Source organism: Chitinophaga sp. 05T412 (assembly GCF_056396465.1).
Genome location: NZ_JBFTLN010000023.1, coordinates 1 through 115343, shown reverse-complemented (window position 1 = coordinate 115343; position 115343 = coordinate 1). Strand labels below are relative to the sequence as shown.

Annotated in this window: 67 protein-coding genes and 1 tRNA gene (1 of these 68 running past the window's edge); 16 read left to right on the top strand and 52 right to left on the bottom strand. The window is 44.6% G+C overall.

The genetic code is table 11. The features are described 5' to 3' along the window. Positions 1 to 22804: part of a DUF8202 domain-containing protein coding region (locus AC1DFM_RS33300; RefSeq protein ID WP_477081110.1), annotated on the bottom strand (this coding region is incomplete at its 3' end). Its footprint begins 1253 nt before the window's first position; the window shows 22804 of its 24057 annotated nt. A gap of 573 nt (positions 22805 to 23377) precedes the next feature. Here AC1DFM_RS33300 and AC1DFM_RS33295 point away from each other — a divergent pair. After that, on the top strand, positions 23378 to 24043 hold the full coding sequence (locus AC1DFM_RS33295) for a response regulator (protein WP_477081109.1): 666 nt from the start codon (positions 23378 to 23380) through the stop codon (positions 24041 to 24043). Here the strand turns inward: AC1DFM_RS33295 and AC1DFM_RS33290 are convergent. The 3 genes from AC1DFM_RS33290 to AC1DFM_RS33280 form a co-directional block, all read right to left on the bottom strand. Beyond that, positions 24009 to 26993, bottom strand: a complete 2985-nt coding sequence (locus tag AC1DFM_RS33290; protein WP_477081108.1) for a sensor histidine kinase — start codon at positions 26991 to 26993, stop codon at positions 24009 to 24011. The genes AC1DFM_RS33295 and AC1DFM_RS33290 overlap by 35 nt on opposite strands. A 276-nt stretch (positions 26994 to 27269) precedes the next feature. After that, positions 27270 to 27893 (bottom strand): PDDEXK nuclease domain-containing protein, encoded by a 624-nt coding sequence (locus tag AC1DFM_RS33285; RefSeq protein ID WP_477081107.1) that lies wholly within the window; start codon positions 27891 to 27893, stop codon positions 27270 to 27272. 275 nt (positions 27894 to 28168) lie between these two features. Further along, entirely contained in the window at positions 28169 to 29002 is an 834-nt protein-coding gene (locus AC1DFM_RS33280; RefSeq protein ID WP_477081106.1) for a maleylpyruvate isomerase N-terminal domain-containing protein, read from the bottom strand. A 191-nt stretch (positions 29003 to 29193) separates the two neighbouring features. Between AC1DFM_RS33280 and AC1DFM_RS33275 the strand changes: the two genes are divergently transcribed. Beyond that, complete coding sequence (locus AC1DFM_RS33275) at positions 29194 to 29889, top strand: alpha/beta hydrolase (protein ID WP_477081105.1); 696 nt, start codon at positions 29194 to 29196, stop codon at positions 29887 to 29889. A gap of 120 nt (positions 29890 to 30009) precedes the next feature. Here AC1DFM_RS33275 and AC1DFM_RS33270 read toward each other — a convergent pair whose 3' ends face one another. The 6 genes from AC1DFM_RS33270 to AC1DFM_RS33245 all read right to left on the bottom strand — a co-directional run bounded on the left by AC1DFM_RS33270 (position 30010) and on the right by AC1DFM_RS33245 (position 36967). After that, a complete protein-coding gene (locus tag AC1DFM_RS33270) occupies positions 30010 to 32421 on the bottom strand; it encodes a TonB-dependent receptor (RefSeq protein WP_477081104.1) in 2412 nt (803 codons plus the stop codon). Between the two features lie 4 nt (positions 32422 to 32425). Next, complete coding sequence (locus AC1DFM_RS33265; RefSeq protein ID WP_477081103.1) at positions 32426 to 32854, bottom strand: PepSY-like domain-containing protein; 429 nt, start codon at positions 32852 to 32854, stop codon at positions 32426 to 32428. Positions 32855 to 33057: 203 nt separating this feature from the next. Next, entirely contained in the window at positions 33058 to 34344 is a 1287-nt protein-coding gene (gene porY / locus AC1DFM_RS33260; RefSeq protein ID WP_477081102.1) for a PorY family sensor histidine kinase, read from the bottom strand. Next, positions 34341 to 35015, bottom strand: coding sequence for a response regulator transcription factor (locus tag AC1DFM_RS33255; protein ID WP_477081101.1), 675 nt, complete (start codon positions 35013 to 35015; stop codon positions 34341 to 34343). The genes porY and AC1DFM_RS33255 overlap by 4 nt, the downstream gene beginning before the upstream one ends. Positions 35016 to 35195: 180 nt before the next feature. Then, positions 35196 to 36218 carry an LLM class flavin-dependent oxidoreductase gene (locus AC1DFM_RS33250; RefSeq protein WP_477081100.1) on the bottom strand — a complete coding sequence of 341 codons (1023 nt, stop codon included), beginning with the start codon at positions 36216 to 36218 and terminating at the stop codon, positions 35196 to 35198. A 146-nt stretch (positions 36219 to 36364) separates the two neighbouring features. Beyond that, complete coding sequence (locus AC1DFM_RS33245) at positions 36365 to 36967, bottom strand: FMN-dependent NADH-azoreductase (protein ID WP_477081099.1); 603 nt, start codon at positions 36965 to 36967, stop codon at positions 36365 to 36367. Positions 36968 to 37152: 185 nt separating this feature from the next. On the opposite strand from AC1DFM_RS33245, the gene AC1DFM_RS33240 reads away from it, so the two are divergent. Then, positions 37153 to 37530, top strand: coding sequence for a winged helix-turn-helix transcriptional regulator (locus tag AC1DFM_RS33240; RefSeq protein ID WP_477081098.1), 378 nt, complete (start codon positions 37153 to 37155; stop codon positions 37528 to 37530). A gap of 11 nt (positions 37531 to 37541) precedes the next feature. On the opposite strand, the gene AC1DFM_RS33235 is transcribed toward AC1DFM_RS33240, so the two are convergent. The 6 genes from AC1DFM_RS33235 to AC1DFM_RS33210 form a co-directional block, all read right to left on the bottom strand. Further along, on the bottom strand, positions 37542 to 38093 hold the full coding sequence (locus AC1DFM_RS33235) for a dihydrofolate reductase family protein (RefSeq protein ID WP_477081097.1): 552 nt from the start codon (positions 38091 to 38093) through the stop codon (positions 37542 to 37544). 496 nt (positions 38094 to 38589) lie between these two features. Then, the gene (locus tag AC1DFM_RS33230) at positions 38590 to 39357 is read right to left on the bottom strand and encodes a hypothetical protein (RefSeq protein ID WP_477081096.1); all 768 of its coding nucleotides are present in this window, start codon (positions 39355 to 39357) and stop codon (positions 38590 to 38592) included. Between the two features lie 17 nt (positions 39358 to 39374). Beyond that, positions 39375 to 40232 carry a DUF4249 domain-containing protein gene (locus AC1DFM_RS33225; protein WP_477081095.1) on the bottom strand — a complete coding sequence of 286 codons (858 nt, stop codon included), beginning with the start codon at positions 40230 to 40232 and terminating at the stop codon, positions 39375 to 39377. Between the two features lie 3 nt (positions 40233 to 40235). Next, complete coding sequence (locus AC1DFM_RS33220) at positions 40236 to 42860, bottom strand: TonB-dependent receptor domain-containing protein (RefSeq protein WP_477081094.1); 2625 nt, start codon at positions 42858 to 42860, stop codon at positions 40236 to 40238. An 82-nt stretch (positions 42861 to 42942) separates the two neighbouring features. Beyond that, the gene (locus AC1DFM_RS33215) at positions 42943 to 43938 is read right to left on the bottom strand and encodes a FecR family protein (RefSeq protein ID WP_477081093.1); all 996 of its coding nucleotides are present in this window, start codon (positions 43936 to 43938) and stop codon (positions 42943 to 42945) included. 60 nt (positions 43939 to 43998) lie between these two features. Then, positions 43999 to 44565: an RNA polymerase sigma factor gene (locus AC1DFM_RS33210; protein WP_477081092.1), complete on the bottom strand. Its 567-nt coding sequence runs from the start codon at positions 44563 to 44565 to the stop codon at positions 43999 to 44001. Positions 44566 to 45062: 497 nt separating this feature from the next. On the opposite strand from AC1DFM_RS33210, the gene AC1DFM_RS33205 reads away from it, so the two are divergent. The 3 genes from AC1DFM_RS33205 (at position 45063) to AC1DFM_RS33195 (ending at position 47162) form a co-directional block, all read left to right on the top strand. Next, the gene (locus tag AC1DFM_RS33205; protein ID WP_477081091.1) at positions 45063 to 45596 is read left to right on the top strand and encodes an SRPBCC family protein; all 534 of its coding nucleotides are present in this window, start codon (positions 45063 to 45065) and stop codon (positions 45594 to 45596) included. A gap of 216 nt (positions 45597 to 45812) precedes the next feature. Next, complete coding sequence (locus tag AC1DFM_RS33200) at positions 45813 to 46328, top strand: hypothetical protein (protein WP_477081090.1); 516 nt, start codon at positions 45813 to 45815, stop codon at positions 46326 to 46328. Between the two features lie 48 nt (positions 46329 to 46376). Next, entirely contained in the window at positions 46377 to 47162 is a 786-nt protein-coding gene (locus AC1DFM_RS33195; protein ID WP_477081089.1) for a hypothetical protein, read from the top strand. 107 nt (positions 47163 to 47269) lie between these two features. Here AC1DFM_RS33195 and AC1DFM_RS33190 read toward each other — a convergent pair whose 3' ends face one another. The 7 genes from AC1DFM_RS33190 to AC1DFM_RS33160 form a co-directional block, all read right to left on the bottom strand. Beyond that, positions 47270 to 51541, bottom strand: coding sequence for a discoidin domain-containing protein (locus tag AC1DFM_RS33190; RefSeq protein ID WP_477081088.1), 4272 nt, complete (start codon positions 51539 to 51541; stop codon positions 47270 to 47272). 49 nt (positions 51542 to 51590) lie between these two features. After that, positions 51591 to 52112, bottom strand: a complete 522-nt coding sequence (locus AC1DFM_RS33185) for a hypothetical protein (protein WP_477081087.1) — start codon at positions 52110 to 52112, stop codon at positions 51591 to 51593. Positions 52113 to 52146: 34 nt separating this feature from the next. Further along, positions 52147 to 52920 (bottom strand): heme ABC transporter ATP-binding protein, encoded by a 774-nt coding sequence (locus AC1DFM_RS33180; RefSeq protein ID WP_477081086.1) that lies wholly within the window; start codon positions 52918 to 52920, stop codon positions 52147 to 52149. Next, positions 52920 to 53951, bottom strand: a complete 1032-nt coding sequence (locus AC1DFM_RS33175; RefSeq protein WP_477081085.1) for a FecCD family ABC transporter permease — start codon at positions 53949 to 53951, stop codon at positions 52920 to 52922. Before AC1DFM_RS33175 ends, AC1DFM_RS33180 begins: the two co-directional genes overlap by 1 nt. Further along, positions 53929 to 54807: a heme/hemin ABC transporter substrate-binding protein gene (locus tag AC1DFM_RS33170; RefSeq protein WP_477081084.1), complete on the bottom strand. Its 879-nt coding sequence runs from the start codon at positions 54805 to 54807 to the stop codon at positions 53929 to 53931. Before AC1DFM_RS33170 ends, AC1DFM_RS33175 begins: the two co-directional genes overlap by 23 nt. 2 nt (positions 54808 to 54809) lie before the next feature. Next, positions 54810 to 57131 (bottom strand): TonB-dependent receptor, encoded by a 2322-nt coding sequence (locus AC1DFM_RS33165; protein WP_477081083.1) that lies wholly within the window; start codon positions 57129 to 57131, stop codon positions 54810 to 54812. A 1029-nt stretch (positions 57132 to 58160) separates the two neighbouring features. After that, a complete protein-coding gene (locus AC1DFM_RS33160) occupies positions 58161 to 59135 on the bottom strand; it encodes a helix-turn-helix domain-containing protein (RefSeq protein ID WP_477081082.1) in 975 nt (324 codons plus the stop codon). An 88-nt stretch (positions 59136 to 59223) separates the two neighbouring features. Between AC1DFM_RS33160 and AC1DFM_RS33155 the strand changes: the two genes are divergently transcribed. Next, positions 59224 to 60399 carry an FAD-dependent oxidoreductase gene (locus AC1DFM_RS33155; protein WP_477081081.1) on the top strand — a complete coding sequence of 392 codons (1176 nt, stop codon included), beginning with the start codon at positions 59224 to 59226 and terminating at the stop codon, positions 60397 to 60399. A 253-nt stretch (positions 60400 to 60652) separates the two neighbouring features. Here the strand turns inward: AC1DFM_RS33155 and AC1DFM_RS33150 are convergent, their stop codons facing one another. The 12 genes from AC1DFM_RS33150 to AC1DFM_RS33095 form a co-directional block, all read right to left on the bottom strand. Then, a complete protein-coding gene (locus AC1DFM_RS33150; protein ID WP_477081080.1) occupies positions 60653 to 62113 on the bottom strand; it encodes a PKD-like family lipoprotein in 1461 nt (486 codons plus the stop codon). Between the two features lie 45 nt (positions 62114 to 62158). Next, positions 62159 to 62866 (bottom strand): DUF4843 domain-containing protein, encoded by a 708-nt coding sequence (locus tag AC1DFM_RS33145; RefSeq protein WP_477081079.1) that lies wholly within the window; start codon positions 62864 to 62866, stop codon positions 62159 to 62161. Between the two features lie 23 nt (positions 62867 to 62889). After that, positions 62890 to 64359, bottom strand: coding sequence for a RagB/SusD family nutrient uptake outer membrane protein (locus AC1DFM_RS33140; RefSeq protein WP_477081078.1), 1470 nt, complete (start codon positions 64357 to 64359; stop codon positions 62890 to 62892). Positions 64360 to 64377: 18 nt separating this feature from the next. Beyond that, positions 64378 to 67854, bottom strand: a complete 3477-nt coding sequence (locus tag AC1DFM_RS33135) for a SusC/RagA family TonB-linked outer membrane protein (RefSeq protein ID WP_477081077.1) — start codon at positions 67852 to 67854, stop codon at positions 64378 to 64380. A 604-nt stretch (positions 67855 to 68458) separates the two neighbouring features. Continuing rightward, positions 68459 to 69787, bottom strand: a complete 1329-nt coding sequence (locus tag AC1DFM_RS33130) for a thioredoxin family protein (protein WP_477081076.1) — start codon at positions 69785 to 69787, stop codon at positions 68459 to 68461. A 28-nt stretch (positions 69788 to 69815) separates the two neighbouring features. Further along, the gene (locus AC1DFM_RS33125) at positions 69816 to 70988 is read right to left on the bottom strand and encodes a redoxin family protein (protein WP_477081075.1); all 1173 of its coding nucleotides are present in this window, start codon (positions 70986 to 70988) and stop codon (positions 69816 to 69818) included. A gap of 79 nt (positions 70989 to 71067) precedes the next feature. Continuing rightward, positions 71068 to 72591, bottom strand: a complete 1524-nt coding sequence (locus AC1DFM_RS33120; RefSeq protein ID WP_477081074.1) for a PKD-like family lipoprotein — start codon at positions 72589 to 72591, stop codon at positions 71068 to 71070. A 36-nt stretch (positions 72592 to 72627) separates the two neighbouring features. Further along, positions 72628 to 73386 (bottom strand): DUF4843 domain-containing protein, encoded by a 759-nt coding sequence (locus AC1DFM_RS33115; protein WP_477081073.1) that lies wholly within the window; start codon positions 73384 to 73386, stop codon positions 72628 to 72630. A gap of 14 nt (positions 73387 to 73400) precedes the next feature. Then, a complete protein-coding gene (locus AC1DFM_RS33110; protein ID WP_477081072.1) occupies positions 73401 to 74834 on the bottom strand; it encodes a RagB/SusD family nutrient uptake outer membrane protein in 1434 nt (477 codons plus the stop codon). A gap of 19 nt (positions 74835 to 74853) precedes the next feature. Next, entirely contained in the window at positions 74854 to 78237 is a 3384-nt protein-coding gene (locus AC1DFM_RS33105; protein ID WP_477081071.1) for a SusC/RagA family TonB-linked outer membrane protein, read from the bottom strand. A 572-nt stretch (positions 78238 to 78809) separates the two neighbouring features. Continuing rightward, positions 78810 to 80063: a FecR family protein gene (locus AC1DFM_RS33100; protein WP_477081070.1), complete on the bottom strand. Its 1254-nt coding sequence runs from the start codon at positions 80061 to 80063 to the stop codon at positions 78810 to 78812. Positions 80064 to 80201: 138 nt separating this feature from the next. Continuing rightward, positions 80202 to 80825 (bottom strand): RNA polymerase sigma factor, encoded by a 624-nt coding sequence (locus AC1DFM_RS33095; protein WP_477081069.1) that lies wholly within the window; start codon positions 80823 to 80825, stop codon positions 80202 to 80204. Positions 80826 to 81115: 290 nt separating this feature from the next. Here AC1DFM_RS33095 and AC1DFM_RS33090 point away from each other — a divergent pair, with 290 nt between their 5' ends. Continuing rightward, the gene (locus tag AC1DFM_RS33090) at positions 81116 to 81319 is read left to right on the top strand and encodes a hypothetical protein (protein ID WP_477081068.1); all 204 of its coding nucleotides are present in this window, start codon (positions 81116 to 81118) and stop codon (positions 81317 to 81319) included. A 293-nt stretch (positions 81320 to 81612) separates the two neighbouring features. On the opposite strand, the gene AC1DFM_RS33085 is transcribed toward AC1DFM_RS33090, so the two are convergent. The 6 genes from AC1DFM_RS33085 to AC1DFM_RS33060 form a co-directional block, all read right to left on the bottom strand. Further along, positions 81613 to 81697, bottom strand: a tRNA-Ser gene (locus tag AC1DFM_RS33085). A 275-nt stretch (positions 81698 to 81972) separates the two neighbouring features. Beyond that, the gene (locus AC1DFM_RS33080) at positions 81973 to 83355 is read right to left on the bottom strand and encodes an efflux transporter outer membrane subunit (RefSeq protein ID WP_477081067.1); all 1383 of its coding nucleotides are present in this window, start codon (positions 83353 to 83355) and stop codon (positions 81973 to 81975) included. Positions 83356 to 83429: 74 nt separating this feature from the next. Continuing rightward, positions 83430 to 86594, bottom strand: coding sequence for an efflux RND transporter permease subunit (locus AC1DFM_RS33075; RefSeq protein WP_477081066.1), 3165 nt, complete (start codon positions 86592 to 86594; stop codon positions 83430 to 83432). Between the two features lie 137 nt (positions 86595 to 86731). Then, positions 86732 to 87925, bottom strand: a complete 1194-nt coding sequence (locus tag AC1DFM_RS33070; RefSeq protein WP_477081065.1) for an efflux RND transporter periplasmic adaptor subunit — start codon at positions 87923 to 87925, stop codon at positions 86732 to 86734. 339 nt (positions 87926 to 88264) lie between these two features. After that, on the bottom strand, positions 88265 to 89152 hold the full coding sequence (locus AC1DFM_RS33065; protein ID WP_477081064.1) for a helix-turn-helix domain-containing protein: 888 nt from the start codon (positions 89150 to 89152) through the stop codon (positions 88265 to 88267). A gap of 130 nt (positions 89153 to 89282) precedes the next feature. Further along, entirely contained in the window at positions 89283 to 91391 is a 2109-nt protein-coding gene (locus tag AC1DFM_RS33060) for an endonuclease MutS2 (RefSeq protein ID WP_477081063.1), read from the bottom strand. A gap of 430 nt (positions 91392 to 91821) precedes the next feature. Between AC1DFM_RS33060 and msrA the strand changes: the two genes are divergently transcribed. The 4 genes from msrA (at position 91822) to ygiD (ending at position 94389) form a co-directional block, all read left to right on the top strand. Then, on the top strand, positions 91822 to 92469 hold the full coding sequence (gene msrA, locus AC1DFM_RS33055; protein WP_477081062.1) for a peptide-methionine (S)-S-oxide reductase MsrA: 648 nt from the start codon (positions 91822 to 91824) through the stop codon (positions 92467 to 92469). 163 nt (positions 92470 to 92632) lie between these two features. Continuing rightward, positions 92633 to 93055 carry a hypothetical protein gene (locus AC1DFM_RS33050; RefSeq protein ID WP_477081061.1) on the top strand — a complete coding sequence of 141 codons (423 nt, stop codon included), beginning with the start codon at positions 92633 to 92635 and terminating at the stop codon, positions 93053 to 93055. Between the two features lie 64 nt (positions 93056 to 93119). Continuing rightward, the gene (locus AC1DFM_RS33045) at positions 93120 to 93530 is read left to right on the top strand and encodes an RrF2 family transcriptional regulator (RefSeq protein WP_477081060.1); all 411 of its coding nucleotides are present in this window, start codon (positions 93120 to 93122) and stop codon (positions 93528 to 93530) included. Positions 93531 to 93567: 37 nt separating this feature from the next. Then, positions 93568 to 94389 carry a 4,5-DOPA-extradiol-dioxygenase gene (ygiD, locus tag AC1DFM_RS33040; protein WP_477081059.1) on the top strand — a complete coding sequence of 274 codons (822 nt, stop codon included), beginning with the start codon at positions 93568 to 93570 and terminating at the stop codon, positions 94387 to 94389. A gap of 74 nt (positions 94390 to 94463) precedes the next feature. Here ygiD and AC1DFM_RS33035 read toward each other — a convergent pair whose 3' ends face one another. Both AC1DFM_RS33035 and AC1DFM_RS33030 read right to left on the bottom strand, forming a co-directional pair. After that, on the bottom strand, positions 94464 to 96860 hold the full coding sequence (locus AC1DFM_RS33035) for an ABC transporter permease (RefSeq protein ID WP_477081058.1): 2397 nt from the start codon (positions 96858 to 96860) through the stop codon (positions 94464 to 94466). A gap of 154 nt (positions 96861 to 97014) precedes the next feature. Continuing rightward, positions 97015 to 101646, bottom strand: coding sequence for a DUF3320 domain-containing protein (locus AC1DFM_RS33030; RefSeq protein WP_477081057.1), 4632 nt, complete (start codon positions 101644 to 101646; stop codon positions 97015 to 97017). Positions 101647 to 101925: 279 nt separating this feature from the next. On the opposite strand from AC1DFM_RS33030, the gene AC1DFM_RS33025 reads away from it, so the two are divergent. Beyond that, entirely contained in the window at positions 101926 to 102246 is a 321-nt protein-coding gene (locus AC1DFM_RS33025; protein ID WP_477081056.1) for a hypothetical protein, read from the top strand. Between the two features lie 58 nt (positions 102247 to 102304). Here AC1DFM_RS33025 and AC1DFM_RS33020 read toward each other — a convergent pair whose 3' ends face one another. The 5 genes from AC1DFM_RS33020 to AC1DFM_RS33000 form a co-directional block, all read right to left on the bottom strand. Then, positions 102305 to 104158, bottom strand: a complete 1854-nt coding sequence (locus AC1DFM_RS33020) for an outer membrane protein assembly factor BamB family protein (protein WP_477081055.1) — start codon at positions 104156 to 104158, stop codon at positions 102305 to 102307. 10 nt (positions 104159 to 104168) lie between these two features. Continuing rightward, positions 104169 to 105914: a RagB/SusD family nutrient uptake outer membrane protein gene (locus tag AC1DFM_RS33015; protein WP_477081054.1), complete on the bottom strand. Its 1746-nt coding sequence runs from the start codon at positions 105912 to 105914 to the stop codon at positions 104169 to 104171. A 19-nt stretch (positions 105915 to 105933) separates the two neighbouring features. Continuing rightward, positions 105934 to 109164: a SusC/RagA family TonB-linked outer membrane protein gene (locus AC1DFM_RS33010; RefSeq protein ID WP_477081053.1), complete on the bottom strand. Its 3231-nt coding sequence runs from the start codon at positions 109162 to 109164 to the stop codon at positions 105934 to 105936. A gap of 40 nt (positions 109165 to 109204) precedes the next feature. Beyond that, positions 109205 to 110236: a FecR family protein gene (locus AC1DFM_RS33005; RefSeq protein WP_477081052.1), complete on the bottom strand. Its 1032-nt coding sequence runs from the start codon at positions 110234 to 110236 to the stop codon at positions 109205 to 109207. Between the two features lie 77 nt (positions 110237 to 110313). Further along, entirely contained in the window at positions 110314 to 110832 is a 519-nt protein-coding gene (locus AC1DFM_RS33000; protein ID WP_477081051.1) for an RNA polymerase sigma factor, read from the bottom strand. 240 nt (positions 110833 to 111072) lie between these two features. Here AC1DFM_RS33000 and AC1DFM_RS32995 point away from each other — a divergent pair, with 240 nt between their 5' ends. After that, positions 111073 to 112149, top strand: a complete 1077-nt coding sequence (locus tag AC1DFM_RS32995) for a hypothetical protein (protein ID WP_477081050.1) — start codon at positions 111073 to 111075, stop codon at positions 112147 to 112149. A 2-nt stretch (positions 112150 to 112151) separates the two neighbouring features. On the opposite strand, the gene AC1DFM_RS32990 is transcribed toward AC1DFM_RS32995, so the two are convergent. The 4 genes from AC1DFM_RS32990 to AC1DFM_RS32975 form a co-directional block, all read right to left on the bottom strand. Further along, positions 112152 to 112397, bottom strand: a complete 246-nt coding sequence (locus AC1DFM_RS32990) for a hypothetical protein (protein WP_477081049.1) — start codon at positions 112395 to 112397, stop codon at positions 112152 to 112154. A 138-nt stretch (positions 112398 to 112535) separates the two neighbouring features. Beyond that, the gene (locus AC1DFM_RS32985; RefSeq protein WP_477081048.1) at positions 112536 to 112949 is read right to left on the bottom strand and encodes an SRPBCC family protein; all 414 of its coding nucleotides are present in this window, start codon (positions 112947 to 112949) and stop codon (positions 112536 to 112538) included. Beyond that, positions 112946 to 113503 carry an SRPBCC family protein gene (locus AC1DFM_RS32980; RefSeq protein WP_477081047.1) on the bottom strand — a complete coding sequence of 186 codons (558 nt, stop codon included), beginning with the start codon at positions 113501 to 113503 and terminating at the stop codon, positions 112946 to 112948. Before AC1DFM_RS32980 ends, AC1DFM_RS32985 begins: the two co-directional genes overlap by 4 nt. After that, on the bottom strand, positions 113446 to 113760 hold the full coding sequence (locus tag AC1DFM_RS32975) for an ArsR/SmtB family transcription factor (protein WP_477081046.1): 315 nt from the start codon (positions 113758 to 113760) through the stop codon (positions 113446 to 113448). The genes AC1DFM_RS32980 and AC1DFM_RS32975 overlap by 58 nt, the downstream gene beginning before the upstream one ends. 143 nt (positions 113761 to 113903) lie before the next feature. Between AC1DFM_RS32975 and AC1DFM_RS32970 the strand changes: the two genes are divergently transcribed. Both AC1DFM_RS32970 and AC1DFM_RS32965 read left to right on the top strand, forming a co-directional pair. Further along, positions 113904 to 114404: a DinB family protein gene (locus AC1DFM_RS32970; protein WP_477081045.1), complete on the top strand. Its 501-nt coding sequence runs from the start codon at positions 113904 to 113906 to the stop codon at positions 114402 to 114404. A 121-nt stretch (positions 114405 to 114525) separates the two neighbouring features. Further along, on the top strand, positions 114526 to 115343 hold an 818-nt coding region (locus tag AC1DFM_RS32965), incomplete at its 3' end, for an IS256 family transposase (protein ID WP_477081044.1).

Here is a 115343-nt window from a genome sequence, read left to right as displayed (position 1 = left end):
CAGTTACATCTTCAGAAGAAGCGATACCTGTTGGCAGACTAATTTTAAATCCGCCATTGGTAGATGGTTCTGCGCCATCTGCTATTTTGGAGACGGTRAGCACACGGTTAGCCGCTGTATTCTCATCATCTGCAATATTCACGGTAGCATTACCTGTGCCGGTGAAAGTAAAGCTGGTAGAAGTACCGCCATTCAGCGTCAGGATCACCGTTTCGGTGTTCTCGATCAGCTGATCGTCTATTACATTCACTGGTACGGTTACACTATTCTGGCCGGCTGGAATGGTGATAGTTCCGGTGATGGCCGTGTAATCTGCACCACTGGTCGCTGTACCGCCGATGGTGTAGTTAACCGTGATGGCTTCAGAAGAAGCGATACCTGTTGGCAGACCAATTTTAAATCCGCCGTTGGTAGCTGGTTCTGCGCCATCAGTTACCTTACTTACTGTCAGTACGCGGTTAGCCGCCGTGTTTTCATTATCTGTAATATTCACGGTAGCATTACCTGCACTGGTGAACGTAAAGCTGGTAGAAGTACCACCGCTCAGGGTCATAATTACCGTTTCTGTGTTCTCGATCAGCTGATCGTCTATCACAGCTACCGGAACGCTTACGCTGTTCTGACCCGCAGGGATGGTGATGGCTCCTGTGATGGCGGTATAATCAATACCACTGGTAGCTGTACCGGTAACTGTATAGTTTACGGTAATAGTTTCGGAAGAAGTGATGCCTGATGGCAGGCTGATTTTAAACGCGCCGTTAGTAGCAGGTTCTGCGGCATCGGCTGTTTTCACGATGCTGAGCGTGCGGTTAGCCGTTGTATTCTCATCATCTGTGATGTTCACCGTAGCTGCACTGCCACCGGTGAAGGTAAAGCTGGTGGAAGTACCTGTTGTGATGGTCATACCCACTGTTTCTGTATTTTCCAGGATCAGGTCATTAATCACCTGTACAGGAACAGTTACGCTGTGCTGACCAGCAGGAATCACCACGGTGCCTGTGAGCGCGGTATAATCTACTCCGCTGGTAGCGGTGCCATTAACGGTATAGATTACTGTAATAGGCTCTGATGAAGCGACAGTACCTGGCAGGCTAATGGTGAACTCTCCATTGGTGCCCGGTTCTGCTGCTTGTTTGGTAGCCGTAACGTTGAGTACACGGTTGGCCGCAACGTCATCGTTGTCAAGTATGTTTACGGTAGCGTTGTTGTTACCAGTGAAGGTAAAGTTCGTAGAAGAACCTCCGTTCAGCGTCATCACTACCGTTTCTGTATTTTCAATCAATTGATCGTCGATGACCGGTACCTGAACGGTAACACTGTTCTGACCTGCCGTGATCAGCGCGGAAGCGCTGAGCGTGGTGTAGTCGATACCTGCGGTGGCGGTGCCACTGATGGCATAATTTACGGTCACATTCTCAGCCGCGGTAATACCAGCAGGCAGACTAATTATAAATGTACCGTTGGTAGATGGTTCGGATGCGTCGGCTCCTTTTACCACGGTGAGTACCCGGTTAGCTGCGGTGTTATCATCATCGGCAATATTTACGGTAGCAGTACCATTGGTAGCGCTGGCGGTGAAGTTGAAGCTGGTGCTCACGCCGTCGGTAAGGGTCATCACCACTGTTTCTGTGGTTTCAATCACCTTGTCATCGATCACCGGCACGGTGACAAATACAGTGTCTTTACCAGCCGGGAAGGTCACGGTGCCACTCAGTGCAGTGTAATCTTGTCCACTGGTAGCGGTGCCGCCAATGGTGTAATTCACGGTGATGTCTTCGGAAGCGGTGATGCCTGCAGGTAAGCTGATCGCAAACCGGCCATTCGTACCTGGTTCTGCGGCGTCTGTTTTTTTAGTGACAGAAAGTACACGGTTTGCCGCGGTGTTGTCATCGTCTGCAATATTTACGGTAGCAATACCGCTGGTCGTACTGGCAGTGAAAGCAAAGCTGGCAGATGTACCGTTGGTCAGCGTCAGGATCACGGTTTCGGTGTTTTCAATGATCTTGTCATCGGTTACCGTTACGGGTACGCTTACACTGTTCTTACCAGCCAGGATGACTGTAGCACCAGTGAGAGTGGCGTAGTCAGTGCCATTCACGGCAGTTCCTGCAATGGTGTAGTTAACGGTGATATCTTCTGCAGCGGTGATGCCAGCAGGCAAACTGATATTGAAGTTACCATTGGTGCCTGGTTCTGCGGCATCAAGCGTCCGGGTGACAAGCAGCACGCGGTTGGCGGCGTTATCATCATCGTCGTTGATATTCACAGTAGCCTTACCATTGGTGGTACTGGCAGTAAAGGCAAAACTGGCAGAAGTACCATTGACCAGCGTCATGATCACCGTTTCAGTGCTTTCTATGATCTGGTCATTGATTACACTAACGGGGACGTCTACACTATTTTTTCCGGCCGGGATGACTACCGTACCACTGAGGGCATTGTAGTCCGTGCCGCTGGTAGCTGTACCCGCGATGGTATAATTTACGGTAATGTCTTCAGATGAAGTTACTCCACCAAGCAAACTGATCGTAAACTTACCGTTTGTAGCCGGTTCTGCTGCGTCGCCTGCATTTTTTACACTCAGTACCCGGTTAGCTGTGGTGTTATCATCATCTGTGATATTCACGGTAGCATTTCCGGTTGTACTGCTTGCCACGAGCGTAAAGCTGGTGGATGTACCTCCTGTGGCCGTCAATACGACGGTTTCTGTATTTTCTATAATCTTATCATCGATAACGCTAACGGTTACGGGCACACTGGGTTGACCAGCCGGGATCACTACAGTGCCGCTGAGCGTTGTGTAATCTGTACCGCTGGTCGCCGTGCCGCCTACAGTATAGCTAACAGTGATGTCTTCTGATGCGGTATACCCTGCCGGTAATCCAACTGTAAACGTTCCATTGGTAGCTGGTTCTGCACCATCTACAGGGTTAGTCACGTTGATCACCAGGTTAGCTGCCACGTTATCATCATCCGCAATATTCACGGTAGCGTTACCGCTGGTAGTGCTGGCAGTGAAGTTAAAGCTGGTGCTTGCGCCGCCAGTGAGGGTCATTACCACGGTTTCGGTGGTTTCGATCACCTTGTCGTCGATCACCGGCACCGTTACGAATACCGTATCCTTACCAGCCGGAATGACTACTGTACCGCTCAATGCAGTGTAATCTTTTCCACTGGTAGCGTTGCCGCCAATGGTATAGTTCACGGTGATGTTTTCGGAGGCGGTAAGGCCAGCAGGCAGGCTGATCGCAAACTTGCCATCAGTAGCCGGTTCTGCGGCGTCGGTCATTTTGGTGACAGACAGTACACGGTTAGCAGCGTTGTTGTCATCATCTGCAATATTCACGGTAGCGCTGCCATTACCTGTTAAAGTGAAGGTAGTGGAGCTTCCCCCGTTGAGTGTCATGATCACGGTTTCTGTGTTCTCTATCAGCTTATCATCTATTACAGCAACTGGTACCACTACCCCGTCTTTACCAGCCAGGATCACTGCTGTACCGGCGAGTGCGGTATAGTCCGTGCCGCTGGTGGCAGTGCCGGTAATGTTATAGTTCACCGTGATATCTTCTGATGCAGTATATCCTGTTGGCAATGTAATATGGAAGGAACCAGGAACAGACGGTTCTGCCGCATCGCCCGCGTTGGCAACGCTCAGCACGAGATTGGCCGCCACATTGTCGTTGTCGGTGATGTTTACAGTGGCATTGCCGCTGCCGGTAAAGGTAAAGCTGCTGGAAGTTCCTCCTGCCAGGGTAGCGATCACGGTTTCGGTAGGCTCTATGATCTTATCATCTGCCACTGTAACGGGAACGTCTATTGTACCTGCTCCTGCAGGGATGACTACTGTTCCTGTCAAGGCGGTGTAGTCGGCACCTGGGGTGGCAGTACCCGCCACAGTATAATTCACGGTAATGGCTTCAGCCGTGGTGATACCGGTAGGCAAACTGATAGTAAATGCACCATTGGTAGATGGTTCTGCAGCATCACTCTTCCGTACTATACTCAATACAAGGTTAGCCGGTGTAAGCGATTCGTCATCAGTGATATTAACAGTGGCTGTACCTTCCGTGCCGCTTGGGACCAACGTGAAGTCGGTACTGCTGCCACCGGTCAGGGCCACCACCACAGTTTCTGTTGGCTCTATAATTTTATCATCCTTCACAATTACTGGCAGGTCCACGCTGTCCTTACCTGCGGGCAGTACGATGCTGCCGCTGAGGGTATTGTAATCATCACCGCTGGTGGCTGTACCAGTTACGGTATAGTTCACGGTAATATCCTGGGAAGCTGTGTAGCCCGCAGGCAACTTAATAGTAAAGGCGCCATTGGTAGATGGTTCTGCACCATCGTTCTTCTTCTTAACGCTCAGCACAAGCGCCGTGGCTGTATTGTCGTTGTCCACGATGTTCACAGTATCGCTGCCATGGATGGTGCTGGCCGTAAAGTTGAAGTGGGTGCTGGCGCCGCTGTTCAGCTGCATGATCACGGTTTCAGTAGTCTCTATGATCTTATCATCGATCACTGTCACTGGCACAATTACTTTGTCGCTGTTAGCTGGGATCACTGCAGTACCACTGAGAGTCGTATAGTCAGTACCGTTAACCGCCGTACCGGTAATGGTGTATTGAACGGTGATGGCTTCCGCTACGGTTACGCCGTTAGGCAGATGAATGCTGAAGCTTCCGTTAGTACCTGGTTCTGCGGCGTCGGCAGTCGTGGTCACCGTCAGTGCCGTATTGGCCGGTATATTATCGTCATCCGCAATGTTCACGGCAGCGTTACCATTGGTGATGCTGGCGGTATATGCCGCACCGCCGGTGCCACCGGTGATGGTCAGGGTCACGTCTTCTGTTGACTCAATGATTTTATCATCTATCACATTAACAGCTACCAGCACATTTGGATCTCCGGCTGGTATCACCACGGTATTGGTCAACGCGGTGTAATCTGCGCCGGCAGTGGCGGTACCACCTACGGTATAGTTCACAGTGATCGGCACAGCTGCGGTATAACCGGCTGGCAGGCTTACCAGGAACTGACCATTGGTGCCTGGTTCTGCGGCGTCGCCATTATTAATAACGCTCAGCACGCGGTTGGCGGCAATGTCATCATCATCCCCGATGTTCACCGTAGCGGTAGCATTGGTGGTGCTGGCAGTGAAGGTATAATCCGGAGAAGCGCCACCTGTAACGGTGAGGATCACCCCTTCAGTACCTTCTATGATTTTGTCGTCCTTCACAGTAACAGGCACGTCTACCCCGTTCTGATTCGCGGGTATTACCACGGTACCGGAAAGGGTGCCGTAGTCTGTTCCGTTGATCGCAGTACCGGCAATGGTATAGTTTACGGTTACCGGCTTAGCTGATGTTATGTTAGCAGGCAGGCTGACAGTGAACGCGCCATCCGTGCCAGGTTCAGCGGCATCTGTTTTTTTCGTAATGCTGATTACCTGGTTAGCCGGTGTATTATCATCATCGGTAATGTTCACTGTTGCAATGCTGTTACCAGTGGCCGGCGTGAAGTTAAAGCTGGCGTTGGTACCACCAGTCAGTGTCATCACGACTGTTTCTGTACCTTCTATGATATCGTCGTTGTTGACAGCTACAGCTACTTTAACATTAGGTTGACCCGCAATGATCTTCGCGGTACCAGTGAGCGCAGTATAGTCAAACCCTGCACCAGGAGTAGCCGTACCACCGACGGTATAAGTTACATCGATGTCTTGCGACGCGGTATAACCAGCAGGCAGACTGATGGTAAACTCACCAGGAGTGCCTGGTTCAGCGCCATCGGCTGTTTTCGTCACCATCAATACGCGGTTAGCGGCAGTACTGTCATCGTCAATGATATTCAGGGTAGCATTGTTACCTGCCGGATCTGCGGTATAAGTGAACGCATTTGCGTCTGTACCACCAGTCAGGTTCAGTATAGCCTTTTCTGTAGGTTCTATAATCTTGTCATCACTAACGATCAACGGTATGGTAAAGCTGTTGGTATTAGCCGGCAGCGTAACGGTGTTGATGGTATAGTCGGTGTTGCGGGTAGCGTCACCAGTCATGTTGTAATTGAACGTGATATCGGCTGCAGAAGTATAACCTGCAGGCAGACTGATAGTATAAGCGCCATTGGTGCCTGGTTCAGCAGCATCGTCTTTTTTCACCACTTTCAGTACCTGGTTCACCGCAGTAGCATCGTCGTCTGCAATGTTAACGGTGACGTTGCTGTTGGCCGGGTCTGGCGGGAAGATATAAGAGTTGGTTCCGTCACTGGCACTACCCGACAGGAGCGTGATGGTCATCGTTTCGGTTGGCTCAATGATCTTATCATCCAGCACTTTCACGGGTACTGATATAGCATTGGTACTACCCGGAATAGTGATAGTTCCCAGCGCCTCATAGTCTTCACCCGAAGTAGCCGTACCGGAAATACGATATCCAATTGTAACAGGCCATGCGGAAGTTGCCGAACCTGCCAACTTCACAGTAAAGGTGCCATTGGTACCTGGTTCTGAGGCATTGGTACCTGCAACTACCTGTATCGGCGTGCTGGCAGCCGCGTTAACATCTATGATGTTCACCACCGCACCGTTGCCGGATGGATCTATGGTGAATGGTAAACCAGCAGAATTAGCGGTCAAAAGATTCATTACTACTGTTTCCGGTCCTTCAACGATACCGTCGTCAATAGCGGCAACATCGATGAACACGTCATTGGAGCCCGCCGGAATGGTGAAAGAAGTACTGGAAGGTACGGTTGGTAAAGTATAGTCAATTGGCGTGATAGCCGGACTGTGAGCGGTTCCTGTGAGATTGTAAGTGATCACCACGTCGTGCTGAGCGGTAATACCTGGTGGCAGGGAAACCCTGTAACGACCGTTGGTACTGCCTTCTATAGCGTCCGACACTTTAGTGAGTAATACTACATTAYTGTTAGTGTTGTAATCATCATCTGCGATATCCACGGTAGCGGAACCACCACCAGCAGCTATCGTATAGGTGAATTTCGTATCGCTGCCACCGGTGATCGTCATGTCCACGGTTTCAGTTGGCTCAATGATCTTATCGTTGATCACATTCACAGGAACGATTACACTGTTTTGACCAGCAGGGATGGTAACAGTACCAAGCGCCTGGTAGTCAATATTGGAGGTAGCTGTACCACCGATGTTGTAAGTCACAGTAATATCCCTTGCAGAAGTAATATTCGCAGGCAGGCTCACTTTGAAGCTACCAGCAGTGGATGGTTCTGCACCATCGGCGTTTTTGGTTACTGTCAGTACCTGGTTGGCGGCAATATTGTCGTCATCATCCAGGGTCACCTGGGCGTTGCCATTGGTGCTGCTCACGGTATAAGTGAAGCTGCCGCTGGTACCACCGCCGAGCGCGAGGTCCACGGTTTCCTGTCCTTCGATGATCTGATCGTCGATCACATCCACGGGAACGTCTACACTATTCTGACTGGCCGGGATGGTGGCCGTACCTGTCAGCGCCGTGTAATCTTTACCACCGGTAGCGGTGCCGGCGATGGTATAAGTAACGGTGATATCTTCTGATGGGAAGACGTTGGCTGGCAGACTGATTTTAAACTTACCGTTGGTGCCTGGTTCTGCGGCGTTGCCATTGTTGGTAACACTCAGCACACGACTGGCTGCGGAGTTTTCATCATCTGCAATATTAACGGTAGCGGTAGCATTGGTTGGACTGGCAGTATAAGTCAGACCTGCACCGGTACCGCCGGTAATCGTCATCACCACTGTTTCGGTATTCTCTATTAACTGGTCGTCCTTCACTAATACCGGTACCGATACAGTCGGTTGGTTGGCCGGTAAAGTCACTGTGCCGGTGAGCGCGATATAATCGGCGCCACTGGTGGCTGTACCAGCTATTGTATAGTTGACGGTGATTGGCGCTGCAGCGGTATAACCGGCAGGCAGGCCAATGGTAAAGGCGCCATTGGTAGATGGTTCTGCGGCATCACCGCTGTTGATCACGCTCAATACCTGATTGGCGGCAACGTTATCATTGTCGGTGATATTAGCAGTGGCACTGCCGTTGGTAGCGTCGGCAGTGAAACTAAAGCTTGTGCTGGTGCCGCCGGTAAGCGTGAGCACCACAGTTTCTGTACCTTCTATGATCTTATCGTCTTTTACATCTACCGGTATAACTACGCTGTTTTGTTTTGCTGGTAATACAATGCTGCCTGTCAGTGTCGTATAATCATCTCCGTTAGTACCAGTACCACTGATAGTGTAGTTCACCGTTACCGGTTCTGATGAAGACACAATTCCAGGCAGACTTACCTTAAAGCTACCGTTGCTGGCAGGTTCTGCAAGGTCTGATTGTTTCACGATGCTGAGCACGCGGTTGGCGGCAGTATTGTCGTCATCGGCAATGTTCATTGTTTCCTGACCATTGGTGGGGCTAGGCGTGAAAGTGAGCACGCCGTCAGTACCACCAGTAAGCGTTACGGTCACTGTTTCTGTATTCTCAATGAAATCATCATTGATCACATTCACAGGCAGTGTGGTGCCATTTGAACCTCCCGGAATAGTAACGGTGCCGCTTAGGGCAGCATAATCTGAGCCACTGGTAGCGGTACCGCTCACGGTATAATTTACCGTAATAGGTTGAGGAACCGTGATACCTGCCGGCAGGTTAATTTTGAATGTATTGTTTGTTCCCGGTTCTGCTGCATCGCCTGTTTTGGTGATGCTCAGCACGCGGTTGGCAGCGTTATCATCGTTATCGATAATGTTGCCGGTTGCGCTGCCTTCCACCGCATCAGGCGTGAAAATGAAATTAGCGGAAGCTCCATCGGTGATGGTGATTATTACGGTTTCTGTACCTTCTATAATCTGATCATCTACCACATTCGCCACTATTGCTGTTCCGGTGCCACCAGCTGGAATAACAGCCGTTCCGCTGAAATGCGCCGGGTTAATACCATTGTAATCAACACCTAAAGTAGCAGTACCCCCTATGGTATAATGTATGGTTACTGGTTCTGAATAGGTAATACCCGGAGCAGGAAGGAAATTGAATCTCAATGAGGCGCCGCCTTCTGCGCCATCGCGGACCAGCTGTACCCTTACCACACGGTTGGCTGGCGTGTCATCATCGTCTGCGATGTTTACCGTAGCAGTTTTGGCTGCTGCAGATGCGGTATAGGCAGCAATACCATCAGTACCACCAGTGAGGGTCATCACAACTGTTTCTGTTACTTCGATGATTTTATCATCGTTCACGGTCACTGGTATGGTTACAAAAGGTTGACCTGCAGCTATAGTAGCAGTACCGTTTAATGCAACATAATCGGCGGTGCTGGTAGCCGTTCCGCCTATTGTATAATTCACAGTAATAGGCGCGGAAGAAGTGATACCAACCGGCAGACTGATTTTAAATTCTCCTGGTGCAGCCGGTTCTGCGCCATTGCCGTTATTAACAACGCTCAGCACACGATTAGCAGCAGTATTATCGTCATCTGCAATATTAGCCGTAGCGGTACCATTAGTGGTGCTCACGGTATAACTGAAGGTGGCAGAGGTGCCGCCGGTAAGCGTCAACGTTACGGTTTCTGTACTTTCTATTACCTGGTCATTGATCACAGCAACGGGCAGGGTAATGGAGTTTTGCCCTGCAGGAATAGTCGCAGTACCCGTTAATGTAGTATAGTCAACACCGTTAGTTGCCGTTCCGCCAATAGTATAATTCACGGTGATGTCCTCAGAAGGTGCAACGGTTCCAGGCAGACTGATATTAAAGGTAGCGTTGGTAGCTGGTTCAGCTCCATCAGCTGTTTTGGTAATACTCAGCACCCGATTGGCGGGAGTGTTATCATCATCCAGGATATTCACGGTGGCATTACCGTTGGTAGTGCTGGCCGTAAAGGCAAAGCTGGTGCTCGTGCCGCCGGAGAGTGTCATGATTACCGTTTCGGTATTTTCCATCAGCTGGTCATCAATCACGGTCACTGGTACGGTTACACTGTTCTGGCCTGCTGGTATGATTGCTGTATTGATGATGGTGGTATAGTCGGTGCCATTAATCGCCGTACCACCAATGGTGTAAGTCACGGTAATAGGCTCGGCAGCCACGATGTCGTCGGCTGTAGTAGCTCCTTTCGGCAAACTGATTTTGAATCTGCTGTTAGTACCTGGTTCAGATGCGTCTCCTCCGTCGTTCGTCACGCTGAGCACGCGGTTGGCAGCTGTATTATCATCATCTGCGATGTTGACAGTAGCACTGCCATCGGTGCCGCTGATAGTGAAAGCAAAGCTGGTGCTGGTACCGCCAGTCACCGTTGCAATGACAGTTTCCGTATTTTCAATGATCTTGTCATCGACAACGGTGATGGGTAAAGGAATGCTGTTCTGTCCAGCAGGCAGCACGACAGATGTTCCCAGGGCGGTATAGTCTGCGCCACTGGTAGCGGTACCGGAGGATGTATAGGCTATGGTAATATCTTCGGAAGAAGTGATATTGGCAGGGAGACCAATAGTGAATTCCCCGTTTGTGGATGGCTCTGCCGCATCCGTTTTCTTCTTGATACTAATCACGCGGTTAGCCGCTATATTGTCATCATCTGCAATGTTAACAGTGGCGTTACCATTGGTGGTGCTGGCAGTATAGTTAAAGTTAGCGCTGCTGCCACCGGTAAGCGTTATCACTACCGTTTCTGTATTTTCAATCACCTGGTCATCCATCACATTCACAGGTACCACTACACTGTCTTTACCGGCCGGTATAGTTACTGTGCCTGTAAGCGCAGCGTAATCAAACCCACTTTTGGCTGTACCACTTACGGTATAGTTGACGGTGATGTCTTCGGTAGGTATTACACCTGCTGGTAAATGGATGGTGAACTCACCATTGGTAGATGGTTCAGCAGCGTCGGTCTTTTTAGTTACACTCAGCACAAGATTGGCCGGTGTATTTTCATCGTCAATAATATTTACGGTAGCACTCACAGCACCGGCAGCTGGTGTCAGCGTAAAGTTCGTAGAGCTGCCACCGGTTACGGTTACTATAACTGTTTCAGGTTTTTCCAGCAACTGATCATCCAATACCAGTACCGGCATTGTTACGCCTGGCTGGCCTGCAGGAATCACGATCGACCCGCTCAGCGCCACATAATCTGCACCTGGGGTGGCGGTGCCTCCAATGGCGTAGTTAACGGTGATGTCTTCAGATGAAGTAACACCTGCCGGCAAGCTGATATTGAAGGCGCCGTTGATATTGGGTTCTTTAGCATCCTTGCTCCAGGTAACACCAACCGTAGTTTTAACAGGATCGTTGCTGTCGTTATCTTCAATATTCAACGTAGCCGTTGATTGTGTGCTGCTGATATTATAAGCACTGCCGCTGAGTGTGCCGAAGGCGCTATTCAACGTAACAGTTACATTTTCCGTTGTTTCCAGGATATTATCGTCAGTTACTATTACAGGCAAAGGAATGCTATTACTTCCTGCAGGGAAAGTCACGGTACCATTAAGCGTCGTATAGTCGGTTCCGTTAGTTGCGGTACCGGTTACAGTATAACTCACCGTAATTTCTTCCGCAGCATTAACGGTTCCGGGCAAACTGATTTTAAATGCACCATCCTGCGTTCCTTCCTTACCGTCCTGTCCTTTAGTAATAGCGAGCGTTTGGTTCACTGTTGTTACACCACCAAAAGTGGAAAAATTCTGTATGCCGTTAAATTCAACGTAGTCCACGCCGTCCTGTTGTCCTGTTGCGGAAGCTGTCAGTTCATTGATATTAGCCAGACCTTCCGGCGCCAGATCATTGAGGGTAGTGGCAATATCACCCGTATGTTTGAACCATGTCCAACGTTGGGTGCCAGCTACGCCACGTGCCGAAAGGGCATTTTCTGCATTGGTCTTTTCAGCAGGGTTCCAGAACAACCGCACCTTCACGCCTCCATTTTGTGTCAGGGCGCCACCGGTATAGTTGATCTGTACCAGCCTGCGCATCAATTGTGTTCCATAGTCAGGGCCATTATTTTTGCCCAATGCGGTAGTCATATCCCTGTTCACATCTACCAGTGCAGACAGCTTGGAAAGATCCATGGTATTGCCGTTGAGTGCAATAGAAGCAATATATTTCTTCGCATCCGTAGGATCATAGAAATACAGGGTATCGTTACTGATACAAGTAGCGGTAACTGTTCTCACGGTAGCATCCGGTACCAGGTTAGCGGTACGTTGCAGGTGACTGGTAACGAGTGTAAACACTACGCCATCTTTCAGCCCACTCACATTTTCAAAGCTCACGATGTTGCCGGCAAAGCTGGTAGCAGGTATTTCAGTAATGGTACCGGTAGCAAAGTTACCGTCGCCATCTTCATCTACCATTATGCTAAAATCTCCTGTAGCAGTACCTGTAGTGGTAATACCATTCAGGTCGAACTGCATACTGAGTGGCTGTGTGCTGATATCGTAGTTAGTGAACTGTGTTTTCCATTCCTGTGTAAGACGCTCTGGAATACAGCTGCCCAGCGGCAGGTCTGTTCCGCCAACGGTGAGGGCGTTAGAGTTGCTGCCCAACAGGATATAGCTTTTATCTGTAGGGAAAGTATTGGCGTTGTCTGCATTGGTGGCGGCGATCGTGCGCATGCCGACAGTCAGGATAGCACCTGTGTGGATACTGCGGGACTGTTTCTGTACCAGGCCTTCACGGTCATCGCGACCAATACCGAAAATGTTATTTTTATAAGTATTGTTGGCGGTAGCATTCCAGATCACGGAACCATCTGTTGCGAGATAGTTCTGTGCCGTGCTCTGGTCGAGCGTAACACCATATTTTACACCGAGGTATGATTCTACCTGTTGTGCCTCAGTTGTGCTCAGGGCAGATTTGTATACGATTACTTCAGGGATTTTACCGTTGAAGATGCGGTTATCAACAGTGCTTTGATCGGTAGTACGTCCGGCTATTTCAAAGAAACTACCGTCTGTCTGCGTTCCAAGGATACCGCCTATCGGGCCTTGCTTACCATTCAGCCAGGTGCTTCCACCCTGCGTATTATTCGCACTGATATAGATACCCCTGGCGATGATAGGTCCGGCATAGAGCGGTGTGATTTGAGCCGCCGTACCTCCGTTGCCATCCAGGCCAAAGTTACCTCCGTTTGTATAAATCAACCCTCTGCCGGAGGCACCGGTTGTTGTCCAGTTACCGTTAGAGGCGAAGACACCTGCAATGTTACCTGCAGGAAGGCCTTCCGGCTTAGTTACAGAGAAGATAGATAAGTTGGTAGATGTATTCCAATTAACGCCGGCATCTCCCTTCAGAGATTTGCCTGTGGCGCCCGTGAAATCAACGGCCGGGTTGAAGTTGATACCATTTGGTACCTGAACAATGTCTGCTGAAGCAGTAACAGGATCTGTATGGGCAACCGGTGCTGCACGCAGTTCTGTAGCCATAGCGCCAGCCTGGTTCAGCCATTGCTGTACCTGGTTGCTTCCATCCACCTGCACATCCGCATCTGCTTTTACCCACAACATTTCATTAGCCACACCACCTGGTGCTGTTACGTAGCTGGCGAAAGTGAAGTATTGTCCATTAGTCAGGTCCAGGTTAGCCGTATAGCTGGCCACGCCATTCACATCTGTGGCAGACAGCTGTATAAACTGGTCGGTACCATCAAAAGTAGCATCATTACTCACTACCAGATAAGGTGTGGTAGCAATTTTCGGCAGCTGATCTTTGCGCACAGCAATGTTCACCGTGCCTACGGCACCGGATTCCTGTACTTTCCACACCCTCGCCATGCGGGTAGTTACCGCCGGATTGCCAGTGAGCGCAGTGGTAAAAGTGGAGCTGGCGCCGTCGTCGCCCCACACCAGGTATGATTTATCTGCAGAGAAAGTATTGGTATTGCCAAGGTTATCAGCCGCAATACCGCCGAGGCCCACTATGGGCTGCAAGCCGGTACTAATGTTCTGGCTTTGCTTCTGCGCAAGGCCTTCTACATCATCGCGCCCGATACCAGTGATGTTATTTTTATAAGTAGCATTAGCGGTGGCATCCCATACTTTGGTGGTGCCATCAGTAGCGAGATAATCTATTGGGGTGGTTTGATCTATTGAATAACCGTACTTGATAGCCAGATAKGTGGATACACGTTGCTGCTCTGTAGGGGTTAACGCGGTCGGATATACGATAATATCTCCCATGGTACCAATCCATGCCTGCGCACGATCCCAGGGCCATGCACCTATTCCCGCATCCACGTTACCGGTGTTCCATGCCTTAGCGGCAGATCCCAGCGATTTCATTTTGCTGTACAGCGTGGCTGTGCCGCCATTACCAGCCCATACACCTACCATTTCATTAAACACTCCCGGTTGCCAGTTGCCAGCAGGGCTTGTCACGTCATTAGCCCATCCTACGAAATCGGCGGTCCCATTGCCACCTACAAGCGCCAGACCAGTACCCTGGTTAGTAACGCCTGCACCATAAGCGAGAATAAACTTATTGCCTGCACCGGTGGTAGCTGCACTACCAGTGCCGAAGAAAGTTCTCGCAGCAGTTCCTGCAGGCAGCTTAGCGATGTCCAGGCCCATAAAATCTGTACCATCAAATTTCACCACCGGGTTAAAGTTGGCATTATTTGTTGCATTGCTCATATACAGCGGTTGATTCACTGCTGTAGCTTGCGTAGCGTTATTCAGGTCTGAAGCGTAATCAGTCCAGCCATTGATGGCCGTACCATCAGCACTGCTGGAAGTACCTGCATCTGCGCGCAGCCAGAGGGAAGTACCCACTACTCCACCCGGCGTTTTGATAGATGCGCCATAGGTAAAATATTGGCCACTGGTCAGATTGACGTTGGCGACGTAGTGTTTCACACCGTTGAGCGTCATGGATGTTACGGGGATGAACTGATCGCTTCCGTCAAAAGTAGCATCATTGCTGACGATGAGGTAGGTCTGTGCAGCATTGGGCAATACATTGAAAGGTACGGCTACCTGTACAGTGCCTACCGTACCGGTTTTTTGTGCACGCCATACCCTTGCCATGCGGTAGTTGGCTACGGGGTGACCAGTCAGCGGCGTTTTAAAGAGACTGCTGTTGCCATTATCGCCCCATACCATGTATGATTTATCTGCAGTAAATGTATTTGTATTGCTAAGATTTGTTTCAGTAAGATTATTCAGACCAATTGCCAGTTGCATGCCGCCGGTTGTATTGCGGGATTGTTTCTGGTTCAGGTCTTCTGCGTCATCACGGCCAATACCAGTGATGTTATTTCTATAGCCGTTGTTGACGGTAGCATCCCATACGGTGTTGCCATCGGTAGCCAGGTAGTTGGTAGCGCCGTTATTAAGCGAAATACCGTACTTGATGGCCATGTAGCTGTTCACCTTCTGCTGTTCAACCAGCGTAAGCGGACTGGTATATATAATCAGGTCGCCTATGCGGCCATTGTAAGAGCTGGCGTTTGACCAGCCCAGTTGGAATGCGCTGTTGTTACCAGTGAAAATACTGGCATTATTGCCATTGGCTACATTCAATCCATTCTTGTAAATGGATTGCTTGTTAGCAGGCAGAGTAATATTGTCAGTCGTTGTCCAGAGCACAACGGAATCATTGATGTTGCCTGCGCTGTAACTCAGACGGTTGCTGACATAAGGAGCATCCCAGTACACCGCATTATCTCCCCAGGTGGCGTGTAATGTAAACTGTGTACCGGTTCCGGCAGGTTCGGTAAAGACAACAGTGTTAATATTAGTTGCCTGGCTGCCTGCATAGAATGCGGCAGCCGCATTGTAGGTACCATTTTTCAGGAAAGAGCCACCTGTCATGGCGTGAGGCGGACCGCTAAACCTTACTACAGGGTTAAAGTTCAGATTGACTGCTGCATTATCCCTGTACACAGGCTGGTTAGCCGGTGTAGCCTGACTCACATTATTCCCATTAGGACTGTAATCGTTCCAGCTGCTGATCAACGAACTATCGGCTGTAGCAGAAGTAGCGATATCCGCACGTAACCATAGCAGGTTAGTGCTGGCTACACCACCCGGATATTTCACCGGCGCACCGAAAGTGAAGTATACACCATCGGGCAGCTGGCTGCTGCTAAGAGTGATGGTCTTATCTGCATTCAACGGCAGCTCCTTGTTAATCGTCGCAAAAGTAGGATCTGTGCTAATCAGCATATATACCTTGGTGCCGGTTGCATTGGCTTTCAAAGTAATATTCTGATCCGTCCAATTGGTTTTACCAACCTTCCAAATGCGGGGCAGGCGGCGGGTTGCGTTGGTTCCGCTTACGACTGTATTATAAGTAGTTGCAGACTGTCCATTATCTCCAAATACAAAGAAAGATTTATCGTTCGTTATAGTATTGGCATTCTGCTCGTTTGTCAGCGGAATATTGCCACCCAGAGAGAGCGTCACAAAACCGGTATCCACGCTGAGTGATTGTTTTGTATTCAGCGCAGTAGCATCATCTCTGCCGATACCGGTAATACGGGATTTATAAATGGCATCAGCGGTCCAGTATTTAGACCCGTCAGTAGCCAGATAATCGGTAGTACCACCGTTGAGTGTCATACCATATTTAATACCAAGATAAGATTCCACAGACTGACGTTCCGCATCTGACAACACGCGGTTATAGGCGATCACTTCTCCCATTTTTCCATTCCAGTAAAGTCCCCTGGCAGCAATAGTGCGGGAGCCTATGGAAATAAAATTGGCAGTGAGCGGCGTTAAATTAATAGCCCCCTGGTTGTCGAGCTTGTAGTTTTGAAATACGCGTACTCCATTCGGCGTATTATTCGATTGGCTAGCGCTAAAAATGTAAGGTTTATCAGATTGGAAAGCGTTATTACCCGTTACAGCTACTACTGATGCAGCATTCTCCAGGTACTGTAGTTTTCCTGAGACAATCCTGAATTCCATCCCATGAGAAGATCCTACGGTTCCACTACCAATAAGATCACCCGCATAATCGTACACGGTACTGCTACCTACCGCAAAAACGGTCGTGGTAGCCGGATCTATGCGTGTGGTAGTAATATCAAGATAGTCGTTTGTGCCATCGAATACCAGTCCATAATTGAAATTAAGCGCCTTTGCATCAGTGATAGCCTGATAGGCCACGGTATCCTGTACCGCGTCATTGCCTTTATTACTATAGTCTGTCCAGTTGCTACCACCGGAAATACCGTCATCTGCACGCAACCAGAAGGATACACCATTGGTGACCCCATTCGGACCGGTAACGCTTTTTGCAAAAGTAAAATAAGCACCATCGGCCAACTGGCTACTGTTAAGTGTAATAGTGCCATCGGCGTTTAGCACATAAGCGGCGTCGCCGGAACCGAAGGTATTGTCAGTACTAACCAACAAATAAGTCCGTGCGTTACCACCAGTAAGTTTGATAGTAATATTCTGATCTGCCCAGTTATTTTTCTGTGTTTTGAAAACACGGGCCATACGGCTATTGACTTTACTGATACCGGTAACCGGTGTCTGGTAAGTCGTTGCACCTGCATCATCTCCGAAAGTGAAGAAAGAAAGATCATTAGTAATAGTGGTGGCATTGGCTTTGTTGGAAACCGCCACTGCAGCTCCAGCTGCGATAGTCACAATGCCGGTATCTGCAGCTACAGATTGTTTCTGCAACAGCATACCTTTATCGTCACGGCCAATACCGGTAATATGTTTGGCATAAGCGCCACCGGTAGCCGCCTTCCACATAGTGGTGGTACCATCGCTGGCGAGATAATCCATTGAGGCGTCTATCCCTAATGTGAGGCCATAGCGCAACGCCATATAAGACTGTACCTGCTGACGTTCGAGATTGGTCAGCTTGCGGGAGTATAAAATAACTTCCGGGATATCTCCATTAAAGGGGGCGTTATGCCCTGCGCCGATATAATCTTTATTACCAGCTGGCGACACGAAGTTTACTGCATTGGTATTGGCAGTCAGTAAAACTTTACCATCAATACCTGTAGCCCAGTCGTTGGTGACACTCCAGATATTGAGCAGGTGAGCATTACGGACATTTACACTGGCCGGATATGCGAAGTTACGGCGTGCGGTACCGGAGCCAAAGTAGGTATATTGATTGTTATCACTCCATGTATATACAGATTGAGCGCTGGCATAAGTGCCGCCAAATTCGAAAGGATAGCAGGTGACAGCCGTAGTGTTAGTACCGTTGTATGTTTGTACGGAGAATACTTCACCAGCAGTAAATGTATTCGCCATCTCTGGTTGTTGTACGAAATAATTGCCACCAGGGTTCGTACCGACGAATCCGATACCAGGGTTAAAGTTGATGGATGTTTCCTTCCAGGGGAGCGTTCCTGCAAGCGCAAGCGTCCATGTACGGCGGGCAACGCTCAACTCTTTCCATTGCGAGACATTGTTGCCGCCCACTACCCCACTATCTGCCCTGGCCCATACTTCCAGCCCTGCTGCCACACCAGCCGGAGCGGCCTGCGTATTAGCAAAAGTGAAATAAGCGCCGTCAGGTAACTGATCACTGTCCAGTGTTACCGCTCCATTTGCATCGAGTACATATGATTTATCTCCTGCACCAAAGGTATCGTCATTGCTCACTAACAGGTAGGTGGTATTGTCTCCCCCGGTAAGTGATAAGGTAACAGGGCTTTTAACCCAGTTAGTGCGGTCTGTTTTATAGATACGCGCCATGCGTACGTTGAGATTACCCAGGCCAGTAACGGCCAGGCTATACGTAGCCGGTTGGCCATTGTCACTGAAAGTAAAGTAAGAAAGGTTGTTGGCGATATCGATAGTATTTTCTGCATTGGAGGTCGCCAGGCTGCTTCCTATGCCAATGGTCACATTGGCGCCATCGAGTTGCGAACGGCTTTGCTTTTGCAACAAGGTACCATTATCATCTCTACCGATACCTGTGATGCGTTCACCATAACCAGTGTTTTTAGTGACCGTCCACATCCGGGTAGTGCCATTGCTGGAGATATAATCAACAGGAGCACCAGCGGCAGTTTTCAATGTAAGCGCATATTTCAACGCGAGGTAACTATTCACCTGCGCACGTTCTGTAGCGTTTAACTGCCTGTTGTAGAAGATCACTTCTGAAATACGACCATTGAAGATGGAGTTTTGACCTGCGCCGATGGCGTTGTTTAGCGATCCTCCTCTCGTGAAGTTAACAGGAAAACTGGTGCTGCTCCCCATTGTTTTGCCATCAAAATTCAATGACCAGCTACCAGGAGCGCTCCAGTTATTTAATAAATGTGGTTGCTGTATATTAATACCAGGCAATCCGTAACCAGGTCGTGTGGTGGTACCAAAGTGCGTATAGTGGCTTCCGTTATACACATAGAACGGTGTACCACCTGCTACTGTCGGGTCACCACCAAATTCAAACGGGAAACTCACCGCGGTAGAAGTACCCGGCAGGTTAGATAACTGTACAGAAAATATTTCACCGGCAGTATAACCTTCCGTGAATTTCGGCACCGTGAAATAGTTATTTCCCGTGAAGCTGATTGCCGGGTTATAGTTAATGGTATTCTTTTCCCAGCCTATGGGCGGGTTGGACGCAAAAACCGGCCATTCGCGTTGTACGGCCTGATCCTGCCACTTGAGGATGTTGCCATCAGCCACCGATGTACCGGCATCCGCTTTTACCCAGGTCTGCAAATTAGTAGCTACCCCACCCGGATATCGTTGCTGCTGTCCGAATGTAAAGTAAACTCCGTTGGCCAGGTCTGCACCGGAGAGTGTAACCGTTCCCGTGCTGTTCAGTTTCAACTCTTTGGTAACGGTACCAAAAGTGGCGTCCGTGCTGATGAGCAGGTAATTGTTCCCTGCCCCGCCTGCGAGCTGCAACGTTATCTGCTGACTATTATCCCAGGAAGCTGTTTTCTGTATGCGCCACACGCGGCCCATACGCTGATTAGCGTTGGTGCTGGTAACTGCCGTAAAATAACCGGTGTTTCCTGCATTATCACCAAAGGTAAAGAAGGCTTTGTCTTGCGTGAAGGAATTGCTATTAGCAGCATTGGAAGCGGCGATTGCATTTCCCAACGCGATGGTCACCATACCGCTATCCTGGCTCAGGGATTGTTTCTGGCTCAGCATACTGCAATCCTCACGACCTATACCGGTGATACGTGCACCATAACCTGAGTTGGCAGCAGCTGTCCATATTTGTACCGTACCATCGCTGTTAATATAATCTGTTGCGCCGGAATTCAGCGTGATGCCGTATTTCAGCGCCATATAAGATTCTATGCGCTGTATTTCGGCAGGTGTAAGATCACGGTTGTAGATGAATACTTCCGGGATAAATACTTTTGAATATTCAGAATAAGCGGCGCCCCCTACATCTAATGTCCATACAGTACCATCGGAAGTAGGACCATTTTTCACCAATGTGCCATTACTCTTAAAATCATAAGCGCCGCTGGCTCCTCTTTCAAAAGAATAGAGTTTACCTTTGGCGGTGATTGCATTACCGGTATTCAACCACCCTTCCACAAATAACCGATTTTCGAAACCGGCATGCCACCCCATTAATTTATTACTGCTAGAGCTGGTAAACACACGACCTGTTTGGGAACCTTCCAATACGCCCATTCCCATAATGGAATAAGCACCAGATACAGCTGCCGAAGCGGGTACCAGGTGCGCATCATTACCATCATAATAAATAGCCGGGTTGAAGTTGACCATACCGGTGGTATTGTCCGGATCGCCGACCACCGTCATGTGATTGGCATTGCCGGAAATATCTCCCCAATTCACACCATTCACAGCCTGATCTGCCCGGTACCAGGCTACTACGCCATTGCTCACGCAGGCAGGCCCTTTCGCTGCCATCGGGATGCCGTTGCTAAATTCCGAGGTACCACAGGTATTAGCGGGAATACGCAGCGTGGCTGTCCAGAAACCGAGTCCGGTAGCACCGGGACCAGCATTATAGGTAATTGTTTGTGTAGAAGTTCCTGCAGATAATCCTGTTAAAGTAGTAACATAATATTGCCCGCTCGTTTTGTTTGTTGCGGGATCATTAGCATAAATGTCTACCGTGTATTGTGCACCTGCTGTTATAGCAGGTATCGTCAACTGCAACTGGTACTGACCTCCGCCCAGCGCGGATGAAGACACCAGTACCGGTGTTTTGCCGCCGGCATTGGTATAGCTGCAGTTACCCCCTTGCAGGGAAATGCCAGCAGCGGTATTATTATAAATAGCGTTTTGGGAGATGAGTACATTGGTGGGTGCTACGTTAAAAACGCCCGCACCACCGTTGTCATGTATCACGCAACCGCTAACCTTCGCATCTGTAACATTGGCCGCGCCGTAAAACCAAATAGCGTGGTTGGCATTGTTCACCAGTGTGTCGCCCTTAATATCCACATCTGTAGCACCGGCAGCACCACTCACCACAATGCCCGAACGGGTCTGGTTATAAAACGCCGAATTAACAATGTCTACATTAGTTCTGGCAGCGTTGCTATAAAATTCAATACCATCCTCGTTCCTCGTGAAGGTAGCGTTACTTAGCTGGAAATTGGTGGTGGCTCCAGCCGCATAGATACCATCCACATCAAATTCATTAAAGGAAACATTATCGATCGTCACACCCGTAGCAGCGGCATAAAAGGCAATCCCCACATCTGCATCATCTGTATTGGCGGGCTTATCTCCATTCAACACAGTATTCGTACAGTTAAAACCGTTAATGGTACTTTCAAACCTGATGCAGGCATTTCCTCCATAGAGTCCGGGTATCCGGTTTTCTACTACTGTTTTATTGATGGTAACATTGCTCGCAGCACCATTAAACCAGATGGCGTGAATATCATTCTCATTAATATTAATGGTATCGAGTGTAATGTTGCCGGCAGTATTATCGAAACGGATGGCATAGTCCCCATCGTCATCCTGTCCGATCACGTTCATATCTATCGTAGTACGCTTAATATTAAAATTAGTAGCCGGGTAGTCACAATAGACTCCCAACGAAACCCCGCTCCATAAGCTATCAATGGTTACATTCCTGAACAACACATTATTAGCTGTTTCTACTGGACCGGTTGTATTATCAAACATCACTGCGTTCTGGAATCCGCTGATATTACTATTGGTCAGTGTTAACCCATTCACGCCCGCATCCCGGAAAACGATGCCCTCTCCTCCACGTGTATTGCTGGCTGTGCTAAGCTGGATATTATCCATTACCAGGTTAGTTTGTGTACCACCGGTAAAATAAAAAGCCCGCCCAATGTGTGGGGGGAGGTTTGAAGCACCGGCTGGCTCAACATCAGTAGAAGAAATGTTTCTTATCGTCAGTCCTGTAGAGGCCCCTTGCACCCTCATAAATGAATTCAGGTTATTTCCCACGGTGCTGAAAGAACGTATATTCTCCACCGTTATCCCCGATGTATTGGGAAAGATGTCCACATCAATGTCCCCATTGTTCTGCACAGCAAAATTCCGGATAGTCACGCTGTCCGCATTAATCACAAAAGGATTGATGACGGGATTGGCACCAGTAGCATACAGTATGATCCTGTTCAGCCCATCAATCGTCAGCTTTTTGACGGTAATGGTTGGCAGAGAGGTAGCCAGCGTAATTTGTCCGTGCACATTGAACACGATATCATGCGGACCAGCACCTGCGGCATTGGCATTGAGGATAGCCTGTCTGAATGAACCAGGCCCCGCATCATTCGTATTAGTGACCGGGAAAGTGGTAGCAGTGGCTGCAACACTGAGCAGCACGCCCAACATGGCCAGTAAAAATCGCTTGCAACACTTGCTGAAAAACCTTACATCGGGATTCATAACATTATTTAAGAGGGACATCATGCAATAAACATTGGGTAATACGGGGGTCGGGGTCGCTATGTCAGGCATGGCGAACCTGAAAGATTTTTTTTCAAATCTTCATATGCCCCGGATGCGATATGGTTGTTGATTAAGAGCTACAGATGATTTCAGCCATCAGTACTGCCCACACAGACAATATTCGCTTCATGAATAATGGAACCTGAAACAACGGAACAAAGCCTGATCCGCGTACAATGGCAATCGCGTAAAGTTTACCATAGGAAAGTGTTAAGATTACTGAAAAAGGATACGGGCATTATCGGTTTATTCTACTTTTTGCAGAATAGTTCACTTGACTCCACGAAACTACTCTTGTTGCGAAAGTAGTCAAACTATCTACGCTGGATTGTCGTTGTAGTTCGATATGTTTGTAGTAGTTATACTACACGACAGTAAGGACCACTCATTTCATGTCCCGCCATTGTCCGCCATAAAAAAATTAGAATCATTGTATATATGAAAAGAAAATAACTAATTTTGTGGCGACAGAAAATCCGCGAATCCCTTATTCCCTAACCTGGAATAGAAATGACACATGTACTAATAGCAGATGACCACTCGATAGTAAGGCTTGGCATTAAGCAAATTATCTGCTCCCTGCCAGACAATATGCTGGTTACAGAAGCAAAAACATTTGATGAAACTATTTTTCTTATTGAAAGCCAACTTTTTGATCTGCTGATACTGGATATTAATATGCCGGGTGGCAACAACCGGCAAATGATAGACGCCGTAAAACTGCGAATCCCCGGTATCAGGATACTGATTTGTTCAGCATATGAAGAATTGCTGTATGCACTGGACTACATCCAGACTGGCGCAGATGGCTACATTGAAAAAAATTCCATCGACGAAGAATTCAAAACAGCCATTACTGCTGTGCTTGGAGGAGAGAAATATATCAGTAAAGCAGTCCGGGAACAGCTGATCAGAAAATATACCCGACGGGAAGAGCATTCACTCAACCCATTCTCGGAGCTTTCCGGTCGTGAAATAGAAGTGATGAACCTGCTCATAAAAGGTCTTCCGTTGATAAAAATTGCGGAAATGCTTCATCTGCAACTCACCACCATCAGTACCTATAAGGGGCGCATTTTCGAAAAAACAGGCGTAAAAAATGTGGTCGCATTAGTGGAGAAAGCGCAAATGCATCGGGCAACTATTCACCGCCACGAAGCTGTAGTGAAAGCATAGTACCACCGCCCGAACGTGCTTCCGCCAATAAGTTGGCGTTGATGACCGGCAACAATTCTTTTACAAGTATCAATCCTATACCGGTGCTATGGGAATGCCCTATGCCGTCATTTTCAGATTGATTAATCCAATCCCTTACTGCCATTGGCATTCCCATGCCGGAGTCAATGATGTTAATGATTATACCCAGCTCTACTTCTTCCATTGTAACTTCCACACTTCCACCGGAAGTGTATTTTACGGCATTATCCAGCAGGTTATGCAACACCACTGCCAGTAATAATTTATTCACCATCACCACTGTCTCTGGCGGAACATGAGAGGTGAGCCGGACTCCTTTGGTATCGGCAACAGGTTTGAAAATGGCCATCTTCTCCTCTACTAACAGGAACAGATCAACGGTTTCTTTAGAGAATGCTCCTGCCTGAAAAGTAGTCCGCATATAATGTATCAGGTTATCCACCAGATGATGCATGCGGTACAGACTTTCATAAGTCACCGCTTTTACTTCTTCCTCCCGCCACCCACCGGATAAGGACTCCTCTTTATTGACCAGTAACAGGAACCGTAGTGGTGTTTTAATATCATGGGTAATGGCGGTAAGCAGATGCTTATGCATTAAGCTTTGCTTTCGTACCTGCTCATCAGACTCCTGCAGGGTAGCCATCGTTTCCTCCAGCTTACGGGTGCGATTAAATACCTTTAACTCCAATAACTTATTCAGATCCTGAATATGTCGGACACGTAGCTTATAAATCAATATTATCAGGCCGATAAGGACTATCAACACAACCACCCGAAACCACGTCCGTTCATAAAAAGCCTTTGCCACGTGGATAACAATTACCTTTTCGATGTATTGATCTTTTCCGAAGCCCTTCAGCTTCCGGATACGGATACGATAATCTCCCGATGATAAAGATGACAGGATAATAGTCCGGTCGCTGCTCATGGGTAACCATACTTTCTCCTCCCGTTTACTATCTTCCAGACAATAATAAAAATACAGGTTCCGGGGATCACCAAAATAAGGAGAACTGACATGAAGTCGGAAGGTTTTAAATTTATGGGGCAACTCAATCTGATCTGCGGCGGCTGTCAGTTTCAGATCACGTTCTACCCAGTCTACAAAGATTCCTTTATCCGGCATTTCCATTTGTATCATGCCAGGTGTAAACTGAACAAGCCCGTCCAGTGATGGCAAAGAAATGTTGCCATTATTATACTTCAGGGCACAAGGTTCGCAACCACCGTTGAATTCATTGGTATTAAATCCCTGATCTTTTCCAAAATAATAGTAAAATAAATCTCCCTGTTTTCCGTCTCCAAAATTCAGTGCATCCTGCCGGCGCACACGAAATAAGCCTTTATTGGTAGTGAGCCAGAAATACCCTTGGTCATCTTCCATAATGCAATGGGTACTTAACATATACCGCTGCCTGTCCAGGGGTAATGACACCAATCGTTCATTCCGATAAAGGAAAACACCCTGGTTATAAGTAGTGATCCAGATTTCCGCCCGTTTAGGAATATAAATGCTTCTTATATTCGCCGCTTCCAAACCTTTGATGGTGTCTGTACGTCCTGATGGCAGGTGAACGCAATATAGCCCCTTGCCTGTGCCTACCCATAAAATATCCGGGAGCTGTCCTTCTTTGATATAAGTCACATCATTGACAGCGGCCGGAAGAAACTGCAGGCCCTGAGCCGGATCTGCCATCCTTATATAATATAGCCCGGGATACTTTCCACCTATCCACAAATTTCCGCCAGCATCGATAAAAACCTGGGTAATGAGATATGGCAAATGAATTTTGTATAATACCCTGCTGAAGTCCGTCGACATGCAGATCAGGGAAAATCCATCCCTCCCCCAATATCTTCCCTGCTTGTCACGAGCCAATGTATATTTCTCCAACGGATTTTTTCCACCAGCCGACAATGGCAACCAGCTGTATCTGCCCTGTTGATCAAAGACAAGACCAGAAGTTGTTACCACTGCATCTCCCGGGAAAGGAGCCTGTGCATAAAATACCTCTGCTTCCGACGCGTTAGATTTATACGCCGTAAACTGCTGTCTGGTGCAAACATAGAGGCCTTTGGTAGAACTTCCCAGGAAAACCCGGCTATTAACCTCATCATAATAGATCGAATTAATGTAAGCAGCATGCAGGTCAAAATCCCGCAATACTACCGAACTATGTATGTTTTGTCCTTCATCTTTTCGCTGCAATTGATAGCAATTGCCATCTGTATAAACAAAAACCTGGTGCGTTGCCAGGTTCCAGAACAGCTCCATCCGGTGCTTGCTGAATGCGGAGTCAGTCAACAGGTCCCCGGTAAGCGATACTTTTACGGGCTTGTCTTTGTTCCATCCCAGGATGTGCCCATCCCGCTTAAGATAAAAGAGCTGGTTACCGGAAACGAACAAACGCAGTAGGTCAAGCTGAGGTTCTACAATACGGTATACCTCTCTCCCTTTCTTTACAAAAGAGATGGTATCATGATAAACTGCAAAATAACTTTCTATACCATCCGGGATGACTACAGGACGCATCGCTGCAAAATGGCTGGCGTAGTCGTCCGGCCAGCCCCTGATAGGATAGTGCTTGTCTATGCTAGCACGGTACCGCTGATACTTATATCCCTCTAACTCTTTTCCAATATGAGTTACCTTACTCCCTGTTACGGTTAATATTTCTTCAATATCAGTTTCCACCGTGATAGCAGTATCATTAGGATAAATCCTGGCCATTCGGCTACTTTTCAGCCCAGGTACATTGTCACTGCCAAAATTGAAAAAGTAATTGCCATCAAAACGGCCTAACCCATTTTCCGTGGCCAGCCATAGGAATCCATTCTGATCCGGCACAATACCCTTTACGCTGTTTTGCGGCAAACCATCTTCATCCGTAAAATGCCTCACAAAATAATGGGGGCTGGAGTCCATTGTGGTAATGGGCTGCTGGCTAAGGTGTAAGAAAGATAGACTAAGACAAAGAAAAAGGTTCATCACAGATATGGGCACAACAGTACAGATTACCTGTCATATTTTTTATAACTTGATAAAGATATAAAAAAAATAATGGCAATTCCATATCTCTTTTGTCTATTGGAGTTTAACAGCTGATCAACCTGTAATCGCAGTCTGGTAATATCCCAAATATAAGAGGCAATTGAATGTAATGATAAATTGCCTCTTATATCTGTTTTAAAAGATAGGGCCCTATTTCTGCTTCTCATTAAAACTTTCCAACTCCTTATTTACCTCATCCAATAATTGCTTTTCAGTGGGCAAATACAACTCATACCGACTGGCAACAATTTGCTTTTGCCCTTCGGGTAATGTGAATCGTACCACGCCATCATTTTTACTCGCACAAAGCAAGATGCCTATGGTCGCATTTTCGTGAGGTACTTTTACCACCCGATCGTAATAATTAACATACATCTGCAATTGCCCCAGATCCCCGTGTGTGAGCTTTTGCGTTTTTATTTCAATGATAACAAAACATTGCAGCAGTCGATTATAACAAACCAAATCCACATAGAATTCATCTCCTTCGATATGGATGCGTTGCTGTCTTGCCATAAAAGTAAAGCCGTTGCCTAATTCTAACAAGAAATCCTTCAAACGGCTGATGATGGCGCTTTTTAAATCTCTCTCATAATAGGAAGCCTCTCGCTTCAGCCCTAAAAACTCTAATAACATAGGATCTTTGATGATCTCATCCGCATCAGATGGGAGGTCTTCTTCTCTGGCATGATGGTCCATTGCGCGAATAGCTTTTTCCCTCGCGTCTAAAATGATTGACTTGATGTCCGTAATAAAGGACGGGTTGATTGACATGATAATGGTTTTAACAATTGAGATAATAATGGTTAACAAATTCTTTTTTAAATTAAATTCTGCCTATGATTATTTCAAAATGACGCTGTAGGTTTCATCTGATATGCAGTACAGGCTTATAGTAGCGCCGAAAATGAATCTGTTGAAAATAAAACAGCGATACCAGTTCTAATAGAACTTTTATCGCTGCGTCGTACTATATGGAATACAAATATTTTTCTAAATATCGCTTAAAAAATCAGGAATTACAATAATAATTACGCTTTTTATTTCATTCAAGCCATCACGGAAACCATTGTCAAAACTAGYGTTCCAAGCGCTTGATCCCCTATAATTGTGATGTCCTTTTTTATTTGTTCAGGCCGTAAACTTTTTGAAAATAATTTCCACGACATAGCAGGCGGGATGATAATTTCTGTTGTCGGTTGCTCAAAAAAATCTTTGGTCAGCCTCCATTGGCTATTCGTCCGCAAAAGAAACCATGATCCTCCAATGTCCGTTGTGATGGTGACTTTTACAACGGTGCCATCATCTGCTGCGATGTCGCGATAAGTATGTGGCAACGCCTGCATGAAGATGTCAATGAAGGGATAATAAAGCTCCCGGGTCATTAAAGCAGGTTTATTTACGGCATCTCTTATTTGCTGCTGGTGCAACCATTTCTCCGTGTATTCACGCGCAATCTCCATCCAGTTTTTGCTGGTGGTTTCACCTGCCCAGGCCACAGCAAATGCAGCATTATCAAAAGGATTAAGTGATGTAAAATAATCGCAAAAAAGCGGCCCCGTGATTTGATGAAGAAGAATTAACATTTGAGGGCTTACCCGTTTCATGGCCTTAACCCAATCGGCATTGAGTCGGTTCAGAAAGTCAACCAGGTCCTGGTAGGAATGAATGCTGGCTGATTCACCATAGTAATTATCACGGAGAATCGATAATATACGCAGGTTACTATCTAGCAGATGCGCCACCACATCCTTTACTACCCACTGCTTTGCAATCGTCTGCTGTTGCCACTCCTCAGGCGAAAGTGATGATAGTAACTCCATCAGTTTTCTGTCAAGAACAGGTAGCAGGTGGACTACATCAATTGGAATATCTGACCTCATAAAATATTGATTAATTATACAATATGATTTATCATCATTTAGGCAACCCCAACAATCCACCAGTCCGGATAAATCCGTAAAAATATTTTCAATAAATGCAACTAGTAAAGATGTTTGCTGTTAATAGATGTGCAGCACTAAACAGATTTTCTAAATTATCTCCATAAAAATCATCTTTAAAATTAAAAAATATGGGAAACAAAAACATAACAATCATTTTGGTACACGGCGCCTGGGGAGATGGCTCTCACTGGAAGCAGGTGATTGAAAATCTTCATGATGAAGGATACGTTGTCAGAAGTGTCCAGAATCCGTTGACCTCTTTAGCGGAAGACATTCAAAAAACAACCGATTTAATTGATATGAAGGAAGGAAAAGTGCTGCTGGTAGGGCATTCCTATGGAGGAGCCGTAATTTCCGGAGCAGGTCATCATGAAAAGGTAGTGGGTCTCGTTTACATTGCAGCTTTTGCGCCAGATAAAGGAGAAAGTTTGGGTGGCATCTTTGCACGGCGGGAACAACCATCCGGCGGTGCTAATATATATCCGGATGCCAAAGGATTTTTATGGATCAAATACGACAAATTCCATGAAAGTTTTGCCCAGGATCTGGATCAGGAAGATTCCATTGCCATGTCGTTGTCTCAAAAACCAATTCATGGAAGTATTTTTGGCACGGAAGCCGGAGAACCGGCATGGAAAACAAAACCCAGTTGGTACCAGGTCTCTGACAATGATCATATGATCCCCCCGGCAACAGAAAAAGAAATGGCAGAAAGAATGAAAGCCAGGAAAATTATCCATTTAGATGCAAGCCACGCGTCTTTAGCAGCCCGCCCTAAAGAGGTAACGGAATTTATAAAAGAGGCCGTTGCCGGAGTGTCCTGATCCAGACCAAGATTTACTTTAATACACACAAAAAAGCCGTTGGATTACCAATGGCTTTTTTGTGTGTATTAAAGTTCTCAGATAAAAATAACAATATCTCTATTGATCATTATTTGTAATTTAAAATTTATAGCTATATCCAAATCTAGCAACCTGTGTTTCATAATAATCATCGCTGGTGTAATGGAAACCCATTCCGTCTATCTTTCTTTTAATAACCATGGTATTCAGCAAATCGGTGACATTAAAAAACAACTCTCCTTTACCTTTCTGAACTGATTTTTTCAACCCCGCATCCAGCGAAAACCTGGAAAGGATTTTCCCCTGCGGGATAATATCTGGTGCTAAATAAACGGCCGTCATTTGTGCATCCCATCCCTTTGCAAAGCGGAAAGTGTTGTTCAGCTTCAAATTGCCCGATATCGCCGATTGCTGATCAGCCGAAAAGATGTTCGGCTCAGGATAAAGATTCCTTACTGTAAAAGCGTTTATTTGGCTCCTGTAAATATTACCATTGATGTTAAAGGAATAAACATCTGACACCTTTTGATTCAAAATAGCTTCCACACCTGTATTATAGCTCTTTCCCGCATTTTGGAATATAGCATATATCAGCGTACTTTCCGGAATGGTGCTTGAAATTCTCGTGATGGTTCCATCAGCAAAACGATGGTACAAGGCGGAATAGAAGTAACCGTTGCTCCAGGTGTTCTTATAACCCAACTCTATAGAATTGGTAAATTGAGGACGTAATGCAGGGTTTCCAACCTTGATAATTTCCGCATCATCATATTTCGGAAAAATACGAATGTCCACTTCATTCGGTCTATCCACTCTACGGTTATAGAATACCGAAAGTTTATTGTTGTCGTTCAGCTTATAAGCCAGCCTCATATTCGGGAACGGCTGTGTATAATGGTAGCCATCGCTTTTGTAGGTGCTGTGGTTGGGGTTTACATCGTATTGTATTTTCACGTATTCCACACGCAACCCCAACTCGGCTTCCCATTTTTCATTTTCAAAAACATAGTTCCCGTACACTGCAGGTATAAGTTCTTTGTAGTTTGCCCAACCACCGGCATTCATATCCAAAACAGAATTAGCTCCCGGTTTGAACTCCATATTGGTAGGAATGCTCCGGTTACGCAATTTGACACCTGTTTCAATACGCCCATATTTCAACGGCTTGATATAATCTATATTGAAATCATATACCTGCTCGTCAGACAATAATTTAAACGCATCTGTTCCGGTTGATGCTGGCAGGAAATTGTCGTAAAAATATTGCTCATCTTCTCTGTGAAAGGTATAGTTGAAACCGATGTTCAGCAAATGTCCGGCGTCTTTAAATTTATGCTGGTAAGCTGCCGTAGCCATTGCCGTTGTTTTCAGCTCATCTTCCAGAAACTGCCAAAGACGTAAACGCTTTGAAACATCCCCGTTAAAAAATGGCTGGTCGCCACGGTCGATAATCTTCTCACTGCCGTACATTCCCGAAACGGTCAGGGTGTTTTGCTCGTCCATGTTCCAATCCACGCCTGCTTTTGTAGTAAGGAAATTGGTATTCCTATTCCGTTTCAGTTGCGAATTGATAACCGTTCCATCATCATAGTATCTTGTTACAAACTCATTTTTATTCAGCGTTTTAGTGTACAAATTATCTGCCTGCAAAAAGATGTTTACCTTATCCTTTCTGTAATTAAGGGATAGCGATGGATTCATCTTCGGCGTGAAGGTATATTGCGGCCTGATAGTCGGTAGGTTTTCCTTCCTTTTCCAGAGTGAACCCAAACCTGAAGTTAAGCCTACCTTACCATTAAACCCGTTCTGCTTGTTCTTCTTCATGATGATGTTGATGATTCCAGCGTTGCCGTTGGCATCATATTTTGAAGACGGGTTGTTGATAATCTCTATTTTATCAATGGCAGAGGAAGGAATATTATCTAACCCTGTTTGGCTGCCGAAGCCGGTCAATGCAGTCTGCTTACCGTCAATCAGGACCGTCACCTTATCATTGCCTCTTAATTGTACTTTACCGTCCTGCACCGTAACTCCGGGCAGGTTTTGCATGCTCTGTAAAACCGAACCTCCACTTTGGCTAATATTATCAGCAACGGAATAAGTTTTCTTATCCAGCTTGCTACTCACATCACTTGCTTTTGCGGTAACAGTAACGCCTTCCAACACCGTTGACTGTTCGGCTAATTCAATGACCGGAATATCTAAAAACGCAGAAAGGGTACCGACAAATAACGGCTGTTCCCTGTTCTCAAACCCCATAAATGAAACGTTGAGGCGATAGTTTCCCGGCTTCATATTGGCAATAGAAAACCTACCTTCCTCATTGGTGATTGTTCCTGCTACAAATACGCTGTCTTTTTCATTTCTTACCGCCACATTTACATAAGGAAGAGCCGATTTATTTGTCTTATTTTTAATCATACCGGAAATGGTAACAGACGACACCTGTGCATTGGCCACCGAAGCTATTATCATGGAAATGAGTACAAAAAACAATCCTATCTTATTCATTATCCTAATCTTTGACTATCTTTAAAAATTCACCTGCATTATCAAAAATCAGGTCTTTGCCTTTTACCTCTACTTCGTAGGTAACAACTCCTTTATTATCGGCAATCTTCGCTACTTCTTTTATTTTTTGCCCGGCATAGTTCTTAGCAACATAAGCTTTTGCATTGGCAGGAAGCTTATCCATGCTGATTCCTGTTTCTGTTTCGAGAATGCCTCCTGAAGCGTCCATCAATACAGAATAATCGGTTTTTTCCATTTTAAATCCTACTTCGTAATTCCCTTTCTCCTTTTCCCATTTCAGTTCCTTAGCATTGGGATACGCTGTATGCAATGCTGATTTTACTACAGCTGGCACTTCTTTGTCCGAAACTTTTTGTGCATTGGCAAATGACACGCTTGCCATTGCTGCCAATAGGAAGATTAACTTTTTCATTTTTGGACTTTTTGATGGTGAGTAACAAAGTTCAAAAGCGATTTAGAAGAAATTTAGAATGCGGTAATTTGTACCTGGGATTTATATAGGACGGCCATAAACCCCCTTTGGGGTACTACATTTAACCACCCATTTAAAATTAAACGAGCAATGGTCTTAGTAGAAATTTAGCTTGAAATCGCTATCAGAAAGGGGTGGTGGAACTAAAATCTAACTAAAAAAATATGTTCTCCGTTTTCAAAACGATATGTTACCTGCCAGCCGTAAAGCTTGCATATTTCCTGAACGATGGATAAACCTAGTCCGCTACCACTATTGTCCGCAGACATCCTCGAAAATCTCTTGAACAATAAATCAGGGTGAAGTGCCTGTACCCCCGAATTTCTCACCTCAAACGCAGATGTTGATAATCCTACGTTTATGGTGCCTCCCGAAGAAGTATGGCGGATGGCATTAATGATAAGGTTATTGATTAAGACTTCTGTCAAGCCAATATTGCCTTTCACTTCAACTTCCGGCTGAATATCAGCACCGACACTTATATTTTTCTCTTTAAAATGCGCTTGTAACCCGTCCATCGTTTGACCAACCAAAGTATCGAGACCGATGATTTCCGAATTATCGAACTGGCTGTTTTCAATCTTGGCCAGCAATAGCAGATTTTTGTTTATCCGTGAACTCCGTATCAGGGCTTTATTCATTTCTTCTGCAATGTGGTATTGCCTTTCGGTCAGGTCATTGCTTTGCAATAGGATATCCAGCTTGTTTTTCAGCACCGCCAACGGTGTCTGCAATTCGTGGGAAGCATTTTCGGTAAATTCCTTTTGATTTCTATAGGTGGTAATAGTATGCTGGAGTAACTTATCAAGGGTGGCGTTCAATTCAGCAAACTCAATGGTATCGGTTTCCTGAAAATGAATCTGCTTTTGGCTGTTTAATTGGAACGACTTTAATTTCTGCAAAGTATCCTGAAACGGTTGCCATAATTTTTTAGACAGCTTCCTGTTCAATAGCCAAAAACCGACTACTAAAATCAGGAAAAAAAACAAGGTAGCCACAGCAATATACGCAACGGTTTCTTCGGTTTCTTCCACATTGGTTTCCACCACCAATACATAGTGTCGATTATTGATCTTAATATTCGTCCTTAAACCGCGAAAGCGGCCAATCGCATCTTCTCCGTTAGCATATGGATTTTTCCGTTTGATGGTGTACAGGCTGTCTTGCAATAAAGGTTTTCCGGTATATTCTATTTTGCTTACTGGCTGTATATCATTCCAGAATGCAATGCGCTCCCCTAATTTTTCGTCGCTGATATTATGTACATTAAATTCATTCTCTATTCGCTCTGCAATAAGATAATTATTCTCGTCCAGTTCTTTCACCCAAATCCAATCCACCAACAGAAAGTAGGATGGAATGCTCAATGCGAATACAATAAAAGCAAAGATGGTAAGCTGCTTAAGCGACTTCTGTAATAAATTTTTCATCCTTCCCATTTGTAGCCTGTACCGTAAACGGTTTTTATATACTGTCCGCAACCGGCATCACTTAGTTTTTTCTTCAGATTCTTAACGTGTGCGTAGACAAAATCGTGATTATCGAGCATATCAGCGAAATCCCCCGACAGGTGCTCTGCCAATGTACTTTTAGAAAGTACGCGGTTTTTATTACCAATGAAATAAATAAGCAGGTCAAATTCTTTTTTGGTAAGCGCGATGGATTCGCTATTTACAGCAACCGTTTTTGCCAAAAGGTCTATTTCCAGTTCGTCCTGCTTTATAATATTGGAGTTGTTAAATTGTTTTCTTCTGATAAGGGAATAGATGCGGGCTGTTAGTTCCGATAAATGAAAAGGCTTGGTAAGATAATCATCAGCCCCCAGCTGTAACCCTTTTATCTTGTCCTCTAAAGAGTTCTTAGCCGAAATGATGATAACGCCATCCTGCTTATTCTCCTTCTTCAGTTCCTCTAAAATTTTCAGTCCGTTTCCGTCCGGCAATGTGATATCTAATAAGATGCAGTCATAATTGAACACCTCTATTTTGCTCATTGCTTCCGTAAAGGTGGTAGCCACTTCACACAGATAGTTTTCTTCGGAAAGATATTCCACCATGCTTTTGGCAAGCTCTTTTTCATCTTCTATTATCAGCACTTTCATTCCTTCGGTACTTTCGTTCTACAAATTTACAAATTGAATTTTGAAGAAATTTAGAATATCCCTATTGCTAAAACAGATAAAACAGTCGTAAAGTCTTTATTTACAACTGTTTTATCTGTTTTTAGTCTTTGATGTACTTTTTGTTTAAAATGCTATTTTAGAACAATCGGATACCTAAAATTACCTCCAGCCCAATCCCGGCGCCACATACTTCAAAATAGAAGACAATACATGTACATTATAGTCAACGCCCAATGTATTGGGTATTGTTAAAAGGATGGTATCTGCCTCCTGAATGGCTTCGTCCTTCGCCAACTCTTTGATAAGTTGATCCGGTTCCGCCGCATAGTTTCTTCCGAAAATGGCGCGCTTATTAGGTTCTATATTGCCGATCTGATCTACCTGCTTGGTATCCCGTCCAAAGAACTGACGATCCTGATCGTTGATCAATGCGAAAATAGACCGGCTCACGGAAACCCTTGGTTCGCGCCGATGGCCGGCTTTCTTCCAGGTTTCTTTGTACAACCTGATTTGCTCCGCTTGTTGCACATGGAAAGGTTTACCGCTTTCATCCATCTTCAGTGTAGAACTTTGAAGATGCATCCCATTTTCTGCGGCCCAAACAGCGGTAGCATTAGAAGCCGCTCCCCACCAGATACGCTCCCGTAATCCTTCTGAATAGGGTTCCAAACGCAATAAGCCCGGTGGATTGGGGAACATCGGATATGGATTAGGCTCGGCAAATCCAACACCGTCCAGTTTACCCAGGAATTCCATGGCTTTACGTCGTCCCATATCTGCATCCGTTTCTCCTTCTACTGGTTCATATCCGAAGTGGCGCCATCCATCGATGACCTGCTCCGGCGAACCTCTGCTGATGCCCAATTGTAATCGCCCTTCCGAAATTAAGTCCGCTGCGCCGGCATCCTCTATCATGTACAGTGGATTTTCATACCGCATATCAATGACACCCGTTCCAATCTCTATTTTGCTTGTTTTAGCGCCGATAGCGGCCAGCAAAGGAAACGGAGAACCTAATTGAGCTGCAAAATGATGTACACGAAAATAGGCGCCGTCTAAACCAATTTCTTCAGCAGCCACCGATAAATCAATAGATTGAAGTAGCGTGTCGCTGGCCGTACGGGCATTATAAGCCGGATGATTAGACCAGTGCCCGAATGATAAAAACCCTATTTTCTTCATAAATCTTATATTATCTATTTTTCATTTGCCTGCAGGAATTTCCTGCTCGCTATTCTTCTCCATCCAAATTTAAAGCATTCTGCCTTCTCTTGGTTACTTCTTTCTCCAATCACGTATGTTAAAAATAAGGCTAATCAAAAATGCTTTTAATCAATCGCTATACTGTCAATTGCTTTCTCCATGGCATACTCCTTCACGCCCGGTACTTTCAGCCCTTCCGCACGAACCACCGTCAAATCCGTCATGCCTAAAAATCCCAGGAAAGCGTTCAGATAAGGCGCAACGAAGTCGTTCGCTTTACCAGGGCCCTCTGAATAAACACCCCCTGAAGACATGGCTACATACACTTTTTTCCCGGTCACCTTCCCAACAGGACCATTTTCACCGTATCCAAAGGTGATGCCCGCCCTGGTAATGTGATCAATCCACGCCTTCAACGAGGAATGAATGGTAAAGTTGTAAAGCGGCGCCCCAATCACAATGATATCTGCCGCCAATAACTGTTTCACCAACTGGTCTGAAAAACGGATAGATGCTTTCTCTTCTTCCGTCAGCTGATCAGTGGAAATAAAGAAGGTGCGGAGAATAGCCGGATTAAGATGGGGAATTTCAATATCAACAAGATTTAATTCTTCCAGGGCACTGCCCGGATACTTTTCCTGAATTTTTTCAGTGATGGCACGACCCAGCTGAATGCTGTGTGATCCTTTCTCCTGTATACTGGACATTAAATGAAGGATACGTTTCATAAAAATTTACCTGTTTAATCATGTTATCAATTTTACATTCGAGGTACGCTGATGCTTGTTCTTTGCAAAAGAAGAATCGGCGCCTGAATTATCAACAACAAAATTATAGCTGCCAGGTAGTCAAAAGGTCGTACTTACATAAAGGGAAGCGCTTACATTTAGGTAATGTCATTACATTTGTACCTATGGAAACGATTATACAGGAGCCTCTTCCTGGTTATGAAGAGTGCGTATCCTCACTTAAAAATGCCGTTGATGCTTTGTCTGTTATCAATGGGAGATGGAAGCTGGCTTTACTCCTTTCTCTGATGCAATCATCAAAACGCTTTAATGAAATTCAACATGAAATCCCGGGTATATCTTCGAGGATATTGGCGAAAGATTTAAAGGATCTGGAGTTGAACGACTTTATCAAACGTCACGTATATCCTACTTCTCCGGTAACCATTGTTTATGAAGCTACCGAATATAGTAAGACTTTAAAACCCCTGATAAGAGAGCTGAGTGCCTGGGGCGAACAACACAGGGAAAAAATCAAGCAAAGTATGCGGGCATTATCTTAAACAGATCCCCTTTACTGTTTCACATAATGAAGTGCTATGGCTCCTGATGGAAGCGTTTTTGAATCTGCTAATTTTAAATGTAGTTGATTAGGGATAGCAATACTATCCAATAGCCGTCGCCCTTCCCCCGAAAGAACAGGATGAACAAGAAAGTAATACTCGTCCACCAGGCCAAGCCGGATCAACTCTGAAGGTAGGCTCACCCCGCCAAGGGAAATGTTTTTTCCCGGCAGCTGTTTCAGTGCCGCTATTTCTGCTGCCAGATTATTGCGGATAATCCTCGTGTTAGCAGGCACTTTGTCCAATGTGCTGGAACAAACAACTTTGTCGATAGCATCAAATGTCTGTGCAAACCTATTCTCCGCTTTTGTCCCCGATTGCTTTTTTGCTACATCCGGCCAGTACGGCACCATTAATTCGTAGGTGATACGTCCGTAGATAATCAGGTCAACGTCGTGCATCAGGTCTGTAAAGTAGTCGACCATTTCGTCGCTACCACTCATTTGGGTATGGTCGCAGCAACCATCTAAAGTCAGATTGATACCGTAGATTATATGTCGCATTTGCTTGTTTTTTATAAGTACTATTCAATACAGACACTTCTCAAAAATAGCATAATATACCCATCATAACGAGGGCCATCCGGGACAAAAACAGGGGCATTCAAGCCCCATTCAAATCGCTCTGGAAGCGCTTACAACATTACCCGTTGCGAAACATTCATTGACCTCACAGACAAGCCGGCGCATTATAAACTGGAGTACTCTACAGACAACGTGCATTGGCAGGTATTTGCAGACAGAGCCAATAACAGCCACATTCCCCAGCCTTGTTTTGTGGATCTGCACCAGGCAACTGCGCGATGGGTACGTATTACAGTGCTTCCCGCAGCAGAAAAGGTTACCACCGGGATTTATGCGCTGAAAGTGTACGAGCATTAAGGTTGTTATCTACCGAAAAAAAATAAAAAGCCTTTGGTGTGTAAATCAAGGGCTTTTTATTTACCTATCGACAATCAAGTGCGTAAACCCTGCCTTCAAAGCCATTCTGGCATAACTACTATGGCTGCCGCGAAAGCTGACGAAGATAAAGGTATCCTAATCCTATCACCGCCTTTTTCAGATCGGCGCTATAAAACAGGCTGACGTCTTCCGGAGAAGTATGCTGAAAATCGCTTCCCTCCATAATGCCAATCAATTCAAACGCGCTCCCCGCATTTCGGGGTATTAATGCGGCATCAAAATCGGGGAAAACAAATGGAGCAAGCCCTACAAATACTCCGGCAATTTTTTGCTGGTGACTCTCCACCAGGTAGCTGGAAATTTCATCTGCCCGAAGATCCTCCGGCTTCACCGCCCTCAATCGCATCAAACGTCTGATATCGGGCACATTCAGCGCAGGACGCCTGAAGTCGCCTTCATATAGTTGACCATATTTCTGGTAATATGATTTTTTCAACTGGTACATCTCTTCATTCATGTTATACGCAATCTCTTCATTCGTATATGCTTTGTGGTATTCATGAGCCGGAATAAAACGATGTTTCCGGAAATACCGCCAGTCTGCATCAAATTTGTACTTTCCATCTATGATGTCGAAGCCAAGTGCATCTGGTTGAGTATATTTTGTGTGGTAAGCATTGGCATGTGCTCCTATCCTGCCATCATTGACTTCTTTTACTGAAATAAAATGAAGCCATTCATCTCTTTCCGGGTGCAGGTACCGCAGGTTAATGGAGGCAAGCGGTAGAAAATGTTCTTTATGTAAAGCTATTTCATCATAAAAGACATCTTCATATTCCGGAAAGAGCTTTATATAGTCAGTCATTACATGATTCATTTATTTCACCTGGGAACCCCATACCGCTGTATGGTCACCCCTCCAACAATGCCCAGCCCATTCAGGATGTTGTTGAACACAATTACCTTCTCAGACAGCACGTCATCATTCTTTTCCCGGGCCATAGCGGCAGTGAGCAAGTAGCTATAACTACTGTAAGTAAGTGTTGTCACCTCTACCACTGTTGAATCACGAGGCTCATAATTGGCAACAAGAAAATTGAACCTTGCGCTGCGGCCGTCGAATAATGCGTCATCCGTAAAAAATTCACGGCGTTTTTTTTCGCCAAATAATCCATCTTTTGGATCACCTGTGGCAAATTCATAGTGGTGATTGAGGTCATATCCCAGTCCATCGTGAAAATCACGCAAACTATAAATCTTGATTTGATAATAATTCTTTTCTCCATTTTTATCGTGCAACTCAACCGATACATTCGCTTTTATCTGGTCGCGGACTGCAACAGGTGTCACCTTGATTTCTCCCAACGCTACCGGCGCAGGTATAAAGTCACTGCCTTCTAGTTGGGGATAACCGTCAATATCAACAGCAACGCGGTAGGTAGCTCCTTCCTCCGCTTTTATAGTACTCCTAAAATATTGATACCCATAATAATCTAGCGGCTTCATTATTTCCTGAAACAGGTCATTTTTATACAGTCTTACCACCGCATTTCTGACTTGCGTAGCTGCAAACGACGACGAGATATAACCAGCTAATGTGACATGCGCCACCAGCGCACTATCTTTGACCATGATTAAATTAAGTACCGGTTTATTGGCGTTATCAGGGAGGTCAATGGTTATCTGCTTTCTGCAACTGCATATTACCAATAACATCAATAATAGTAATGTTGATTTCATTGTTTAAAATTTCAGACGATAAGAAAAACTGGGCAAAACAGGAATTAGGTTAGCGGCCGTCAGCTTGGCTCTCGGAGCTCCTTTATCATAATTATCCAGGAAATAAAAGAAAGGATTAAAGCGATTATAAACGTTGAGTACACTGATATTCCAGGTGCGTATCATCCCATTCTTTTTGTATCGGATGAAATTGACACCGAGATCCAGCCGATGATAGTCCATGACACGTACATTATTACGCCTGCTGATATATTTAACAGGCAACTGAGTGTTGTACATCTGCATGATTCCAGGCATCGGAGTTGATATTCCTTCATATGATGCCACTGGAACAGTAAATGGTGCGGCACTCTGATAAGTCCATGTACCAGATAATTCAATGCCTCTGCGTAATTGATAAACAGCTGCGATATGCAGGTCATGACGGCGATCGTACTTATAGGGAAACATATTTCCATAGTTTACCTGTGGAATAAGCCGGTTGGCCCAGGCGAGTGTATATCCTATCCATCCGGTAAGTTTCCCCGTTTTCTTTTGCAACAATAATTCCGCGCCATAGGCTTCTTCCTCTCCTGCTGCTACCTGGCTCTGCCAGTTGTCGCCCCTGCTACTGGTAAGATAGTCGGCCCCTTCCCGGTACTCTATCACATTCTGCATATATTTATAATAGCCCTCAATAGAAAATTCAAACCGATTTTTGAACATACTTTTGGCTACTCCCAATGTAAATTGATCTGCATCCTGCGGTTTTACTTGTTTGGTGGCAGGTACCCAAAGATCTGTAGGCAATGAAATAGAATTGTTGGCCAGCAGATGAATGTATTGTGTCATGCGCGAATAGGACGCTTTCAACATCCAGTCGCCTGGTAGCAGATATCCCATATTCAGGCGCGGCTGTAGCGAATGATAGGTCTGCTTCTCTACCAGAAAGGTGCTGGAATGTAAACCTATATTCACTTTCAGCTCCGGCAAAACATTCCATTCGTCCTCTGCATACGCACTTATTTCATTGGCATAGATCTCATGATTATTATTGACGGCATCCACAGATACCTGTTCTTTTTGTGTTTGTCTTGACCATAACACTCCCGGTGTAAAAATGCGGTACATATACGCAACACCCGTTTTGATGGAATGTGCGGGCATCGGATGATATTCAAAATCAGCCTTCATCCCATAATCCCTGATGCCTGATTTAAGTTGCTGGTTATCTGTAAAGGTTTCCCTGTTTACTTCCCCTGCCTGATAAAAACCAGACCTAAACAGATAATCACTACCAATCAGCATAATATTGGAGAACAATTTTGGAGAATACACATGGTTCCAGCGAATAGTCCCTATAAGGTTTTCCGCCCTTGCGTTTGTATTAGAACGATAATAATCCTGATAATCATCATTATTCTTCACATAATTATAGGTTGCCTTCAGTTTGTCGCGCCCATTATAAAAGCTGAGGTATAACTTATCCTTGTCTGAGAACTTATGATGTAATTTCGCATTGATATCGTAAAAATTCAATCCTATGTTATCCGGAGGATCATCCTGATTCTGCATATACAGCCTTGCTGCAAAGCTCGGATATGCTCTCCGGCCGGAGAGCATAAATGTTGTCTTTCCTTTTTTTACAGGCCCTTCCAGCGATGCTTCCGCAGCGAGCAGGCCAACCGAAAAATCACCATGAATTTTATTCATGTCACCATCTTTGGTCACCACATCTACCACGGACGATAAACGGCCACCATAACGTGCTGGGAAAGCGCCTTTATAAAGGGTTACATCTTTAATAGCACTGGTATTAAAAGACGAAAAAAGCCCCAACAGATGCAGCGGATTATAAAGCGGCGCACCATCCAGTAAAATAAGATTCTGATCAGGCGTTCCCCCACGTACCAGCAACGCGCTGGTAGCTTCTGTCCCCTGCTTTACACCGGGCAACAGTTGCATGGTTTTGAGTAAATCAGATTCTCCGAGCAGACGGGGAGTTGTTTGTATAGTTGCCGCAGATAAACTAATACTACTCATCTGAAAAGAGGGAACTTTGCTTTCAGTTCGCCCTCCACGTATGGTGACCTCCCCTAACTGACGGTCAAATGCCTTCAGCTTAAAATTGACACTTCCGCCTTGTTGCGCCTCAACGATAGTGTCGAGGCGCTCATAACCAAGATAAGACAATTGTATGCGGAAGGAGTCGTCTGGTAGTGTAATACTGTAAAATCCATATGCATTGGTGATAGTCCCCGCCTCATATTCCGGGGCAGCCAGTGACACACCTATCAGCCGCTCACCAGATACGGCATCTTCTACATATCCGCTTAAAGTGCGATCACGCTTCATTACCGGACCAATAATTATTTGGTCACCCCTACGCTTAAACATCAGAGAAGTACCTTTCAACAAATCCTTGCAAATAGTTTCCAGCGTTGCCTCTTTATAGGAATGTGCTTCCACACGAATGCCCTTCACCCGTGTATACTCATAGGAAATATGAACATGACTATGTTGCTCCAATAGTTTGAGCGCCGCCTCCAGTGAGGTGGCAGGAATATCTATGGTCAACTTTTCTACACGCTGCTGACCAGCAGCGAACAAACTACCTACTAAGAACAGAACGGTTATTAATCGTCGCATGGCGTTACTCGTTTTTTATAAGCATGATATTCCCCGGCCGGCTATGCGGCTGCTTAAAGGGGGTAATGTGGTGATGGAATGATTATTGTTGTACGCCGGTAATGCTAACCCGGCCATCCTGAAGCGTATAAGTCATGCCACTCAAATCTTTCAGCGTTTCCAGCACATCATTCAGAGAGGCATCTTTGGCTATCCTGATATTAAAGCGATAAGATGACATCAGCGCCGCATCATAGCTTACCGGTACCTGGTAAAGATCCTGTAGTATCCGCGCCACTTCTGCAAATGAAACGTGATTTAGCTGCAAACTTCCGGCACGCCAGTCCTCCAGTTGCCCTTCTTCCCGTATAGCCGTTTTCGTTGTCAACTGGTACACTATCTGCTGACCTGCTTCCAGTACACCCAGTACATGACTGCTATCAGATACCTGTACCCTGCCACTGCCCACTGATACCTGTATATCCGATACTCCTTTATAAGCCTTCACACTAAACTCAGTGCCCAGCACTTTCACGGCCAATCCGGATGCGGTACTCACCGTAAATGGATGTGACGCCGCTGACTTCACCGTAAAGTAAGCAAGACCATCTATGATTTGAATATCCCGGCTTCCTTTTGCAAAGCTGTTGGCATATCGTAAGCTCGATCCCGGCGCCAGCCACATATCAGAACCATCTGGTAACTGCATATGCAGTACTTTCCGGCCTGCAGGTGCACTGACTGCTGTATAGGACACCGCTTTCGTTTTGTTACTGAACATATAGAACAGGCTGCCGGCTGTAATCAGCACAAGTATGGCGGCTGCTGCCCGCCAATACATTGGCCGTACAGACGTTTTAGCAGGTACTCTATCAGCAGCAACCGGCAGCGTTGCGATCTCCTCCTGAATCACACTGAATATATTTGTTTTCAAAGACGCCTTAATCGCCTCCTTTTCGGCTTCATCATCAAATACTTGACCCTGGCCAGGGAATGATGCATACCATCTTTCCAGCATCGCGCGTTCCTCCGGCGTACAAATGCCAAGCGTATGCTTTTCAAGCAACAGATCGATGGTATGTTGATCAGGATGACTCATATGCTGTTGTTTAATAGACAATCCTCAAATTGTGGAAGTACTATGCTGAAGAAAAAAAAATTAATCCATGAAAAAGTTATCGAGCCCCTCCCGTAGTTTTTTGAGTGCTGTGGACAACTGGTTTTTAACTGTTTGCTCCGATAAGGCATACTTTTCGGCGATTTCACGAATAGAGAGACCATTGTCGCGGCTATCTATAAACAGTTGCCGCATTTTATCAGGAAGCCGCTGCAGCTCCCGGCGATAGCTGGCCTGTAAATCAGCACCCGCTATCGCTTCTTCCGTGGAATGGGTAATTTCTGGCAATTCCCGGCCCGCCAGTTGCCGGTATTTCTCCCGGGCCACCTCTGATTTGAGATAGTTCAATATCTTAAACCTGACGGCTGCACGAAGATAGGCGCCCACTGATTCAGTAATCTGTATCTGTACTCTTTTCTGCCAACAGTAAATGAATACCTCCTGCACAATATCTTTGGCAGCGGCTTTATCGTACAAACGCCAGTAAGCGCTTTCGTACAGGGTTTCCCAGTAACGTTCATATATTTCTCCATAAGCCTGCAGGTTGCCTTCTCGTACAAGCTGCCATAATCCGGTATCTGGCGTTTGGTGCAGAATAGGTATTGACATGTGAGGGTGCTAAAATCAGTGACGAAGGTAGTAAAACATTTAGTTTCATTTATTTACTATACTATAAAACGAAAACGGATGTACGAATTTCTGTTTCTGCCCGAGGGGAAAGGGCAAAAAAAATGTTCCCGAATACCAATTTCCCACTATTTGAAACGACAAACCCAAAACTTACGATCCTCAAAACGATCCATCGTCGCAATCACCTTCTATACTATGTCGCATTTACCAATCATGACACAGGTGAAATGCATCTACCTTTGTCAAACAATTAAATCATTAATCTTTCTTTACTATGATTGACTCGAGTACCTACCTACATTCTATGGGCAATGCCCATGTGGCATTAATTCTTTACAAATCAATTTTCGATGGTGAATTCAAAAATACGCCACACGATAAAAGCGGGAACAGCGGAAAAAAACTATCTACCCAAGATCAGCGATAATCAGCCGCCCAGATAGTGTTTTAAACAATTGAAAAAAATATAAACAATAATGAAAATGATCATAAAAATAATAGTTGTCATAATTGCCATTATTTCTCTATGCCTGGTTGTAGCTATGTTTTCCCAGAACAAGTATACATTAACGCGTGAAATCACTATCAACCGACCAGCAGATAAAGTTTTTGATTACGTCAAATACTTAAAGAACCAGCCTGAATACAACAAATGGTTGTTGCTGGACCCCAATACAAAAATCAGCTATAAAGGAGCTCCTGATGGAACCCCAGGTGCGATATTAACCTTTGAAAGCAGCAACAGTAAAACAGGTAAAGGCGAATTTGAAACTAAAAAAATAACCGCTGGCGAAAAGGTAGAATTTGAAATTCGCTTTCTGGCCTTTACAGCCAACGGATATATGGCCGTAAAATCTCTTTCCCCCGACTCAACCAAACTGACCTGGGTATACAACAGCGGGATGAACTGGCCGGTTAATTTCATCCTTTTGTTTATGGATATGGATAAAATCATCGGCAACGACATTGCGGAAAGCCTGAACAATATGAAACACAGACTGGAATCGTAACATATCTCCAATATTCAAAAGCATTCATAACCAGGTCTACAAGCAGCCCGTTAGCTTTAATAGAAAAAGGTCAGATGATATAATCTGGCCTTTTTCTTTGCTGGAATGAATCGAATACTCAAAAGCTGTTACACGGTTTTTGTTAAATTCTGCTATTTTTAGGGTAAAAAATAATAGAAAACAATGACCTTTAGCTAAGGCATTTACACAATAATGATGGCTTCTTTAATAAACGTGATTGTTCCCTTTGATGTATTTGTAGATCGGGTGAAAGATTTAATGGAGAAATACCAGGTTCATCTTTACCTCGAAAAAAGAGATACAGCCTTACGGGCGAGCTATACTAAATTGAATGTTTTTACTGACCAGTTGGATACCAATCATAGTCAGTTTTTCATCAGTGCTCAGGAAGTTTTATTGAATGATCATACCAGCTTTTATGCTGATGGCGTCTTTGATTATTGTATTGAAGGCAAAGGTGGACGCCAAACAAATACAGATTTGGAATTGCTGGCGCTGCGGTTAATTAGTAAAAATCCAACACCCGCAATTAAGTCCTTCTTCAATGCGGTTCATAACCGCTTAAAGAAAGATAAGGATTTCGGTGCAGGAATCTATGCCGCTAGTGGGGTTGCTTTTTATAAAAATATTTTATACCTGAAATCAGCTGCACATGATAAGGTGATGTGGTTTGATTTTGACAGGAAAAATAAACCTATTACGCTCGAATAACCGGATGGGCAGACATCTGACAACTTAAAAATGATTAAAACAAAGACATTGAAAGATTATACACCGCTATTTAAGACAGATCATCCAACGGTAGCCGACAAATGGCTTTTAATAAGAACCCTGATCGAAAACTGGTATGATATTGAAATTTCTGATACAGATCATTCGGCTGCATTTGTGGCACTTGAGCAAGCCCTACATGTAAAATTACCCATCGCCGTTAAAGCCTATTTTCTTTTATCAAAGCAATTGGCAGAGACGCCTTATACGTATCCCAACGGACAACAATCAAATCAATTCGAAAATATTTTCAGAGACGGCTTACATATTTCGCACTTAAAAGATCATGATGCCATTAGCCTGATGATACAGGCGGAACAAGACACCATTTGGGCTATAAAAATGAAAGACCTTTCAGAAGATGATCCAACCGTGTATTGTTACCTGCTCGATTATGAAGATGACACGAACGAAAAGTTCGATTTTTTCAATTCAGTATCGGCTTCGGTTTCCTCATTTGCCCTCGGGCACCTGCTTTCGTATCTGACTAATTGCAGTAGCTTCGCTATGCCGGTTGAAGATATAGCTCAACTGAGAGGTATACTAAAGTCAAATCTGACAAATCACCATCTGTCTGAGGACCTGGAAATTTTTGAAGATGAAAATATCATGGCATTTTTCTCCAAAGACATATTTGAAGAGGAAGATAGCTATTCACTATATTTTCATTTAAAAGAAAACAGGGAGATTGACTCTATTCCGGCTCCCTTGCTGGGATTGTTAAAGGAAAAAGGCGCAGGCTGGACTTCCGGACGATTTAACGACTATAGATAACATATCAGGCGGGCCGCACATCCTTTGTGATAAGACGGCGTAATGCCTTAAACAAAAAAGCCTTTGGTCAATGACCAAAGGCTTTTTTGTTTATTAGTGGGGAAATATTATTCCGTTATAATAATTTTTCCACTCATGATCTGTTTGCGCATATTCGGTTTATTATTGAAAATACTATAGATATATATTCCTGCCGGCAGATCACCGGTTTGAATATTTGCGCTGTTGTTAAACAATTCCCGCTTCATCACTCTTCCATTCACATCGTACAACTGTATCAGGCTGCTACCTGAAGCACTGTTCCGGATATGAACGGTTTCTCCTCTCTTCACCAAAGTTGGATATACTTTGATGTTGCTGGCAGACAACATACTTGTCTTACTCAGCATAGGACTGGTATCCGGGCAACCGGTAAAGGAGAGTTCTCCTACAGAGGTCCAGGCATTGCCATTCACTTCTGAGGTAGCGGTAAGCTTCACATATTTCGCTTTAACAGTAGGATTGAACACCACATCCTGTGCTGCCGTGCTATTGGTAAAGTTTCCGGTAGCTACTTGTGTCCAGGTAAGGCTATCTGCGCTTACTTCTACCTTGTAGGCATTAATACGGCCGTTCACAGCTGCCTGCCTTGGTACGTAGGTAAGCTTGCTCACATTATAGGAGCCCCCCAGATAGATAGATACATAGTGTGGCAATGGTGCAGTACTGTTGTACCATTGTGTATGCCAGAAGGTATTGATATCGCCGTCAATTACATTGGTAACAGGTGCATTTTCTCCAACGGTTTCCTGGCTGTCGAACTGGGAGATCCTTAGTTGCGAACGTGGGATCGGTGTATTACAGCTGGACGTTGCTGGTGGAGTACCTGGAATACCTACACCAAAGCCACCCAGGCCGGTATTAAACGTAGCGGACGCAAAATAAATGGTAGCGCCTTTTTTACCGCTGGAATCGCGACTCACTTCAAAGCCGCCAACGCCATCCGGATAAGGATTAGCGGGTGTCACATTGCTAATATTACTGAGCACCTTCACCATCTTTATGGTATCCCATGATTGTGTAGTAGAGGTAGTCCACCCTTGTTTCTCTGTCGGGTTGAAGTAGAGCGTTACGCTAACCCTGCCGGAAGCGTTGTTATTGGCAGGTGTTATTTTAACGGTTTTAGAAGCCAGATAATGTGCGGCAGTACTATCCCAGAATGGAGCGGCGCTGCTGCCGGCCCTATCTACCTTTACGGTAGTGCATCCATAGTCGAAACTGGTCAGATTCTGTATTTTGGCGATAATGGCGCCACTGGTGTCCGAGAAGTAAACGGTGGCATTAGGCCCGAGATACTGTGTGGTACTGCGGTTTAATATGCTGGACACCGGAGTAACAGATGGCCTGGTATTGATGATCAGGTTCGGTCTCGTAGATCCATAACCGGGTGCATTAAACGTACAGCCGGCGCCGCTGGTCTGGCGTTGGAAGGCCGTAGGATTAGCCCCGCTTACAGAGATGGACGCTACCAGATTATCTCCCTGGTCATTGCCATCCGGATTATTGTAACAGGACTGGATGAGTAGGTTGGAATAACCATCCCAATAGAAAGGTTGTGAGAAAGGTATCTGAATCCAGCCGGTATCCGAAACGCTGATGGTGCCTGCATACATGCTGGTCAGCGGGCTGCTGTCGAACACCGTATTGGTGAAGGTGGCTTGTGGTGTGAGTCCAACTCCCACATTAAAGTTCTGGAACGTACTGGTGGTGGTCACTGTTCTGGAGGTAACATGGTAGGAGATGGCGTTGATAAATCCTTTTTGTATACCTGCTGCCCTGAGTTCACTGGCCGGGTAAATGGTTTGTGCCTTCTTATCCGATTGTGTGCCGTTGAATGGACTGGAAGCGCTTCCTCCTGTGGTACCGTTACCATATGTCAGGTTGACAAGAGCGGTATCTCCTACTGGTGAGGCATCCGGATAGGTGATATCCACGCGTGCTGTTTGCGCGGATGGATTGGCCATCGCATTGGTGCTGCCATTTACACTGAAGGTAAGCAGGGAGAATTTACCGGAAGGATCTGTTTTACTTCCATAAACCCTGATGGTGACGGTTCGTGGGGCGGTTTGCCCGGAAGCAAAAATTACGGTGTCGCTGGGAGTAGTGAAGTTCCCATTGGTCGTTACATCAAAATCAACGCCCTGTTTAGCAGAGGAAGTGGAGCCTACCACCAGTTGCACATTTGCATTTCCTGTTGGCGCGGGACTGATGGTCAGGTTCACGGGGTAATCTGTATATGGCTTACATCCCGATATGCTGGTACCCGCTGCAGTGGCGCCAATGGACGTAGTGGCAAAGGAGATCAGCGGCGTGATGGCATTACCTAATTTGGTACCAAAAACACCTCTTCCATAAAAGCTTACCCGTAATTCACTGCTATCAACATTGCCGGTATTATAAGCGAAAAGATCCGTTATATCTGCTACTGTAGGGAGCCCTATGGAATACAGTCCCCAGTCGTTCATGGTTTTATTACGGTAATACACCCCACGTGCGGTAGCCAGATATACGGTTTCATTGGTGGCGTACCTATCTTCCAGCAGGCGGATCACATTTACCTGTGGGAGGGTTCCGCTGATATCAGTATAGGTACTGCCCTTATCACCGGAGCGGTATACGCGGCTTCCGCAGGCAAGATATACCACATTAGTATCGCTGGAGATGGTGGTAACGCTGGCGGCTACACTGGTAGCAGCCGGTGCGGTAACGCTGGTAAAAGTGGGAGTAGCAGCCGTCGCATTGCGGGAGCTGTATACTTTCTGATTAGTAGTGACATAGAATACCACATTGGCGTTAACATTGCTGATCTGTAGCGCATTAATTTTCTCCGCTGCGCTGGCTACATTGGTCCACGATGGTGAGGCTGCTGTAATATTGGCGCTACGCCATAAACCGGTATCTGCCGCAAAAGCGATGTTTACATTTTGCGGTGTAAATTCCAGTTGCATATTGTTAGTCCCTGTGAAGGGCAGGTTATAAGAAGCGTCACTGCCAGTCACGGATCTTCTTTTCCCATTGTAATAATACACCTGGCTATTATTACTGTAGTCAAAGTTGGACCGTGCCCCCCAGTCGCCCCCTCTGTTTGTAAACCAGGGATTGGCAGCATATTTATAATATAATTCCCCATTGTCCTGCGTACCAATGCTGATCATATCTCTTCTGATAGGACTATTGGAAGCATGGTACACTTCGGTGGAAGAGAGTCCGTTGCTTTTGGGAGTCCAGGTAGTGCCGCCATCAGTACAGAGCCATACACCACCATCGTTATAATTAAACAGCCGGCTGTTGTTGTAGGGATCTACTTTTATGCCGTGCATATCGGTATGGATCACAGAAGCCCAATTAGGTTCCATTTGGGTCCAGGTGCTGCCACCGTTGGTACTTTTCCATATCAGGTGACCAACGACGTATACGGTATTGGCATTAGTGGGATCGCCGCACATGGCCCAGTTGTAGTTACCCTGACCGGTAGTGGTGCTGGAATAACCATTCAGATTAGGCGATACATCACCTTTCACCTGGGTGAATGAGGTCCCTCCATTTGTGGATTGGTAAATAACTCCTCCTGCGGAGCCATTGTTGGAACCCACCATTCCCACGTATACGCGGTTGGAATCGGCGCGGGTAACACCCAACCTGGTGCCATTGGCGCCGTTTGCCGGCAGGGTAATCGTGGTAGCGGTCCACGTATCTCCCATATTATTGGAAGTATAAAAACGACCATCCATGGTAACAGCAAACAGCGTGGCCGTATTAGTAACGGCTTTAAAAACCATGTCGGTAAACTGAGCACCAGCCAGTTGTTGCGACCAGGAAACACCGCCATCAGTAGTTTTCCAGATGCCGTCATTCGTAGCGGCTACCAATACATTATGATTTGCGGGCGACATCAGCAGTTCCACGGCCATGCGTGTACCGATGCTACTGTTGGCCGGCAACCAGGATTGTCCACCATCTGTTGTTTTGTAAACGCCCAGGGAAGTACCATAATAGTTGGGATCTCCGGTGCCCAGATAAATGATCTGATCATTGGTGTTGTCGATACACACGGATGCACAAGAGGCTTTCGGCAGATCATCTGTGCCCTGTAACATCCAGGTATTAGCCGTATCGGTACTTTTCCATAGTCCCCATACGCTGGTTGCGTAGAGTGTACCGGAAGTAGTGGGGTGAAATTTCATTTGTGTAACGCGGCCAATACCATTGATCTGACCCGAAGAGTTGATGGGGAAGAGCACAGGCCCTATATTCCGCCAGCTGCCGTAGTTTTGGGCAAATGCTGATGATAGCAGTAGACAGGCGGGTAAAATCAACAATAGATATTTACGTATATGCATTTTAGTTATTTCTGGTTGATGGAAAAATAATTTTTCTCATGGGATATGCTTAGTAGCGCTGTCCGGAGTTACTGGTATCTTTCTTCTCTTTCTCCATCCTATCTCTGGCCTGCTTGGCGTTAATATTGCTCTTTAGTTCTTTTTGCTGCTGCCAGATACGTATCTGCTGATCCTTGTTGAGAATAGTACCATCAGGTTGTACATAAGGGAGTACCTGCCTTCGCCACCACTGGTACTTTTTATACGCAAATGCATATTTCTGTCCCTCCTCTCTTGCTGCAGATTCCCTTCGTTTAAATAAGCCAAGGAACCCGCGCTTTCTTTCTGAATTATTTTTTGTATCCAGTATTTCATCCTCTTCTACTGGCAACTCCTTCCCTTTCCAATAGTCATTAAAGGATTTTTCAATTACAAAGAAGTTGACGTTCGGATCATCCATCATGGCGATCCATTCGGGGGCTTTGGTACTCTGGCGGGCATGCTGCTGCGCTGGGGATGCTATGCCGTAGAGCAAAATCGCCATCAGCAAAACATAGCGCCACAGGGGCTTTTTTACGGATTTAGTTTTCATTTGTATTGGTTGTTGTGAGTGGATAAATACATTTTCAAAATGCCAGAAAATACCGATCGTCCTTTTCATAGATCACCGGCTCCAGCTGGTACACATTTCGTATATGCTCCGGCCTAAGTACTTCTTCCCGACTGCCCTGGGCTATTAACTTCCCCTGATGCAGCAGCAGGATATTGTCGGCAAACCGGGCAGCGATGTTAAGGTCATGTACTACGCCAACGATCAGCAAACCGGGTTGTTGCAATAACTTTTTTAGCAATTCCATGAAATGAAACTGATAATGTACATCCAGGAAAGTGAGTGGTTCATCCAGCAGCAAGTACCGGCAGCTATCCGGAACAGGCTCCCATATCTGCGATAGGATACGGGCAAAGTGTACCCGCTGTTTTTCGCCACCGGACAAACTCATATAATCCCTGCCAGCCAATGCTTCCAGGTGAAACAACTGCATCGCCTCCATGCAATACTGCATATCTTTCCGGGCAGGCGATTCCAGCCGGTGAGGGTACCGGCCCATTATCACCACCTCCCATACTTTTAACGGAAATGACAATTCCTGGTGCTGAGAAAGTGATGCACGTATCCGCGCCAGTTCCGTCTTTCTAAATGTGGAAATATTTTTATCCGCATAGCTGATGGTACCAGAGGTGGGCGCGATTTGTCCACCTATCGCTTTTAACAAGGTCGACTTTCCAGCCCCGTTGGKACCAATGACAAGATGCAGTTTGCCGGCATCCAGTTTCAGGTGGATGGATTGCAACAATACGTGCTGACCCGTTGCGTAGGTCAGATCAGATACTACCAACATCAGTAATAATATTTTTTTCGCCTTAACAGATATATGAAAACAGGTACCCCAGTGACAGCCGTCACAATACCAATAGGCAGTTCGGCCGGACGCAGCAGTACCCTCGCGGCGATATCAGCCAGACTTAACAATATGGCCCCTGTCAATGCGCTGCCCATTATCAGATAGCGATTATCGGCTCCTTTCCACATCCGCATCAAATGAGGAATTACCAATCCAACAAAGCTGATCACGCCGGTGAATGAAGTGACCACTGCCACCATGATGACGTTGATGATGAGTACTTCTCTTTTGAGCCGTTGAACGGAAACACCAGCCAGCATTGCCTCCTCTTCACCCAGGATCAGCAGATTCAATTGTTTGGCATACGAAAGCGATCGCCAGAAACAGATCGCCAGTACCACAGCCGTGATGATTACTGCATGCCAGCTGGCACCGGAAAGAGTACCTAAATTCCAGAAAGTAATAGAGCGGGCCTGCGGATCGCGGGCTAAATAGGAAAGGAAACCGGTGCCACTAAGAAATAATGCGTTGACTGCAATTCCCATCAGCAACAGAGTACCAACAGCTACTTTTCCCGTTTGCTTTGTTTCAGATAAGCCCAGTACCAGAAACGTGGCCACTGCCGCACCAGCAGCTGCTGCCATCGGAAGTGTCCATTCTCCGGCATTAAAATGCAACGATGCTCCCAATACGAAATACAGTGCAGCCCCGAAAGCAGCCCCACTGGAAGTGCCTACCAGTCCAGGCTCTACAATGGGATTCCGGAAGAGCGCCTGTAGTAATACACCGCCTACCGCCAGCGCTGATCCCGCCAGTAAACAGAAAAGCACTCTTGGTAAACGGATCTCCATAAAAATCCGTTCATGCAGGGATAAGTCGCTGTGTCCTGTCATTGTTTTACTGATGGCGCTATATATTTCGCCGGTGCTAATATTAACAGCGCCAAAGCAGGCAGATAACAACACCGTTACTATCAGCAATACTATCAGGATCGGATACACGCCATTATAACGTCTGTTTAGCTGCATGTATCAGTTTTTGAAATGCAAGTACATTAGCGCCTGTACGTGGTCCCAGGTATACAATATCGTGTTCCTCTATCCTGTAGATGCGATGATGCAGCGCTGCTTTAGTACCGGAAACCCCAGGCAGCTCCTTTATTTTTTCGAAAGTGCCCAGCCTGTCATAACCAAAATCAGTCAGGAGTATTACATCAGGATCTGCCTGCGCAATAAGCTCTGCTGATACCTGCTGCATACCTTTGTCGCCACCAATGGGAATGCGGCCTCCTGCCCAATCAATCATTTTAGCGCCCGTGCTTCTTTGGGTAAGCGCCAGATAAATATTCATGGCCCGTCCAAAATGAATAATAACCACTTTAGGTGTATCCGTATATTGGTGTGCGTTAGTAAGCGCCTGGTTCATTTCTGTATCCAGTTTTTTGCAGAGGCTATCAGCCTGCTGCTCTTTATGGAAATAGGCCCCCAGCTGCTGTATCATTGATTTGTCTTGTTCTATGGTGAATACACTGTCCATAAAGGTTTTCATAGGCACTTTCATTTTTTCCAGTTGCCGCATCACATGTTCCGGCCCAATATTGTTGTCGTGTATCACCAGCGTTGGATTTTGTGCCAGTACACCTTCCGCGCTCAGTGCACGGTGATAACCCACTGTTGGTAATGCTTTGATGGCTGGCGGGTAGGTACTGGAGAGATCTACCGCTACCAGGTTCTTTTCCGCTCCCAATGCGTAAATCACTTCATTATATTGTTTGGATAAACAAACAATGCGGGTACTATCGCTATGGAGAAGCGTCTGATGTCCAAATCTTCCACAGGAAGTAAGCAGCAGCATTGCCGCTGCAAGGAGTTTATGTTTATTCATGACTAAAATTTATAGCTGAGATTAAATCCACCATACCAGTTGGCTTTATAGGGGCCAGGTAAGTAAATATTGGGGGCCGCACCGTTGAAGTTGGCATTTAAAAATACCATGGTGTAGTACCGGCTACTGGTGAGATTGTTGCCACCGGCAAATACATCCAGCTGCAAATGTTGGCCAATAGCATGACGGTAACCCAATTTGGCCGACAACAGCGTATACGCGTCTGCGTAATGCCGGTTGTCGTAGGTGATCGGCATCTTATCTACAAATTGCCAGGTAGTATTCAGGTAAATGCCGCATTGGGCAATGAAATCCACGCCTGCATTCAGGAGTTGAGGTGGCACACCGGAGGCCTTGTTACCGCTGTAATCAATAGTTTTGGCATTGTTGTTATTGTCACTACGGAACTGCTTATATGTAAAGCTGGAATACGTATAGCTTACAAATGGCTGTATTAGCGAAAATACTTTCGGATGCGCGGGCTTTATCGCGTAAGATACCTCTGCTTCTATGCCACGGTTTTGCTGCGCTCCTGCATTGGTGGTCATAGTATACAGAACAGTGCCGGCATTATCTGTTACCGCCTGTGAAGTAAGTTTATCTGTTATCTCCATATCAAATACGGCTACCTGAAACACCAGGTTTTTATGCAACCCGGCACCTTTGGCGCCGGCTTCATATTGTATGGATTTCTCCGGTCGTAAGGCGGTATTCACCTGGCTGATCTGCGGAATAACCACCTGTCCGGATACGGGAGGTGAATAACCTTTACTGATGTTGGCATACACCGACACATTTTCATTCAGTGTTTTCAGTACACCAATCTGCGGTGTAAGTACCGGTGTAAATGTTTTATGGCCCGACTGGTCTTTATGTGTAGGATTGGCGCTGTTAGTGAGGCGATCGGTGATGCTATATTCAATGTAATTATTGCTCACACCGGCGGTGACTATAAATTCATTCGGCAGTTTTAATTCCCACTGGGTGAAAATATTGTACTGCATCGCAGATAATTCAAGATCTCCTGTGAGTGCACCTGTAATATTATTGGCTAGTCCATAGCTTTTTTTGAAGGAATTTGTTTTCTGGTATTCAGCACCTATGCTGCCATTCAGGGTGATGGTGCGGCCGGTAAAATGAAAACCGAATGCGGTGCGTGCGCCCAGATTTTGGACGATGTTCCCGGACAAGCCTACTGCAAAGGCCTGTGATTGCTTATATCCGGTAAACCAGGCACTTGTCTGGTTATTAACATGTGTAGAAAATTGAAAGTTATGGGAAATTCCCGCGCGATAAGACTCGAAAGATACATAACCTTTGTTTTTCAGATAGGGAACTTCTCCGGTATCTTTCCGTTGTGCAAACTGAATACTATCGAGCTGTCCTGCCAGTTGGTCGTTCGAATTGTTATAGGCAACATACACAGACAGTGTTTGCTTATCATTGCTGTGAAAGTCACTGATGAGGGAAACAAAGTCTTTTTTGGATCCACTTTGTATACGGTAGCTGTCGTAGTTCTGATGGCCGTAGTTGAGCATAACAGATGATTTTTCATCTGCATGTTCTACCCGTGTGTTAGTTCTGAATAGGCCATAGCTACCGGCCAGCACTTCTTGTGAGATACGGGTGCCATAAGTAGCTGGCTTCAGGGTATACATTTTCAATACGCCACCAATGCCGCTGCCATACAAACTGGAAGCTGGTCCTTTGATCACTTCCACCTTTCCTAATACGGAGAAATCAATATCATCCAGGATGGTAGTCCCTTCTGCATCAGTGACGGGGATGTCGTTCAGATAAGCCTTATAGCCGGCACCATTAAAATTAGTGCCATTACCATATCCCCGGATGGTAATGCGCTGACCGCCGGACATCGTCCTTTTTTCCATATGTACACCGGGAACCAGGTTCAACGAATTTTCGAGAAAGAGGCCGTCATTGCGGTGCAGGTCCTGGTTAGTGAGTACCGCAACAGATTTTGGCTGCAGCAGGTTGATGTTGAATTTACCGGCATTGACCATTACTTCGTTTAGATTATAGGATGCGGCGGTAAGTCCGATCATCAGTTGGCTACTACTGTTCTTAACAGGGATTGTTTGCGTATCATATCCTATAGCCATTACCGTTATAGTACAGTTGGAACATGCTATACTAAAACTGCCGTTTATGTCTGTTGAAGACATAAGTTTACCATTAGCATACAGGCCAGCGCCTTTAATCGGGGCCTGTGTGTAGATATCATATACTTTTCCATGTATTGCCTGTTGGGCATAGCTATGGAGCGACAGTACCGTCGCCAGTAAACAATTAATCAGGGTTTTCATCAGGTAGTTGATTTGGATTTGTGTTAGAATTTTAGCGCGTATACGATTCCGTTGGGCATAGCCATGCTATAGCCGGAAAATAAATTTTCTCATTGTTTTTATACGATTTGGTTAATTACATGAATAACGCGATTAAAAGTTGATGAAAACAACTTGTATTAGTTCATTGGTTCACAGTAAAATCGGATTCACAAAGTCTTTTGATTCTTAGAAGTATCACTCTTCAGTGCTGGTACAGCGCAATTACAATAGTGCTCAAATTAATATCTCTCGTTGTGCTGATGTATCTAACCTGCTTAGGGTTACTTTTCCGGTGGTACTTCGGTATTAAGCAGTTTTTTTTCGCTGATCTCTTAGGTTCGGCTTCAGAAATTGGTTGTTTATATCGAGATAAAGCTAATAAAAAAAATTAGTGGATCATAGCCTTTCTTTCTTTGTTTATTTTTTATGACAATAACACATTGTCTCAGAAAGCGATTATCATACAAATGTAATCGACAGTTGATCAAAAAAATATCCGTAATGTGATAAATACAACAAAACGAGGTATTCAACAGCCAGATAATATTTAAATGAGCAAATCCAAAGTGGCCCTCGAAATCATTTGCCATTATACTCCTAAAACAAAAAGCCTTTCGTATTCTATCTAATACTTTTTCAAATACGTCATATGGAAAAGGTACAATATTCTCAACTGCGTAATTCATATCAGTCGATATACTGAGTCGTGAAATGTACGTGTATGATATTGCTGATAATTCTAATCACTTGTAGTTCAGGCCTCAATAACAATTAGCTGGGATAATAGATAAGAAATGGGGAAGTACCCCCTACTTAAGCTTTGCGGACTGTCGGGGATCACTGTCGAACGCCAGCTATCACTTTTAATATTTTTTAGCACCMTGAACATTATTTAATATATTGATAATCAAAAAAATAACAGACAATAAAACTTAGATTTAAAACTAGAAGGAAATAAAATAAAAAAGTTTCGCACTTCCATTTCAAATATTCATCGATATCAATAAACTATTGGTTCAAATTTGCTTCCCTTTTTGAGAATTTCTTTGGCTTGTCCCCAATATACCGGTGAAATAATTTTGAGAAATGGCTTAAGTTGGTAAAGCCTAGTTGATATCCTACTTCAGAGACAGAAATTTGATTTGTTTTTAAAAGTTTTGCTGCTTCGTAAATCCGGAATTTCTGATGATAATTATATATAGGATTGCCAAAAATTTGTTTAAATAAACGATTGAGTTTACTCTCGCTCATTCCAGCAAATGCAGCTAAAGACGCCAGATTAGGGGGTGTAGTCAAATCACTGATTATTTTATCCCTCACTTTATAAACAGTTTTTACATCTGACGAATTTAAAGGATAGTTACCCAGGGTTTTACGCTTTAATAATTCAATAAAAAAAAGCAAAATCAATTCTTCAACTTTTACTCTATAATAGAATGCTAAAAGATCTTCATTAACATCTGTATTGAAAATTTGTGCAGCAACATCCTGTATGCCGGGAGATATAAATTCCTCATATAAATAGGGCTTGTTTCCGGAAAAAATAGTTTKCAATAGTGTAGTATCGTCATTATGTATCAATTCTAGCAATAGACTCTTATGTACAGTGATTACAATAGCATTAATCCGGGTATGAGCAGCAAAAGAAAAATCAATTTCCATATCGCCGGAACTTACCAGGACAGATGGAAGCTTATTATTGGTGTTTGGAGCGCGTTTATCCTGTGCAAGAACATTTCGAAAGCTAAAAACAATGGTGTCCTTTTTTGATGCCTCGCCGGATTTCTGACCATTGATATCAGTTAGGAGCTCATAATCATGGATCATCATACCCATAGAACCACCCAGCCCTATACGTGATAGGTAACCTTTTCCCAAATTTTCCGGTATGGGAATTTTAATATTTTGCGTTTTTCGATCGTTTTTGAATACAAATATTTCTGAAAAATCTCTAGCGGCTCCTGGACTGGAATCTGATTTCATAATCCTGTTTTCGAATATTAATTGGGTAAATCAGGCTATTTTATTCCACTACTAAAGTACAGCTTTGCGGTATACCAAACTATAAAAAATGAAAAACTTAATTTCAAACAAACATATCGCAATTATAGGGGGCGGCCCCGTAGGCCTGACGGCAGCACGATTATTACAATTAAAAGGCGCATCAGTAGTGGTTTACGAACGGGATCTCAATGCCCAGGCAAGGGCGTTGGGAGGATCCTTAGATATTCACCTTGATACCGGTCAGAAAGCCATTAAGGCCGMGGGGCTTCTGGAAGAATTCTATGCACTTGCCAGATCAACAACTGAAAGAATGGGTGATAGGGAAGGTAATGTCTTATTGGAAATACAGCCGGCCGAAGAACATCTTTTTGACCGGCCGGAAATTGACCGCCCAGATCTAAGAAATTTGCTTTTAAACAACCTCCAAAAGGGTACCGTTTTTTGGGATGCCCATGCTGTTGAAGTCGTTGAAGATGAGGAAAAGTTCCTTATAAAATTTGCTTCCGGAAAAACGGCAATTGCCGATGTTGTTATTATAGCTGATGGATCCATGTCAAAGGCTAGAAAACTGATCACAGAATCTGTACCTCTGCAAACCGGTACATATTGTATAGAGGGAGAAATACTACGCCCTGATATAGAAACACCTTCGCTATATCCACTCGTGGGTACGGGAAATTTTGCAGTGGTTGAAGATAAGAAAACGCTATTTGTTCACACTAAAGGAAACGGACATTTTAATTTCTATGCATCTTTTAGGGAAAAAGGTGATTGGATTAAAAGTAACGGAATAGATTTTACCAAAAGAGATACCGTTGAGGCGTTCCTAAATAAATTGTTTGGTAACTGGAATGCTATTTTTCAGGAATTGTTTAAAGCCAGCAACGAGTTTCGAGGGTTTCCATTAAGAGTAATGCAGGATTTCGAAAATTGGAAACCTCATAAAAATATCACCCTTGCAGGAGACGCAGCCCATGTGATGCCTCCTTTTGGAGGTCTGGGTGTAAATTTAGGATTACTTGATGCCCTGTCCCTTACAGAAAACTTAACCTCTGATAAATTGCCGGATATAAAAACTGCCATTGCAAATTATGAACAAAGAATGGCAGTCGATCTTAAGCCTCATATTTCAGAGACAATTGCAGCGGATGATAGAATCCATACCCAAATAATTTCTTCAGCCGAACGAGTAGAGAGAATGAAAAAGATGAGAGGGGAATCAATTCACAATGAGCAGCGTTGAGCCCAAAACAAAGAAGCCTTCGGTTTGTAACCAAAGGCTTTTCTAAATTTTTGCGGAGAGTCAGGGATACCAATCGAACCCCTTATTTCTCTTTTAACATTTTTTAGCGGGATAAATTTCTCATAAAACCATGATTACCATAATTTTATACTCTTTTCTATTTTCAGTCAAAGAAACACATAAAAAATAACACCATTAATCTGATGGATGGAGAATCCTTAAAAAAATGTCTTACCAGTAAACTCTAAACTACCTATTTCTGTTGGTATACAAGATCAACTATTTTATCAAACCCTGTAAACACTTTAGCTGGCGCGTTACCTTTAATATCCCCTGTCCCGGATAGATCCAGGTAGTATACCTTTCCCTTCGTTCCATCAAAGGTAGCGGCTACAATCCGGGCGTCATTCAACGCATGATCGAAGCCATCATTAATATAATACATCTTCATCGTGCTAACCACCTCATTACTTTCAAACTGATAGGCTAATCTCGATTTGTTAGCCGCAATATCATAGAGATATATCTTATTTCCGCTGGCATAATACAATTGCGGAACTGTTTGCGACATGGTAAATAAAGTAGCCTTCCCTATTTCCGGACTATTTAAAACAGGCTGCCAGTGGTTAGCCACAGGTCCGCCACCTGTTGGATCTATCACGTATAGAAAACAACTATCATTATTTATATTTTTGAAAATAGCATTGTTGTAAAAGTTTGCACCAGCATCCATCACAAGCATATTTTTACGGATATTATTCATATCAAAAGCCTGCGTTGAGTCCATCTCTCCCCAGGCAACAAGTGATTCTCCGAATTCCGGAACGAATAAAAATCTATAATTCTTCTTATCAAATATAATGGTGGGAATGCCGAATCCAAATCCACCGACAAAAGGTGCAGCCACATAATCTCCCTGAGGTAAACGGAGTTTATCACCAAAGGACCTTCCTCCAAACATAGGCGTCTGCGTGTATACGCTTCCATCATTAATCAGGCATATGGTATTACTATAGCCAGGCCATGTAATCGACTCTGGCCGCAGAACAGCAGGTAAGCTATAAAACCAGTCCCTGTAAGCTCCCTGTGCCTGAAAGGTGTTTTTAGCCAGCTCATATCCACCATCGGCAAACAACACATAATTCCGCTGTCCGGAAAAAAAGCTATTCACACTCACTAATCTGAAGGCCTCTGCGGGAAGTGCAATGGCAGGATTCGCCGCGGAAAATATATGCCTATATACGGTGTCATTTGGGGTAACTATACTGATATCCCCGTTATTCCTCCCGGCTTCCAGCAACATCCAGCCTTCAGACAGTTTTGAAGAAACATTCAATGCGAAATGATGATAAGAGCTTACGCCGGTAATACTATCCGTCACCTTAAGGATAAGCGTATATGCATCACTGATGGGTGACAACCCAATTTGCACATGCAGGGTTTTATCAGTAGAAATAATCATTGCGGGCAAAACAGGACCGGTAATATCGTGAGAGACCGTCCACTGGTATTTCAATACTTTTTCATCAGGCGATCGTTGTGTAATTAGCGGCTGTATGCTCAGTGTATCAAACTGGGAAACGGAAAAAGTATCAGTGGCAGCGGCAATGGAGATATCATTGATGTCATGATAACTGTAATTACCTTTGTCTTTATAACAACCGGTAAATGACAAAGTAATTACCACAGACATTATTATTAGAAAAAATTTCATCTATTTGTTTTTGAAGGCATCAAAATTTTTGTTTCTCACTCCCTATTAAAAAGTCACCCGGCTACCTTTCTCATCTATCATCGGCCCATTCTTTGTTTCATAATCTGCCAGCGCATTCTTCATTCTTTGTTCAAAATAGGAGTATTCACTATATGACATGGAATTGGTAAACTCGGAGATGCCTAATACATCAATAATAAAGCGATACTTTCTTTCACTGTAGTCCCCGAAATAATTCTTCAGCCACGAATCCCAATCACTAGGCTTAACGAGGATATTACTAATGACAACTCTATAAAATAACTGATCGTAAATACCGGTTTTAAAATCTTTTGATGCCATTAATTTCATGACTATTTTCACTTCCTTAACATCCATCTCCGGTGTTTTTTTTATGATTATACCAAGCTTTGTCGCAAAAGAATCTGCCGGCATGATGTAATTCATTAGTTCATAGTCACGCCCTTTCACGGCTGTTGTTAAGCTATCCACCGGCCTGAAATCAATCACCCGGTCCTGCGGACTGGCATCTCCCATAATACGTACAGTGGCCCAAACAGTATCTCTTACGCGGTCACTGTTTTTAATCGCAAAGGAGTAATTGACACTATCATATTGATAATTTAACCAGTTTTTATAAATATAAATTTTCGGATCATTCCTATATATCAGCTTATCTTCTTTTTTACATGCCCATGCGCCGCTTATCATGAACAGTAGTGCCACTCTGCAATACAAGCTATTTCTTTTCATAATTATTTTATTGTATGCTGTTATCAACCTCTGTTGCCAAATTGAACTTCATCATCCGGTAGTGGAAATACATAAATCACATCTGATCCGGGTATGGATGTACCTGAGATACTTTTACTATTCCGCCTTTTATAGTAAAACCAAAGCTGGCCCTCACAGTAAAATTCCTTTTCATAGGATTTAAATATTTCATTCTGCAGGTTATCTGGGAGTAGCACATCGGGAAGCGGGGCAATACCACGATTCTCTCTGACGGCATTCAGGTAACTGACCGCAGTAGGCACATCAGCCGTACATTCCGCTGCTATAAAATATACTTCGGGAAGACGGAGCAATGGCATTAGTTCCTTATATGCGGCCACCACCTTGCTTTCCTGCCATAATTTAGAAGGGAATCGTATGGTTCCATCCAGCTCCCAAAGAAAAGCATACCTATAGTCTGTACTACCACCATTTGCGATCTCAAAAATATTATTAAGCCTTACTTCAGGAAGCGTCAGTTGATAGGAATTTCCTGTTGAATATTTAAAGTATTTATCAACTGATGCTTTTAAATTATAGATATGCAGGGAAAACATATGCTCTGTTCTGAATGTTCGATCTTTTGTAGATACAGCACCTGTGAGAGCCACTTTTTGCACAAAACTGAACCTGTGGGAATTAATTACCTGCAATGCATATTTCAACGCATTTACCTTATCGCCCTTATATAAATACACCCTCGCCAGTAAAGCCTTCACAGCCCATAAATTGAAATGATTTTGCCGGTAAGCCAGCAACCAGCTATCATTGGGCGTAAAATTATCAACAAGGGAATCTGCACTTAATAACTGTTCGGCAGTTTTCAAATCAGCTATTACACTGTCCATTACAACCGATGCCTTTAATTGTGGCGTTACCTTTAATGAAACGGTAGTAACATAAGGAATGCAAATTTTGTCAGGATTGGTAGCATATACAGGACCAAACATACGTAGTAAATCAAAATGCATAAAGGCGCGTAGTCCGAGGGCCTCTCCCTTAACAAGTGCGTAGTTTTGTCCTGAAAAAAGCCTTTTCTGCGCATCAATTTGTTGCAGGATATTATTATCATTTACAATAGCATTATACATACTATTCCAGATACCCGCAACGGTTGATTTCACATTGGCATCCTGGTAATTATATAAGCCGGTTTGATAAAAAGCGCTGGAGCTACCACTTATGTCGTATCGCTGGGCCAGTGCATCCATAAACCCCATGGTCATATTATCACCATAAAGAGAAGTATTTGTCATCAGCGTATACACGCCGGTCAGCGCATCAACAAACCCCTGTTCGGTAGAAAACAGGTCGTTTTCTTTGACCTGTGATTTAGGGCGTACGTCCAGCCATTTGCTGCAGGAAGAAACACACAGTACCAATAAAATACTGAAGACTAATATTATAAAATATGATCTTCTCTTTAAAAATACGGCGCCTGAATACAGGGATTGAAATTGTATCTTTTTCATACTCAAATATTATAGATGCTAGAAACCTGCTTGTATACTGAGAGAATAGGTTCGGGCGAAGGGATAGTCCAGTCCGCGTTCCTGTTTGATAGAGGATATTATAAAAGGATTATTAATATAGAAATAGGTTTGCAGATTTTCCATTTTCCATTTTTTTGTTAAAACAGATGGAAAGCGGTAACCAAGTGTTATTCCGTCGCAATAAAGTATATTATTATCCTGCACAAACCGGGAAGAAGCCTTCGTCATGTCTGTGCGCGTAAAGCCGTTCACATCTGCTACCCCTTTAAAATAAGTAAAATCGCCCGGCTTTTGCCAGCGCTGCTCCAACACCCTCCTGTCTACATTGTAATTAGGGTTGGCGTTTTCCACGCGATCTGCGAGTGTCTGGTTGTATTGCTGCCCTCCCAGATTAGTACGGAAAGCCATATTTATACTGAATCCCTGGTACAAAAAATTTGTGCCAAATGTTCCATACATAAAAGCATCGCTATTACCTGCCGGTGCCTGATCATGAGGATCCCATGTATAGGTAGGCGAACCGTCTTTCTTCCTGAAAATCTCGTAGCCGTTGCTGGGATCAATTCCGGAAGAAGGAACCGCATAAATGGTATTAATTGACTGCCCTTCCTGAAATAATATTACCGGCGTTGTAACAGGAGTGGATCCTGTTTGTTTAGTCAGCTGGTCCTCGTTTTGCTGTTTAAGCGCATCAGAAATTTTTACAATTTTGTTGTCGTTGTGAAACAGATCGGTGTATATACTCCAAAAAATACTTTTCTTCTCATTCTTCACCAGGTTAAACTTTATGTAAGCTTCATAACCTCTGTTCTGTACTTGTCCGAGATTAGCATTGTAACTATTAAATCCCATTGAAGGTGGCGTGGAAATAGAAGTAATAAGTGAATTGCTGTTCTCCACATAATAATTAGCCGTCACTGACAACCGGCTGTTAAATAATGTAATATCTGTTCCTATATTTGTTTTTAAGGATTGCTGCCATTGCAAATCGGGGTTTCCCAGGCCCAGCAGGTATGCGCCGATGCCGGCACGATACCGTTCGTTGGTAAAGTATTGGTACGACTGCAACGACATATAGGCAGGAAAATTCTGTGAACCGGTAACGCCATAAGACGCCCTTAACTTAAACTGATCCATCCAGGTAAACCGCTGCATGAACTTTTCTTTATTTACATTCCATCCCGCACCTATTGACCAGAAAGGAGCAAATCTACGGTTAGTACCGAATTGCGAAGAGCCATCTGTACGTAAGGAAAGGTCGAGCAGATAGCGGCTGTCATAAGCATAACTTGCATTGGCCAGTATCCCGATTTTATGAATTACACTTTCATTACTGGATGGCTTACTGTTAGGCTGATACTGGTAGGCGTAGGCGATATTATCCAGGTGTTCATTCGGAAATCCAACTGCCACAACACCCATATCCTGCGAAGAAAACTGCTCGATATGTAATCCTGCTGTGGCATATAGCACATTCTTTCCAAAAGAATTGCCATAGTTCACATTAAGGTCTCCCTGATAGGATACCGTATTGCCTTTATTGACGGTATAACTACCACGGTTAAAAAAATCATCACCGGTATAGCCGGTTGCAAATTGCGTACTGCCAGCGGAATAAAATTGCTCACTATTATCTTTTTGTGTATAAAACCCCAGGCGGGCTACCACCTTCAAGGCTTCTAAGATATTCCAGTTAACTTCAAAATTATTGGCGACATTCAGGTAGTCGCTGAAGTTTTTATTCTTCAGGGTGGCATTATACATCGGACTATATATCGTTCCCTGGTTTCCGGAATCATCCAGCACTTTAGGAATATGACCACTGCTATCTGTTACACGCCAGTAAGGATTTAACCTGGCAAAAGTTCCGAAGCTTCCAAAAGGAGATTCCGTCGATTTATTATAGCTCACTGAAAGGTAATTTCGAAAAAGCAGGTTGCTGCGTCTGTAGATCAGGTTCATACCGCCTTCATAATTAGTGCGGCCTGAACCTTTCATCACACCGTTGTTATCATTGTTATAAGAAAAGTCAACCCCAAACCGGACGTAGTCGTCACCACCCTCCAGGTAAAGACTTTGTTTATGTCCAAAAGCAGTACGCAGTGGCTGTGAAAGCCAGTACGTATTTACGCCGCGTTTTACTTCTCCCAGCCGCTTACTATATAATTCAGCCTTTGATTGCTGATCATTGATGGAGGTACCGTTATAGATGCCCGATACTTTTTCCAATTGCAGTTTCTCCGCAGCATTCAGCAAGTCATAGCTGGTGAGGTCCGGCATGGTAAGCGTATAGTTGCTGCTGTATGAAAGCTGTAATTTCCCTTTTTTAGGTTGCCGGGTATCAATGACTACCACACCATTGGCAGCCCGTGATCCATAGATAGCTGTGGCCGACGCATCCTTCAGCAGGGTAACTTTTGCAATCCTGTTCATATCCAGATCATAAATTTTCTGCAGTGTTGCTTCGAAACCATCCAATATGAACAATGGTAAGTTCGGACTTTCCGTATACTGATTTTTCAGGTTCGGTAAGCTGTTGCTGCCGCGCATTTGAATATCCGGCAATTTATTAGGGTCGGAACCGAACTTTATATTTTCCGGAATACGAAAGGAAGGATCCATAGATTTTAATGCCTCCAGCACATTTCTATTTCCTACCTCCTGCAACTGCTTAATCGTAAAGCTTTTCGCAGCACCCGTATAATTAGAGACCGGTCTTTCGTAAATACCGTTCACCACCACCGTACTCAATCCTTGTACTTCCGGCTCCAGCTGCATATTATAAACGATCTGCTTTTCTTTTAAAGTCGCCTCTTTCTGCTTAAATCCCAGGCAACGGAATAATATAGTGGTGGCTCCTTCCGGGAGTTTCAACTTAAATGTTCCCTGCACATTGCTGAAGGTAGCGGCATTAGCATTTTTTACGGAGATAGTCACTCCTTCCAATGGTTTATTGTCTTTGGAAGATGTTACCCGGCCTGATATTTCTGCAACAGCGAGTCCAGACAAGTCCAGCGTGGAAGAAGAAGAATCTGCTGATGAATGCTGCGGTTTGCGGGTCAATACCACCGTTTTGTCTTCAATAAAAAAATTGAAAGGTTGGTTTTTAAAAGCTACTTCAAGAAAATTTACCAAAGGCATTTGGGTCACGATAAGTGAAATATTTTGAGCTCCTTTCAGATCTTTTTTATTAAAGAAAACTGAATACCCGGTTTGCTTTTCAATGATTGAAATAACCTTCGTAATGGGTATATTTTTATCTGAAACCGTAATAGACTGAGACTGCCCGGCAACCGGAACACTCATTAAAAAAGCCATCAGCAATATCATACCGGAACTGATATTCAACAAATGTTTAGCAAAATTACGGTACTGTTTGCGGTGGCGATCCTGTCCGGCATTCATTGTCTCGTATCTACAGCACGAAACAACTGTACTCATGGTCTGGCCCAGGACCGTGGGAAATAATTTCATATGTTCACTGTTCATATAAGTTACAATTCAGGCAAGGTTGCCTATTGGTTGACTGACATCTGATATTGAATTTTGTTCCTGTACCTAAATACGACGGTCAGGCTTTTCTAATTGGCAATTGTTGGTTGTTAAATAAATACTTGCATTCCGACATCCCTGTTCTATCTACATTTTGGTTGGGTTGATATAACCACCTACTGCTATTTCAATATAAATCCATGCTATTCTATCTGACGTTCAATAAATTAACAAAACAATGGATGATGATAACAGGATGATCCAATTTCTGACAACCTTTTTAAAAAAAGTGCTCAAAACCGGCATATTTTACATGACATTCTATATTAATTTTATATAAAAAAAATAACGATGACCTCCTCTTCTTGTACTAATTGGCATTCCTTATTATAGCGGCTGCCGGGAGCCCCGGTCTCCCGGCGACCAAAGCATTACTTACTATTGATTCTAAAGAGGAGACGGCAAGGGGCACAAATTTACCCCACCGTTCGGTGAAATTTTTAAAATTTCTTTTACGTGCAACGGGCAGATTCAATATATTAAAATAAACAAACATACAAACAGACGCTGACGCCGTATTATTTAATTAATACAAGGAAACAACTTTTTGACCTTTGGTCATGGCTTCATATACTTTTTTATATTCGCTGGCAGACCTGGTTTCATGTTCTTCTTTAAGCATTTCGGCCATCTGTTTGGTAGCATTCTGCCGGTTACCTATATTATAGTCCACTATAGACCGGCTAATACGATTTCTGAGCGCATTGTCAATCCTACAGGACTTTGCCGCCAGCAAAACAGCCAGGTCCTGATCTTCTTTTGTAGAAATGATTTTTGAGAACAACATAGCATAACTGCTACACCAGCCAGCTACTGCTGTTGTATCAATACCAGCAGGTACCCGATTAATATCCTCTTTGCTCAACAGTACAAGTTCGACTCCAATAAAGGGATTCCGATTTTCTGGCAACAAGTGACGCCTGATGTATTGCGCTTTAACTTTAACTAACTGCACGGTATCCTTTATGTTTCTATACAAGTCCTCCAAGAGTTCAAGTTGTAATTTATCGGCCTTCCGTGGAGATGGCGTAATAAATTTCAGGTTATCTGCCAATTTCTTTACGCGTTCCGCTTTTTCCACTGAAGGTAGCTTCCCATCCAGTATGCCTTTTATTCCTATCCTGGTGGCGTCTTCCAGCTCCGTTACAAAACGCAACTCAGCCAAATCATCTCCTTCCAGCGCCTTGATAATGGCTGCATATTCCTGTATGGCGATACTATATGCGGTATCATTTTTATAATGAAACCACATAGCAAAATTTTTGAGATCTGTGCGGGTATAATTTTTTTTACCCGTAAAAAATTTTCGGATAAATACATCAAATGCCTCATCAGTCGATTGTTTCTCCGTATTCTTCCGCTTCATATATTTCACCAGGAAAGTCTCATCATAATTTCCTGAGACAAACGTCGCTTCCAGCTCGCTCATAGGTATTTCCGTTCCGGCATGCTTTGCTTCCATACCGTCCGCTAAAGCCAGAAAATTTGCCTCCGGCATGGAACCCGCAGTACTTCCTACCAGCGAGGTAGTGACAGGATCAATAAACAGATAGGTTGGATATCCTCTTACTGCATATTGCTTCGCCAGTGCAATACCCTCGCCTATTTCAGCATCAATTTTATAATTGATGAACAGCCTATTGTACTTATCTCCCACTTCAGGCTTTGGAAATACCTGGTTACTCATGGCCCTGCAGGGACCGCACCACGAGGTATAAACATCTACAAAAATGAGCTTGTTCTCCGCTTTTGCCTTTTGCACTGTCGACATCCAATTGGTCGTTTCAAAGTGTATACCCTGAGAGGTTGCGAATACCGGCGCTAATAACCCCAAAAATACGATCAACTTCTTCATGACTAAATTTTAAATGTATGCTTCAATATTATTTCCCATCAAATATTTCCCTGAGTGTATTATCTATATCGTTAGTGGCGCTGGCTGTTATACGTAGTAGCACTTTCCCGTTTTTGCCCAATAAAATTTTGGTAGGGAAACCGTCGATACGATATTCATTAACAAGATCTTGCTTTTCCATTCCATCGTTGTTAAGAATATGCACCCAATTAGTGCCATCTTCTTTAATTGCGGCTAGCCATTTCGCTTTTCTTTCCTCAGGAGTTTTTGCATTTTCAGATGCAATGGCAATAATTTCAAACCCTTTATCTTTATATTTACTATATAATGCTTTCAGGTGTGGATGGCTCGCCCTGCAGGGTCCACACCAGCTACCCCAGAAATCAAGCAATACCACTTTTCCTTTATAACCGGAAAGGTCTATTTCGTTGCCATCTTTATCTTTTCTCAGGAATGGAATAGCTGGCTTCCCTACGGCTGTTACAGATAATCTTTCGATTTGCCTGGAAACAGATTTGCCAATACCCGTAAGTTTATATTCATTGGTGAGGTGATCGAAAGCTTGCTTATATGCTTCTGCCGTATAATGATTTCCTATACCGCTTAGTAAATACATGCTGGCAAAAGAGCCAGGATGTTGATCTATAAAACGCTTCTTCGAATTGGAAATCTCATTTTGAATCTCCGCGCTTTCATCCGTCAGCTTTTTAATTGCTACACTATCCTTTGTTAAGTCCATAGAAAAGGTAGTCGCACTGATATCCCATTCCCGCTTCTCCGCCTCCTTTACCGATTCCAGGTATTCCGCGAACTCATTATTTTCAATGTCTCCCGTTACACTGGCAATATGAAGATCGGTAACAGCGCCGGCTATATTAATATCTGTTTTATAAATGAATACGGGCAGTTGAGGAGCAGGGCTACCGTAATTAATTCCATTTACTTTCTTCAAAAGATCTCTTTCAAATGAGGTATTAAACCTGGCTACCATCGGACCAGACTGTTTCTTCACTTTAAAACTGAAATGGCCATCCGTCGCCGGCGCCTTATAATAAACATACTTCCCATTATCGTCGTAAAAAGTCAGGTTCACATTCAGATTCCCCAGTCCCTTTAAAACACCTTTGACAGTGAGGCTATCCTGTTGACCAAAAGAAAAAAGAGATATCAGCAAGGGTACTATTAGTAATATATATTTCACAGTATATTTTTTTTATAATGAAATGAGCTCATTTTATTTTCGAAAAAACGGGTTACATCTGCAAGGAACCGGCGGTTTTTCAGGGCCGTTCGCGGTATGATAAACTTACTATTTTACCAAGGCCGTTATATTCTTTGACCAGCTGAAACGGTTGTTGCACTGGTAACACGTTATAAAACCGCATACTTCCGGAGGTAGCCGGATCAGACCCGCTGTAGCTGCAAACAATCAGTCGTTTGGCATTATCTGCATAATATTGGCTCACGCGACTGCTATAGAGAAATTTGTGAAACTTAATACAGCTGACTTTTTGAGTGCCATAGTCAAGCATCAACTTGCTGCTCCTGTTATTAAAATCGTAGGAATATAGCTTGCTGCCTGCATAGTACATGACATATCCAAACTCCGGGCTAATCGCAAAACCTTCTGCCTTATCAATATCTGTTGCAGTATTAACGGGTATTTCTCCATAGTATACCTGGTTAATCTTGTCGTCAAATGTAAAGCGGGCCAGCCAGTATTTGCCTGTTATAGGGTCTTTCAGTATGGCAAATACATTCCCATTGTTATAAGTGGAGTAATCCATGTATACCAGGTCTTTTCCTGTATTATTAAAGTCAAAGAGTTMCCCAGGCGGCAGGGGCGAACAGGAGGACTCTTTATTTATATGCCGCACAAAGCGCCTGTTGTCATCATCATAAAACAAAGCGGAGGCACTCACACTATTGCCGTACATATACTTGCTGGCCTTAAAGGGTTTTACATCCCCCTTCATTTTATTGATAGGCTCACTGTATCTTGTACTCCAGGTTCTATCATAAAAATAGACGTTATTATTTGTGCCGTGAAGCCACGCCATTTGAAAGAACAGATTGGTCATATTATCTGCCGTAAAGTCACTATTGACACTATTGGTAAACTCGTACTTAATGTCGTAGGTAACATCATATTTGAAACTCTCCGGATGGATTTTCGTCGTTCCTCCCGCGGTACATATGTATATGCCGTAGAGTCTCGGGTCATACGGATAGCAGTTCATAAACAGTGGCTTCGCCGATAAATAACGATCAGGCACGTTTGCATTCATAGAAGAAAGCACATCTGTCAGGATACGGTATCCAGTATCCGTTTTTGTCAGCATATCTATCCTTGTTTTCCCATGCACGTCGTTCATGAGCATCCATCCTTCATATACTTTACTCAGAATAGTAAGACTAAAAGTTTTTTGCCATTGTACTCCTGTGATCTTGTCAGTAACTCTATAATAAATCCGGTAGGGTCCAGGGCTAAAAGCTACTACCAGGTCCAGGTTTCTGGTGGTGGCAATTTCCGTGCGCACATCAGCCGGCAATACGGCGTCGGTGCGAAGCCCCGTCCATTCATAAGCATACCGGGCGGTGTCATTACCGTTGTCCTGCGTAAATGTAAGTTTTGGTTTAATATTTATCCGTTCTCCCAAATAACCTGTATACGCATCTGCAATCCCTTCAAACTGCACCTCGTTTATTTGTTCATATTTGTAGTTTCCCTGATCCTTGTAACAGGCTCCTAACATTACCAGGGACATACCTAATAACCAATATTTAAAATGTGCCTTAGCCATAATTTACCGCTGATTTAGTGATGAGTGATGTCTGATTTATAAGGACCTGTATCCCATGACCATTTCTGCACCGTCATCTTCATAAATGATATCCCCTTTTGCTTTCCGGTCATTCAGATAATTCTGCACAAACTTTCCAAAGTATACTATTTCCGACTGGAGCGTTGGTGTACTTATCTCAAGATATAATGGTGTGATGTTCATTAACTGACATATCAGCAATAGCTTCTTCTTGCTATAGTCACCAAAAGAACTAGGTGACCAATACCTGGGCTTCCGCAGTACATCACTGACATATACCGTATGAGAGATGTAACTTAGTTTTTGCCCGGTAGCCGTGTTATCACTAAGGCTATCCATTTTTGTTGCAAAATTTTCATTCGCTTCCAACTTCAGCGCAATGGAAAGAGCTGTGTCGGTGAGGATGGCTGTACGGTAAAGTTTTATTTTAATAGTATCCGTTACGGCGCCGGCTTTCATTATGAACTTAGTATTCACAAAATCGTAGTCCTTCCCTTTTTTTGCTGTTGAGCTATCTATTACCCTGAACCTATACTCACGATCTGCGCCGCTGGGAACACCGAGCACCCGCACAGGGATACCAATAATGCTATCGACTTGTGATGGACTGGAAAGTCCAAATGACATTTCAGTTTTATCGGTTACCCCGTTTGTAGTGGGGTCTATTGAAGCAACAAAATAGATGCTGTTTATACCATCGTATTTTTTTAATTCTTTCGTACAGGAGAATAATATAAACAGACTAAAAATAAAAACCATTTTAATGCTATTCATAACACTACTTTTTATTAACGATTAACAGTTTCAGAAACAGGTAATGGAAGTACAAACTTTGCTTTATTTAAAGTAACGGTGCTATTGGGATTGGTAGACGCGCTATTAGGAAGAGTGGTGATATTTTCCCGTTTATAGAAAAAGAACAATTGTCCTTCTCCAAAAAATTCCCTCCGGTACTCTTTAATAAGTTCTGTACTCAGGCCGGCAGCGGGCGGAAGACTGGTAAGGCCTCTGTGTAAACGAACGGTATCCAGATATTGAATAGCAGTGACCGAATTTGTTTCGCATTCAGCGGCGATATAATACATTTCACTTAACCTGATCAGGGGAATGAGAAAGCGGAAACCACTGTTTTTATCGGCTACATCAGCGTACTTGTAAAAAGTTTTATATGCTTTKGTACCCGAATTGCTAAAGATCCAGTTAGGGTTATACCTGTAATCATTCTCATTGTTTTCGAATAATTCACTTAACCGGGCGCTGTTGGGCGTCAGGATGGATGTTTCCGTAAGGTCTTCGCTGAACAGGCTTTTATGGTTGTTGTATAAATTGCTGCAGTAAGGGGCAAATAAAACTTCAGATGACATGATCCGGTCAGGGTTGACAGGATTGCTCAATATGTCTATAGAAGTCCAGGCAAACCATTTTGACGCACTATCTATCACAAATTTAGCGGCAGCATAAGCATTTGTTTTATCGTTACGGTATAAGAATGCTCTTGCCTGCAATGCTTTTACGGCATAATAATTCAAGCGTTGATGACGATTCCGGTAAAAGTTACGGCCATCGGCAATAAATTCAGCGGATCTGCCGCTGGCAATTACAGGATCGCTGCGTAATAACTGAGCAGCATTGTGCAGGTCAGCCAATATACTATCCATGACCTGGTTTGCCGGTAGTAAAGCCTGTACAGCCGGAGACGCCACCCGGTAATATGGGACACTAATACTGACAGAATCTGCTGTATTGTAGACAGGGCCAAAAAGTCGTAACATGTCAAAATGTAACATCGCCCTGATCGCAATGGCCTCGCCTCTCAAAATAGAATCATGACTGGCAGGCATCATGCCGGGATATTTATCAAGGTTTTTTAAAAACTCATTGGCATTCGCAATGGTGGCATACGCCTGTTCCCACATCAACTGAATACCTGGCGCAATGCTGCCATAATTATATTGTTGATATGGTGCGTAACCATGCTGCCCGCCAACATTAAATCGTTGGGCAAATATCTCCACCATTCCCATACTCAGGTTAACGCCATACAGGCTGTTCTGTGTTAATTTCAGATAGAGGCCGTTCACGGCGAGCTGGGCTCCGGCTTCATCTTTAAACACCTGTGTCTCTGTAAATTTATCCTGCGGTTGTACATTGAGCCACTTTTTGCAGGAGGTAATGCCCAGCAGGCAAGCTGTTGCGGTTATTAGAATTAATTTGATTCGCATGCAAGATTAAGTTAAGTGGTTAAAAGGAGGCGTTAACACTAAATGCTACTGTACGGGCAAACGGATAATCAATCCCTCTTTCCCTTTTAATAGTTGACAGCCGGAATATGTCGTTCATATAACCGTTTGCCCGCAAAGTTTTCAGGCCTAATTTCTGCAACCATTTTACATCTGCGAACTCGTACCCAAAACTGATAGACTCTCCCGATAATGTGTTTTCTTCCTGTATAAAACGTGACGACAAAGGCGTTCCTGTCGCGGTGCTGGAGCGGCCTGCCCCCGTGAGGCCAATTTTCTTGAAGCTCGTAATATCGCCCGGGTTTTTCCATCTGTCATACAAAGCACGTCGATCCTGGTTATTGGCCAACGCTGCATCACTTATGTTTTCCACCTTATTATATAACGCGGTATTTAAAACATCACCTCCAAAACGATAACGGAAATAAAGCCCGAGATTAAAGCCTTTATAGACAATTGAATTGTTAAATACCCCTTCTGCAATGGGGCGGCTATTTCCTATTCTGACGATATCGGATTGTCTGTATTGAAAAGTATACTGACCGTCCTTTTGCCGGAAAACCTCGTTGCCGGTGGCGGGGTCAATCCCCACGGAGTAAACAGTCCATAAATCATCAGGACTGTAGCCATCGCGGTAGCGTATTAAAGAGCCGTTATCCTGCTCATTTTTGTTTAACGGCTCCAATTGATTGCCAATCCCTCCATAGTGCGCTTTTTGCACTATCCCCGTTACGCCTACTGTCCAGATAATCCTTTTCTGAGGAATATATATCGGGGAAAAGTTGACACTGAAATCAATGCCCCGGTTTGTCTGGTTACCAATATTCATTGGATAATTTACCAACCCGGTGGAGGCAGGCAGGTCGACAGAAATAATCAGGGGATCAGTATATTTTGAGAAGAAATTGACCCACCCGGATAATTTATTATTGAAAAACGTGAAGTCCAGTCCGAGATTTGTTTGCAGCGTTTGTTGCCATTTCAGATTTGGATTACCCAGTGTTTGCAAATCCAGGCCTTGTCCAAACGTGTTTAGTGCGGAAGGAGTGTAATTATAAACAGATACTGAGGTTATCTGGCTGAAATTCTGATTGCCGGTAAGCCCTGTATTCGCCTTTATCCTCAGTCTGTTGATCCAGCTTTTATCATGGAACATAGGCTCATGATCAAGGTTCCACGCAACACCAGCCGACCAAAAGGTTTCGTATTTTTTATTAGACCCAAAAGCTGTTGACCCATCTAATCTGGTAGAAAAATCAGCTACAAACCTGGCATCAAAAACATAACTTCCGGATACCAGGAAGTTATTACGGCGCACAGTACTCAGGTATGATTGTGGCCGGCTGTCTTTTTGATAGCTGTAAGAAAACGAAGGATTACCATTACTACCTACCGGAAATCCTACGGCATTAGTTGAGTAGGATTCATTGCGGTTATCCTGCATTTCCGCTCTTACATTTAAATTAACCAGGTGTTTAAAAGCGATCAGTTTTCCGTAGGTGAGCATGGCATTCACCTGGTAACCGAATGTACCCATGCGAATATTTGAATAAGTTCCTTTTTCAAAAAAACTTGCGTTATCAAACTGCGTATTTTCAGGAGAATAAAAAATGACCTGTTCCGAATTCTCTTTATTTACAGAAATGGCTCCCTGTAACTGCAGCCCTGTGTTGATGTAATAAGTAAGTTGCAGGTTGTTTTGAAAGGAAAAACCTTTCGTGGTATTCTGATTATTTAAATAGGCATTGTACATGGTATTGGGTACGTTGTCAATCGTTCCAAGACGGCTATTGCTACTTTCCAGGTACCTTTCGATGTCCCCATCTTCATTAAATTTTGGGTAATAGGGATTGGGATTCACAAAGTTGCTAAATGTTCCGTAGGGGGACTCTTTAGCGTTATATCCACTTATCATCAATTGATTATAGACATTTATTCTCTCGGTTCTGTAAATAAGGTTTACACTTCCTTCCCAGGTATCACGGCCGGAGCCTTTCATGATACCATTTTGTTTCTTATATCGAACACCCGCGCCATAACGCATCCGGTTATCGCCACCCGATACTCTTACGGAGTGTCCCTGTGTTAGTCCAAGTCGTAGTGGCTCATTCAGCCAATAGGAATTTATGCCCTGGCGAACTTTTACCAGACGGCTATTATACAGACTATCCATTATCATTTGCATTCTGAAATTAGAGGGATCGAAATAGGTATATCTTCCGGATAGCCGCTCAAACTCCAGTTTTTCATCTGCATTCATCATATTGTAGCCACTCAGGTCCGGCATTTCAAGACTGAAATCACCGGTGTATGAAAGCTCCATAGGACCTATTTTAGGTTTTTTGGTTTCCACTACTACTACACCATTTGCTGCGCGGGCGCCGTAAATGGCGGTAGATGCAGCGTCTTTTAATAACGTCATAGATTGTACGCGATTCATATCCAGATCAACAATGGTGCGTAAAGACGTTTCAAAACCATCCAGTATAAAAAGTGGCTGATTGGGGTCGGCAGTAAATCCATCCCGCAACGTTCTGTTGTCTATACTGGTTTTACCTCTCAATTCAATTTGTGGCAACCTGTTAGGATTACTTCCTGATAAATTGTTTTCGTTTATAACAATAGAGGGATCTAACGATCGTAAACTCTGGATCACATTCCTGTTGCCGACCTGCTTTAGTTCGTCGCCTGTAAAGCTTTGAGCAGCTCCGGTAAAGCTTTCTTTTTTGCGGGTAAAAATTCCCGTCACCACCACATCTCCAATGTCTTTTACTTTTTGCTTCATCACAATATTAGCCTCGTTTTTATCTTCTTTTACGAGATAAGTGCCTTTTTCAAACCCCATAAATGAAACTTCAATTACATCCCCGGGGTCTGCGTTAATGATAAAAGCGCCATCTTTGCCACTGATAGCCGTTTTTACTTTTTTACCGCGTATAGACACGGAAGCCCCTGCCAACGGCGCTCCCTTTGAATCTGTCACCCGTCCGTTGATAGGTGGAAATGAAATATCGTGTGATGGCAGCACGAGATCTGTCAGATGCCCGGTAGATGATTTCGGTTTGCGGGTCAGCACAATAGTTTTATCTTCAATCAGGTAACTAAAAGGCTGGTATTGAAAAGCGGTTTCGAGGAATTTCGCCAATGGCATATTTTTCATTGTAAGTGAAATAGTAACGGCATCCTGCAAGTCACCTTTATTGTAAAAAACGACATAGCCGGTTTGCTTCTCAATAGTGGAGATAATTTCTTTAATCGGTATATCTTTACCTGAAAGCGTAATTGGTTGAGATAAACCGGAGGCCTGAGCACTGAAAAAAGCTGTTGACAACAATAGCATAGCCAACGTCATCACTAACAAAGACTTTGCGAAAATATCGCGCATGGTCTGCCCATAGACAAATTCCTGTTTTGAGTCGAGAAAGCAAAAGGGGAATCTATTTCTATCTTTTCCACTACAGGGACTTAGCGATCGTACATCATCGCGGGTTTTACAAGAACAGACATAGGTCGGACAATCATGTTGGTTGGTAGACATGTTAGATTTGGGTTTATTATTAAATCGTTTCTGCTGATTTTGATTGATCACCGGCGCCCATCCGTTATATCGTCAATATCTAACAAACCGGTTACTACTACATACAAGGTTTATCCTGCGTTTTATTACACACATAACATTCCCTGAACCATATAATGATCCCTTATCGGAGAGTTCAAATGCGCTGCCAGTATGATTAAAAGAAGGAAGCATCAAAGCTTTTTTACCGTCATTTTAAGACATAAGTATCCTACCCATTGCCATGATTACAATGAAAACATATTCCAAACAGAAAGGAACTCGAATGGGATTAGATTAACACACTCCCTTTTTTGTAATTTGATCTACTTTTAAAATCCAGTCTAACGTTCAGACCCGACAGGCTTCAGATTTTCTAATCACGGTCTGGGTTGTTTTGTTTACTCAGACAGTACTATCAGCCGTCGCCCCTCTTCCATCCGGAAATGGACACCGGTTTTTTCCAATATCTTTAAGACGCCCGAAAGGGTAATGTTTCTACTCATTTTGCCTCCAAACTGAATATCCGGAACCCGCCCGTTATACACTACCTCAATATCATACCAACGCGATAGCTGGCGCATCACTTCCTGCAGACCAACATCTTCAAAATCGAACAGTCCATTCTTCCAGGCCATCACATTGGTCATATCTACATCGGTTATTATTTTTGGGGGGTCAACAGACGTTATTTGCGCCTGCTGACCAGGTTTTAATACAATGGTTGGTTTTGATAAATGTGACGATGCCAGGGATGAATTGGACGGATCTACCAATAATCTAACACTTCCTTCCAATAAGGTTGTTTTAATACACGCGTCCTCGTTATAGGCATTAATATTAAAATGAGTACCCAGTACTTCTACTTCAAGATCTTTATTCACCTTTACTTTAAAAGGCATTTTTTCATTTCGTGCCACTTCAAAATAGACTTCCCCATGGATTTCTACTTTACGCTCCTTACCATTAAATGAAGTGGGATATTTGATAGCACTTGCCGCATTCAGCCACACACCTGTTCCGTCCGGAAGGGTCAGGTTAAACTGTCTTCCTTTTGGGGTAGTCATCGTGTTATATGCAACATCCGCGGAGCTCATTTCTGTAGTGTTATAAATAAGGCTACCGCTTTTAAGTACTACCTGTGAACCGTTCTGGGATGCTATTAAACCATTACCCATACTGTCTAATACCACCTGCTTTCCGTCCGTCAGGGTAAGAATCGCACCGTTTTTACCAGGAGGTATTTCATATAACTTCTTCGTGCCACCCGCAAGTGATAGATTCGAATTTCCCGCATACTGCCACCACATTATCCCACCTATTACCAATATTAAAATGACAGACGCTGCTGACCATAACCACCTGTTAACATTAATAATAATTGGTTGTTTAGCATTTTTTTCACTTGTTGAAATGATGGCATTCCAGACCGCCTCCTTAGCACCCGGGCGGGGAATGGCCTGTTGAAAATTTAATGATAACACCAGTCGCCTTGCTTCTTCCAGTGTATTCTTTCGCTGAGGGTATTGCAGGAGAACATCTTTCCAAAAGGCTTCCGTATCTTCATTGGGGCGTTCCATGCTCTCAATGAAAAAATCGTCCATCATCAACTCCTCTACAGAAAGGTCCTTATAATACTCCTTTAAAACAGCCATAACTGATAATTAATATTTGGAGGTGCCACTCCAGCCATCTAATCTAAATACAAGACGGAGGCCAGGCCAGTTTTACCCCACGGTTCGAAGAAATTTCTTTTAAATTTAATGGCGCAAGCCACGGGAACACTTATTTCATTATATTATATAATATATAAGCTCCTTTATTAAAACACTGATAATTGCCAGATGGTGTATTTCGCGAAGCGTTTGAATAGCCCTACCCACCAACTTATAGGTTGCTTTCTGTGTTAATGACAGCATTGCTGCAATTTCAGGATAAGACAAGCCTTCCTGGTATTTCAGAAATATAGCCTCCCGTTGCCGGGGAGTGAGTTGCTCCAGTGCCGTCTTCATTTTTTCTTGCAGTTCATCTGCTTCTTCCGTTGAGATAAGGGTGGCTTCCTGGTTCAATTCCAGGTTAAAGTCGACCATTTCATTCATTTCAGCTAATGGGCGTTTCCTCAACTGCTCAATTTTATCAACGATATAAGAGCGGAAAGATCTGAACAGGTAAGCTTTTACAGATACAGGCAGGGAAAGGTTCTGACGATTACGGATCAGCTTTATAAAAAGTTCCTGTATACAATCTTCTATCAATGTAGCGTCACGGGTGAACCGGAAACCATAATTGTACAAATGATCAAAATAAATAGAATAAATGGATGATAGTGCCCTATCATCGCCTTTCTGATAGCTCTTCCAAAGCTCTTGTTCAAAAGAAGTGGTTGATATTTTTAGAGGATCTTGCGCTGGTTGCATTGTAATGATGATACAACACGGCAAGCTAAGAAATAAAATGATAATTCGATAACTTGTATTTATATAATTTAATTCCTAGTATTTGTTAACTCAACACGTATAAGTTTACCGGCGGTCACTCAAAAAAAACATTACCAAAATTGTTGAACGATTAATTGAAAGGATGATTTTCTTTTGATAAAAAAGATTGTGAAAAAAGATTGTGAAAAAAGAATTAATACAATGGGATTGAATTACACCCCGTAGCTAAAAGATATTAAATCCGGGCAAAGAATCAATATGAGCTTACCGTGTACAATCTAAAAGCAGTTAAGGATATAAAACGCGATACTGATGCTCAAAAAAGAAATACTGATAATACCTATGCTGCTGAAATCATAATTCAGGTAACAGACATCGAAAACAAAAAAGGCAGTATGACTACAAAAACATCTGCTCGCAACGTATTCAACTTCCTAATTGAATTCGCTCGTTTTGCAACTGCAAATCTTTAATACTTCGCTAGACTATTGACAGGAGAGAAATTACTCGGGGTCGAATCCCTTACACCTATTGCTTTTGGATCAATTCGCGACTCATTGGTGAATTATTTTATTGTTTCTAAGTCGCTTAGAATCATATAAATAAGTAAAAATTAGAAGGTCATCAGAAATGATGATCCGGAAAAATTTCCATGCGAAAGATCTCTATCGAATCCGCTTTTCAAATTGAAAACATCTGATAAACACCATCTTAAAACTAAAAAAGTGATACAAAATTCAATAATGAACTTTTGTATCACTTTTTGCGGAGAGTCAGGGATTCGAACCCCGGGACCTGTTACAGTCAACAGTTTTCAAGACTGCCGCAATCGACCGCTCTGCCAACTCTCCGTGTGGGTTGCAAAAGTATAAAAGAATTTGAAAATAAAAAAAAATTTGCAACAATTTTTTAAATCAGCCACCAGAGCGGATATACAAACACAAAATGACGAACTACGGACCTAAAGCGCTATTTTACCGGGCATTTGATTCAAAAATTCATCTTTGGATCTTCGCTTTAATCCGTAATTCGTCATTCATTATTTCCATCTGCCATCAGGCAGTATTACTCTTATCTTCGACTGCTACAGTGCAGTATTGTTTCTTATATCCTCCTTGCTTGTATCTTATTTCCAACCGCCACCTAAAGAGCGGTATAAGTCTACCATTGCTGTTAAACGCTGACGATCAATATCAGCCTTTGCCAGTTCCGCCTGCAGGGAGCGTCCCTGTGCGGTGATCACTTCCAGGTAGTTAGCCATACCGCTGCGGAACAGCAATTGTGCCTGTTGAACCGCCAGCTGTGAGGTGTTTACCTGTCTTACTGCAATTTCCTGCTGAACTTTTACTTTATCCAGTTTTACCAGCGCATCACTCACTTCTCCTACTGCATTCAGGGCGGATTGTTTAAACTGGATAACGGCTTGTTCCCGTTGTATTTTAGCTACTTCAAATTGTGTTTTCAGGGCACGACGCTGGAAAATGGGCTGAGTAAGTCCTCCAGCGGCAGTACCAAACAAGGAAGCAGGTAAGTTGAACCAGCTGCTGGCTTTGAAAGCATTTACGCCACCGCTGCCTGTGATGGTCAGTGTTGGGTACATATTAGCTTGTGCTGCGCCTACGAGGGCGTTAGCTGCAACCAATCCCATTTCGCTGGCCCGTACATCCGGACGGCGACTGATCATCGCAGCCGGAATACCGGTTGGCAATGCGTCTGCTACCTGGAAAGTAGCCAGCTTGCTGCTACGTGTAATGGTTGACGGTAGTTCACCGGTCAAAATACGCAGTGCATTTTCCTGGATGGCAATACCTTGTTCCAGCTGTGGTACCAGCAGTTCTGCGGTCTGTTGCTGTGAAATGGCCTGTTGTACACCCAGCTCGGTCACTTCACCGGCAGCTTTCTGTAAACGGATCATCTTTACGATGGTATCACTTAATTCCACGTTTCTGCGGGCAATGGCCAGCTGGTTGTCCAGCATCAGCAGGTTGAAGTAGCTGTTAGCAACAGCTGCTACCAGTCCGGTTTGCACAGCGTGTGCGCCTTCATACGACTGCAGATAAGTTGCCAGTGCGGCTTCTTTCTGACGGCGTATCTTACCCCAGATATCTACTTCCCACGACATACCCACGCCTAAGTTGAAGTCTTCCAGGTGATCTCCCAGGTTATTGGCAGAGAGGTTCAGGCCTGTGAAGCTGTTCTTGGATGGGAAGTTGGTACTGGCAGAAGCAGTAGCATTAAAAGCTGGCAACCACGCCACTTTCGCCTGTTTCAGGTATGCCTGTGCAGCTTCTACTCTTTTCACAGCCAATTGCAGGTCGTAGTTGCCGGTAACGGCTTTGTCTATCAGCTGCTGCAAGGTGGCATCGGTAAAAAATTTCTTCCATTCTATTTCTGCTATGCTGTTAGTATCCGAAGGAGCCACGGTTCCAAACTGCTGGGGGAGCGCCACCGGGGGCCGCTCGTAATTGCGGCCTACCCGGCATGCTGCTAACCCTATAACTAAGGACAACAGAATTAAAAATGAGCTATAACTTGTTTTCATTTGTCTTTTTTCTGATTCTGATAATAGATAATGCTAATATTTTAGTGTACCAGCTTTGCCTCATGTGCTGCGTCCACTTCCACTATCGGTTTACGACTGATTTTCTCTTGCAGGAACTGGAAGATTACAAACAGCACGGGTATGATGAATACCCCCAGGACCACCCCGGTAAACATTCCACCTACAGTACTCCAACCTATTGAATGATTGCCTTTGGCAGATGCACCTTGTGTAAAGATTAATGGCAACATACCAACAATAAAGGCAAAGGAAGTCATCAATATTGGACGAAGACGAAGCTGTGCTGCTTCCAACGCCGCCTCAACAAGCTTATAGCCTGCCCTTCGCCGTTGTAAGGCAAACTCCACAATCAGGATCGCATTTTTAGCCAACAATCCTATCAGCATGATCATACCTATTTGTACGTAGATATTGCCCTCTATACCGCTAAAGCCAATGAAACTATATACACCTAATATACCCGTAGGTACAGTAAGGATTACTGCCAGCGGCAGGATATAGCTTTCATACTGTGCAGCCAGCAGGAAGAATACGAACAATACACTCAATAAGAACACGAACGCAGTTTGGTTCCCTGCTCTTATCTCTTCCCTCGAAATACCTGTAAACTCATGGGCGTATCCTTGTGGCAATGCCTTTTTCGATACTTCTCCGATGGCTTTAATTACATCACCGGTACTATAACCTGGTTTGGGTGTAGCATTAATGGTAACAGCAGTATACAGGTTGTTTCTTGTAACTGTTTCCGGACCATATACACGTGTTAATTTGGCCACTGTACTTACCGGCACCATCGTACCCAGGTTGTTCTTTACATAAATAGCATCCATCGAACTTTTATCCATCCGGTATGAAATATCGGCCTGCGCCATTACGCGGCTATATTTCCCGAAACGGTTAAAGTCTGAAACGAAACTACTACCATAATACGTTTGCAGCGTATTCAACAAATCACTAACAGATACACCCAATTGTTTCACTTTTACCTCATCTATATCAATGGTGTATTGTGGATTACCCGTACTAAAAGTAGTGAACGCATTTGCCACTTCTGGCCGCTGACTTAATGCACCAACAAAACCCCATGCCGTTCCTGCTAATTTCTCCAGCGATCCGTTTGTTCTGTCCTGCAACATCATTTCTACCCCGCTCACGTTACCGAAACCCTGTATTGTTGGGAAACCAACAAAAAACGTTAAGGCATCATGTACTTGCATTGATTTTCCTAACAAACCACCCGCAATAACAGTCGGATCTTTTACAGCACCTCTCTCGTTACGACCTTTTAACCTTACAAATATCGCAGCGTTAGGGGAAGCGTTCGCATTTGTTACGAAGTTCATCCCATTTGCAGCCCATACATCACTCACACCCGCATCGTTCAGCGCAATTTTACTTATCTGGCTCGTTGCATTCTCCGTTCTGCTAAGTGAACTACCGGGAGGTGTTTGGGTAATACCAACTACGAACCCTTGATCCTCATCTGGAATAAATCCGGTAGGTGTTGTTTTGATCAGCCAAACGGTAGCAACCACTACAAGCAATAATCCGGTAATGGCCACCCATCTGTTCTTCAGCAGGAATTTGATGCTCCGTATATATCTTGCTGTCATTGCATTAAAAGCGGTGTTAAACGCATCAAAGAAACGGCTACCAAAACCTTTTTTCTTTCCACCTTCGCCTATATGCTGGTTCTTTAAGAATAAAGCACACAACGCCGGACTTAGCGTTAACGCATTCACCGCAGAAATAACGATCGCAATGGCCAGTGTAAAGGCGAATTGTTTATAGAATACGCCCGCTGGACCTTGCACAAAGCTCACTGGTACAAACACTGCTGCCATGACCAATGTGATCGAAATAATCGCACCGGATATCTCACTCATCGTTTTAACTGTTGCCTCTCTTGCCGCTAAATGCTCACGTTCCATCGTTGAGTGTACGGCCTCTACCACCACAATTGCATCATCCACCACAATACCAATAGCCAGTACCAATGCGAACAATGTAAGCAGGTTAATACTAAAACCGAATAATTGTAAGAAGAAGAAGGTACCTATAATCGAAACAGGAACAGCAATTACCGGGATCAATGTAGAGCGCAGATCTTGCAGGAAGATGAAAACCACAATGGCCACAAGGATAAACGCAATGATCAGTGTTTCTTTTACCTGGTGGATAGATGCATCCAAAAACTCCTTCGAGTTATACATTATCTTAAACTTCATACCACCGGGTAACCCCTTATCAAATTCTCCAATCTGTCTTTCCAGTTCGGTAAGAATTTCATTGGCATTGGAACCTGGTGTCTGCACAATACCAAAACCAGTAGCTGGCTTGCCATCAAGCAAATTCGAAGCAGTATAAGTATAGCCACCCAGTTCAACCCTGGCCAAATCTTTAAGGCGAAGCACAGAACCATCGTTCTTTGCCTTAATCACCATATTTTCATACTCTTCAGGCTTATTTAACTTTCCCTTGTACTTAATAATATACTCGAAAGATTCTTTACTACCTTGTCCCAAACGTCCTGGTGCAGCTTCTACGTTCTGATCTCTGATCGCATTCATCACTTCTGCGGTAGAAAGATTATTAGCAACAAGCCTGTCGGGTTTCAGCCAGATACGCATTGAATAGTCTTTTGAACCAAATGGCTGTACCTGTGCCACCCCTGGTATACGTTGTAACTGAGGGATGATATTAATTCTTGCATAGTTATTCAAGAACAGTTCGTTATACTTAACACTATCCTCGCTATATAACGCCACAAACATCAGGAAGCTGCTCTGCACTTTCTGTGTAGAAAGCCCTGCTTGCAATACTTCGGGAGGTAGCTGGCTATTAGCTTTAGATACGCGGTTTTGTACGTTTACCGCCGCAATATCAGGGTCCGTTCCTTGCTTAAAAAAAACTGTCAGGATGTAGCTACCATCGTTGTTGGAATTGGAGGTCATGTACGTCATGTTCTCCACACCATTCACCGATTCTTCTATCGGGGTAGCAACTGTACGGGATATCACTTCCCCATTGGCGCCAGGATAATTGGCTATCACCTGTACAGATGGCGGCGCAATCTCAGGAAATAAGGCGGTTGGCAGGGAGAATAAAGACAACCCTCCCAGTATAACCAATATGATAGAAATAACCGTAGATAACACCGGCCTTTCAATAAATCGTTTTAACATAAATAACAATTATGGGTTGCGGTATGTCCGCACGAACACAAACAGTGCATGTGTATCACAACACTGCCTGCGTCGCAATTTGAATAATGATTTGTGTAAACGTTCTTAACACTGGCGTGTCTTCACGCTTATTTATTTTAAAGCAACGGCTTTGCTTTCAACAAACTATCGACAGATACCATCTGAGGCTGAATAACAACGCCATCTTTTAAGCCACCCATCATCACAGTAGATTGAGAAGACAATACAATCTTATCCCCCTCCTTTACACCATCAGTAACAAAATAATAATTAGACGTTTTGCCAGAAATGGTGAGTGGTTTTGTAACGATTTTATTACTATCGGCCACGGTATAAACGAACACTTTGTCCTGCAATTCAAACGTGGCTTCCTGAGGAACTACCAATGCAGAAGCATGTAAAGTAGGTACTCTGACTCTACCGGTACTACCGCTTCTAAGTATTCCCTGTGCATTAGGAAAGCTGGCACGTAAACTAATTGCTCCAATAGTTTTGTCAAACTGCCCTTCTACTATTTCAACTTTTCCTTTTTCAGGATAAACACTTCCATCTGCCAGGATTAATTCTACCGCTGGCATTCCTTTTACTTTTTCAGCAACGCTGTTACCTGGATATTTTTCCTTGAATTTGAGGAAATCGGTTTCACTCAAAGAAAAGTAAACACGCATATCCTTTACTTCAGAAATAGTAGTCAATGCGCCTGCCATTCCTCTGCTAATAAGGCTTCCTGTTTTAAAGGGGATACTACCTACATAACCATCGCTGGGTGCGCTAATATTTGTGAACCCAAGATTGATGCGGGCGGCTTCTACCTGGGCCCGTGCCTGGGCAACATTAGCTTTCGCTGAATTGTAAGTTGCTTCGGCCGATTTTAATTGAACATCCGATACCACATTATTACTAAGCAGCGGTTTCAATTTATCAATGTTGATTTGCGCATTCTCTAATGTCGCTGTTGCAGCTTGTAAATTTGCAGTGGCATTGTTGAGTAGCTCTACATACGGCCTTTGGTCGACTGTGAAAAGTGTTTGACCTTTTCTAACGTACTCACCTTCATCTACTGAAATATGCGTTAGATAACCGTCTACCTGTGGTCTTATTTCCACATCACGGGTTCCTTCTACCGAAGCAGAGAATTCCTGAAATGTTGTAGCAGGTAATGTAACTGCTTTAATTACAGGTAAAGATACTGGCGGCGGCGCCTCATTTTTTGCTTGCGATGTGCTGCAGGCAGACAATACCGAAAGAACAAAAAAACTATAAAGTAAGCCTGCCGGCAATGTGGTCAATGTTGATTTCAATGGTTTCATACTACTTTTTTTTTAACGACTAACAATAAAATTCCCCTTAACGAATCAGGCCAATAAAAAGCAGCCTTGCTTCGCAGCAATCAATATCAGTGACAGCATTGGGTGGTAAAATACAGGTAAGCAGCCCGCAACTCAGACACGCACATGTTTACAGCACATGATACGTTTGAGCACAGCAATATGTTACTACTGTAAAAAAGAAATTGAAGATGTGCGGTTGGCCGCTAAAAAATTCTCATCGGTTTTCAAATTTTAAATGATGCACGGGCGACATCATTATTTTAAACACTATGCAAAAATAGATATTTAATGTTAACGGGCGTTTAAATTATTACGGGTTTAATTGTACTTTTCACGGATACTCTTTTGAAATGATGCGGGCGTATACCCGGAATGCTTCTTAAAAAAGCGGTTAAAATAAGCATCATCCTCAAAATTCAACTGCGATGCAATCTGCTTAATAGAGTGCTCACCCCAATACAGTAGCCGCTTTGCTTCCATAATGCGTTTTTCATCTATAATGTTTTTCGCATTTCTTCCCAACAACGCTTTCACCGTATCATTTAAGTGTCCCGGTGAAACGTACAACATTTCCGCGTAGTCAGATACCTGCGCTTTCTCATGAAAATGCTGGTCTACTAATATCTTAAACTGACGGGCCATATTATATTGTGAACTTTCCGAATTCATCCAGTTCCCCGATGGTTCAGAAATACGTCCGCAGGCAATCACAAAAGCATTTAGCAGATTACGGATAATAGCATCCTTCCGTAACTTATCACTATTATATTCTTTCCGGATCAAATCCACATAAGCCAACACTTCTTCCAGCTGCTCCTCATTCAGCGGTATCATCCCCGAACTGAATATGCAACGCCAGCAACTGACAACTCCCTGCATTTCTGGCACCAGAAAGTCGTTGGTGAAATAAATATTGATTAGTTCTGCATCTTCACYCATCTCATGCTGATGTACCTGGTTAGGTTCCATCAACATCAACGCCGGCGCCTCCATTTCATAATGCTTGAAATCAATGGACTGACTAATACGTCCTTTAATTAAGATATCTATACTATATCCATTATGCCGGTGAGGCACATTCATCGCATCTACACAAACTTCACAGCCACTCCACTCTCCCATGAAAAAGTTGGCGCCATTGGCGTAATCACAGTTATAAACCGGTACATTCGAAATGCGTGTTATAACACTTTCTAATACTTCCATTGGTTTAATACTTTATCGGTAACTATCATTTAATTTCAACGAAGTAAAGGTAGCTGATTAAATATCTATCCTCCAACTATACGCGGCATAGATATTTTCTATATCCTATCCGAGGATTAGCTATATCATATCATTTCCCTTCTTCTACTTTCTCCTGCACCAGCACCAGGTCACTTAACTTCACATTGATAGGAATATTGCCGATCTTCACAATAGCACGCTTGTCGCGGATCTCCAACACTTTACCTACCTGCCGGTTCGTTACAATCTTCACCTGCATCCCCACTTCTATCTCTCCTTTTATTTCCTGGAACTTCTCCTGGACTTTCTTATTATGCTGCTCGGTATGCTGCTTTTCACGGCGACGGAACAGCAATATTTCTGCCTGCTTCATCACCTTTTCTTTATCATCTGCGCGTTTCCACTCAATCACAATCTGCTTCAGCTTCCTTTCCATATCCTTCAGATACTGCAGGTCATCTTCCTTAATCTGATTCTGTAATTTCAACAGCGTATACTGTTGCTGCTTACGTTCTTTATCTGCCAGTACTTCATACTCCTTCTTCAAACGCTCATTTTCCTTCAGTAATTTCTGTAGATCCTTTTCTTTATTTTCTACTATCTGCAGATCCTGTTCAGCTTTATTCAACAACTTATCCAGCTGAAAATGTCCTTCGTCTACCAGTTTCTTAGCACGGGCAATCAGCGCGGGATGCAACCCAATACGCTCCGCAATAGAGAACGTATAAGAGCTACCCGGCTTACCCACCATCAGCTTATACATTGGCAACAAAGTGGCCTCGTCAAAGCCCATGGCCCCGTTAATGATACCTTTTACTTTATTGGCCATCACTTTCAGGTTGAGGTAGTGGGTAGTCACCACACCATAAGCATGCTTCTTGGCCAGTTCTTCCATGATCACCTCAGCAAAAGCACCTCCTAAATTAGGATCGGAACCACTACCCAGCTCGTCAATGAAGAACAGGGTTTTGCCGTTGGCATTTTCCATGAAATATTTCATGTTTTTCAGATGAGAACTGTAGGTACTCAACTCAAACTCAATCGACTGGGTATCCCCGATGTGGATCATTAGTTGTTTGAAGATGCCCATCTGGGAAGAAGGGTGTACCGGTACCAGCAAACCCGACTGCAGCATCAGCTGTATCAGCCCAATGGTTTTCAGCGTTACCGTTTTACCACCGGCATTCGGTCCGCTGATCACGAGAATATGCGCATCCTTATCCAGGTTGATGTTCACCGGGATCGTTGGCTTCTTGTTCTTCTGGTTATATAATAATAACAAGGGGTGATAAGCCTGGATCAGGTTTAACTGGGCTGTAGGCACCAGCATCGGGTAATTGGCGTCCATATCCAGGGCCAGTTTGGCTTTTCCACGGATAAAGTCGTACGTACCCAATATCAGGTGGTAGTTGTTCAGCAACCCGGAATAGCCGCTGAGGGCCGCTGTCATGGCTTTGAGGATACGATATACCTCGCGGCCTTCTTCTCTTTCGAGCGACTGGATATCATTATTCAGCTCTATTGTTTCTTCCGGCTCCATGAAGGCTGTTTTACGGGTATCTGACTCCCCGTGAATAAGCCCTTTCACCATCCGTTTATTTTCTGCATAGATGGCTACCACGCGGCGCCCGTTCAGGAAAGCTTCTTCCTGATCGGCCAGGTAGTTCAGTTTCTGCAGTTTCTGGAGGATACGGTCAAAAATCCGGCGCAGCTCTGTACGCTTACGAAACAGCGACATCCGGATTTTAGCCAGTTCCTGGGAGGCATTGTCTTTTACCTGCCCCAGTTCATCCAGCACTTCATCGATGGTGGCCGTGATTTTTTTCTCGTAATGCGTATCCTGGATCACTTCAAAGAGACCTCCGTATTGGATACGGCGATCGTGATCAAAAAAGCGAACAATACTGTGCATGCTTTCTGCCAGTTTGCGCAGCAGCATCGCCTGTTCCCCGGTGAGTACGGCGCCTTCGATAGACAGCAGCCGTAATTCCTTTTTCAGGTTCAGGATGAAATCGTTCGGAAAATTCTCTTGCAGCAAAGTAAGCTGCTTATATTCATGTGCCTGTTGGAGGGCAGTTTTAACGTAATCTATATGCGTATGCAGGCGCAGTTCTGAAGCCATTTCCTTGCCCAGTTCTGTTTTGCAATGCTCTTGCAGCAATGCCTGTACCTTATCGAATTCCAACTGCATTAACGCAGATTCAGGAAAATATTTCAAGTGTTCTTTATTTAAAGTAAGGAGGCACAAACAATCGTCCGTTGTTTGTGTCTGTGTAAAAGGTTTACAATCAGGCGCGTAAAAGCGCTGCCATCGAGGTGGCGGGGGAAGCTTTATCCGGGAATAATCTTAATTCTTGTTCATCGTTTTTGTCATTATGCTATCAAACGTTATCCGGCTATAACCGGCTTTTATATCTGTTCCTGCTGCTGCTGCTGACGTATGTTATATTGTATCTTTGAAGCCCCACGGGCACCTGGAAACTCCAAAAGAATGTTAAAGTTACTTAACTTGTTGTACTCCTGCATCATTTATTACGTAAATTATAAGGAGAGCAGGTCATATAAAGATGCTCAGATAGGCTGCAATCCCTTTACAGTATTGCCTTCTGATCATATAAAAATAATCTGCATCTTTGAAATTTTATTTTATGAGAAAATATTCAATATTCATTTGTCTGATTGCGCTGGCGCTTTTTGCCTGCGCTCAAAGCAATAAGGACAAAGTACCCGGCGATATGGCAATAAGCAAAGATCAGAAAACCGCTACCGCCACCTTTGGAGGCGGCTGCTTCTGGTGTACAGAAGCCCAATTTCAGGAGCTGGACGGGGTCCTTAAAGTAGAATCCGGCTTCGCCGGAGGCACCGTAGCCAATCCCACCTATGAGCAGGTTTGTACGGGTACTACCGGACATGCCGAAGTGATCCGGGTGACCTATGATCCGGCCAAAATCAGCTATGAAGAGCTGCTGCAGGCATTTTGGCTCAGTCATGACCCTACCCAGCTGAACAGACAGGGCAACGATGTAGGCACTCAGTATCGTAGTGTAATTTTTTATAATACCGAGGAGCAAAAGGAAAAAGCGATCCTGTACAAAAAGAAATTACAGGAATCAGGGGCCTACGATAAGCCCATTGTGACAGAAATAGCCCCCCTGACTACCTTTTATGAGGCAGAAGATTACCACCAGAACTATTATAATCAAAACGGGTCCCAGCCCTACTGCACGTTTGTGATCAAACCCAAACTGGAGAAATTCAGAAAAGCATTTGCAGGACACCTGAAAAAAGGGTTGTAAAACAAGAGCAGAAAGCGAAAAGCAGAAAGCAAAAAGCTATTGTCGCGAATGATTAAAGCGTATAAATATTCGCATTGGTCATTCGCGACAATAGCTTTTTGCTTTMTGCTTTTCGCTTTTTTCCCTATCTTATGCTGCAGTTACCTAAAAAGTTCCACCATTAATGAGCACTGAAACAGCATGTCCATGGTGCGGAAGCACCGAAATTATACGCACAGTTCCGGAAAAAGATCCATTTAATGTGATGCTGGTTTGCCAGCAATGCCATCGTGTTATTCCCGAAGCAGACAACACCAGCGCCCAAAAAGGCCGGATGGTCAAACGTGATATTGAAGAAAAAGCCATGCAACTCTGTATCAGTAAGGGCAAAATACATGGGGTGATGTATTATTTCACCGAAACAAACAAGCTACCAGGCGTCAAAATATCGATGCAACACGCCAAAGACACTGTAGACAGCCTGCTGGCCGCCCGGGGCCTCACCAGCGCCGTTAAAAAACCTAATAAAAACGGCTGTGTGATCGTACTGATCCTATTGGTGCTCGTCGTTGCCAGCGTCATTTACTTCTATACCCACCGCGGATAACGCATAAATTTTTCCATTTGCTACGATTATCGTACTTTTGTACTGTAATAAAGACGATTACAGAATGAACAACGGAAGATTTCCCATATCAATGCACATACTCACGCTGCTAGCCAGCGCGAAAGGGGAATTGTTGTCATCTGACTACATCGCCGGCAGCATTAACATCAATCCCGTGCTGGTACGCAAGGAAATTAGTAACCTGCGCAACCACGGCCTGATAGAAAGTAAAGAAGGTAAAAACGGCGGCGCTACCCTGGCCAAACCAGCGGAAAAAATTCAGCTCTCCGATGTATACCATGCCGTACAACAGGCGTCCCTGCTGGGAAACAGTAAAAATGAGCCTAACCCGGACTGCGCTGTCGGCAAGCAGATCAAACAACACCTGGACCACCTCTACGTGGAAATTGAAGGTGCACTGCTGCGCAAACTGGAAAAAACGACCCTGGCCGACTTCCTAGGCCAGTTCGAATAATTTTATCATCAAAGGCATCGCTGCCAGGAGGAATAGCATGCAACTCAACGATCTCAGGAACATTACCAGCGACTTTAAAAGCACGCACCAAATGCCCGTTATGTTCATTGGCCACGGTAACCCAATGAATGGCATCGCCGATAACGCATTTACCCGCGCCCTCGGCAAAATGGGACAAGGTTTACCACAAAAACCCAGTGCCATACTCGTGATTTCAGCCCACTGGCTCACCAAAGGCACCCACGTGCTGGTAGCCCCGCAGCCGGAAACCATCCACGACTTTGGCGGCTTCCCACCGGAATTATATGCGGTACAATATCCCGCACCCGGCGCACCGGCATTTGCCCGGGAAACCAAAGAACTGATCACCTCCACCCAGGTAATAGAAGACGACCACTGGGGCCTCGATCATGGCTCCTGGACCGTATTGAAACACATGTATCCCATGGCCGATATACCCGTGTTCCAATTAAGCATCGATTATCACCAGCCACCGGAATACCATTATAAACTGGCCGCAGAACTCAAAGCCCTCCGCAATAAAGGTGTATTGATAATGGGTAGTGGGAACATTGTACATAACCTGCGGCAAATCAGCTTCAGTGATAACGCCCAACCATTCGACTGGGCCGTATCCTTTGACGCCACCGTAAAACAAAAACTGGAACAAGGCGCCTTCAACGACCTGGTAAATTATCATACCCTGGGGAAAKAAGCGCAGCTATCGATTCCCACCAACGATCACTATCTCCCTATGATCTATACCCTTGGTCTGATCAATAAAAATGAGGAGATACAGTTTACCTACGAAGAAATACAAAACGGAAGTATCAGTATGCGATGCTTCAAAACAGCATAAAGCGAAAAGCTTAAAGCAAAAAGCCATTGTAGCGGATCAATATACGCTACAATGGCTTTTTGCTTTATATGTGGTTACTCTGCTCTTAAACTTTTTACCGGATTGGCTAACGCTGCTTTTAATGCGTGAAAACTCACCGTCGCCAGCGCCACTATCACAATCGCTCCACCCGTCAACACAAATACCCAAATACTGATACCAGTGTGATAAGCAAAATGATCAAGCCAACGATCCATAATCCACCAGGTAATCGGGAAGGCAATTGCCGCGGCTATCAACAATAGCCAGAGGAAATCTTTCGATAACATTTTTACAATACTGGTGGCGGAAGCGCCCAGTGTTTTACGCACGCCTATTTCCCTGGTTCGCTGCACCGCCGTGAAAGCTGCCAGGCCAAAGAGTCCCAGGCAGGCAATGAACAACGCCAGCGCTGCAAACAACATAAAAATAACTTCCTGCTTCTGCTCACCGGCGTACTGTTTCGCAAAGTTTTGATCAATGAAACTATAATCGAAACTGTGTACAGGATCAAAAGAATGAAATACCTTTTCAACAAACGCCACCGCTGCAGGCACATTCGTTTTACTTACTTTCACGTACATGTTATCCTGAAAATCCGGATTAGGCGGCAATTCCAGCACTAATGGCGCAATTTTATGCTGCAGCGAATAAATATGAAAGTCCTTCATAACCCCCACCACTACACGCTCCACACGCGTACCCGCCTTATCTATTTTAAATTGCATGCGCTTGCCTAGTGGCTGATCCCAGTTTAACTTTTTCACCAGCGTTTCATTCACCAGCACCGCATGATATTGATCGGATAAACCGGTATCAGAAAAATTACGTCCCTGTGAAATCTTAATCCCCAATGTTTTCACGTAGTCTGCATCTATCGTATAATTCTGGGCAATCTGGGTACTTCCAGAAATGCTGCCATCGGGTTGTTCAAAGAAAAAACCATGGCCACCAATATCATTGCGACCAATGGGATTGCTGGCAGCTGCCACCTGCTGTACCAGTGGATTACGCAACAATTGCTCTTTGATAACCGGAATCTGCTTACGCAACTGGCGGTCTGTCAGGTGAAAAGACAATACCTGCTCTTTATTGAATCCCAGGTTCTTCTGCATTACATATTGCAACTGATCATATGCAATCATGGTACTTCCGGTTAAGGCAATCGCAACAATAAATTGGAAAGTGACCAAACCTCTACGGAAACCCGCATGACTACTACCTCCCAGCCTGCCCTTCAGCGAATTAATCACCCTGAAACCAGACATAAATATTGCAGGATAGATGCCTGCCAACAAACCGGTTAACGCCGCCATCAATGCCAGGACACAGATCGTTTTTACCATCCCGAATTGCCAGAGTGTTACCTTCAAACCGGTGAAGGCATTGAACCACGGCAACGTCAATGCTACCAAACCGGTTGCTACTATAGTCGCGAAAAAGGTGAGCAGCATGGATTCCATCAGGAACATCCGCGCAATATCTTCTCTCCCTGATCCCATACTTTTACGTACACCCACTTCCCTTACACGTGCACTGGCACGGGCAGTAGCCAGATTCATATAATTAATGCAGGCAATCAGCAACGTCAGCAACCCAATACAAAGAAATATATAGATGTAGCTGATATTTCCGTTGGGCGACATTTCATAATCCAGGTTAGAATGCAAATGAATATCATGTACCGGCTGCAACTCCATTTTGTAGGTCACCTCCCCCATGTGCGGTTTCAGATACCGCTCGAAGAATAAAGGCAGCTTGCTTTCCAGCGTTTTAGCATCAGCGCCGGGTTGTAATAACAGGTAGGTATATACGTCAAAATTCTGCCAGCCATCTACATTGTAATCCTTTGGCAGCACCCGCAACGCGCTGAAGTTGAAGTGTGAGTTTGCGGGTACATCTTCCATCACCGCAGTCACCTGATAAGCGGTACTGTCTTCTGTCCGGATCGTTTTCCCGACTGCATCGGTAGCGCTACCCAACAGCTTTTCCGCGAGGCTGCGCGTTAATACCAATGAATTAGGCTGAGACAATGCACTCATGGCGTCACCGGCAACAAATGGGAATTCGAACACCTGGAAAAAAGTGCTATCCACGAAACACATATTCCCCACTTCCAACTTCTTTTCACCATACTTCAGCATGGCCCCACCATCCGCATCCACACGTGTGATCTGCGCTATTTCAGGATAATCTTTTTTCAGCACTGCCGCAAAAGGAGCCGAAGTGGTAGCCAGATTGAGATTACCACCATTCCAGGTGGCCTGGTTAACCGCGCGGTAAATGCGATCACTATGCGGGTAGAAATTATCATAACTGGTTTCCCGCTGTACATACAACAGCAACAACCAACAGGCCGCCAAACCAATAGCTAGTCCGGCGATATTGATCAACGAATAATATTTGTAGCGGAGCAAATTGCGCCAGGCAATCAGAAGATGATTACGAAACATCGTGGTAAATTTAGTGTGTCGTCTTCTTCACAAATTTCTCTTCCCGATACACGAAAAGAAAAAACATGCCATGGCGGCATGTTTTCAATACCAATATTAAATAAATATAAATTAATTTACATTTGTCCGGTTTCGATACAGCGCCTGTGCGATATTATGGTTTCAGCAATTCTCCTTCCTGTTGCACACAGTTGTTTTCAACACTGATATCAATTGCTTTCAGAATTTCCTCTTTCATTTCTTCCGTTACGCGGCTGTAGCCAAACATTCTGGCAATAAAAGGAACTGCATCTTCCCGTTGAATAGCCACGGCATCTTTCACCACTTTCTCCAGCGCTACGCCGATTTCCTCTGCGGCGATGTAACTAATTTTGCGTGCACTCGCCGGCAACTGGCTACGGTTGCGGACTACAGGGGTAGGAAGTGCCGTATCCCACAGGAATTGTCCTTTTATTTTTATTCTTTTACTGGCGTCAGAATGCCGCACAGCGTGACGTAATATTTCACGTATACGTGGCCCTACCCGGGTAATGCCTGCCGCTTCCACCATACGCCGGGCCAGTTCATCAAAATGTACCGGACTTTCCGCCACTACCACCTGCTCTATCCAGTTGCAAAGCTGGCCGATAGGCGCCAGATGAAATTCCTGCGCCCGGATTTCTTCCGGTAATACCGCCATTTCGTAGGCAGGCACCGTCGCTTCAGTAGGCTCCACCATTTCACGCGTTAATGCCGGTGCAGCTTCTTTCATCGCATCTGCTGCCACCTGGTCGTCAATCGCTGCCGCCGTTTTGGCTTTTTCAATAGCCGCTACCAGCCGGTCCAGCTCCCGTTGCGGATTACGGAACCAATCTGTACTCCACACCCGGTGTATTTTCCAGCCCATCGCTTCCAGTACCTGCTGCCGCAAACGATCGCGGTCGCGGGCGGAGCGGGCGGAATGATAAGCCGCACCATCACATTCTATTCCCAGTAAATAGCGACCAGGACTCTCCGCATCCACAATCGCGAGATCAATATAAAATCCTTTTGACCCAATTTGTTTACGTACTATATATCCCAGCGCCTCTAACCGGGCCGCTACATTTTCCTCAAAAGGACTGTCGGCCGGCAAACCCGTTTCCGTGGTCATATACAGCCGGCCATGCTGTGCGAAATAGAGGAAATTCTTCAATGACTGTATGCCGTAACTCTTCGTTTTGGTAACATCAATATCATCTGCCGTGATATTGGTAAACACTTCACAACGGCTCTTGGCGCGGGTGATCAATACATTGAGTCTTCTTTCTCCACCTTCATTATTCAACGGACCGAACGACATCGCTACATATCCTTCCTCCGTACGCCCGTAACCGATAGAAATGAAAATCACGTCTCTTTCATCTCCCTGCACGTTTTCCAGGTTCTTCACAAAAAACGGTTCATCAGCATGCCCGCTGAAGAAAGATTCCAGCTCCGGCGATTTCCGACGACGTAACTCCAGCGCATCACTGATGGCTTGTCGCTGCGACGTACTGAACGCCACCACGCCTAAACTCAGTCCCGGATTTTTACGCGCATGTTCCATCACCGCATCTGCTACAATCTCTGCTTCCTTAGGATTGGTACGGGTTTTACCACGATCATAGGCGGTATCTTTCAGATGATGAAACACCAGGCCTTTCTGTTCTTTGGAACCCGGGCTCGGGAATATCACCAGTTTATTTTCGTAGAACTCATGATTGGATAAGGTAATCAACGATTCATGCCGGCTCCGGTAATGCCAGCGCAGCATACGTTGCGGTGCGCCCTGTGCGTCACAAAGACCGAGGATGCTTTGCATATCTGCGGTAATATTTTCTTCGTCATCTACTTCTTTGGTCAATGAGTCAAAGAAGCTGGTAGGCGGCAATTGTTTATTATCGCCCACTACCACCAGTTGTTTTCCGCGGAGTATAGCGCCCAAAGCCTCCACTGGCTTCACCTGACTGGCTTCGTCAAAAATAACCAGGTCAAATTCCAGCACGGCAGGCGGTAAAAAATTAGCGATCGACAAGGGGCTCATCATAAATACCGGCTTGATGGCCTGTATAGCCAAACCCGCTTCCTGCATGAGTTTGCGGATAGGCATATGTCGTGCCTTCTTATTAAATTCTGTACGGAGAATGTTTACCTGTCCGCCGGCATCCGCGCGGGGCATTTGCTCCCAATGCTGTAAGGCAGCACGGGCGCGGTTATACTGCAAGTTCAATACATCCAGCCGGCGGAACTGTTGCACCATTTCTTCATGACCGCCACGCTCAAATTTGCGTAATGCGGGCTGTTGTTTCACGGTTGTTTCCACGAGGTATTCGTACCAGGTTTTCAGCAACGCCGTTTTTAAGAACTGTGGTGCTTCGAGCCAGTCCTGCACCGGTGTGATCAGGCATTCCAGGTTTTCCTGTTTAGCCGTATCCGTTATATTATTCCAGGAAATGAGGTGATGTATTTCCGGCAGCTTATCTATCCACGTTTGCAGGGTAGCCTGCTTTTGGGTAAGCAGTGATGGATAATGTCCACCAGTCATTTCCAGTTTTTGTAAGACAGCCAGGCTCTGTTGCTGATGTTCCTGCAACAGGCGCCCTAATTGTTCTTTATCCGCCAGGGCGCCAGCGGCATCCTTGTTTTGCTGCAGATAAGCCACTACTGCGGTCGGATAAGTACCTGCAGCTACGCGTTTATGCATATCCGTGAGCCAGGCGGTAATAGTTTGCAGTGCCTCCCAGTCTGTCTGGGATTTCTGCCAACGGCCACCAAAGAGGGTTCTGGCCAGCGCCGCATGTTCTTTCAGCAGTACATCCTGACGCCGGAATTCCATGATGGCATCTACATACTGTAATTTTTCTTCATTATCATCGGGCAGCGGATGTTTGCACAAGGCGGCCAGTTGCCGGTTACTACGCTTATAGGCGCCAATCAGGAATTTATACCACTTGGTGCCATGCGCCAGCAGATCCTGACGGATCTCCATTACATTTTGCTCCCAGGCTTCGGGGATAAAAATATCCTGATACTGTTGTTGTATAGTGGTGGCGGCCGCGCCTGCCGTCAGCCATTCAGCAATATCCTGTTGATTCAGCAGCCAGGCGTTGTTGGCAACGTCTATATCCTGCAGGTTAGGCTGTTCGGCCAGTAACGCACAAATACTGATTAATGCGTTGATAGCTGGAATATCAGCGGGAGATGGGATACCTATTTTTCCGGCGATCGCTGCGGTCGACTGCTGCAGGGTGTTCAACCCGGCCATTGCGGTGGTGAGCATCCCTTGCAGCGCCACCTGTTCATGCGGCAGCAATACCGTTAGTTCACTACCGCGGAAAGTAAGCGCCGATGGCATACCGGTTTGCTGCAAACAAGCCTGTATACGGGCTGCCATAGCCGTGGCTTTATTCATCGTCACCGCATCCCATTGTGCTATTTGTTGCAAAGGAATGGCGGGCAACGTTACCCCGGCAATTTCTTCGTTTAACCGTAACAGGTAGCCAATCACCTGGTGGGCAGTCAGGCCGCTTCTATCGATAGGCTCATTAATGGCGAGGCAGTAGTCGTTCAGTTCTTTCTTACAACTATCCAACAGTAATACTTCTTCCTGTAACTTCTGGATAGAAGGGCGTCCCAGTTCCAGCACGCGCCGGAGTTCCTGATGCAACTCTTTTTTATTGGCTTTATGGCTATGCAATTCCAGGCAGGCTTCTCCCAGCTGGATGGTATCCAGCCGGCGTTTTACCACTTCCAGCGCAGCCATTTTCTCTGCTACAAATAATACTTTCTTTCCCCGTCCGATGGCGTCCGCAATGATGTTGGTAATGGTTTGGGATTTCCCGGTGCCCGGAGGACCCTGGATCACCAGGTTACGTCCTTCCTGCACCGCCAGCATGGCCATGATTTGCGAACTATCAGCATCTACTACCTGGAATAGCTCATGTGCCGGTGTATCCCGGTCAATAAAAGCATCTTCGGGAAATGGAGGTTTATCGTCCGAAAATCCGCCACCAAACAGACTTTGAATAATCGGATGGGTTAATATATCATCTTCCTGTTGCCATTTGGATGCATCCAGGTCGTTGTAAATCATAAATTTACCAAAGGAGAAAAAGCCCAGCTCTATGGTGTCTGGCATTACTTTCCACCTGGGCATTACTTCCACGGCTTCCGCAACAGCAGCCAGATACGCATTCACATCGAAATCTTCTGCTTCCGCCAAATCGGGAATATGGATGTTAAAGTCTGCCTTCATTTTCGCCTGCAGCGAAATGTTGGCGCCAACTTCTTCCAGTGAATACTTCAACCGAAAACGCTCCCGCGCACTGGACCTGTCCAGCAACACCGGCACCATGATGAGTGGCGCCTGTCGGGCTTCCTCACTACCTGCTTCTTCATACCATTGCAACATACCCAATGAAAGATAGAGGATATTCACCCCTTGTTCTTCCATACTCATACGGGCAGCATAATAAGTATTCAATAATTTTGCATGCAGATTTACCTGTGTTTCATTCGTCTGCAAACGGGTATCCGTATACGCTTCTTTAGACACAGGTTCATTGTACTCCACTGCTTCTTCGTCCTGCTTTTTATCGGGCCGGCCAAGAAAAGACATGGTTTTATTTTCCCGCACCAATATCTCATAGATAGCGGCGGATTGTTCTTCTACAATATGTAAACCTTTGCCTGCGGGCAACTTATAATTTAACAATGGGTTCCTAAGACCTAAATCCAGTAATTCCTTGCGGGATGATTCAAGCCTGGTTAATATGGATGCGATCATAATAACAATAATAATAAAGGCTACAAATATAATTTTAATAAACGGTGAACAGGGAGAAGAAGTATATAAAAGCAGAATTTATCTATATGGTCATAATTTGCTACATGGAAAGGGAGTATATTCGGTACCGAAACCAAACCCTGTTCTGAGGTTCAGGACATTACCTATATGAATACAAGATCCATTATCTCGTTATCCACTTTTGTGTTGTTGGTTTTTACAGGACTAGTAATCCTTGGTTTGTGGGGATGTCCTCAATACCGCGTATATTCTCAGCGTATGGAAGGAGAAGCTTTGCTGGCACATGCCCAGGCTTCCAAAGAAGTAGCCGTAGCGGAAGCCCGCGCCAAAATGGAAAGTGCTGCGATGCTGGCTGCCGCAGACACGATCCGTGCACATGGCGTGGCCCGTTCCAATCAGATTATCGGTGAATCGTTGCGCAACAACGAAGCTTATCTGCATTGGTTATGGATCGATAACATCGAAAAAAATCCACAGGCCGTCATTTATGTACCAACAGAAGCCAACCTGCCTATACTTGAGGCGGGGCGCAGACCGTGGGTGAATAGCACTCCTGCACCGGCATCTCCCGAAAAATAATAAAAAAAGGATCAGGGCTATTACCCTGATCCTTTTTACCTACCGCTAATATGTTCTTCTAATACCGAAGCAACGCCAGTTTGCCATCCATGGTACTTACCAGCAGCTGCTGATTACCCACTGGCAATACGGCGTTCACCAGGCAATTGGATAATTTATACTTCCATAACAGCGCATGATCGCTGGCATTGATAGCGTATACTACTCCTGAATGAGTAGGCACGTAAATAACACTGCCCTGTTGCACCGTTGCTGCGGGGTCCAGCTCATAGCCCATTTCCACGGGCGACTGCCAGTTCACCTGCATACTGTCGGCCTGCGTGCTCACACCGTATAAACGCCCTTCCATGGTTTTAATAAACACATGGCTGCTATCTGTTGCCAGTCCCAATGATTCCCGCATCCGGATATCCGGCCGGGATTTACGCCAGATCACTTCTCCCGTAGCCGCATTAAAGGCTGTCATAAACCGGTCCGGCGCCACAATAAATACCTTATTGGCTGCCGCTACCGGCCAGCAGGCAGCAGGCGAAAACATCCGGTTGGACGCACCATTATTCCACTTCCATTTTAGTGCACCGGTACGGGCATCCAACGCGTAAAAATCGTTTCCCCAGGTACCGAAGTAAATATTCCCCTGATAGTACAGCGGCTTGTCTTCCACAAATCCATTTACACTGGCATAATCCCATAGCAGTTTTCCGGTAGCCAGATCCAGCGCTCTGAAGTGCCCGTCTGATGAACCGGTGTACGCGATATCGTTTACAATAGTCGTACTGGCCACCAATGGCTTGCCCGTTTCGTACTGCCATAACCGTTTGCCCGTATTTGCATCGAGGCAATAAATGAAATGATCGGAAGATCCTACTACAACCCTATTGCCCGCCACTGCAGGCGTAGCATATATTTTCCCTTTAGTGGAAAATGTCCACTTCTTTTTACCATTCTTTAACTGCAACGCATACACTTCGCCGGCAGTATTAGTACTGATCACCAACCCATTGTACACCGCCATACCGGAACCAATATCACTGTTATCCTGATATACCCAGCCGGCTTTTACCGAAGGGAAAGAATCATTCATGGCAAAGGATGGACGCGGAAATGCCAGTTTACCGGTTCCAAAAGCATGAMTGCTCAGCGGAACAGTGGCCCATTCCCGATTCTTTGCGATCACTGGCGTCCGCTCTTCAAATGCGGCTTTTCCATTTGCAATGCTCACAATATTGTACCCGCCTATACTGTCTTTAGCCCGGAGATTAGAACGGCACATCACGCCTGGTATCTCTTCAAAATCAAATACGTGATTGGCATGGCCATGGCCACAAAGTATCAGCTGGATGTTATGCTGCTTCAGGCGGTCAATAGCTTCATACCAGTTATTCAGGTCTTCATTCTGCGGGTAGTGATTAATGTAGATGACCGGCGTTTTTTTATCCAGCTTTTTCAGCACCTCATCCAGCCACACGATATTTTCACGGGGTACCTGTCCGGGCCCCATCCGCATATTGGGTCCGCAATTGGTGCCCAGAAACTGATAACCTCCATAGCTAAACGAAAATGTTTCGCTGCCAAATACTTTACGGAAAGTATTGCCCCCGCTTTCGGACCATTTGGTATCATGGTTACCCGGAATAATATACCACGGCTTCTTCAGTCCATCCAGCACCGCTTTGGCCTGTCGCAGTTCTTCATCAGCACCAAACTCGGTAATATCGCCGGAGATAATAGTAAAAGCCAGATCAGGCTGGTTGTTGATGTCATTCACGGTACGTTGCAGGTCTTCCAATGCATGATCGCTCCCCACGTGCGTGTCTGATACTTCTGCAAATTTAAAAGCAGTTTGGGCAGTAGCAGGTATCATGCTGGTCAACAACAGCAGGCCTGCTAATAACTTCGGATAAAATTTCATGCGTTCGTTTTTACTTCCACAAAGGATTTTGTTCCAAAGCAGGATTCAGTAATATTTCATTCACCGGCAGCGGAAACAGATAGTTTTTGTCTTCATTAAATGTTTTCACCTGATGCGGATATACTACAATATTTCCCGCCGTGCCATTCGTCAACTCATGATCTCCACCCAGCAAATAATATTGTACTGCCGGATTTGATGGTGTTGGCTTCTGATCTACCACGGCTACATCCGGCACACCGTCGCCATCCATATCTATTTCTCCTTTGGCAGGGCAATACATCCCCACAAACTTTTCCGCCAGCAGATGTCCTGCTTTCCAACGCATCAGGTCCTGGTAGCGGAAACCTTCCATGGCCAGTTCCACCCGACGCTCCCGGCGCACCTCCAGTATAACAGGATCTGTTACCAGTGGGTATAAATGCTGCAATTCCTTATCTGCTATAATCGCGGCAATGTTCAGATCAGGCATACCCGCACGACGGCGAATCAAGTTAATGGATTTGTCAGCATCTGCTTGGGTAAACTTTCCCAGCTCCGCTTTTGCTTCTGCATAATTTAATAATACTTCTGCATATCTGAAAACGGGCAGATCGTTGGTGTTGGTATTATATCCGTCCTGATCCGTACCGGTTACAAATTTGATACACTGATACCCGGTTTGCGCCACGCTGAAATCCGGCAGTGCCTTTTTGGTGGTGCCTGTACGCATATAACCCGGTGTACGTATCAGCTGCGCCAGGCGCGGATCGCGGTTCTTTGTTTCTGCTAAAAACGTTTGTTGATCGTAGCCGGACTGTGCAGAAAACGGGGTACCATCTTTCATCAACACACCATTCATAAATGACTTGGTAAATCCTGGCATGGCCAGGGTAGACACGGTAAAAACACCGTTAGCGGCATGTCTTTTTGCGAGCGGTCCGTCATATACTTCTGCTAAAATATATTCATCCGTATTGGCGTTTTCTGCCGCAAATAAATTCAGGTAGTCTTTTGTTGGGTTACCCGTGGAATACAATTTATACCCGCTGCTGAACAACGCGGAAGCCGCATCTGCCGAAGCTTCCAGCAGCGCAGTAACGTCAGCACCCAAGCCGAGTTCAGTATGATATTTGCGATAAGTACCTTCGTACAGGCATACCCGTGCTTTTAATGCCAGTGCCGCCCATTTACTCACGCGGCTTACGTTACGGGTAGCCGGTAAATGATCCACTGCGAAATTGATATCGGCGAGAATATTGTCCATCACCTGCTTGCGCGGTGTGCGCGGATTGTATAACTCCGGACTATTTTCATTCAACGAAGTATTATACCAGGGTACTGCACCAAACCGTTTTACTTTATCGAAATAAAACATCGCACGGAACAGCTTTGCCATACCGGCATAGCGCTCCCTTACAGAATCCGGCGCCTGCGCACGCTGATAGTTTTCCAGGAAATAGTTGATATTCCGTAACCGATCCCAGGTCCACCCTGCTTCACCAGCACTATTGGGGATGGGCAGCTTACCAGCTACCAGATCGCTGTTCGACGACTCCACATTATCACTGCTGCCATCATCCGTAAAAACACTACTACCGGGCAGGTACGCATAAAAGCCATTGGTATATATTTCGAGGTCTTTTTCTGTATTAAAAAACTTGCCCGGCTCAATCTGACTAATGGGCKATTTGTCCAGGAAATCCTTCTGGCAACTACTGATCAATAGCAGCACGCCCGGTAAGAGCAACGATATATAACAGGAAATCTTCTTCATATCTTCAGTTATTTTACATTTAGAAATTAAGGTCAATACCCACGGTGAACGTACGTTGTATCGGATACACAAAACCATTACCATTGGAAGTAGCATCTGGCTCATCACCGATGGTTTCGGGATCAAATGCTTTGGATAATTTTGTCCATGTAAAAAGATTTTGTCCGGAGAAGAATATACGGGCACGACTGAAGCGGGCCTTCTGCACAATAGCCGCAGGCACGGTATAGCCTACACTGAGATTTTTCAGACGTACATACGCCGCATTTTGCAGGTAGCGGGTTTGTGGGAAAGTAAGGGAGTTACCTCCGTTAAACGCTTCGTAGGCACGGGGTCTGGGAAAATAGGCATCAGTATGTTCCGGTGTCCAATAGTTGTTCTGAATATGATCAAATACCGGTTGATTCCATCTGTTGTAAAAACCCCAGAATACGCCGGATTCTACACCCGGCCAGAAATCCTTCTTCCCTACCCCCTGAAAAAATACATTTACGTCAAAGTTAAACCAGTTGGCGCCCAGATTCACCCCATAAGAATAGCGCGGAGTGCTGTTACCAATCAGCTCCATATCTCCGTGATCCGATAGCGTATTTTTTCCGTTATAAATAACACCATCTCCGTTTACGTCTTTAAACTTAATATCACCGGCCATGGGATGTCCGTTCACTTTATAAGGAATCGCTGATACCTTCTGCTGATCTGCATGTTTCAGGTATTCATCATCTGTCTGGAAAAAACCTTCAGTAACATATCCCCAAATGCCATTCAGCACCTGGCCTTTGTAATAATCGCCCAGGTATTGATTAGGATTATCATAACGGGTAATGGTAGTACGATAATCAGATAATACTACGGCTACATTATAACCAAATGGTTTTCCCGCTAACTTAATTTCATCTTTCCATTTAAGCGACAACTCCCAGCCTTTGGTACTCAGGTCCGCCGCATTGGTAGCGGGTTCTGTGGTACCCAACACTGCAGGTAACGATTTACTTTTGGTGAGCATGTTGATGGTTTGGCGATTGTACCAGTCGGCCCCCACTTCCAAACGGTTATTAAACAAGCCCATATCCGCCCCGAAATCAAGGGTTCTGGCGGTTTCCCAGGTAAGACTTTGCGCCACCAGCCCCGGCGCATACGTACCTTGCGGCTTGGCGCCGTCTATAATGGCGGTAATAGGCGCCACCGTCATGGTGCTAAAATAGGCGTAGTTGCCCACCAGCTGATTACCCAGCGATCCGTACGAAGCCCTCAGTTTGAAAGAGTTCACTACTGGTTTCAGGCCTTGAAAAAAATTCTCTTCACTCATCAGCCAACCGGCAGACACAGAAGGGAAGAAGCCGAAACGCTTGCTGGAAGGGAATCGGGAAGTGCCATCATAACGACCATTGGCTTCTACAAAATATTTCCGGTTGTAGTTGTAAGCCAGTCGGTAAAATACACCGCGCAAGGCCCAGTCTTTGTTATTGTCGCCAACCTTTGTGAGGCCACTGGCCAGGTTCAGCGATCCGTAACTATCACTGAGGTTATTTTCTGCATAAGCATAAAACTGGCGATCCCGGTTCTGTTCCTGATTGAAACCCACCAGGGCATCTACATTGTGCTTACCGAAACGCTTTTCATATTCTGCATACAGGTTAATCACGCTGTATACATTTTCATCGAAAGAGGTCTGGTAAAAATCTTTATTGGAATAGTTAGTGACATGTCCGGGTTTATCTTCATACTTCAGCTGCCGCGCTTTCCTTTCATCGCGGTTTTGATTCCAGACCATTGTGGCGTCTCCATTGATGCGCAAGCTATTGTCAAAGAAGTTGGTTTTAAATCCAATGGTGTTGCGGAATAATTGCTTTGTTTGTATTTCGCGGCCGCCATCCCGCAAACTGCCAAAGGTGAGCATGCCCGCCTGTGTCCAGTTGCCACCGGGTGTTTTAATCACTTCGTAGGGATTAGCAAACAACGACAGGTAACGGTAAGCATTGAAATCGCCGTTTACAAATTTGTTAGGCGCATCATATTTCCCCTGATCGTATTCACTGTTGGTGTACACTTTCAGCCAGTCGAACGCCTGCAGATCCAACCGGGAGCGAAAGTTATAGCGTTTATACTTGTCCGTAGCCACGCGGAAAGTACCATCCTGCGATTGTATACCTCCAGACAAATAATAGTTTACTTTGTCTGTGCCTCCGGAGATGCTGAGAAAGTTTTTAAGAAACGGCTGTTTATCATTGTAGAAAGCCTTGTACCAATCCGTATTACCACCACGTATCCACGTATTGTTAGTCGCATTAATGCCCAGTTCCGGTAGTGAAGGATCTGCTTTACGCTGATTGAGGTAGCCGATCACCGCCAGCATATCAGTATTATCAATACCGGCATATCCTTTATAGGCGTCATTTTGCAGGGTGGCAGCAGCTAATGGATCATTGATCACATGTGGCAAACCCAGTGGAGAACTGAAGCCGGTATTGTTGGAATAATGAAAGTTGACTTTCCCTTTCGCTCCTTTTTTGGTGGTCACCAGGATCACGCCGAAAGCCGCTCTGGCGCCGTAGATAGCCGCAGACGCGGCATCTTTCAGCACAGATACACTTTCCACGTCTTCGGGGTTGATTAAATTGATATCGCCTTCCACTCCATCGATGAGGATTAACGGACCGCCGCCGTTAATAGAGGTAGTACCACGCAGGTTAAAACTACCGCCTCTGTCGGCGCGACCATCCGCGAAAGTGATGTTGAGGTTGGGAATCACGCCCTGTAGGCCTTGTGCCACATTGGTAATAGGACGATTTTCAAAAACCTCCTTTCCTGCCTGATTTACAGCGCCCGTGATATCTTCTTTCTTACGGGTACCATATCCGACTACGATCACCTGTGAAAGGATTTTATCTTCCTGCTTCATGTTCACTGCTAGAGTGATATGGCTGTCGCTGTTCACTTCATAACCGCTGTATTCCTTCTTTTCATAGCCCAGCAGCGTAAATACAAACTGGTATTTCCCTTTGGGGAGTCGCTGAAAAGAGAAGAGTCCGCGCTCATCGCTGACAACGCCGGTTTTTGTTTTCTTTTCTGTTTCGATAGCGATCACATTTACACCAATCAGCGCATTTCCTTTTTCATCGTGAATGATCCCTTTTACCACAGGAGTGGCCGTTTGTGCCTGAGCGGCCATCAGCGGGAGCAGGCACACGAATAACAGGGCATAGCAATGCCGTATTGCCAGGGGCAATCGTTGTTTTCTGGACTTCATAATTTTAAGTTGACGGAATTTTAAATCCGGGACACTCCTTTTATTTCAGGGAGCTTACTTGAATGGTACTATCGTTTTTGGATATATTAAGATTATTCAGGTCGGCAATTACGCGTATAATGCGATCCAATGAATCTGTTTTGTTGAACTCTCCCGTAAAGGTGGCTTTCATGGACACACCGGGATGTATGACTACTTTTTCATGATAGTGCAGTTGTAATACTTCAAATATTTTACGCAATTTTTCATTGTGGAAATTAAAGGTGGTGGCGGTAATAACAGTCGAGTTGGCGATTGACGGCACATTCTCCTTATCAGATATTGCACGTGCTACTAATATATCTTTCTTTCCTGCAGCTGCGGTAAATTCATCTCCCGGCAATAGCGTTACGGGTTCAAAAGCTATCTGCCCGTGCGAGCCGGCGATGCGTACTTTTCCTTCCAGCAGTTTTACTTTCACGGTATTACCGGCGCCGGTAGTGACGTCGAAGCGGGTGCCTAATGCGGTAGTAGTGATATCGTTGGCGGTTACACTAAAAGGATGATGGGTATCTTTTGTTACCTCAAATATTCCCCTGCCGGTCAGTGTAATATGGCGATACTTGCGGAAAGCAGTTGGGAAGATGATAGTGCTGCCAGGCGCTAACTTCACCCAGGAGCCATCTGCCAGTGTAATCTGCTGCATGTGGGCGCCGTGGTTGGTAATGCTGCTATCCTGGCTGATCACCGGCGGATGAGTCACCGCGGCTACTGGTGCAGTAACGTTGGCCGGGCGATGTAACAGATAAAATCCTGCAAATACAAGCACCAGTACAGCCGCAGCAGCGGCCCACCACCATTGATTCCTGACTGGTTTCAGCGCAGGTATATTTTGTTCGATGATATGCGCTTTCATGCTTTCGGATGCCCCGGCTTCCATTAACGGCATCCCCGTACTTTCCCAGTTTTCTTCCGGGAATACCTCATCCAATAGCTCCGGATGTTCCTCCAACATGCGTAATATCGCTGCCTTCTCGGCCTCAGTACAGGTTCCGTTAAAATATTGCTGCAGACGTGATTTGATATCGTGCATAGTTGAGCGGCGCATTTAAAGAGAGAATACGAATGCGCGCGAAAAAACCCCTAGTCGTAATAAAAAAATATTTTTAGCTACTTGAGCAGGTCCCGTAATTGTTTCAGTGCCTGGGCGATGTGGTTTTCCACTGTTCTTGGAGAAATGGCCAGCTGAAGGGCTATTTGTTTGTAGGAGAAGCCCATATAGCGGCTCATATGAAACACTTTCTTTCTTACAGGCGGCATCGTCTCCATTATCTGTTGCACTACCTGTAGCTGGTCTTTATTGCCTTCCTCCGGCGTGATGGTTTGAGACGTAACAATATGCAGGTTATATTGCTGATGTGCTTTGGCGTCACGGAGTTCTTTTCTCAGCACATCAATCAGGGAGGTTTTCATAATACGGAACAGCTGTACCTGTAATGGCCACTGGTCCGATAATGACGCCCGGTTGTTCCATAATTTAATAAAGGTAATCTGTACTAGTTCCTCGGCCAGATAGCGGGAATTTGTTTTCTTGTAAAAGTAACCATACAACCGCCCATGCCATTCATCGTACACCTGTTCCAGTGCTGCATGATCTCCCGATCTGATTGCTGCTAACAAGTCCTCCATGTCCATTTTATATTACTTCGCAAACCTACAGTATGTGATAGTTGATAGTATATTATGTTTATGTAAATGAATTGTTTCCATAGGGAACGTGGTGGATAAATATAAATAGAAATTAGCATAAAGTATAATGCAAGTAGAGAACCGTCTGCGAATATTGTCCCAATCCGCGCGAAAATTGAATGGCCGAATGGCTATTCACTATTTTCACTACATTCGGCAGACTTTAACCTTTTGTCCGGAATGAAAAAATATATTCTACTATATACGATATTCTTCTTTTCTATGAACACATTCGCACAAAACCAACACGATCCGCGCTATCAACAGTATGCCGGCAAGTATGGCAGCAATTCAGGCATCTACCTGTTTGATGATGGCCAGTTTATGATGTTTGGCTATGCTACCATGGTATTTGGTACCTACCTGTTTGAAAAAGATTATCTCCTGTTCACAACCGACAAACCAGCACTTTTTGAGGTATACGCCCATTCCAATCCCAGTCATGGCGATAGTGTGCGTATCAACTTCACCCGCTTTCAGGAAGGCAACAACTTCGTACAATTTGATAATAACACTCCCCAACGGGTGTTTAACCAGCACGCCAACTGCTTTGACCCGCCATATGTATATGAAGCGGCGAAGGTACCACACACCTTTACCCTGGCGGCTTTGCTGCCGGAAGGTGGGGAGGGAAAGGAAGCGCCTAATACGTTCTGGAGCTACCAGGTAGAAAAAGGGCTGAACGACTTTGTATTTGTACACAACCCACCCAAACGGGTGTATGAAGACTTTGGCGGTATGCTGGTGAAAACAGAAGATGGCGACGCATTGGTACTATCGAATTACGGCGGCAGGAATGGATATCCCAAAAATACGGAGATGAACAAAGAAGACCAGGCGTGGGTGCTTTCTATAAAGAAGGAATATAACGACGCCAAAAAGGAAGACAAAGGCATCGCTTATGGCAACAAACATTATCACTTTTTTCCGGAAGCGGACCTCTCCACTTATACCTTCGACGCCGCTTCCAACCAGTACATCAGTAAACAGGCAACAGAAAATGAAGATTATTACCGGAGCAATCAATACAACGATGATCGTTATCTGCGCAAGTATGTAAAATTGCAGCCTGCAACCATGCGCAAGGAAGGGTTTAACACAGATAATGTAGCAGCAGGAAGCATCTTCTTTACCGTTTGTGGAGAAGGATCAGAAAACTCATATCACTACAACGGCTATATTAAATACGACAATCCTGCTGAACAGGTGCAAGCCCCCATTACCATTACTGCACCAGTCATTCCCGGAAAGGAATAAGTTCAGGAATCTGTGCTCATTCTAAAACCACTTTGACGGCTTTTATATTTATCGGAGCTACGATGCTTCACTAAATTCAGGTCTTCTTCCAGCTGTTTTTCATCTTCATATTGCCAGGTAATACTTCTGTCTTTTGAATAATGAAAGTGGATAGATTTTTTGTCAGCTGTAACTTCTATATCGGTTACAAATTCCAGATTAACGAAAACATATGACTGCGGTGCGCAGGATTTGATGAAGTCTGCCATAGTGATAAGTGTATGGTTAAATATAAATAGAAATTAGCAGAAAGATAAAGTAAAAAGCTATTGTCGCAATGATGATTGCGGATATTATATCCGGGTATATCATTTGCGACAATAGCTTTTTGCTTTTACCTTTCTGCTTTATGCTGCTTCCACGTATTTCTTGAAGTTGTTCAGAATTGCCTGCCAACCGCCTTTCTGCATTTCTACAGGATTTTCTTTTTCCGGATCAAATGCAACGGAAATAAATGTTTGCTGCCCATCTTCGTTGAATGTAACGGTTGCCTGGCGGCCATCGCCCATGGTGTAGGTGAAGTTTTTGCCTACAATTATTTCATCGTAGATAGCTTCGAAATCAAATCCAAAACTGCCATCTTTCGCTTCCATTCTTGCTGCATATTTGCCGCCTACCCGCATGTCATTTGAAGCGGAAGGGCATTGCCAGGAAGGGTCAGCGAAGTTCCATTTGGTGATGTGTTCCGGATTGGTATAAGCATCCCATACCTTTTTGCTATCTGCATTTACAGTGGTGTCTACAGTGATTTTGTTACTCATTTTTGGGAGTTTAATATGATTAATAATTCGTCTAGTTTTTCCAGTGTTGTTGTTAAGCCTTCTTTTAGTCCCATTTGGATCACCTGTTCCAGATCAGCCAGTGACTTATAAGTTACGATGGTTTCTACCATCGCATGGTCCCCTTCTTCAATAAAGGTAACCAGCCATTCAGCACGAGGGAGGCTGTTATTTATTTCACCGTCTGCATCACAGAATGCATCCAGTGACGTGTAGTATTCAACAGGCTTGATTTTCAGGTAATCGACCCAATTCCAATAGGGAGTGCCATCGGGCATAATCATGGCATAGTGCCAATGGCCGCCTTCGCGGAAGTCCATTGATTTTGTTTGCGTGGATAAGGGTTTCGGCGCAAACCATTGATCGAGCAATTCACTTTTAGTATAACAATCCCACACCAGTTCCCGGTCAGCTAAAAATTCCCGCCTGATCGTCAGCGTATTTTTTTGTTTGTCAGCGATAAAGTCGAATACCATGTTTATTTCTTTTTGATAGTGGCTAATAGTTGATCCAGTTGCGCGTATCGGCTTTCCCATATCTTACGATATTGCTCCAGCCACTTGTCTATCTCTTTCATTTTTTCAATTTCAAGCAGATAATAGATTTCCCGTCCCCGTTGCTCCTGCTTCACCAGCTCGCACTCCGTCAATATTTTCAGATGTTTTGACACCGCCTGACGGGTGGTGTCAAAATGCTCTGCTATGGCGTTAGGCGTCATCGCATGTACCGCAATTAATGCGATAATAGCCCTTCGGGTTGGGTCAGCTATTGCCTGAAAAATATCTCTTCTCATTTCTTTATGAAACTGATCGGTTGCAAATATAAGAGCAACTAATCAGTTGCGCAAATTTTTCTTTAAAAATTTTTGAATAGGGAGAAGAAGGGATTAAAAAGATGTAGCTTAACAAGCCATTTCCCGTTCTAAAAAATATTATCATGATAGCAACCTACAAAGAAAGCTTATGGAAGCAATTTGGTGGCAGCATTGACATGCTGATCAACGCTATTACTGCTTATCCGGAGCAGCTTTGGTATAACGAGAAAAGATTCTTCTACATCTCCTATCATGTTGCCGTATTCCTGGACTATTACCTCACTATCCCCGCAGCACCGCTCTCCTCCCCGCTCCCCTTCACACTCAGCGACGAGATTCCGGCAGATGGACTGGATGATATTGTGCCAGATAAAATTTACAGTAAGCATGAAATATTGGGCTACTTACTGGCAAGCAGAGAAAAATGCCATGCACTTATCTCTAACATGACTGATAGCGAGTTTACACAACAGTGGATAGAAGTGGATGGGAACAAAGTAATGCCGGTGTTTGAACTCTTTTTGTATAATATGCGGCATGTACAGCATCATGCGGCACAGTTAAATATGATATTGAGGAAAGATACGGGTGATGCGCCGCAGTGGGTGAGAGCGGCGAAGTGATGAAAGAAAATAGTCAGGGCAACTCAGATCTAATTAATCGACACTATCTCATAAACTGTGTAAATTCTAAAAATCGGGGTATTTCACCTCGATTTTTTAATTTTAAAGCATATACAGTTTTATGAAGACAGAAGATTTTTTATCAGACGACTTTCTGAAGCAGTTTAAAACGGCCGATCAGCTAAATAATTTCCTGGCCCAGATTCAGAAACGAGGCATTGAAAAGATTCTGGAAGGTGAACTGGATAGCCATTTAGGCTATGATAAGCATGAGCCAAATGAAAGCGAAAATAGCCGTAATGGATACGGTAAAAAGAAGATTAAGACCAGCTATGGTGAATCTGAAATAAAAGTTCCCAGGGATCGGGATGCCAGTTTTAACCCTATGATCGTGCCTAAACGCGATGGAATGGTTCAGGGGCTGGAAGAGATAATAGTGTCCTTTTATGCCAAGGGGATGAGCGTATCTGACATAGAAGAGCAAATAAGGGAAGCCTATAAATTTGACGTTTCCACGTCCACTATCAGCCGCATCACCAGCCGTGTGACCGAAGATATTGTCGCCTGGCAAAACCGACCATTAGAACCAGTTTATCTCATCGTCTGGATGGATGGTATTGTGTTCAAGGTACGGGAGAACAGCAAAGTAGTGAATAAAACCGTCTATATCGCTGTGGGTCTGAAGCGGGATGACCTCAAAGAAGTCCTGGGAATGTGGCTGGGTAAGAATGAATCTGCTGCCTATTGGCTGACTGTACTTACAGACCTGAAGGCCCGTGGCCTGGAAGATATTCTAATAACGGCCACGGATAATCTTAATGGCTTTACTCAAACCATCAAATCGGTGTTCCCACAGTCTGCCACTCAGGTTTGTGTCGTACACCAGATACGTAACAGCTGCCGCTATGTAGTCTGGAAAGATAAAAARGAGTTTACTAC

Coding starts and splice junctions, on each gene's coding strand:
- AC1DFM_RS33295 (WP_477081109.1), top strand. CDS start 23,378: ATGACACATGTACTAATAGCAGATGACCACTCGATAGTAAGGCTTGGC.
- AC1DFM_RS33290 (WP_477081108.1), bottom strand. CDS start 26,993: ATGGACTCCAGCCCCCATTATTTTGTGAGGCATTTTACGGATGAAGAT.
- AC1DFM_RS33285 (WP_477081107.1), bottom strand. CDS start 27,893: ATGTCAATCAACCCGTCCTTTATTACGGACATCAAGTCAATCATTTTA.
- AC1DFM_RS33275 (WP_477081105.1), top strand. CDS start 29,194: ATGGGAAACAAAAACATAACAATCATTTTGGTACACGGCGCCTGGGGA.
- AC1DFM_RS33270 (WP_477081104.1), bottom strand. CDS start 32,421: ATGAATAAGATAGGATTGTTTTTTGTACTCATTTCCATGATAATAGCT.
- AC1DFM_RS33265 (WP_477081103.1), bottom strand. CDS start 32,854: ATGAAAAAGTTAATCTTCCTATTGGCAGCAATGGCAAGCGTGTCATTT.
- porY (WP_477081102.1), bottom strand. CDS start 34,344: ATGAAAAATTTATTACAGAAGTCGCTTAAGCAGCTTACCATCTTTGCT.
- AC1DFM_RS33255 (WP_477081101.1), bottom strand. CDS start 35,015: ATGAAAGTGCTGATAATAGAAGATGAAAAAGAGCTTGCCAAAAGCATG.
- AC1DFM_RS33250 (WP_477081100.1), bottom strand. CDS start 36,218: ATGAAGAAAATAGGGTTTTTATCATTCGGGCACTGGTCTAATCATCCG.
- AC1DFM_RS33245 (WP_477081099.1), bottom strand. CDS start 36,967: ATGAAACGTATCCTTCATTTAATGTCCAGTATACAGGAGAAAGGATCA.
- AC1DFM_RS33240 (WP_477081098.1), top strand. CDS start 37,153: ATGGAAACGATTATACAGGAGCCTCTTCCTGGTTATGAAGAGTGCGTA.
- AC1DFM_RS33235 (WP_477081097.1), bottom strand. CDS start 38,093: ATGCGACATATAATCTACGGTATCAATCTGACTTTAGATGGTTGCTGC.
- AC1DFM_RS33230 (WP_477081096.1), bottom strand. CDS start 39,357: ATGACTGACTATATAAAGCTCTTTCCGGAATATGAAGATGTCTTTTAT.
- AC1DFM_RS33225 (WP_477081095.1), bottom strand. CDS start 40,232: ATGAAATCAACATTACTATTATTGATGTTATTGGTAATATGCAGTTGC.
- AC1DFM_RS33220 (WP_477081094.1), bottom strand. CDS start 42,860: ATGCGACGATTAATAACCGTTCTGTTCTTAGTAGGTAGTTTGTTCGCT.
- AC1DFM_RS33215 (WP_477081093.1), bottom strand. CDS start 43,938: ATGAGTCATCCTGATCAACATACCATCGATCTGTTGCTTGAAAAGCAT.
- AC1DFM_RS33210 (WP_477081092.1), bottom strand. CDS start 44,565: ATGTCAATACCTATTCTGCACCAAACGCCAGATACCGGATTATGGCAG.
- AC1DFM_RS33205 (WP_477081091.1), top strand. CDS start 45,063: ATGAAAATGATCATAAAAATAATAGTTGTCATAATTGCCATTATTTCT.
- AC1DFM_RS33200 (WP_477081090.1), top strand. CDS start 45,813: ATGGCTTCTTTAATAAACGTGATTGTTCCCTTTGATGTATTTGTAGAT.
- AC1DFM_RS33190 (WP_477081088.1), bottom strand. CDS start 51,541: ATGCATATACGTAAATATCTATTGTTGATTTTACCCGCCTGTCTACTG.
- AC1DFM_RS33185 (WP_477081087.1), bottom strand. CDS start 52,112: ATGAAAACTAAATCCGTAAAAAAGCCCCTGTGGCGCTATGTTTTGCTG.
- AC1DFM_RS33175 (WP_477081085.1), bottom strand. CDS start 53,951: ATGCAGCTAAACAGACGTTATAATGGCGTGTATCCGATCCTGATAGTA.
- AC1DFM_RS33170 (WP_477081084.1), bottom strand. CDS start 54,807: ATGAATAAACATAAACTCCTTGCAGCGGCAATGCTGCTGCTTACTTCC.
- AC1DFM_RS33165 (WP_477081083.1), bottom strand. CDS start 57,131: ATGAAAACCCTGATTAATTGTTTACTGGCGACGGTACTGTCGCTCCAT.
- AC1DFM_RS33150 (WP_477081080.1), bottom strand. CDS start 62,113: ATGAAATTTTTTCTAATAATAATGTCTGTGGTAATTACTTTGTCATTT.
- AC1DFM_RS33145 (WP_477081079.1), bottom strand. CDS start 62,866: ATGAAAAGAAATAGCTTGTATTGCAGAGTGGCACTACTGTTCATGATA.
- AC1DFM_RS33140 (WP_477081078.1), bottom strand. CDS start 64,359: ATGAAAAAGATACAATTTCAATCCCTGTATTCAGGCGCCGTATTTTTA.
- AC1DFM_RS33135 (WP_477081077.1), bottom strand. CDS start 67,854: ATGAAATTATTTCCCACGGTCCTGGGCCAGACCATGAGTACAGTTGTT.
- AC1DFM_RS33130 (WP_477081076.1), bottom strand. CDS start 69,787: ATGAAGAAGTTGATCGTATTTTTGGGGTTATTAGCGCCGGTATTCGCA.
- AC1DFM_RS33115 (WP_477081073.1), bottom strand. CDS start 73,386: ATGAATAGCATTAAAATGGTTTTTATTTTTAGTCTGTTTATATTATTC.
- AC1DFM_RS33105 (WP_477081071.1), bottom strand. CDS start 78,237: ATGCGCGATATTTTCGCAAAGTCTTTGTTAGTGATGACGTTGGCTATG.
- AC1DFM_RS33100 (WP_477081070.1), bottom strand. CDS start 80,063: ATGGCTGTTTTAAAGGAGTATTATAAGGACCTTTCTGTAGAGGAGTTG.
- AC1DFM_RS33095 (WP_477081069.1), bottom strand. CDS start 80,825: ATGCAACCAGCGCAAGATCCTCTAAAAATATCAACCACTTCTTTTGAA.
- AC1DFM_RS33075 (WP_477081066.1), bottom strand. CDS start 86,594: ATGTTAAAACGATTTATTGAAAGGCCGGTGTTATCTACGGTTATTTCT.
- AC1DFM_RS33070 (WP_477081065.1), bottom strand. CDS start 87,925: ATGAAACCATTGAAATCAACATTGACCACATTGCCGGCAGGCTTACTT.
- msrA (WP_477081062.1), top strand. CDS start 91,822: ATGAGAAAATATTCAATATTCATTTGTCTGATTGCGCTGGCGCTTTTT.
- AC1DFM_RS33050 (WP_477081061.1), top strand. CDS start 92,633: ATGAGCACTGAAACAGCATGTCCATGGTGCGGAAGCACCGAAATTATA.
- AC1DFM_RS33045 (WP_477081060.1), top strand. CDS start 93,120: ATGAACAACGGAAGATTTCCCATATCAATGCACATACTCACGCTGCTA.
- AC1DFM_RS33035 (WP_477081058.1), bottom strand. CDS start 96,860: ATGTTTCGTAATCATCTTCTGATTGCCTGGCGCAATTTGCTCCGCTAC.
- AC1DFM_RS33030 (WP_477081057.1), bottom strand. CDS start 101,646: ATGATCGCATCCATATTAACCAGGCTTGAATCATCCCGCAAGGAATTA.
- AC1DFM_RS33025 (WP_477081056.1), top strand. CDS start 101,926: ATGGAAGGAGAAGCTTTGCTGGCACATGCCCAGGCTTCCAAAGAAGTA.
- AC1DFM_RS33010 (WP_477081053.1), bottom strand. CDS start 109,164: ATGAAGTCCAGAAAACAACGATTGCCCCTGGCAATACGGCATTGCTAT.
- AC1DFM_RS33005 (WP_477081052.1), bottom strand. CDS start 110,236: ATGCACGATATCAAATCACGTCTGCAGCAATATTTTAACGGAACCTGT.
- AC1DFM_RS33000 (WP_477081051.1), bottom strand. CDS start 110,832: ATGGAGGACTTGTTAGCAGCAATCAGATCGGGAGATCATGCAGCACTG.
- AC1DFM_RS32995 (WP_477081050.1), top strand. CDS start 111,073: ATGAAAAAATATATTCTACTATATACGATATTCTTCTTTTCTATGAAC.
- AC1DFM_RS32990 (WP_477081049.1), bottom strand. CDS start 112,397: ATGGCAGACTTCATCAAATCCTGCGCACCGCAGTCATATGTTTTCGTT.
- AC1DFM_RS32985 (WP_477081048.1), bottom strand. CDS start 112,949: ATGAGTAACAAAATCACTGTAGACACCACTGTAAATGCAGATAGCAAA.
- AC1DFM_RS32980 (WP_477081047.1), bottom strand. CDS start 113,503: ATGGGAAAGCCGATACGCGCAACTGGATCAACTATTAGCCACTATCAA.
- AC1DFM_RS32975 (WP_477081046.1), bottom strand. CDS start 113,760: ATGAGAAGAGATATTTTTCAGGCAATAGCTGACCCAACCCGAAGGGCT.
- AC1DFM_RS32970 (WP_477081045.1), top strand. CDS start 113,904: ATGATAGCAACCTACAAAGAAAGCTTATGGAAGCAATTTGGTGGCAGC.